This is a genomic window from Anaerospora hongkongensis (assembly GCF_004339805.1).
GTDB lineage: Bacteria > Bacillota > Negativicutes > Sporomusales > DSM-15969 > Anaerospora > Anaerospora hongkongensis.
The window spans coordinates 101,070-216,412 of sequence record NZ_SLUI01000006.1 but is presented as its reverse complement, the minus strand read 5'-3'; the positions used below and the strand labels follow the sequence as shown (position 1 = coordinate 216,412).

Annotated in this window: 114 protein-coding genes and 1 pseudogene (1 of these 115 only partly in view); 5 read left to right on the top strand and 110 right to left on the bottom strand. The window is 47.8% G+C overall.

The annotated features are described in order from the left end of the window. Positions 1-366: 366 nt before the first annotated feature. Positions 367-1,662 (top strand): hypothetical protein, encoded by a 1,296-nt coding sequence (locus tag EV210_RS10665; RefSeq protein ID WP_132079799.1) that lies wholly within the window; start codon positions 367-369, stop codon positions 1,660-1,662. A gap of 229 nt (positions 1,663-1,891) precedes the next feature. Then, positions 1,892-2,914, top strand: a complete 1,023-nt coding sequence (locus tag EV210_RS10660) for a hypothetical protein (RefSeq protein ID WP_132079793.1) — start codon at positions 1,892-1,894, stop codon at positions 2,912-2,914. A gap of 68 nt (positions 2,915-2,982) precedes the next feature. Here EV210_RS10660 and EV210_RS10655 read toward each other — a convergent pair whose 3' ends face one another. From EV210_RS10655 to EV210_RS10645, 4 genes are all read right to left on the bottom strand, one after another. Next, complete coding sequence (locus tag EV210_RS10655) at positions 2,983-4,260, bottom strand: Y-family DNA polymerase (protein ID WP_132079790.1); 1,278 nt, start codon at positions 4,258-4,260, stop codon at positions 2,983-2,985. Continuing rightward, on the bottom strand, positions 4,247-4,408 hold the full coding sequence (locus EV210_RS22630) for a hypothetical protein (protein WP_165898868.1): 162 nt from the start codon (positions 4,406-4,408) through the stop codon (positions 4,247-4,249). The genes EV210_RS10655 and EV210_RS22630 overlap by 14 nt, the downstream gene beginning before the upstream one ends. Before the next feature lie 151 nt (positions 4,409-4,559). Further along, entirely contained in the window at positions 4,560-4,925 is a 366-nt protein-coding gene (locus tag EV210_RS10650) for a hypothetical protein (protein ID WP_132079787.1), read from the bottom strand. 101 nt (positions 4,926-5,026) lie between these two features. Continuing rightward, positions 5,027-6,409: an aminotransferase-like domain-containing protein gene (locus EV210_RS10645; RefSeq protein WP_132079784.1), complete on the bottom strand. Its 1,383-nt coding sequence runs from the start codon at positions 6,407-6,409 to the stop codon at positions 5,027-5,029. A gap of 102 nt (positions 6,410-6,511) precedes the next feature. Between EV210_RS10645 and EV210_RS10640 the strand changes: the two genes are divergently transcribed. Together EV210_RS10640 and EV210_RS10635 are read left to right on the top strand one after the other, a co-directional pair. Continuing rightward, positions 6,512-6,994 carry a peptide deformylase gene (locus EV210_RS10640; protein ID WP_341539054.1) on the top strand — a complete coding sequence of 161 codons (483 nt, stop codon included), beginning with the start codon at positions 6,512-6,514 and terminating at the stop codon, positions 6,992-6,994. 14 nt (positions 6,995-7,008) lie between these two features. Next, complete coding sequence (locus EV210_RS10635; RefSeq protein ID WP_132079778.1) at positions 7,009-7,692, top strand: aspartate/glutamate racemase family protein; 684 nt, start codon at positions 7,009-7,011, stop codon at positions 7,690-7,692. Between the two features lie 28 nt (positions 7,693-7,720). Here the strand turns inward: EV210_RS10635 and EV210_RS10630 are convergent, their stop codons facing one another. The 47 genes from EV210_RS10630 to EV210_RS10400 all read right to left on the bottom strand — a co-directional run bounded on the left by EV210_RS10630 (position 7,721) and on the right by EV210_RS10400 (position 60,263). Further along, on the bottom strand, positions 7,721-8,431 hold the full coding sequence (locus EV210_RS10630) for a DUF1638 domain-containing protein (RefSeq protein WP_243650510.1): 711 nt from the start codon (positions 8,429-8,431) through the stop codon (positions 7,721-7,723). A gap of 2 nt (positions 8,432-8,433) precedes the next feature. Continuing rightward, positions 8,434-9,150: a GntR family transcriptional regulator gene (locus EV210_RS10625; protein ID WP_132079775.1), complete on the bottom strand. Its 717-nt coding sequence runs from the start codon at positions 9,148-9,150 to the stop codon at positions 8,434-8,436. Further along, complete coding sequence (locus EV210_RS10620) at positions 9,150-10,982, bottom strand: ASKHA domain-containing protein (RefSeq protein ID WP_132079772.1); 1,833 nt, start codon at positions 10,980-10,982, stop codon at positions 9,150-9,152. Before EV210_RS10620 ends, EV210_RS10625 begins: the two co-directional genes overlap by 1 nt. Before the next feature lie 139 nt (positions 10,983-11,121). Next, positions 11,122-11,718, bottom strand: coding sequence for a 5-formyltetrahydrofolate cyclo-ligase (locus tag EV210_RS10615; RefSeq protein WP_132079769.1), 597 nt, complete (start codon positions 11,716-11,718; stop codon positions 11,122-11,124). After that, entirely contained in the window at positions 11,715-13,025 is a 1,311-nt protein-coding gene (locus EV210_RS10610) for a bifunctional folylpolyglutamate synthase/dihydrofolate synthase (protein ID WP_132079766.1), read from the bottom strand. Before EV210_RS10610 ends, EV210_RS10615 begins: the two co-directional genes overlap by 4 nt. Before the next feature lie 34 nt (positions 13,026-13,059). After that, on the bottom strand, positions 13,060-13,260 hold the full coding sequence (locus tag EV210_RS10605; protein ID WP_132079763.1) for a CooT family nickel-binding protein: 201 nt from the start codon (positions 13,258-13,260) through the stop codon (positions 13,060-13,062). Positions 13,261-13,288: 28 nt separating this feature from the next. Next, a complete protein-coding gene (locus EV210_RS10600; protein WP_132079760.1) occupies positions 13,289-13,495 on the bottom strand; it encodes a CooT family nickel-binding protein in 207 nt (68 codons plus the stop codon). A 47-nt stretch (positions 13,496-13,542) separates the two neighbouring features. Next, the gene (locus EV210_RS10595) at positions 13,543-13,956 is read right to left on the bottom strand and encodes a DUF3842 family protein (protein ID WP_132079757.1); all 414 of its coding nucleotides are present in this window, start codon (positions 13,954-13,956) and stop codon (positions 13,543-13,545) included. A 149-nt stretch (positions 13,957-14,105) separates the two neighbouring features. Next, complete coding sequence (locus tag EV210_RS10590; RefSeq protein WP_132079754.1) at positions 14,106-14,900, bottom strand: methyltetrahydrofolate cobalamin methyltransferase; 795 nt, start codon at positions 14,898-14,900, stop codon at positions 14,106-14,108. Between the two features lie 33 nt (positions 14,901-14,933). Then, the gene (cdhD, locus tag EV210_RS10585; RefSeq protein WP_132079752.1) at positions 14,934-15,908 is read right to left on the bottom strand and encodes a CO dehydrogenase/acetyl-CoA synthase subunit delta; all 975 of its coding nucleotides are present in this window, start codon (positions 15,906-15,908) and stop codon (positions 14,934-14,936) included. Positions 15,909-15,928: 20 nt separating this feature from the next. Next, a complete protein-coding gene (locus EV210_RS10580; protein ID WP_132079748.1) occupies positions 15,929-16,681 on the bottom strand; it encodes an ATP-binding protein in 753 nt (250 codons plus the stop codon). A 21-nt stretch (positions 16,682-16,702) separates the two neighbouring features. Then, positions 16,703-18,601 (bottom strand): ASKHA domain-containing protein, encoded by a 1,899-nt coding sequence (locus EV210_RS10575; RefSeq protein ID WP_243650509.1) that lies wholly within the window; start codon positions 18,599-18,601, stop codon positions 16,703-16,705. Between the two features lie 115 nt (positions 18,602-18,716). Continuing rightward, complete coding sequence (gene acsC, locus EV210_RS10570; protein ID WP_132079745.1) at positions 18,717-20,051, bottom strand: acetyl-CoA decarbonylase/synthase complex subunit gamma; 1,335 nt, start codon at positions 20,049-20,051, stop codon at positions 18,717-18,719. Positions 20,052-20,106: 55 nt separating this feature from the next. Continuing rightward, positions 20,107-22,236, bottom strand: coding sequence for an acetyl-CoA decarbonylase/synthase complex subunit alpha/beta (gene acsB, locus EV210_RS10565; RefSeq protein WP_132079742.1), 2,130 nt, complete (start codon positions 22,234-22,236; stop codon positions 20,107-20,109). A gap of 39 nt (positions 22,237-22,275) precedes the next feature. Next, on the bottom strand, positions 22,276-24,228 hold the full coding sequence (gene cooS / locus EV210_RS10560) for an anaerobic carbon-monoxide dehydrogenase catalytic subunit (RefSeq protein ID WP_132079739.1): 1,953 nt from the start codon (positions 24,226-24,228) through the stop codon (positions 22,276-22,278). Between the two features lie 91 nt (positions 24,229-24,319). After that, positions 24,320-25,081, bottom strand: coding sequence for an ATP-binding protein (locus EV210_RS10555; RefSeq protein WP_132079736.1), 762 nt, complete (start codon positions 25,079-25,081; stop codon positions 24,320-24,322). A 49-nt stretch (positions 25,082-25,130) separates the two neighbouring features. Then, positions 25,131-25,811, bottom strand: coding sequence for a DUF3786 domain-containing protein (locus tag EV210_RS23095; RefSeq protein ID WP_132079733.1), 681 nt, complete (start codon positions 25,809-25,811; stop codon positions 25,131-25,133). A gap of 174 nt (positions 25,812-25,985) precedes the next feature. Then, the gene (locus tag EV210_RS10545; protein WP_132079730.1) at positions 25,986-26,930 is read right to left on the bottom strand and encodes a methylenetetrahydrofolate reductase; all 945 of its coding nucleotides are present in this window, start codon (positions 26,928-26,930) and stop codon (positions 25,986-25,988) included. Next, positions 26,927-27,595: a methylenetetrahydrofolate reductase C-terminal domain-containing protein gene (locus EV210_RS10540; RefSeq protein WP_132079727.1), complete on the bottom strand. Its 669-nt coding sequence runs from the start codon at positions 27,593-27,595 to the stop codon at positions 26,927-26,929. Before EV210_RS10540 ends, EV210_RS10545 begins: the two co-directional genes overlap by 4 nt. 7 nt (positions 27,596-27,602) lie before the next feature. Next, on the bottom strand, positions 27,603-28,070 hold the full coding sequence (locus EV210_RS10535) for a hydrogenase iron-sulfur subunit (protein ID WP_132079724.1): 468 nt from the start codon (positions 28,068-28,070) through the stop codon (positions 27,603-27,605). Then, positions 28,067-32,536 (bottom strand): FAD-dependent oxidoreductase, encoded by a 4,470-nt coding sequence (locus tag EV210_RS10530; RefSeq protein WP_132079721.1) that lies wholly within the window; start codon positions 32,534-32,536, stop codon positions 28,067-28,069. Before EV210_RS10530 ends, EV210_RS10535 begins: the two co-directional genes overlap by 4 nt. Before the next feature lies 1 nt (position 32,537). Next, a complete protein-coding gene (locus tag EV210_RS10525; protein WP_132079719.1) occupies positions 32,538-33,407 on the bottom strand; it encodes a CoB--CoM heterodisulfide reductase iron-sulfur subunit B family protein in 870 nt (289 codons plus the stop codon). Beyond that, complete coding sequence (locus EV210_RS10520; protein ID WP_165898867.1) at positions 33,404-33,961, bottom strand: 4Fe-4S dicluster domain-containing protein; 558 nt, start codon at positions 33,959-33,961, stop codon at positions 33,404-33,406. The genes EV210_RS10525 and EV210_RS10520 overlap by 4 nt, the downstream gene beginning before the upstream one ends. 79 nt (positions 33,962-34,040) lie before the next feature. Then, on the bottom strand, positions 34,041-35,801 hold the full coding sequence (locus EV210_RS10515; protein ID WP_132079714.1) for a formate--tetrahydrofolate ligase: 1,761 nt from the start codon (positions 35,799-35,801) through the stop codon (positions 34,041-34,043). A 68-nt stretch (positions 35,802-35,869) separates the two neighbouring features. After that, the gene (gene folD / locus EV210_RS10510; protein ID WP_132079711.1) at positions 35,870-36,724 is read right to left on the bottom strand and encodes a bifunctional methylenetetrahydrofolate dehydrogenase/methenyltetrahydrofolate cyclohydrolase FolD; all 855 of its coding nucleotides are present in this window, start codon (positions 36,722-36,724) and stop codon (positions 35,870-35,872) included. Positions 36,725-37,156: 432 nt separating this feature from the next. Continuing rightward, the gene (locus tag EV210_RS10505) at positions 37,157-38,491 is read right to left on the bottom strand and encodes a vWA domain-containing protein (protein WP_132079708.1); all 1,335 of its coding nucleotides are present in this window, start codon (positions 38,489-38,491) and stop codon (positions 37,157-37,159) included. 1 nt (position 38,492) lies between these two features. After that, positions 38,493-39,401 carry an AAA family ATPase gene (locus EV210_RS10500; RefSeq protein ID WP_243650508.1) on the bottom strand — a complete coding sequence of 303 codons (909 nt, stop codon included), beginning with the start codon at positions 39,399-39,401 and terminating at the stop codon, positions 38,493-38,495. A 154-nt stretch (positions 39,402-39,555) separates the two neighbouring features. After that, complete coding sequence (locus EV210_RS10495) at positions 39,556-40,245, bottom strand: cobalamin B12-binding domain-containing protein (protein WP_132079704.1); 690 nt, start codon at positions 40,243-40,245, stop codon at positions 39,556-39,558. Between the two features lie 97 nt (positions 40,246-40,342). Further along, on the bottom strand, positions 40,343-41,143 hold the full coding sequence (locus EV210_RS10490; RefSeq protein WP_132079701.1) for a dihydropteroate synthase: 801 nt from the start codon (positions 41,141-41,143) through the stop codon (positions 40,343-40,345). 481 nt (positions 41,144-41,624) lie between these two features. Continuing rightward, the gene (locus tag EV210_RS10485; RefSeq protein ID WP_132079698.1) at positions 41,625-42,392 is read right to left on the bottom strand and encodes a formate/nitrite transporter family protein; all 768 of its coding nucleotides are present in this window, start codon (positions 42,390-42,392) and stop codon (positions 41,625-41,627) included. A gap of 45 nt (positions 42,393-42,437) precedes the next feature. Beyond that, positions 42,438-42,983, bottom strand: a complete 546-nt coding sequence (locus tag EV210_RS10480; protein ID WP_132079695.1) for a dihydrofolate reductase family protein — start codon at positions 42,981-42,983, stop codon at positions 42,438-42,440. A gap of 177 nt (positions 42,984-43,160) precedes the next feature. Next, positions 43,161-44,813: an ArnT family glycosyltransferase gene (locus EV210_RS10475; RefSeq protein ID WP_132079692.1), complete on the bottom strand. Its 1,653-nt coding sequence runs from the start codon at positions 44,811-44,813 to the stop codon at positions 43,161-43,163. 146 nt (positions 44,814-44,959) lie between these two features. After that, a complete protein-coding gene (locus EV210_RS10470; RefSeq protein ID WP_132079689.1) occupies positions 44,960-45,880 on the bottom strand; it encodes an NAD-dependent epimerase/dehydratase family protein in 921 nt (306 codons plus the stop codon). A 13-nt stretch (positions 45,881-45,893) separates the two neighbouring features. After that, positions 45,894-46,847, bottom strand: coding sequence for a glycosyltransferase family 2 protein (locus EV210_RS10465; RefSeq protein WP_132079686.1), 954 nt, complete (start codon positions 46,845-46,847; stop codon positions 45,894-45,896). Positions 46,848-47,169: 322 nt separating this feature from the next. Next, the gene (locus EV210_RS10460; RefSeq protein WP_132079683.1) at positions 47,170-49,518 is read right to left on the bottom strand and encodes an ABC transporter permease/M1 family aminopeptidase; all 2,349 of its coding nucleotides are present in this window, start codon (positions 49,516-49,518) and stop codon (positions 47,170-47,172) included. Then, a complete protein-coding gene (locus tag EV210_RS10455) occupies positions 49,511-50,269 on the bottom strand; it encodes an ABC transporter ATP-binding protein (RefSeq protein WP_243650507.1) in 759 nt (252 codons plus the stop codon). The genes EV210_RS10460 and EV210_RS10455 overlap by 8 nt, the downstream gene beginning before the upstream one ends. After that, the gene (locus EV210_RS10450) at positions 50,256-51,161 is read right to left on the bottom strand and encodes an ATP-binding cassette domain-containing protein (RefSeq protein ID WP_132079677.1); all 906 of its coding nucleotides are present in this window, start codon (positions 51,159-51,161) and stop codon (positions 50,256-50,258) included. The genes EV210_RS10455 and EV210_RS10450 overlap by 14 nt, the downstream gene beginning before the upstream one ends. 15 nt (positions 51,162-51,176) lie before the next feature. Then, a complete protein-coding gene (locus EV210_RS10445; protein ID WP_132079673.1) occupies positions 51,177-52,064 on the bottom strand; it encodes a hypothetical protein in 888 nt (295 codons plus the stop codon). Then, positions 52,057-52,548: an RNA polymerase sigma factor gene (locus EV210_RS10440; RefSeq protein ID WP_243650521.1), complete on the bottom strand. Its 492-nt coding sequence runs from the start codon at positions 52,546-52,548 to the stop codon at positions 52,057-52,059. The genes EV210_RS10445 and EV210_RS10440 overlap by 8 nt, the downstream gene beginning before the upstream one ends. Positions 52,549-52,664: 116 nt before the next feature. Beyond that, positions 52,665-53,573: a transposase gene (locus EV210_RS10435; protein WP_132079667.1), complete on the bottom strand. Its 909-nt coding sequence runs from the start codon at positions 53,571-53,573 to the stop codon at positions 52,665-52,667. A 168-nt stretch (positions 53,574-53,741) separates the two neighbouring features. Then, entirely contained in the window at positions 53,742-54,041 is a 300-nt protein-coding gene (locus EV210_RS10430; protein WP_132079664.1) for a 4Fe-4S binding protein, read from the bottom strand. Between the two features lie 13 nt (positions 54,042-54,054). Further along, on the bottom strand, positions 54,055-55,815 hold the full coding sequence (locus EV210_RS10425; protein ID WP_132079661.1) for an adenylyl-sulfate reductase subunit alpha: 1,761 nt from the start codon (positions 55,813-55,815) through the stop codon (positions 54,055-54,057). Between the two features lie 20 nt (positions 55,816-55,835). Continuing rightward, positions 55,836-57,329 carry an SLC13 family permease gene (locus EV210_RS10420; protein WP_132079658.1) on the bottom strand — a complete coding sequence of 498 codons (1,494 nt, stop codon included), beginning with the start codon at positions 57,327-57,329 and terminating at the stop codon, positions 55,836-55,838. Between the two features lie 112 nt (positions 57,330-57,441). Next, positions 57,442-58,128, bottom strand: coding sequence for a Crp/Fnr family transcriptional regulator (locus EV210_RS10415; RefSeq protein ID WP_165898866.1), 687 nt, complete (start codon positions 58,126-58,128; stop codon positions 57,442-57,444). Between the two features lie 236 nt (positions 58,129-58,364). After that, positions 58,365-58,712 (bottom strand): cupin domain-containing protein, encoded by a 348-nt coding sequence (locus tag EV210_RS10410; protein WP_132079652.1) that lies wholly within the window; start codon positions 58,710-58,712, stop codon positions 58,365-58,367. A gap of 235 nt (positions 58,713-58,947) precedes the next feature. Then, positions 58,948-59,484 carry an ECF transporter S component gene (locus EV210_RS10405; RefSeq protein WP_132079649.1) on the bottom strand — a complete coding sequence of 179 codons (537 nt, stop codon included), beginning with the start codon at positions 59,482-59,484 and terminating at the stop codon, positions 58,948-58,950. 155 nt (positions 59,485-59,639) lie between these two features. Further along, a complete protein-coding gene (locus EV210_RS10400) occupies positions 59,640-60,263 on the bottom strand; it encodes a class I SAM-dependent methyltransferase (protein ID WP_132079645.1) in 624 nt (207 codons plus the stop codon). A 212-nt stretch (positions 60,264-60,475) separates the two neighbouring features. On the opposite strand from EV210_RS10400, the gene EV210_RS10395 reads away from it, so the two are divergent. Beyond that, positions 60,476-61,444: a carotenoid biosynthesis protein gene (locus EV210_RS10395; RefSeq protein ID WP_132079642.1), complete on the top strand. Its 969-nt coding sequence runs from the start codon at positions 60,476-60,478 to the stop codon at positions 61,442-61,444. Positions 61,445-61,608: 164 nt separating this feature from the next. On the opposite strand, the gene EV210_RS10390 is transcribed toward EV210_RS10395, so the two are convergent. From EV210_RS10390 to EV210_RS10100, 59 genes and pseudogenes are all read right to left on the bottom strand, one after another. Next, positions 61,609-62,475, bottom strand: coding sequence for an AraC family transcriptional regulator (locus EV210_RS10390; RefSeq protein ID WP_132079639.1), 867 nt, complete (start codon positions 62,473-62,475; stop codon positions 61,609-61,611). A gap of 514 nt (positions 62,476-62,989) precedes the next feature. Continuing rightward, complete coding sequence (locus tag EV210_RS10385; protein ID WP_132079636.1) at positions 62,990-64,147, bottom strand: phosphatase PAP2 family protein; 1,158 nt, start codon at positions 64,145-64,147, stop codon at positions 62,990-62,992. A gap of 71 nt (positions 64,148-64,218) precedes the next feature. Then, positions 64,219-65,037 carry an undecaprenyl-diphosphate phosphatase gene (locus EV210_RS10380; protein WP_132079633.1) on the bottom strand — a complete coding sequence of 273 codons (819 nt, stop codon included), beginning with the start codon at positions 65,035-65,037 and terminating at the stop codon, positions 64,219-64,221. Positions 65,038-65,098: 61 nt separating this feature from the next. Further along, positions 65,099-65,530, bottom strand: coding sequence for an EamA family transporter (locus tag EV210_RS10375; RefSeq protein WP_132079630.1), 432 nt, complete (start codon positions 65,528-65,530; stop codon positions 65,099-65,101). An 18-nt stretch (positions 65,531-65,548) separates the two neighbouring features. After that, positions 65,549-67,204 (bottom strand): putative polysaccharide biosynthesis protein, encoded by a 1,656-nt coding sequence (locus tag EV210_RS10370; protein ID WP_416333991.1) that lies wholly within the window; start codon positions 67,202-67,204, stop codon positions 65,549-65,551. Between the two features lie 191 nt (positions 67,205-67,395). Next, on the bottom strand, positions 67,396-67,614 hold the full coding sequence (locus EV210_RS10365; RefSeq protein WP_132079627.1) for a hypothetical protein: 219 nt from the start codon (positions 67,612-67,614) through the stop codon (positions 67,396-67,398). 54 nt (positions 67,615-67,668) lie between these two features. Beyond that, positions 67,669-68,964, bottom strand: a complete 1,296-nt coding sequence (locus EV210_RS10360; protein WP_132079624.1) for an ATP-binding protein — start codon at positions 68,962-68,964, stop codon at positions 67,669-67,671. Next, a complete protein-coding gene (locus EV210_RS10355) occupies positions 68,945-69,637 on the bottom strand; it encodes a response regulator transcription factor (protein ID WP_132079621.1) in 693 nt (230 codons plus the stop codon). The genes EV210_RS10360 and EV210_RS10355 overlap by 20 nt, the downstream gene beginning before the upstream one ends. Positions 69,638-69,673: 36 nt before the next feature. Continuing rightward, positions 69,674-71,323 (bottom strand): ArnT family glycosyltransferase, encoded by a 1,650-nt coding sequence (locus EV210_RS10350; protein ID WP_132079618.1) that lies wholly within the window; start codon positions 71,321-71,323, stop codon positions 69,674-69,676. A gap of 25 nt (positions 71,324-71,348) precedes the next feature. Then, positions 71,349-72,902, bottom strand: coding sequence for an ArnT family glycosyltransferase (locus EV210_RS10345; protein WP_132079595.1), 1,554 nt, complete (start codon positions 72,900-72,902; stop codon positions 71,349-71,351). 51 nt (positions 72,903-72,953) lie between these two features. Further along, on the bottom strand, positions 72,954-73,859 hold the full coding sequence (locus EV210_RS10340) for an NAD-dependent epimerase/dehydratase family protein (RefSeq protein WP_132079592.1): 906 nt from the start codon (positions 73,857-73,859) through the stop codon (positions 72,954-72,956). Positions 73,860-73,873: 14 nt separating this feature from the next. Beyond that, positions 73,874-74,899 carry a glycosyltransferase family 2 protein gene (locus tag EV210_RS10335; protein WP_132079589.1) on the bottom strand — a complete coding sequence of 342 codons (1,026 nt, stop codon included), beginning with the start codon at positions 74,897-74,899 and terminating at the stop codon, positions 73,874-73,876. Between the two features lie 274 nt (positions 74,900-75,173). After that, a complete protein-coding gene (locus EV210_RS10330; RefSeq protein WP_132079586.1) occupies positions 75,174-75,755 on the bottom strand; it encodes a phosphatase PAP2 family protein in 582 nt (193 codons plus the stop codon). A 378-nt stretch (positions 75,756-76,133) separates the two neighbouring features. Continuing rightward, on the bottom strand, positions 76,134-77,120 hold the full coding sequence (locus tag EV210_RS10325; protein WP_132080066.1) for a lysylphosphatidylglycerol synthase transmembrane domain-containing protein: 987 nt from the start codon (positions 77,118-77,120) through the stop codon (positions 76,134-76,136). Continuing rightward, complete coding sequence (locus EV210_RS10320) at positions 77,117-77,824, bottom strand: YqaA family protein (protein WP_132079583.1); 708 nt, start codon at positions 77,822-77,824, stop codon at positions 77,117-77,119. The genes EV210_RS10325 and EV210_RS10320 overlap by 4 nt, the downstream gene beginning before the upstream one ends. Before the next feature lie 50 nt (positions 77,825-77,874). Further along, on the bottom strand, positions 77,875-78,717 hold the full coding sequence (locus tag EV210_RS10315; RefSeq protein ID WP_132079580.1) for a ChbG/HpnK family deacetylase: 843 nt from the start codon (positions 78,715-78,717) through the stop codon (positions 77,875-77,877). 308 nt (positions 78,718-79,025) lie between these two features. Continuing rightward, positions 79,026-80,624 carry a recombinase family protein gene (locus EV210_RS10310; protein ID WP_132079575.1) on the bottom strand — a complete coding sequence of 533 codons (1,599 nt, stop codon included), beginning with the start codon at positions 80,622-80,624 and terminating at the stop codon, positions 79,026-79,028. Between the two features lie 15 nt (positions 80,625-80,639). Beyond that, positions 80,640-82,271, bottom strand: a complete 1,632-nt coding sequence (locus EV210_RS10305) for a recombinase family protein (RefSeq protein ID WP_243650520.1) — start codon at positions 82,269-82,271, stop codon at positions 80,640-80,642. A 56-nt stretch (positions 82,272-82,327) separates the two neighbouring features. Next, positions 82,328-82,585 carry a hypothetical protein gene (locus tag EV210_RS10300; protein WP_132079570.1) on the bottom strand — a complete coding sequence of 86 codons (258 nt, stop codon included), beginning with the start codon at positions 82,583-82,585 and terminating at the stop codon, positions 82,328-82,330. A 129-nt stretch (positions 82,586-82,714) separates the two neighbouring features. Continuing rightward, a complete protein-coding gene (locus EV210_RS10295; RefSeq protein WP_165898865.1) occupies positions 82,715-82,906 on the bottom strand; it encodes a SymE family type I addiction module toxin in 192 nt (63 codons plus the stop codon). A 63-nt stretch (positions 82,907-82,969) separates the two neighbouring features. Continuing rightward, positions 82,970-83,110 carry an SHOCT domain-containing protein gene (locus EV210_RS22625; protein ID WP_165898864.1) on the bottom strand — a complete coding sequence of 47 codons (141 nt, stop codon included), beginning with the start codon at positions 83,108-83,110 and terminating at the stop codon, positions 82,970-82,972. A gap of 64 nt (positions 83,111-83,174) precedes the next feature. Continuing rightward, positions 83,175-83,720: a hypothetical protein gene (locus tag EV210_RS10290; RefSeq protein ID WP_132079564.1), complete on the bottom strand. Its 546-nt coding sequence runs from the start codon at positions 83,718-83,720 to the stop codon at positions 83,175-83,177. Between the two features lie 111 nt (positions 83,721-83,831). After that, on the bottom strand, positions 83,832-84,071 hold the full coding sequence (locus tag EV210_RS10285) for a hypothetical protein (RefSeq protein ID WP_132079561.1): 240 nt from the start codon (positions 84,069-84,071) through the stop codon (positions 83,832-83,834). Between the two features lie 34 nt (positions 84,072-84,105). Continuing rightward, positions 84,106-84,549 carry a glycoside hydrolase family 73 protein gene (locus EV210_RS10280; RefSeq protein ID WP_132079558.1) on the bottom strand — a complete coding sequence of 148 codons (444 nt, stop codon included), beginning with the start codon at positions 84,547-84,549 and terminating at the stop codon, positions 84,106-84,108. Then, positions 84,546-84,824 carry a hypothetical protein gene (locus EV210_RS10275; RefSeq protein WP_132079555.1) on the bottom strand — a complete coding sequence of 93 codons (279 nt, stop codon included), beginning with the start codon at positions 84,822-84,824 and terminating at the stop codon, positions 84,546-84,548. Before EV210_RS10275 ends, EV210_RS10280 begins: the two co-directional genes overlap by 4 nt. Then, positions 84,821-85,012 carry a hypothetical protein gene (locus EV210_RS10270; RefSeq protein WP_132079552.1) on the bottom strand — a complete coding sequence of 64 codons (192 nt, stop codon included), beginning with the start codon at positions 85,010-85,012 and terminating at the stop codon, positions 84,821-84,823. Before EV210_RS10270 ends, EV210_RS10275 begins: the two co-directional genes overlap by 4 nt. A gap of 186 nt (positions 85,013-85,198) precedes the next feature. Next, on the bottom strand, positions 85,199-85,576 hold the full coding sequence (locus tag EV210_RS10265; RefSeq protein WP_132079549.1) for a hypothetical protein: 378 nt from the start codon (positions 85,574-85,576) through the stop codon (positions 85,199-85,201). Between the two features lie 28 nt (positions 85,577-85,604). After that, positions 85,605-86,666 (bottom strand): glycine-rich domain-containing protein, encoded by a 1,062-nt coding sequence (locus tag EV210_RS10260; protein WP_132079546.1) that lies wholly within the window; start codon positions 86,664-86,666, stop codon positions 85,605-85,607. Between the two features lie 11 nt (positions 86,667-86,677). Then, complete coding sequence (locus EV210_RS10255) at positions 86,678-88,021, bottom strand: hypothetical protein (protein ID WP_132079543.1); 1,344 nt, start codon at positions 88,019-88,021, stop codon at positions 86,678-86,680. 23 nt (positions 88,022-88,044) lie between these two features. Continuing rightward, the gene (locus EV210_RS10250) at positions 88,045-92,478 is read right to left on the bottom strand and encodes a host specificity factor TipJ family phage tail protein (protein ID WP_132079540.1); all 4,434 of its coding nucleotides are present in this window, start codon (positions 92,476-92,478) and stop codon (positions 88,045-88,047) included. Then, entirely contained in the window at positions 92,475-92,855 is a 381-nt protein-coding gene (locus tag EV210_RS10245) for an NlpC/P60 family protein (RefSeq protein ID WP_132079537.1), read from the bottom strand. Before EV210_RS10245 ends, EV210_RS10250 begins: the two co-directional genes overlap by 4 nt. Next, positions 92,839-93,462 (bottom strand): phage minor tail protein L, encoded by a 624-nt coding sequence (locus tag EV210_RS10240; RefSeq protein ID WP_132079534.1) that lies wholly within the window; start codon positions 93,460-93,462, stop codon positions 92,839-92,841. The genes EV210_RS10245 and EV210_RS10240 overlap by 17 nt, the downstream gene beginning before the upstream one ends. Positions 93,463-93,466: 4 nt before the next feature. Next, positions 93,467-93,805, bottom strand: coding sequence for a hypothetical protein (locus tag EV210_RS10235; RefSeq protein WP_132079531.1), 339 nt, complete (start codon positions 93,803-93,805; stop codon positions 93,467-93,469). Next, positions 93,806-96,538 (bottom strand): sbcc family protein, encoded by a 2,733-nt coding sequence (locus EV210_RS10230; protein ID WP_132079528.1) that lies wholly within the window; start codon positions 96,536-96,538, stop codon positions 93,806-93,808. A 1-nt stretch (position 96,539) separates the two neighbouring features. After that, a pseudogene (locus EV210_RS10225) lies at positions 96,540-96,737 on the bottom strand (DUF1799 domain-containing protein); the annotation flags it as partial. A gap of 128 nt (positions 96,738-96,865) precedes the next feature. Then, positions 96,866-97,132 carry a hypothetical protein gene (locus tag EV210_RS10220; RefSeq protein ID WP_132079522.1) on the bottom strand — a complete coding sequence of 89 codons (267 nt, stop codon included), beginning with the start codon at positions 97,130-97,132 and terminating at the stop codon, positions 96,866-96,868. A 13-nt stretch (positions 97,133-97,145) separates the two neighbouring features. Further along, positions 97,146-98,102 carry a phage tail tube protein gene (locus tag EV210_RS10215; protein ID WP_132079519.1) on the bottom strand — a complete coding sequence of 319 codons (957 nt, stop codon included), beginning with the start codon at positions 98,100-98,102 and terminating at the stop codon, positions 97,146-97,148. A 16-nt stretch (positions 98,103-98,118) separates the two neighbouring features. Continuing rightward, on the bottom strand, positions 98,119-98,595 hold the full coding sequence (locus EV210_RS10210) for a hypothetical protein (RefSeq protein WP_132079516.1): 477 nt from the start codon (positions 98,593-98,595) through the stop codon (positions 98,119-98,121). A 3-nt stretch (positions 98,596-98,598) separates the two neighbouring features. Next, a complete protein-coding gene (locus EV210_RS10205; RefSeq protein ID WP_132079513.1) occupies positions 98,599-99,186 on the bottom strand; it encodes a hypothetical protein in 588 nt (195 codons plus the stop codon). Next, complete coding sequence (locus EV210_RS10200; protein ID WP_132079511.1) at positions 99,183-99,503, bottom strand: head-tail joining protein; 321 nt, start codon at positions 99,501-99,503, stop codon at positions 99,183-99,185. Before EV210_RS10200 ends, EV210_RS10205 begins: the two co-directional genes overlap by 4 nt. Further along, entirely contained in the window at positions 99,503-99,790 is a 288-nt protein-coding gene (locus tag EV210_RS10195) for a hypothetical protein (protein WP_132079508.1), read from the bottom strand. Before EV210_RS10195 ends, EV210_RS10200 begins: the two co-directional genes overlap by 1 nt. Before the next feature lie 52 nt (positions 99,791-99,842). Continuing rightward, positions 99,843-100,184: a DUF2190 family protein gene (locus EV210_RS10190; RefSeq protein ID WP_132079505.1), complete on the bottom strand. Its 342-nt coding sequence runs from the start codon at positions 100,182-100,184 to the stop codon at positions 99,843-99,845. Positions 100,185-100,209: 25 nt separating this feature from the next. After that, on the bottom strand, positions 100,210-102,483 hold the full coding sequence (locus EV210_RS22620) for a phage major capsid protein (RefSeq protein WP_165898863.1): 2,274 nt from the start codon (positions 102,481-102,483) through the stop codon (positions 100,210-100,212). Next, positions 102,461-103,981 (bottom strand): phage portal protein, encoded by a 1,521-nt coding sequence (locus EV210_RS10180; RefSeq protein ID WP_132079502.1) that lies wholly within the window; start codon positions 103,979-103,981, stop codon positions 102,461-102,463. The genes EV210_RS22620 and EV210_RS10180 overlap by 23 nt, the downstream gene beginning before the upstream one ends. Beyond that, positions 103,972-104,211, bottom strand: a complete 240-nt coding sequence (locus EV210_RS10175) for a hypothetical protein (protein ID WP_132079499.1) — start codon at positions 104,209-104,211, stop codon at positions 103,972-103,974. Before EV210_RS10175 ends, EV210_RS10180 begins: the two co-directional genes overlap by 10 nt. 48 nt (positions 104,212-104,259) lie before the next feature. Further along, complete coding sequence (locus EV210_RS10170) at positions 104,260-106,128, bottom strand: phage terminase large subunit family protein (protein ID WP_207900701.1); 1,869 nt, start codon at positions 106,126-106,128, stop codon at positions 104,260-104,262. Further along, entirely contained in the window at positions 106,055-106,600 is a 546-nt protein-coding gene (locus tag EV210_RS10165) for a hypothetical protein (RefSeq protein ID WP_132079496.1), read from the bottom strand. Before EV210_RS10165 ends, EV210_RS10170 begins: the two co-directional genes overlap by 74 nt. Before the next feature lie 71 nt (positions 106,601-106,671). Next, a complete protein-coding gene (locus EV210_RS10160) occupies positions 106,672-106,854 on the bottom strand; it encodes a hypothetical protein (protein WP_132079493.1) in 183 nt (60 codons plus the stop codon). A gap of 173 nt (positions 106,855-107,027) precedes the next feature. After that, complete coding sequence (locus EV210_RS10155; RefSeq protein ID WP_132079490.1) at positions 107,028-107,213, bottom strand: hypothetical protein; 186 nt, start codon at positions 107,211-107,213, stop codon at positions 107,028-107,030. 254 nt (positions 107,214-107,467) lie between these two features. Beyond that, on the bottom strand, positions 107,468-107,716 hold the full coding sequence (locus tag EV210_RS10150) for a hypothetical protein (RefSeq protein ID WP_132079487.1): 249 nt from the start codon (positions 107,714-107,716) through the stop codon (positions 107,468-107,470). Positions 107,717-107,721: 5 nt separating this feature from the next. Beyond that, positions 107,722-108,204 (bottom strand): gamma-glutamylcyclotransferase family protein, encoded by a 483-nt coding sequence (locus tag EV210_RS10145; protein WP_243650506.1) that lies wholly within the window; start codon positions 108,202-108,204, stop codon positions 107,722-107,724. Positions 108,205-108,258: 54 nt separating this feature from the next. Then, positions 108,259-109,155 (bottom strand): amidoligase family protein, encoded by an 897-nt coding sequence (locus EV210_RS10140; RefSeq protein WP_132079484.1) that lies wholly within the window; start codon positions 109,153-109,155, stop codon positions 108,259-108,261. Positions 109,156-109,342: 187 nt separating this feature from the next. After that, positions 109,343-110,164: a hypothetical protein gene (locus EV210_RS10135; RefSeq protein ID WP_132079481.1), complete on the bottom strand. Its 822-nt coding sequence runs from the start codon at positions 110,162-110,164 to the stop codon at positions 109,343-109,345. Positions 110,165-110,353: 189 nt separating this feature from the next. Next, positions 110,354-110,674, bottom strand: coding sequence for a type II toxin-antitoxin system RelE/ParE family toxin (locus tag EV210_RS10130; protein ID WP_132079478.1), 321 nt, complete (start codon positions 110,672-110,674; stop codon positions 110,354-110,356). Next, complete coding sequence (locus EV210_RS10125; RefSeq protein WP_132079475.1) at positions 110,661-110,927, bottom strand: type II toxin-antitoxin system Phd/YefM family antitoxin; 267 nt, start codon at positions 110,925-110,927, stop codon at positions 110,661-110,663. The genes EV210_RS10130 and EV210_RS10125 overlap by 14 nt, the downstream gene beginning before the upstream one ends. 87 nt (positions 110,928-111,014) lie before the next feature. After that, entirely contained in the window at positions 111,015-111,392 is a 378-nt protein-coding gene (locus tag EV210_RS10120) for a DNA methyltransferase (RefSeq protein ID WP_207900700.1), read from the bottom strand. Positions 111,393-111,504: 112 nt separating this feature from the next. Next, entirely contained in the window at positions 111,505-113,322 is a 1,818-nt protein-coding gene (gene ltrA / locus EV210_RS10110) for a group II intron reverse transcriptase/maturase (protein ID WP_132079468.1), read from the bottom strand. A gap of 693 nt (positions 113,323-114,015) precedes the next feature. Continuing rightward, the gene (locus EV210_RS10105; RefSeq protein ID WP_165898862.1) at positions 114,016-114,945 is read right to left on the bottom strand and encodes a ParB N-terminal domain-containing protein; all 930 of its coding nucleotides are present in this window, start codon (positions 114,943-114,945) and stop codon (positions 114,016-114,018) included. Positions 114,946-115,191: 246 nt separating this feature from the next. Continuing rightward, positions 115,192-115,343 carry the 3' portion of a hypothetical protein gene (locus tag EV210_RS10100; protein ID WP_132079462.1) on the bottom strand. 43 nt of this gene lie beyond the right edge of the window, so 152 of the gene's 195 nt are visible here — the last part of the coding sequence; its start codon lies off the right edge, out of view; its stop codon occupies positions 115,192-115,194.

Here is a 115,343-nt window from a genome sequence, read left to right as displayed (position 1 = left end):
CCTCAGAAAAATTCCTATCAGCAGCACACTATAAAGCCATATATTTTTATGAACTTCTTATTTCCGCTTCGATATTGCTTACCTAATTCAGTTATTTTTAACCGATGAGCAAAAATAAAACTTTTTCACATTTTACTAAACAAATATACAATAAGATGCATATAAAGAAAGAGGGGGCATTTTACAACTTTTAAGTCACTAACAGAAATGTTTATTTTGATAATAATTAATAAATATCCTCAGCGCACCTAACATCTATTTTAAGCATTTAACAGAGAACTCCTTGAACAAGAAGCTCTTTAGGCGTGAGTGAGTTAAATCCTGGTAGAAGCAACCTAAACCGTAAAAAATGAGGAGGCCATTTATATGAGCGCAATAATTAAACAAAGTTTGCCAATAGTTGAAAAAATGATTCAAAATGCAAGCAACCAAAGACAAATAGCATTGAAAGAAAGTAAATTCAAAGTAAATTTAGATAATATAAAAGATAAAACAAAATCTACTGAGCAAATTGATGTTAGAGCTGAGGGGCACCATGACCCCAATACTGCACTCTATCTTGATGCTTCCTATCTTAATTCACCCCAATTAGATAGCATTGTTGCAAATGGGGTTGAAAACTGGTACTATTTCTACGTTCCATCAACATCGCCTAAGGTAAAAATTAATTATCGATTTATACAAGCTGCTAGTCAAAGTTGCATTGTAGCTTTATACCAATTACAGAGTGATTTAACTACTTTATCGGTTGTAGCTTTTGGAACTTCAGGAGAAAACGAAACGATTAATTATATTGATAATAGTTCAACCGGAGTGTATTTTTTAAGAGTTATACCACTTGTCCCAGCTAATAGTAATCCGTATGAATTCTATTTGCAATTACACAATAATTATGATTTAATTGGCAGCAACTTTTCTAATGCACGAGAGTTTACAGACGCATTGTCTGTTACTGGAAAAATTAATTATGTTTGTGATCAGGAATATTTTAAAATTACTTTATCCGAGTCCGGTTCTTATGTTCTTGCATCTCCATTAGGAAGTAATTTTATAATTCATTTGTATGATCAGAATTTAAACCCCATATTAACACTACCGATGACAAACGAAATATACCGAATAGATGGCTTCAATACTACAGTTTACTACCTTACTGTTGGATATTATGGTGATGCAAGCAGTTTTGTACCAATTGCTTCTTATCCCTTAGAGTTCACCAAAACAAGAATACCGGCAAAAGCTACATTTATCGATCTTTCGTACATTGATCCTGAAAAAGTTAATTGGAATGCTGGTATGCGTTACCTTGTGTCAGGATTTACGAATTTTATTGTTTCTGGTCGCATTATAGACAGTTTAGGCCGGGGCGTTCCTTTTGAACAGGTTCGCGTTGAATTAGTAGATGAAGCTTGGTCTCCCGATCATGGCAACAATAGTGTACTCTTCAAACGCCGCTCTAATATAGTATCAACAGATGGCAACGGTGATTTTCAAGTAGGCATGCAAACTCCTGTAGCGTATGGGTTATATAGTATTTATACAGTTCGATTGCATATTTACGACCACGGTGAACTTTATATTTATACTGCAAATGATAATTTCAACACCCATCTCGCAACTACTGCAACTGAAAATACCTTGTTTTATATCCTCGGTTATTAATTAAATAAAAATAAGCTGTCGACAAATAAATAGTCGACAGCTTATTTTTATTTTTTTAGTAGATCGCCTATCACAACTAAAACTGCAACTTACTTTATTGTCCGAAAAAATTATGTTACTCCGAATGGTAGAAACTTCTAGTAATCCCTAATTCTTAATTATCCGTTAATTAAATTAGAAATTCCTTCGATAATTATTTTAGAAACAATAATAAAGAGGTGCATTTGTCATGGTCGTGTCTAATGTCACTACGCTATATTCCAACAAAATTATAAAAAAGGCTATTAACATCACACCACCATTGCTTAAGACAAATATGCAAGATAATATTAGCAACACTAACGATCAAGCTGTGATTTTGACCTTGTCAAAAGCAGCCCAAGAAAAACTTGAAGACCCAAAATATGCCGATGGAAATCAAGAAATCATTATGAATAGCGAAACTCATGCTATTGCTAATCTTAAAGATCTAAAATTTAATTTTGGCAGTGTTGATGTACTTTGGGACAGATATCAAAAAGGGTTAGAAGCTCCACGGCTCGAAGCTCATCCAATTACGCCTTATGACTTTTTACCGGGGCTTAACCCCTATAGCTTTATGCAAGATGTTCTGGGATTAAATACTAAGAGCATGAACTTTGATGAAAAACTCATTCAGAAATTTAAAGATGTATCAACAATTATTACAGGAAATTCAAATATGGCGAGCCCCGAGGGCACTTTAAAGCCGGGCGGTATTGAGAATGCACTAACTCTTTATAAAGATGAGCTTAATAAAATTTTAGAATCCAATATGACTAATACAGAAAAAGAGAAAGCAACGAATAGTCTAAAAGGCTGTTTGATTGTGGCAGCAGGCGATGCATTGGCCAGAACATCGTCTATAGTGAAGTATTCATTTAACACTTTTCTTCCCGACGGCATAAAAGATAAAAATACGCTGCTTGCCTCAAATATGGTCAATTCAGTTTATCAATTGCTTGTCAATGGAATGGATTATATTGATGATAACAAAAATAGCTTCTCCTCACAAAAAATGATGGAAAGCATTAATAAAAAAGCGGGTAGTTCTTTGAATAATTTAACCTCAAAAGATTTTGACTTGTTTAGCGATTTTATAAATGAGCTTCACTATACAACTGGCATTTCTAAACCGTTTTTTGATAAGGTTCAAAATTCCGCAATTAACAATGAAATAAAATCTTACTTTAGGCAAATTTATAAGTTTGCATATGCACCATCTGGCCTATGATAGACCTGTCCGCACCTGCCATTATACGCATAACCCCACTGGTGAATGCGGCAACTGATGCTCTTACATCATTCACTTTTTCCTTTATGTCCGCCTACATAATCCGCCCGTTCAAGAAAGGTTCCCCCCGCCATCGATCCGGCATAAAAGATCGTTTTTTTGCCAAATCGCTTCCGAAGATCATCCACTGCTCTGTCCATGGCGTGTTTCTTGTCCTCTCCTTCATAAAATAGTTCCAACTGCTCAAGTTCCTGTGACACGATTTTCCCAACAGTAATATTTACCGATCGTACCGGTTCACCCTGCCACCGTTTACTAAATTCCTGGCGTGCCGCTTCACTAATGATTTCTGTTGAGTGTTCCGGGCGAATTAGTTTAATTCGTGCAGTAAACCCCAGCCGTAAACTCCGGTCCGAATATCCTATGCCTACATATACCTCTTGGCATTTTTCCTGGTGCTTACGCAGCCTGGCGCATACATCTCCCACCATTTCCTTGATGATCATTAAAATTTCGGCTTGTAGGTAATAATCCCGCATTAATATCTGATTTTTGCTATACGATTTACTTTTCGGCCGTTCCTTCTGGCTGATGATGCTCGCATCCAAGCCCCATGCGTGGTAATATAACTGCAGCCCTATTACGCCCAGAGTTTTCTGCAATAACAGCGGATTGGCGTGGGCTAACGCCTCTATTGTATAAATTCCCATTCGCTTGAGCTTCTGGTCGTATCCTCTGGATATGCCCCAAAAGGCCGTCAGCGGCTGTATCTTCCATACTGTTTCCGGTACCATCTCATACGTCCATTTTGCAATCCATGGCGGACGCTTTTTCGCTTCATTATCCAGTGCCAGTTTGGCCAGCAGCGGATTATCGCCAATGCCTATTGTGACGATAAGGCCCAACTCATCTTTCACCATCTTTAAGATGGCTTCCGCAATCGCCTCTGCAGGTCCGAACAAAGTATGCGATGCAGTAACATCCAATAGGGACTCATCAATGCTGTAAATGTGCAGATCTTCATCTGTTACAAACCGGCGGAATATATTCTGTATTGCCTGGTTTACATCGATATATAACGCCATATTTGGCTCTACTACCATAATCGGCGAACGCTTGGGAATTTCAAAGAGTCGATTCCCGGTCTTGATATGATATTCCGATTTCACCCTTGGGCTGCTGGCCAGTACAATCGCCCCCGCTCTGCTTACATCCGATACTACGGCAATATAGGCTTCCAGCGGGTCGAGCCCCCGTCGCACGGCCTCTACGGACGCAAAGAAGGACTTTGCATCGATACATAATATGCTCCTGCGGGGAAAACAAGAAAAATCAACGATTCCCATCACTTTTGCCTTCGTTCTCTTTTATCTGCTCGTTATGCTCAGACAGCAGCATTCCCGCCCACTTTACCATACTCCGGTCGACGTAAAATATCCGGATCATCTGCTGGTAAATAGGGATACTCAGTAAATCTATTGTATGTTCGCTCATCACTATCCACCTCCATTCACATAATACCAGAACATATGTTCTATGTAAATCTCAATAGATGTGGTAATTTATTCCACCAATCAAATAACGCCGGCTAAGATGGTTTATCAAAACCACCCTAGCCGGCGTTTCCTTTCAAGAGCCGTACCGGTTAACCTATGTTGCTAATCTCATCAATTATTAGTGATTTTGCAATATACATTGCATTTAGCATTTTCTTAAAGCGAGTATAATGAGAAGCTCCCTCTGCAAATTTCAGCTTTGCTTTTTCACATTTGCTGATAACCGAATATATGGGACGTAGTGCTTCTACCAGTTCGTCTTGTGTATATTTGTGTCTACCATTTCCATCTGTTATTAATGATTTTGAAACATACATTGCGTTTATCCTATTCGTCAGGAGTGTATGATGAGAGGTACCCTCCGCAAATTTGGGTTGAGCCTTTTCACATCTGATAATTATTGAAGAAATAATTAGTAGGGCTTCTTCTAAATCTTCCTTTGTGTAACGGTTCATAACATCACCCTTAATCAGCATACATTTAGGGGGTCAGGCTTGACTTATTCATCGACTTGACTTATTTTAAGCCGCATCTCGAAGCATGTAATAAGTTAGGTTTATTCTAGTAAATGCCTTAGGATCTGTAACCCTGATTCTAGTTCATCAGTATTTTTCGGGGTGCTGACTGCTAACCGAATTGCTGGTTCAACTACAGCGCTGCCAACGATAAAGCGTTCGCAACAAAACACTTGCACCCCATTTTCTTTTGCCCTCATTTCGAACTGTTTTCCGGTCCACTTCAGAGGCAAAGTCAACCAGCGAAATTGTGAATTTAAGGTGCCATGAACCGAGTAGCCTGACAAGTATTGATCAACTAGTTTATTGCGTTGCTGTAAGCGAGTAATTTTTTCCTGCACAATCTTTTGAGCAACACCAGTGCTTATCAATTGAGAAGTGACTTCAACCTCCAATGGAGCAGACATAACGTTAATATCGCTATTTCCCTTCTTTAATTGTTCTAAGTAAGGCGATGGCATTGATAAAAATGCTACTCTTAAGCCAGCAGAAAGTGAATTTGAAACCGTAGAAATATAAATGCTCTGCTCAGGAACCATACTCGTAATTGGCGTATAGGGGGAGGCTGATAAGAACGAATAGGTAGCATCCTCTATGCAAATTAAACCATATTGTCTAATAATCGACGCTAAATCCCCGCGTTCCTTTTCACTCATATAAATAGCTGTAGGATTATGATGATCTGGAATAACGTAAATACCCTTGATTCTTTCATTTTTACAAAGCTGAATGAGATAATCAATATTCATATTTTCGCCTATATACGGTATAGGTATCAACTGTATTCCTAAAGAACTTGCAATGTTCTTGATTCCAGGATAAACAACCGAATTTGTAACAATTTTATCTCCAAAACGAAAAAGAGAAGTCAAAATAATTGCTAGTGAATTTTGCAGACCAGATGATATAAGAATTTTTTCAGCAGTAACATGTAGACCGAATTGGGAAAGCCAGCTCTGTCCACTTTGTTTATGTCTAAGCCGCCCTGAAGGTTCAGCATATTCGAAAAGACTACTAATATTAACCTTTTTAATAATATGTTTCAGAGTGTCTATAATGTATTTGTTTTGTTCGTATAATGGATGAGATGCACCCAAGTTAATGCAATGATCTAAGCCACATTGATCTAACATCGGAAAATTAGATAAAACATCCGATGAAATATATGTACCACGACCAACTTCCCCCGAAATTAAACCTTTTGCCGTACATAACTTGAATGCTCTGGCAATCGTACTCAAATTTACATCTAAATAGTCTGCAAGTTCTCTTTGGGGAGGTAATTTATCATTTGGGTTTAGTTTTCCATTCCGCACATCCTGTTCCAGGGCCCGGGCAAGTTCAATGTAAAGCGGAACATTTCCTTTTTTACTGATATGTGGTTTCCACGTCATAGGATAGTTCTCAAAGGAATTAACCGGCATAATCCCTCTCCTGTCTAAATTGTTCTGCAAACAATTTTATCATTGCTTGCACACATTATCAAAACTATACTGGAATTAGAATTTATGCAGTGAAAGGAGAGGATCACAATAGTAAAAGAAATCCTACTATTGGGAAATCCAAAGCTCTATGAAATTAGCAGTCCTGTTGAAAAAAGGGAACTACCACAATTATCACCAGTCATTCAAGATTTACATGATACTTTACTTGCATTTCGGAATCAGTTTCATGCTGGCAGGGCGATTGCTGCGCCACAGATCGGAATTCACAAGCGAATCATATATATGTACATTAATCAACCTACAGTATTTATTAATCCAGTGTTAAAACTCATTGGAGATGAAGAAATCGAGGTTATGGATGATTGCATGTCCTTTCCTAACCTTCTTGTGAAAGTGCGACGACATAAAAAGAGCCGTATTCTCTACCGCGACATGAAATGGAATGAACAAGAAATGGTATTGGAAGGGGATTTATCGGAACTATTACAGCATGAATATGATCATTTGGATGGGATACTCGCAACTATGCGGGCAATTGATAATCATTCATTTTATATGAAATAAAGAGGATGTTTACTATGAAAAAAATTGGTATTATTGGTGGAATCAGTTCCGCATCTACGCTTCATTATTATCAAATGCTGCATGATTTATTCTATGAACAGTATCACCATTACTACTATCCCGAAATGGTGATTGAAAGCTTAAATTTTCAATATTTTACCGATCTGGAAAATGAAAATAAACTCGACGAATATAAACAATACATTCTTAAGAGCTTTCATAATCTGGAAAGAGCTGGTGCGGACTTTGCAATCATGGCAGCAAACTCGCCGCATTCTGTTTTGGAAGAAATTCGAAACGATATTCCCATTCCAGTACTTAGTATCGTGGATGCGGTTGGACAAAAAGCGCGTGATTTAGGTCTGAAAAAATTACTTTTAACTGGCATCGCTTACACAATGCGAAGCAATTTTTATCAGACAGGCCTTGCAAAATATGGAATAGAGGTAATTACGCCAACAGTAGAAGAACAAGAAATCATTAATAAAATTATTTTCTCTGAACTAGTGATCAACTTAGCGACCGAAGCATCAAAACAAACGTTTTTGAAAATTATCTCATCCTATTCAGTTGACAGCGTGATTTTAGGATGCACTGAGCTTCCGCAGCTGCTGTCACAAAATGACACGGACCATTGTCTTTTAAATTCTTTACAAATACATTGTGAAAAAACTTTAAAATATGTGTGTAACAGGTAGTGAAAGCAACTGTTAAAAAGGGACTGGCTCAACTCGAGCCAGTCCCTTTCGCCATACAAATATCGTCTATTGTGATTTCTTGCCCCGGCTCAAGTACGATAAACTCCTCATCCCATTGTCCCAGCAACAATTTATGCAATAATCGCAGCGACCCCGGGACAATCTCGTGAAGCATGTTTAGTTTTCGGGCACATTCCCGGACTTTGGGCACAACAGCTTCAAGAGGATAGGCTCCTGTATTGATTACTATAAACCGGCGATAATTTCCCAGCATCGTTTTCATCACCCGCAAGGTCTGCTCTGGGCCATAAAGAGTCATACACCGTTCGTATTCCCTTAGAATATTTTTCTCATGCTCCAGCCAGCCCTGAGTGAAAAAATAAGTATTCATTTCCTGAGACTTTTTCTTTCTCTCATCGGCTGATCCCAACAATAATGCAATACAATCATTAACCCTCGGGATAACGATTTTGCAGCTGGATGACTTTATCTCCATTAGGCTGTTGCCACAATAACCCAAGACCATAAGAATAACATCTGCGTTATTTATTTTATCAACTTCTGCTTGAATACTCCGATGGAGAGATTCCCTGCTAGGGTATGATCCTGAATCGACATAAACGACAGGATAATTTATTCCTGTTTCTTTCATCGCTAATTGCAGTTCATCCCGAATGGTCCGACAAGCTAAAATGTACATCCGCAGCTTAGCCACCTGCCCGTAGTTAGCATTGACCACGTTCACAGCCTTCCTAGATAGGAGGTGGCATTCAGCTGGAATCTGTCTTTATGGCAGACCATTCGCGAAATCCCGAGCGGCACATCGTCCTTGGAGTAAATGACTTGTGTTATGACCATGACCGGTTGAAACGGTTCTGTCTCTAATAAATTAGCCTGCTCTAGCGATAAAACATCAACAGATATCACCATTTCATTCCGCACCGGTACGCTGTCCTGGTGCTTGGCAATCACTTCGGGAAATGCAGCATATTCCAGTTGGGTTTCAAGCAAGGGCTTCCCCCTGAGATAACGCATGTATTTCTCTTCAATAGCACTCGGCAGATCATCCTTATAAAGCAGGCTCCTTAATAGAATCACTTTATCATCCGGCGCAAGTCCCAGTTGTTGAGCGTAACTATGGTTGTCGTAGACCATCTTGGCACTCAGCAGCTTATAGCGAAACTGCTCCCCGTCAGTGGAGGAGGCATTATGAAAATTGATAACAAGTTGATTCAATTTCGGGAGACGGACAAAACTCCCTTTCCCTTTTAGCGTCTCAATTAGCCCCGCTTCAGTCAAAAGGGCTATTCCCTGACGCACAGTCATCCGGCTGATTCCATACATTTCGCCTAACTGCTCCTCGGTAGGAATCATATCTCCTTCTTTTAGCTTACCGGATTCAATATCAAGTTTTATATCGTAGGCTAAACGGTAGTACATTGGCATTAGCTTTCTCATTACAGCACCTCAGGGAAGGCTAAATTTGCTAGAAATTTTTTTGAAAAATCGGGATGAGCTGCCAATTCAATACATTCAATCTGTCTGGATATACGAATACACCGTGCCAATTTCTCTTTGGATAACAACGTGTGAACTGCCCCCATCCCGGCCGCATTGCCGATAGACCTGACCTGCTCCCGGTTAAAGCCGGGCAGCATGCCGATAACTATTGCACTTTCAATATCAATATAATTGCCAAAGGCCCCAGCAAGTAAGACCGGCATTTTGTCGATCGTTTTTTCTTTCTCCAGCAGTATTTGTATTCCCGAACAGATAGCCGACTTAGCAAGTTGAATTTTTCGGATATCAGCCTGGGTAATTGAAATATCGTAACCGTTTGCAGAATCTGCTGCGTCAACAAGGACAAACTCCCATTGGTCGTTGTTATATTTCAGGCGACCTTTCAGACTGAGAGGGATTCCGCCAAACTCCCGGTTAAATCGACCGCTGGACGTAATGATCTTTTGCTTCAGCAGTTCCGCTATGGCTTTAACGACACCTACGCCGCATATTCCCAAAGGCTTACCGCCACCGATCGTCTTAACCCGGACCTCGTCGTCGATAGACACATCGGTAATCGCGCCGGTAGAAGCCCGCATGCCGTCCCGGATATGAGCCCCCTCAAAGGCAGAACCGGCAGCTGTAGAACAGGCAAATATTTTCTCGCTGTTACCCAATGTCATTTCACCATTGGTCCCAAGATCCACAATCAGGAACAGTTCTGGTGATATATCCTGATCGACTGCAATAACCGCCGCGATTGTGTCCGCTCCGATAAAACCGGTGGTATTAGGCAACAACAGTACTTTTCCGTCACAATTGATATTCAGGCCGCACTCTCTAGGTGAAAACGGTTTTATATATTGAAAACAGGCTGAATAAGGTTTGCGCACAAGGCACAATGGAGATACCTCCATCAATAAATGCTCCATGGTGGAGTTGCCTGCAATGGATAACGCATAGATCTCATTGGGAAGAACCTTAGTTGAATCACACAGTTCCTGGATAATCCGATTCAGACATTGTCTGATGGCTCTGGCTTGAGCCCCGAGGTTACCAGGTTTCTCAGTGGCCGTAATCCTTGAAACAACATCCGCTCCAAAGGCAGCTTGCGGATTGGTTTCCGAGCAAATAGCGATGACTTTTCGCTCATTGAAATCAATCAACATTCCCACCACTGTTGTTGTACCTATGTCAAACGCCAATCCAAATAAAGCTTGGGACGTATCACCCGCTTCAATTATAATGGGTTCGTTATTAACCATCACAACTGTCAACTGCTGGGGAGCGGTTTCCATAGCCTGAACCAAACGCCTCCGTAACTCATCGGAAACAGGCGTTGCTGTTAGCAAAAGACGGTCAACCATTTCGCACAGTGAAAAAGGCTGACCCACCATGTAGGAATCAGGCGTCAATACTTTCTTTTCCAGGACCGGCTGACCCTCAATGGCGAACTTTTCGGCAATATTGCCCTTGGTACTGACTTCAGCCCTCTTCAGTCTCGCAAAAAGATTTTCCTCCGGCCGGATTTGGCATGCTAAATATATATTTGGCTGCAGCTGCTTGGCAGGCTTGCGATCCAGACCAGTAACCGCACCATGGATCACCTGTATTTTGCATTTACCGCAGACGCCTCTACCGCCACAGTTGGCCTCGACGAATATCTCACCATCGCTCAAGGCTTGTAAAACGGTCTTAGCGGTGGAACAAGGCAGCGACTGCTCAACCCCTTCAACTACCAACTGGTAACCATCGGCCGCCCCCGTCCATTGACAATCCGGCTTTTCCATAGGCCATCACCTTGCTTACATCTTAACCAGCATTATAAAAATCCATATTATTATCATAATATCATAGAAAACTAAAACTTGAAACCAATAGTACAAGATAAGCTTTATTCAATCCTCATGGTTTTAATTTATCGTCATCTCAACCTTCACCGCTGCAAGACCAGAACCCCTCTTCCGTCAGTAACCATTGCATCCGAATATCGTATTCCTCTGCAGGGATTTTATCCACCAGTTGACAGGCCCAAGTAACTCCCAGCGACAGACATCCCTGAGCCTGAGCTAAAAACCGGTCATAATACCCCGCACCCATTCCCAGACGGTTCCCTGCGCGATCAAAAGCAACCGCCGGTACCACCACCACATCGATATCAGCAGGCGAAATAATCCCGGTCTTACCCGGATCAGGCATTTTCAAACCCAGTTTACCTATCACCAAGTCATCGAGATTTGTGATCGTAGCTGCAGTCATTTCACCGTATTTCTCTCCTAAAAGTGGTACACATACCCGTTTTTTCCGTCTCAGGGCATCTTGAATCATGCATTCAGTCTGGACTTCATCCGGCATGGAAAGATAGAACATAACCGTCCCGCTGTCCTGGTACAATGGCCAGCAGCAAAACTGACTGGCAATTTGTGCACTGCGGCTAGCCACCTCCGCAGCAGAAAGACTGCGTCTTTTCTCCCTCATCTCCCGGCGCAGCCGCTGTTTTTCTTCCTGCAATGCTCCCTGTGTCATCCTGCCGCTCCCCCAATGCCCTCGTAGATCACCTTTCTGGCCGGCCCAATCAGGTACAGGGACCCTGTCACGCAAACTACCCCGCCCGGCCCGGCCAACAAGCGCGCTTTTTTATACCCTTCACCAATGGAAGCTGCCAATTCTATCGCTTTGGCCTTACCCCCAAGCTGCGTGGCGACCGCATCCGGCTCCGCCCCCCGTTCAGATAGCGGTCGCACAATAACGACGTCGTCACTGGATCGGACAAGTTCGCCGGTAATACCGCCTATATCTTTGTCAGCAAGAATCCCAAGAAGAAAAGTGATATTTTTCCCGAAAAACACTTCATCCAGTGTCCTTCTTAGGGCCCTGGCGCCGTCCGGATTATGGGCTCCATCAATCACTACCACCGGCTGATCTTTTACCACTTCAAACCGCCCGGGCCAATAAACTTCAGTCAGACCTGCGCGAATTGCGGCCAGCGTTATCTTCGATTCCTTTTCGGCAAGAATCAGGGACGTCATTACTCCTACCGCGCTATTCTCCGCTTGATGCCAACCAAGAAGATTGGTGGTAAAATGACCAAAGTCGCCGTATTGACTGGAGGTAACAGCCACGACCTGCCGGTATCCTTCCTGCCGCATAACCGCTGCGGAGAAATCCTGTCCCAAGCTGTAAAGCGGCGCCGCTTTATTAACAGCTTCCGCCTGAATAACTTCCAGAGCCGCGCCTTTGGCTGCGGTAATCACTGGCACGCCTTGCTTGATTATGCCGGCTTTATGTCGGGCAATCTCCGCCACCGTGCTGCCGCATCGGTCAGTATGCTCCAGGGTCACATTCGTGATCACTGCTGCCTCAGGTATAACAACATTCGTCGAATCAAGCAGCCCTCCCAAGCCCACCTCAATTACGGCATAGTCCACCGCCGCCGCCGCGAAATAGTGAAAAGCTGCGGCAGTAAGCACTTCAAACTCAGTAGGATGCTCGCTGCCGGAGCATGCCATTGCGGCGACCAAATTCCCGGTATACTCGATTGCAGCGGCGAATTCCTGCCGGTCTATCGGTTGACCGTTAACCATCATGCGCTCGGTATACTCGACCAAGTGCGGCGAAGTATACAAGGCTGTCTTGATCCCCGAGGCCCGCAAAACGGCTTCCAGCATCGCTGACGTCGAGCCTTTGCCGTTAGAGCCAGTAATATGGACAACTTTGAAGCGCCGTTCAGGGTGGCCCATAAGGCTCAGCAATTTTTCGATCCGCGCCAAACCGAAGTTGATGCCGAATTTATTCAAAGAAGCAAGATACTCCAGTGCTTGTTCATAGGTCACCCAAATCCCCTCCTGCAGTTGAAGCTGCTACCACTCACTCTTGCGGTGTAAAACGTTCCAGGATGATACGGTGATCTACCAGCAATAACTCCTTGATTCTCCCTTTTATCGTTTTTTGTTGGCCGAAAATATTTTGCAGATATACTTCCGTGCCGGTTGGCACTACTTTATCAACACTTTCCAATATCAGGTTCTCCTGACCGTTTTCAACCAGATATGCGTTTGCTTCACACATAGTAATTCCTCCAGATCTTTATGCTTTGTTACTTTTCCTCCAGGCGGTTCAGCATGTAGAAGATCATACGATGACCTACCATCGCAAACTCCATGATCTTCCCATCAATCGTTTTTCTCTGACCGAAACTATTTTTCAAATCTAACCCGGTGTCGGTGAAAACTACTTTATCGACACTTTCCAAAATGAATTCCACTTTTCCATTCTCATACCGGTATGCATTTACTTCACACATGATAAATTCCTCCCCTCATTTCCTTGAAGCGCGGTTTACTTCCCCTTTTAATCCTTCCATACCGTTTTAACCTGCAGAAGCAATTCGTTGACTAAATGGGGCAGCGGCTCTGCCTTAGCCCCTATCACGTCAATGCGGACACGGTTAATCGGCAGCAGCAATTTCCTCGCCTTGCTCTTGGCAATAGCTTCCGCCATTCGTGGTGTAAGTTCTCCCAGCATGGAATGGGCGACAATGATCCCTAAGGGACCGACAATAATGTCCATTTCAGACATATTCTGAATGATAGCATTTTCACCGGTAGCGCCTTCATTTGCCCCAGCCTTAAGGAGTGCCGCCGTCGCCAGAGCATTTGTACCAAAAGCATAAATTTCCATTCTCTCCCCGAACTCTTTGCGCAATTTCTCGGTAATAGCTTTGCCGATGCCGCCTCCTTGACCGTCAACTACAGCTACCTTCATGATATCAATCCCCTCCGTAAGCCGGCTAGGAACCGCCAATCGAATCGTAAAAATCCCCGGCAATAACCGATTTTAAAATATAACCCGGCCGAAATGACCGGGTTATATTTAATAGCGGACGAAGCCCACTTTCTCGTAACCTTACCCAATCAGCTGGAGTGCTGCCGAAACACTTTTTGATAGGAGTCGCAATAAATGTCCTTGTTCAGGACCAACCGGGCGGTTGCGATGGCGTCGACCATAAGTTCATCGTTGACATCCATAATGGCGGAATCCAGGCCGGCTGCCATTGCCATTACGGCAAAGGTCCGGTTAATCAACGGCCGATGGGGCGTTTTCTGGGATACATTACTCAAGCCTACCGTTGTCCGGGGCGCCGGATTGGAAAGAGTTTTAATCTGGCGAATCGTTTCCAATACCTCGACGGCGTGTTCCTGGGCTACATTGACCGGCAGAACGATAGGATCAAGATACAGATCTTCGAAAGGCAATCCGTAGGCGTCGGCGTTAGCCACCAGCTCCATGGCGAAAGCGGTCCGGTCCTCCGCGCTTTTGGGAACGCCCTTATTGGTCATGCAAAGAGCGATAAGGGCTGCATTGTACTCGACAGCAAGGGGGAACAGCCGGTCGATTTCGGCTTGTTCACATTTGCATGAATTAATCATCCCCGGCCGTTTGAGTATTTTTAGCGCAGCCTCAATGGCATCGAAGTTAGTGCAGTCCAGACAGAGAGGTAAGTTCGTCACTTCCTGGACAGATTCAGCCATCCATTTTAAGGATTTGACCTGATCTTCGGCATTAGGGCCGGTATTGATATCCAAATAATGAGCACCGGCCAATTCCTGTTTTTTCGCCCATTCCTGCAGCGGCTTAGGATCCCATTCTACGACGGCTTTGCCTATATCCTTGAACATACCGTTAATTCTTTCGCCAATCATAATCATATGCATTCCTCCTACTATTTCGGTATCAGGTTCTTATATTGCCTGGGAAATCATTAGTTCCGCAATATTCTTCCGCACCAGATTGACGGCTTCCGGATGACGCATAACGAGGATGTTGACGCCACCTTCCAAGAGGGCGGTAGCAGTCATTGCTTCCCAGAGAATGCCGCGTTCAGCCTGATTTCCCCATGCGGGAAAATCGGTCTCAGGCGCATTGGCCTCTTTGGCGCGCCAGGCTTCATAGCCGGCAGTGACAATAATCGGCGTAGAAAGCATCTTGTCTCCCTGCAGCGCACCCAGCCGTCCTCTTTCGAGGATTGAGTACGTATACTCTATGCCATACCCTAAGCCGCCCGCACCGGGATCGACTACAATTCTGTCCACGGGAAGACCCATTTCAGTAATAAGAATATTCAGTTGTTTGCAGATATTAATATCACACGGGGTTAAGGCGATTAGATTATGGTTGTGAACCATGGCAGCCGCCACGATCGATTTATAATTGTTCTGTTCGGCTACACCAATCAGCAATTTCTCACCGGCTGCCGCCTCGGCCACCAGTGGCATAACCTGATTGTCTTTTTCCTCATCGCCTGATCCAGCGACAATAAGCGGAACCCCCACCGCGGCCAGCACATCTTTTACGATCTTGACGCATTCTTCGGGCGAATGATTCTCCAGATCGGGATCAGCGCCGGAAAGTTTGAGATAGATCATCTCCGCGCCGAATTCTTCTACGCATTTTTTAGCCCAGGCAGCCGGGTTATCGAGCACATCGGCAAAGGGCGCCTTCACGGTTGCATTCCATTCCTCCGGCAGACGGCTTTGAACCTCCATAGCGATGACCGGTTTATAGGGAAAGTCACCTTCAAAATGCAAGAATGGTAATGCCGTATCTCCCCCAACGGTTACGACACTGGTCCGGGTTCCCCCTGCATCTTTCGTTGCCCCGATAGTCACTGTGTTGATTTTCCCGGTGTTTCTTTCTTTGATAATTTGCAAGGCCATAATACCGCTCCTTTCTTTTATCATACGTTTACTTTGCTGCATATCTGATTGACGGCAATCACCGCGCCGGAAGTGGCTGGCAGTTCAATGAGCGGCTTGCCTTCCACATCATAGCGGGCCACTTCGGCGTCATAGGGAATCGTCCCGATCAGGTCCAAGCCCGTAGCGGCTATTTCCTGTTGCAGGGTCTCGATATCTCCTGCGTGATTTTTGGTCACAATAAGATAGATTTCCTTAATCCGCGAGTTTAATTTTTTGACCAGTTCGTGAACCCGTCCTGCGGAACGAATGGCTCGCGCGGAGGCGTCGCTCACGATAAACAAGATATCAATATTGCCTGTTACCCGCCGGCTGATATGCTCCAGGCCGGCCTCGTTATCCATGACGACATAAGCATAATTATCCGCTAAAATTTCCAGGTGTTTGCGCAGAATGTTGTTAGGGAAACAATAACATCCCGGCCCGTCAGGCCCGCCCATAACCAACAAGTCGACATCCTTCGTTTCTTCGAGGGCTGCTTGAAGCTTGTATTCAATATAAGGTTCCTGGGTCATGCCTGCCGGAAGGCCATGAGGGTCTTTGGTCCGGGCAATGATATCCGAAATGGTTTCACCCAGCCCCATTCCCAACGCTTCGTTTAGATTGGCGTTCGGATCGGCATCAACAGCCAAGATGGGGCGCTTTTGGTGTTCAATTAAATAGCGTATTAGTAATGAAGTAAAGGTAGTTTTTCCGGTTCCACCTTTTCCGGCTACTGCGATTTGCTTTGTCACAATGTATCCCTCCTGGTTTTGTCAACTGCCGGCCGACGGAAATAAGCTTAAATCGGTATGCGGCAGAAACAGCGCCGAAATGAATTCTTCCATAAATACATTACCTGCCGACAGCTCGACATAAGTAATGTGCTCAGCCAGTTTTCCGGCAGCTTTTATCGCGGATGCGGCCGTCAATGCAGCATAGGCCCCTTTAACCGATGCATTGCCGAAAAATTGGTATTTAGCAGTCCCAATATCAGGCAGCATCCCGATCTCCACGGCATCCGCAATACTCAAATAGCTGCCAAACCCGCCGGCTATGTAAATCTGTTCGATATCGGACTGCTCCATATTCACGGTCTTTAACAGGCAGCGTACTCCCGCGTATACCGCCCCTTTTGCCCGCAGCAGGTTTTTTACGTCCGCCTCGGTTATAACTACATCCAGGCCGTGACCGGCCTCATCGGCCCAAGCCAGCACAAACTCAATACCATCTTCTGCTTTGCGGATACGCGGTGTGGGCAGTTCCTGCATCTTGCCGGCCCGGTCAATCACTCCGGCTTCCCGCATTTCGGCCAGCGCGTCGATTAGTCCCGAACCGCAGATGCCCACTGGCCTCCCTTGGCCGATAACCGAATACGTCACTTCGTAGGTCTTTTTATCGATGACAACCCGTTCAATGGCCCCCTGGGTGGCCCGCATACCGTTGGTAATGCCTGCCCCCTCAAAGGCAGGACCGGCGGAGCAGGAACAGCTTACCAACCAGTCTTTGTTCCCCAATACCATTTCTCCATTGGTTCCTATGTCGATAAAGAGGGTCACAGCGTCTTCTTCGGCCATGCCATTGACCAGTGTCCCGGCTACGATATCGCCGCCGACATAGCTTGCTACCGCCGGAAAGTTATAGACCACCGCCTCGGAATGAACCTTTAGACCCAGTTCCCTGGCTTTTACGACCGGAAACTGGCTGACGGCCGGAACATACGGTTCCAGACGGATATACCGCGGATCAACCCCGAAAAACAGATGGGCCATCGTTGTGTTTCCCGCCGCAACCACGGCGCGGATGTCACTTGCTTCGATGCGATATTTGGCGACAAGGGTTGCTATCAGGCCGTTGATTGTATCCACTACGGCCTGTTGAAGCACTTCCAGCCCATCCGTTTCTTCATCGGTATAGATAATGCGGCTGATCACATCGTCGCCAAACCGCGCTTGCTTATTATGGGTTCCCGCTTTCCCGGTTACCGCTCCGGAAAGCAGGTCTACCAGATAGACCACTACCGTTGTAGTGCCGATGTCTACCGCAATCCCCCAGAGCGGGCTGTTGCCACTTGGAGCATCAATGCTGATGATACGGACTGCTTCCCCGACGGACGCATAGGTTACATCAATGCACCAATCGCAGCCGCGCAGAGTTTCAGCCAGGGTTCGCACTTGCTCCAGCTCCAGTTGAACGTTTTTCAGTCCTGTGACTTTTTGTAGCGCAAACAGCATTCGGCTGGTATCACTGCTGGGATCCACAATGCTGGGGGGAGGTATCTGGAGCGTAACCTTTTTGCATAATGGATCAAAAGGAAACGCCGACTGTAAATCAGGCCCGTCTGTCAGCATATCGCAGTGGTCATCAAGTAACACCTGAGACGAAGCAACCCGGGAAGACGCCGGTATTTCAACAACTACATCCCCCGCGACACAGGTCTGGCAGGCAACCGACCACCCGTCGCGGGTTGAATGGCCCTTGGATTTGATTGATCCGCTTACCACTCGCAGTAAGCATTTCCCGCATGTACCGCCTCCGCCGCAGCTGCATTGTATCTCAATGTTTGCTTTTCGGGCCCCTGTTAGTAAGTCAACACCGGCGTCAACTTCAACCAAAATATTATCGGGTTGAAAGAGTATGTTATACCTTTGCACTGGTGCGTTGGAACTTTTCACTGATAGACCTCCGCTCTAATAATTGCCCAAAGGCAAGGGTTCTGGCTGGTCACAAATACTACATTGGGTGCTAACATACTTTTGGTATTTCTCTGCCGCAGATTTCCTGTTATTGTTATACGAAATGAGATTTGGCAAAAGCAGGTATACCTGCAGCTTCCTGTGGTCCAACCAGTACATTCCACCCGGATTTTTCCTTGAGTTTGCCGCTGAGTACCGCGGTATACCCGGGAAGAACACAAGTATTATGGTTTACTTTCGCTTTAATTCCTGAGCTTTCCAGGAAGTCTGAAATAGAGTCGGCGCTGAATTTACCTGAGGCCCATGAAGTAAGGACAGAGGTCCCGTCAGTATCGACAGGCAAAATGTATCCGGGAATTTTACTGCCGGAAACTTCTCCTTCGACTGCAAAATAGGTAAGAGCGAAATTCGTGCAGATATATACGGGAGAGTCGGGACTCACTGCCCCAACTTCATAAATTTTAGCCTCGACCGCAATAGGCTTTTGCGGGTCGGTATAAACATTCTGCCGCCAGGCCAGCAGAGGCAAAATCTGCGACTTTTCATCGGCCTTTAAGACAATAATGCCGCCGAATTTAGCTACATAAACACTGGCCTGAATGACTTCTTCCCGGGGGTCCTCGGAAGTCGTGAAGGTAATTGTCGGATAGCCGAAGGGCCGGAATTTCTTTTTGACCGCCAGCCGGCGAATTTGCGTCTGGTCGGCTAGGACTTGGGAGGTGCCCCGGCTTCCTGTGTCGATCACCAATTCCTTGTACAAGGGTGCAATTTTTTCCACCAGTTCAGCCGTATCCGCCAGAGTACTGCCTTTTACTACAACCGGGCAGCTATGGGCTTTGGCAAGTTCCACCACTTTTTGATAATTGTCAGCTGTCGCGGCGTAGACCAGAGGCTTCTTGTCCGCAATGACCGGCAGTGCCGCTTCAAGGGCGGCAACATTTTCGCTGACAAGAATCAGTGGCAAGGTTGTTTGGGCGGCGACCTTGGCGGCGACTTCTTTAAAAGTCGCCGCATCCTTCGACGCATTAATAATGGCAATAGCGCTAACTGCCAGTTGCTGACCGACCCTTTCCACTTTCAGATCGTTAATTTTGGCGATTTTGGCTGTTACGTCACCGGCGGTCAGAGTGTCATTTACGGTGATTGCAAAGCCGGTGGGGTGACAAAAGGTTTTGTCATGCCGGTAAATAACCGTTTCATCTCCCAGGGCTAATGCATTCTCACCGACACCCACAGTAACCAGCCGGATGGGCGGAGCTGCTGCTGCACCCAGGTTTTCTTTCGCCTCTTCCGATACGTATGGGCACTGTTCCAGCGACGCTTTTCCTCCGGCCAGCGACATAGCGAAAGCCAGACAGGTTGGAGCCCCGCATTCCTTACAATTCTTTTTGGGAAGTTGTTTGAAAATATCTAATCCTGTTAAAGCCATACTGTTGTCCCCTTTCTCTTTTGTGTGGCTAAATATTGGTACTGCGCAATTCAACTTACATCATGGGGTCCATAGCGAATGCCGGGTGTTGTTTTTCTTCGAGGAAAGGAAGAATTTCGTCAATCGTAGTGCCAACCGTTTCGTCCGCGATTTTATCAAAGAAATCTTCATCCAGACCTTGTTTTTTGGCTTGCTGCAGCAGATCCGCCCGGAGGAATTCTTTCAGTTCCTTCGGCATCCAGACAATGCGCCCGATACCGCCGTCAGCCGGGATAAACTTGTTGCTTACAATATAGCGGCGACCGATGCCCATAAAGCCCGGAGATTGCAATCCCCCGCCAACCGAACCGGCCAGTGTCGAAAATGACATGCCACAAGGAGTATCACCACTGAATTCCCGGGTGGTAATCATGATGCCGTTGGCTTCCGGCACAATGGCGATAATAGCCTCAAAGCAACCGCAGGAAGTCATCGGACGGTCCATCAGGGTATAGAGGTTAACCTCTTCCAATGTCCGGTTTGAATTGTTGTAGAGATATTCATTGACGTTCTGCCACATGCCCTTCTCCGCATCAATACAAGCTCCTTTGGCAATCGGCTGATTCGGCCCGGTAGGAGTGATCTCATTGGAGGCTTTGGCGTCAAGCCAGCTGACAGCGCCGCACAAGCCAACCCGTTCAGGGGTAACGATGCACACATGATTGGGCGCAAAGGATTGGCACAGGATGCAGGAATAGAAATCTTTCACCGATTCGTCGGTCAGTCCGCGCAAACGGTCATCACGAGCATTATATTTTTCCCTGGCGAGCTTCAAATTCTCGTCAACTAAAGCTTGATCGGTAATCAGCGTTACCTGAACCCGGTCAACAATTGACGGATAATCTGACTTGAATTTCGCGATCAGGATTTCACCATAATCGCGGATCTTGAAGCCAGCCTCAGCCGCACCTTTGCTTATCCGCAGCCAGGCCAGATCTCTCTGAGCTACATGCCATAAGCCTTCGCCATAGTTGATGAAATAGTGAATGCGGCGTTCAAGCACTCCTTCAAAATCCTCTTGCATTTTCCGCCCGTAGATATTGACCATAATCCCCAGCGGCAGGCGGTCCCCTGCTTTTATGTCGGTTATTTCCGGACCAATGACGGTGATCTTGCCATCTTCGATGTCGTCAGGACCAACCATCCGCACCAATTCGAAAGCAGTTGTCTTACCGCCGCCAAATTCAAGATAGGTATCGGCGCGGCGAATGGTTTCCCCCTCAAAAGCGGGACCCACGGTAATGGGAACCGGAATATCGACAATTTTGATCTTAATACCCCGTAATTCCAGCGCCAGTTTTACCATTTTGTCATAATCCGGCTCAGAAACGAACCAATCAGGAATTTCTTCCGCCAGAATCTGGTCGGTAACTACCGGGAAACCCATGCCAATAGCGCCCATTTCGGCGGCAATTCTGACTTCATCCAGTTCACCCAGCGCCAGTACGAAAGCAAATACCCGGCGGGCTTGGTAATCAAGCTGCTGCTGACGTTGGCCGGGTTTTATCCCGCCAAAGGCCAAGCCGGCGCGATAGGCGAAATTGACAGCATGAATGGCCTGAGTGAAGTTACCGAGAGGAAATGCGATATAATCAATACCCAGCTTTACATTTTCCTCCAGTAACTGTTCGATAATCTCGTTAACCAAAAACAGCATCATGCCTTTGGATTGCAGGTTTTTAATCAGCTTAGCCGCTTCTTTTGAGGTACGGGCCTTGCCGATGATAACGGCAACACCTGGTATAGTGTTATCAACCAGCGGCACACCAAATTTTCTCAAAATAGGATCAGACAGAAATCCGGTCCAGGGAGCCGATTCCGGTTTGGCCCCGTGTAAATAGCGCAGAGCCTCGATGATATCGGCAGCATAATGCGTGGCTTCGCCGTTCAATTTCGCATTCTCGAAGTTCAGTTCTTCCCGGATATGACTGGACCGGATACGGTTCAAAATAGGCGGTAAATCGCCCAGAACATCAACTTCTTCACCGCTTAACGCTGTGATAACCGGCAGACGATAAGCTGTATCCGGGTATTTCACCGGGGTCTCGGCCCCATGTTCTTTAATCGCTTTTTCCAGCAGTATTTGAGCGTAGCTTGTAGAGATGATCGCTCCATCATAGGCAGCCTTAAACAATGCATTTGACATCTATATATTCCCCCTCCCAGTTACCTAAACTGTGACCTCTTAATTAGCGGTTTCACGTTCGGCATATTTTGCTTTGGCTGCACTGCGAATTCGCAGTTTCCAGCTTCGTTCCTCCAGGGCGGCCAACAACTTGTCGGTCCCTTTGGCATAATCGGTTTCCATGATGAAATAGCCGCCGAACACATCTTTGGCGATTTGAGTCACGACGCCGTGGACGAGGTCGCTGCCGGTGGTGGGCGCTATTACGCCAATGTGCACCGGAATGCCCATGGCGACATTCCAGGCGCCGATAGCTACGGCTTTTTCAGACATCGGCTCAGGCGCCGACGCGACAAAAGGTACGTCCGGAGTATCCACTCCCAGTTCGTTAGCCATCAGGGTCAGTAAAGAGGTAGCCCGGGAGTTGTCAACACAGGACCCCATATGGAAGATGAGCGGCAAAGCCGTCTTCAAGTCGGCTTTTGCACTGATACGGTTTAGGAACGCCTTGAGTCCGGGACCCGCATATGCCTCAACCGCCTCAGGGGTCAAAAGCCCGCTCATGGCATAAGCCTGGCCGGCACAGCCGGTAGCTACCATAAACACGTCGTTGGCCGCCATTTTCTTGGCGATTTCCACATGGTTTTGATTGTGAGTTCCTTTGAGGTTGTTACAACCGGCAAACAAAGCGACCCCTTTTAATTCTCCGGCTTTAATCGCCTCGGTCAATACGCTGATCGGATTATCCGGGTTGACAGAAGCGAAGATTTCCAGAATAGCTTCCAGGCTGAAGCCGGCGACGACTTTATTTTTGTATTCCTGGCGCTCGATTTTCTCCGGATCGCGCCGTTTATAGGTTTCAATGGCCAGGCGGATGATTGCCCGGGCGCTTTCAACGGCATTTTCCTCGTCAAATTCATAATGGTAGGAACCGGGGATTTTACTGATCGGCATTGTTGTAATGACTTTGGTGTGGAAACATTCGGACAGGCTGCGCAGACTAGGCATAATACACTGCACGTCGACCACGATGGCATCAACCAGCCCGGTCATAATTGCCAGTTCCTGAGTGGCGAAGTTGGTGGCGATGGCCACCCCCGCGCGGCTCAAAACCTCGTTGCCTGTGCAGCAAATGCCGGATAATTTGATGCCCTTAGCTCCGGCAGCTTTAGCCTCTTCCTGCATTTCCCGGGCCGTATCGACAACCACCTGACTCAGCAGCGGATTGTGGCCGTGTACGCAGATGTTAACCATTTCCGGGTCAAGGACCCCTAGGTTGGCTTCGGTCACCGTCGGAGTCGGCGTACCAAACAAAACATCGGACAGATCAGTAGCAAGCTGCATGCCGTCGTAATCTCCCAAGGCCACTCTCAACCCGCTGAAAATAATGTTGACAGGATCGGCATCATTACCAATGTGAGTCTGATGTAACAATTCAGCAATCGAGCCATTGATGCTGGACGGCATAATCGTGGTATCCTTAAACTTTTTCTTGCGGCCCTCGGTAACTGTTGATTCAACCCAGGTGCAAGGAGCAGTATCCTGGCGGCCGAAATCCTTCAGGGCTTCGGAAGCCACCGCTACGGCTACTTCATTAATTGATTTTCCTTCTGTGGGCAGGCCAATCCGCTTAGCAACTTTGAGCAACTTGGCCGAATCGGTGATCTTATAATCCTTGGCATGGCCTTCCCCTACATGAAGCACAGCTGTCGCAATATGCCGCCCATGATCAGAGTGGGCCGATGCTCCGCCAGCAATGTAACGGACGGTATTACGGGCCACAATAGTATAATCGGAAGCACCACAGATCCCTTTATTGGCGCCCAATTTTTTCGGGATAATCCGGCATGGCCCCTGCAAGCAAATCCGGCAGCAAATACCGCTATTGCCAAAATTACAACGGGGCTCTTGAGCTTTGGCCCGGTCAAAACTGGTCAGGAATCCTATTTTTTTCGCTTTGACGAGCATTTCCCGCGCGGCGGGGTCGACTGTGCATTTTTCAAATTCGGACATTCTTCTACCTCCCCTAACTGTTGGTAAATTGATAATAAACAACTAGCCTTTGAGACCTTGATTTTAAGCGTCAGTCTGTCGTCAGCCTATTTTAACTCCCTTGAAGAATACAGTCATACATCATTCGCATTTGAGCGCCAACCGGCTGACTGCTGTCCGTCACATCCACCGGCCCGCCCATGGCTGCTTCAAGAATTGAATCATCAAACGGCAGCATACCAATAATCTCGCCGGCCTCAAATTGGGTCCTCAGAAAAGTTTCTTCCTTTTCACTACGAATCTTATTGCCGATTATTTTTACTTTTTTTACGCCAATTTCATCGGCCAGATGCCTTACTACCTTCGCTGTTTGCGCACTATTTTTGGTGGGTTCCGTAACCACGAGCATGACATCAACTCCTTTGGATGTGCCACGCGTCAAATGTTCGATGCCTGCTCCCATATCAAGTACAACCACATCCTGCTTGCCAAGCAGCAGCGCATCAACTACGGCATGTAAAAATGAATTTTCCCGGCAGTAGCAGGCAGAACCCCCTTGTTTAATCCCTCCCATGCGTAAAAATCGGATGTTGCCTGTTTGAATGGTATAAGCATCAAGAATATCATCCACCTGAGGATTAAGGGTATAAAATGCCCCGCCGCCACTGCGTTCCGCAATAACCTGCTGCATTTCAATCAGGGGTTTGCTGATCGCCATAATTTCATCGTCAAGACCGATGGCGCTCCCTAAGCTTGAATCTGGATCGGCGTCAACCGCATATACTTTGTAGCCCTGGCTGGCAAACAATCTGGCGAGATTAGCCGCTACCGTTGTCTTGCCTACGCCGCCTTTACCGGATACGGCGATTTTCACGGGGATTACCTCCTTTAGTGATCCAACACTTTCCTTGATTATTTCCGAGTTATACTGTTCCCAGGTCAGGTACTTCGGCAGCAGGCAGCTTTCTTGCCGCCTGGGCCAGTTTACCGACACAAAAACCAGCGGCGACAACCAGATCCTCTGTGGGCAGGTAGTAAGGCGCCGTGGCATCAAACAACACTGTTGCCCTTGGCGGAAATTCCTCATCGCCAGCCCACAGAGCGTAAATGATAGGTAAACGCGGCAGGGCATTCAGCTTAATGCCATAGTTGCCGAACCGGCACGCGCTTGCCCCCAGCAGTTCCCCGGCCTGCAGCAGCAGGTGCGGTTTGTTGCCGAAAACGCCAATAAGATAGTTGGTAACTCGCTTATTAAAAGGCTCTAAATACAACATGCCGACCACCGGGATTTCTTTAAAGGAAATCCAGGAATTTGCTATCGTCTGCCCACTGGCCCGGATTAAATAATGCAAAAGGATTATTTTTTCCGTAACCGGTACCGTATCGTTTCTGTCTGCATAGACAACCTCACCCGACGGAAAACTGACCTGATAGCCTTGGCCGGCATAAACAATGGAGAAAGTACTGGTGGCGCAAGCGAAACTCGTTCCGCTGCTTGCTGCCATATCCTCGGGATTCCAGCGCTGGAAATCCTCGCAGGCCTTGGTGTATGCCGATTGATAGGCTTGTTTCAGGTTATCCGGTCGCAACTCACTTGCATGCATAGGCCCTCTATCCTTTCATATCAGTATCGAAACACCAGGGCTATAATTGATTGATATCGCGAAATCCTCCGGACGGCCGAACATCCTGCAGTCCCCCAAGCAAAGTATATATGTATATACATCTGCAAGCAGGCTTCCGACGGAATAAGGCCTTGCAGCCGGGGAATGCGGTTCTTAGTCCAATATTGGACGGGGCAGCAAGCCGGCGCCTGTCACAATATCGGATAAAGCGGCTTCCCAGCCCACAGGCATGATATGAATGCCTTTGACTCCTTCGACCTGCCGCAATTGTTTGATGAGCTCAATAACAATGGCGATCCCCTCGGTTTGAGGGTTTTCAGCCTTTGCCATCCGGTCGATCAATTCGTCCGGAATACTCATCCCTGCCACATTTTCCTTCATATATTGTAACGCCCGGACTGATTTGACAGGCAGGACGCCTGCCATAATATTCACTTGCCGGTCGATTCCGGCTTTGCGGACCAAGCTCATCCAGTACTTAAACTTTTCGATGTCGAAAATAGCCTGGGTCTGAATGAATTGCGCACCAGCCTGCACCTTCTTAGCTAAACGCATGATCCGCAATTCAATAGGATCGCCGAACGGGCTCTCAACCGCTCCGATATAAAACCTGGGAGCCGCTTTCATTGCTTCGCCGCTGAGCATTTGCTGTTCATCGCGCATCTTTTTGACCAGCGCGATAAGCTGAATCGAATCGATATCATAGACGTTCTTGGCTGTAGGATGGTTGCCAAAAGACTGATGGTCGCCGCTTAAACACAGAACATTGCGAACCCCCAGGCTGTAGGCTCCTAATAAATCGCTCTGAATGGCAATGCGGTTCCGGTCCCGGCAGGTCATCTGAATGATCGGATTGCCGCCATGCTGGAGAACATGCACAGCAGCCGCAATACTGGAGAGCCGAACTACCGCACTTTGATTATCGGTTAAATTGAAGCCGTCACATTTGAGTTTCGCCTCTTTGGTATGCTCAATGATATTGTGGGCCGAGGCCCCTTTTAAGGGGCCGATTTCCGACGTCACAACAAATTCCCCTCTGGCAAAACCCTTTTCCAGCCTGCTCTCGGTTGTCAACTCTTTCGTCAACTGCTCACTCATAGGAGTACATCCTCCCTAACATACTTGCGCGGACCGCCGTCCCGGGATTTAGACCAGTCTTTCACCGGAAAAACCTCGCACAAGGAAGCTTCCCGGCCCTGCCGCTTGAGTTGCTCGTAGATCAGGGCCCAGGCACAGTCGGTGTCCGGGTCAATTTCGCATTTACCGTTACTGGACCCGCCGCACGGACCGTTCAAAATACTCTTGGAACACCGGATCACCGGGCAGATGCCGCCAGTACTTGCCAGGATGCATTCCCCGCAGAGGCCGCAGCGCTCTTCCCAGACTCCGTGCTCGGTGGTCCCGCCGATAAATTTGGTGTTTTGGGCAGGCACAACATATTTGTCCGGGTAGCGTTCCGCCAGATACTGTACGCCGACCCCGCAAGCCAGAGATACAACACAATCAACGTCTTTGACCAGAGACTCCAGCTTCTCCACATATTCCTTGTCGCATTGGCGTTCCAATGTTTCGCTGACCACCTCGACGGGATTCCCCGCTTTTTTGCGCAAAATCCGCAGGCTGGTGGCCAGAATGTCTACTTCTTTTTGTCCGCCTGATAAGCAGACGGTGACGCAGCCCCCACACCCGGCCACCAATATTTTTTTAGCGGAGCCAATATAACTCTCTATTTCCCCGATAGGCTTTTGCTGAGCAACAATCATCTGCTTTTCACCCCCCTATCTCCGACAAACTTGGTGTTGACGGTTCACTCGCCATGCCCCCGGCAGCACGGTTCAATGGGCTCGGTCCAAGGGCCCGAATGCGTTCGGTCATTTCTTTTGCGATTTCGGCGAAGCGTGGTCCCATCGATCCCGACAGGTTATACATTGCCAGCCGTTCCCCCCCGATTCCCAGTTCATCAAGAATCTTCTTCACGTACTCCACACGCTTGCGGGCCCGGAAATTGCCGCGCAGGAAATGGCAGTCTCCTTCCATGCACCCGGCGACATATACGCCGTCAGCTCCTTCTTCAAAAGCTGTGAGCAGCAGGTTCTGCTCAATCTTACCTGAGCAAGGCAAATCGATCATGCGGATATTGGCTGGATACTGCAGGCGCATGGAACCGGCCAGATCGGCCGCCGAGTATGCGCAGTAGTAACAGCAGAAAGCAACGATCTTCGGTTCGAATGTACTCATGCGGATACCTCCTTAAACAGAGCGCGGACCTTTTCCAAGATCTGATTATCTTTATAGTGCTGCAATTGAATTGCCTTGTTCGGACACTCCCCGGCGCAGCTGCCGCAGCCGTGGCACTGGACAGCCTCGATACAGGCTTTGCCGTCTTCGCCAATACGGGGCACGCTATAGGGGCAGATGCGCACACAAGTGAGACAGGCGGCGCATTTATCCGGATCGACGTTTACCACAACCCCGCCCGCCATCAGATTATCCTGAGACAGGATGGTACTGGCTCGCGCCACCGCCCCTTGGGCTTGATAGATACATTCATGGAGATACTTGGGCGAATGTGCTCCACCGCATAGGAAAATGCCCTGGGAGGGAAAATCAATTGGACCTAATTTGGCGTGGGTTTCGACAAAGAAGCCGTCCTCATTGACCGGTACCTTCAGCATGGTCCCCAGGCTGCGCGCCGTGTCTGACGGTACAGTGGCCGACGCCAGTACCACAAGATCAGGGGTTAAATTAATGGTCCTTTTAAGACTCGGTTCGTGTACAGTGAGGCTCAATCGGCTGCCTGCTTTGGCAAGTTCCGGTTTTTGCTGCTCGGTATAAGGAATAAAGCGAATTCCTATGTCCCGGGCTTCCTTGTACTGGCTCTCCATAAAACCATAGGTGCGGATGTCCCGGTACAAGATATAAATGTCGGTTGCAGGCTGCCGCTTTTTCAGCAGCAGAGCGTTTTTGATGGCCTGACCGCAACAGGTACGGCTGCAGTACTTAATTTCCTCATTACGGGAACCGGCACATTGGATCATGACAATCTGTTTGGCTTTTACCGGCTGACCGGCGGCAAGCAGTTTCTCAAAGGCGCTGCCGGTAATGACGCGGGGATCTTCGCCTGCCAGATAGCCGGCGGCCACACGTTCTTCGCTCCCGGTGGCGACGATCACGGTGCCATGTTCTATGTCCGTCGCCGTTTCGTCTTGGCCACTGCGCACAGAAGTGATAAAGTGTCCGGCGTGACCGGAGAAATTCGTGATTTGCGTATTGGTAAAGACTTTGATCAGCGGATGGTCTGCAACAGCTGCAGTCAATTGGTGCAGATATTGCTGAACGTCGTTCCCCTCCAGATCCCGGTAAATCTCACGGGCATGGCCGCCGAGCTCCGCTTCTTTCTCGACAAGATAGGCGGTAAATCCTTGACTGGCTGCCGATAAAGCGGCAGTCATTCCGGCAACCCCGCCGCCGATAATAAGCGTCGAGGGAATCACCGGCACAGGATGCAGGTAAAGCGGGTCGTGGTGACGCACTTTGGCTGCCGCCATCCGCACCAGGTCCTTAGCCTTCTCCGTCGCGCCGACCGGCTCGCTGCGATGCACCCATGAACACTGGTCACGGATATTGGCCATTTCGAAGTAGAATTGGTTGAGGCCAGCTTCCCGCAGCATTTCCCGGAAAAGCGGCTGATGGGTCCGCATGGTGCAGGAGGCTACAACCACCCGATTAAGCTGTTTCTCTTCGATAATTTCCTTCATCCTTTTGATGGTGTCCTGAGAGCAGGTATAAAGATTATCCTGACAGTGAACAACATCAGGCAAACTTTGTCCATAGGCCACGACCTCCGGAACGTTGACAATTGAGGCTATGTTGATGCCGCACTGGCAGATAAAAACACCAATGCGCACCGGTTCTTCACTGACGTCCCGCTCCGGCGGATAGGCTTTGAGACGCCGCAAAGTGTTGCGGGCGTCCGCCAGCAGTTCCCCCGCTTTGGCCGCGGCCGCGCTGGCAGTCATGACCGTCTCCGGAATATCCCGCGGTCCCTGGAAGGCTCCGGCAACATAGATACCCTGTCGGGATGTTTCGGTAGGGCTGAAATCATCAGTATCGGCAAAACCGTAAGGATGAGCTTCTATCCCCAGCGTCGCCAGAAGAGGGGCAGCCGTCTTGGGTGGACGTACCCCAACGGCCAATACGACAAGTTCGAACTCTTCCTCGACGATATCGCCGCTTTCGTTGATATATTTAATGAAAAGGTTTTGGGTTACCGGATCTTCTTTTATGCTGGATATCATGGCCCGAACGTAACGGACGCCACCTTTTTTCGCGGTTTCAACATATTTGTCAAAATTTTTCCCGTAAGAACGCATATCCAGATAGAAGATGGCCGGTTCAACATTGGCGTCGTGCTCCCGGGCAATAAGCGCCTCTTTGGTAGAATACATACAGCAGATGGAAGAACAGTACTCCGCTCCGTTGTCACCGCAGTCACGAGAGCCTACACATTGGATGAAGGCAACCTTTCGGGGTGAAGCACCATCCGACGGCCGCACCACATGGCCTGTGGTAGGACCGGTAGAAGACAACAGGCGTTCAAATTCAAGGCTGTTCAACACATTGGGGTAAATGCCGTAGCCGTATTCACCCTTGAGGCTTGCATCGAAAATATCGAAGCCGGGAGCCAACACGAGAGCGCCGACGGACAGGTCAAGCATTTCATCGGTATCATCATGGTGAATGACTTGTTTTTTACAGGCCTTTTCGCATTGGAAACACTCGGAGCAAATTCCACAGTTCATACAGCGGCTTGCTTCTTCGATTGCTTCTTCTTCGCTCATGCCCAGAGCCACTTCGCGATAGTCTCCACTGCGAAGGCTTGCCGGGGCAAAGGCCTGTGACAGGCGGCCCATCGGGTGTACCGGGGTATTTTCCGGGAGAGTGAGTTTGTCTTGATGTGGCTTTTCCCTGTTGGCAGCGATTTGGGCACCGTTTAGATAACGGTCAATGGATATGGCTGCCTCATGAGCACTCGCAACCGCTTCAATTACTGACGCCGGGCCGTGAGCTACGTCGCCGCAGGCAAAAATGGCAGGATCACCGGTAGCCTTGGTCAGCGAATCGGCAGCAACAATTCCCCGGGCGGTCGTGACTTTCTTTTGGCCCTGCAGAAATTCCAGGTCTGCAGCCTGGCCGATAGCCATGATCACGGTGTCTGCGTCGAGAAGGATGGTACGTGTTTCGTCATAGCGGGGATTAAATCGCCGCTCGGCGTCGAAAACGGCGCTGCAGGCTCTGAAGCCAACGGCGCTGACTTTCCCGCCGCTGCCGACAATTGCTTTCGGGCCCCAGCCGGGATGCAGGATGACTCCTTCATCTTCGGCTTCTTCGATTTCCCAGACATGGGCCGGCATTTCGCCGCGGGACTCCAAACAGACGACATGGACTTCTTCTCCGCCCTGGCGCAGCGCTGAACGGGCTACATCCATTGCTACGTTGCCGCCGCCGATAACGACGACTTTTTTCCCGACCCGCGGGTTTTGGCCAAGTTTGATATCCCTTAAAAAGCCTACTCCGGGAAGAACCCCGGCAAGACCGGCGCCTTCAAGCGGCAGATCCCGGCTCTTTTGCACGCCAACGGCGATAAGGACTGCATTATATTGCTCTTTTAGCTCTTTTAAGGTAATATCGCTGCCCACGCGAGTGTTATTGCGCACTTCAATTCCATGCCTTAAAAGCATGTCAATTTCCCGTTGAACAACGATCTCCGGCAGCCGGTATTGGGGAATCCCGTATTTCAACCAGCCGCCCGGACTGGGCAGTGCTTCAAAGATAGTAACCTGATAGCCTTTCTCCACAAGGTCGCAGGCAGCTGTCAGCCCAGCCGGTCCGCCTCCGATAATCGCTACCCGCTCTTTGCGGGTGGGAGTATATATTTGTGATTCGGCTTTGGCGAGTTCCTCCCAGCCATAGTCGGCGGCCGCCCGTTTTAGGGTGGCGATTGCCAGCGGTTGATCAATTTCCTGCCGGTTGCATTCCGCTTCACACGGATGGTGGCAAATTCGGCCGCAGATACCGGCGAAAGGCAGGCGGCGATGGATGACTTCCAGTGCTTCGGCGAATTTTCCCTGAGAAAGGAGAGCCACATATCCTTGCACATTTGTTCCGGCCGGACAGGTGGAGCGGCACGGTGGAACACCGCGCTTGTCGATCATGAACCTGTTTGGCACCGACTGCGGGAAGAGCTTATATACCGCTTTACGAAGACCCTGATCCTGGTTGAAGCCATCCTTCACCTTAACGGGGCAGGCGTCGACGCAGTCGCCGCAGGCCGTACATTCGTCAATATCGATGAATCTCGCTTTTTTCCGCACCTGGGCGGTAAAGTTACCGGCTTCTCCTCCCAGCTTCTCCAACACCGAATGAGTGTGAATGATAATATTAGGATGGCTCAGGCAGTCACTCATCTTCGGTCCTAAAAGACACATGGAACATTCATTGGTCGGAAAAGTTTTGTCAAGTTGGGCCATCTTCCCGCCGATCGACGGTTCATCTGTGACCATATGCACAAGATATCCGCCATTGGCAAGATCCAGAGCGGACTGCATTCCGGCGATTCCTCCGCCTAAGACGAGGACGGAGCCGATTTTCTCCTTGGTTGACGCAGGCGGTGCTTGAACACCGATGCTGCTAACTTTTGCCATACTATTTTCCTCCCCTCTCGGCCACAGGAAGTACAGACATGGGATCGATCACATGTTTACGCAGCCAGGCTTGGGGGGCAGGAGCACCGAAAGCGATGCCCATCAACTCGGTAAAGTAGAAAATAGGCATTGTTTTGGCCACTTTGGTCTGGCGGATGTCCAGGTTGACGTGGCACATCGGGCAAGCGACTACAATGGCCTGAGCCCCGGCGCGCTGCGCCTCGGTAATGAGCTTGGCAACCAGCGTCTCCACCACCTCGGTACGGGGCAGGTTGAGGGCGACGCCGCAACAGTCGGTTTTGTAAGACCATTTTTTAACATCCGCCCCCAGGGCTGAGACCAGTTTATCCATGCTCTGGGGATGTTCGGGATTGTCGAAGGCCACTACGTCCTTGGGCCGCGTCAGCAAACAACCGTAATAGGTCACTACGTTGAGGCCGGTAAGCGGACGGATGGTCTTAGCTTTGACGGTTCGCAGCATTTCTTTGCTGCTCAGGATTTCCAACGGATGGCGGACCTGAATCGTCGCCCCGTATTTGTTCCCCACGATCTTCTCAAGGTCGCCGTTGATGCCTTCGGCTTCGGGCGCCTGTTGACGAATCTGGTGATCAGTATATTTCAGCAGGTTATAACAGGCCGAGCAGGGGGCCAGAACATCGTTTTCGGCCTGTTCCGCCAGGACAAGGTTGCGCAAAGGCAGCGCCAGCGATAAATAATGATTTGTCGCATGGGCGCTGGAAGCCCCGCAGCAATTCCAGTCTTCGATTTCGGTAAGTTCAATGCCGAGTTCTTTGAATACATATCCGGTCGAGGCATTGTATTCACTGGCAGTAGAATGGAGAGAGCATCCGGGATAATAGGTCATTTTCATTTTCTCTCCACCTCCTTCGCCTTGCGGAAAATCTGCTTGATTTCCCCCACCCGTCTGATACGGTCAGGCAAAAGCTTGAGTTTGCCCTTAGTCAGGAATTTGATGCCTACGCCCATGTCTTGCGTAAAAGTGAATGTTTTCAGCTTGTAAATGCCGATGAGACCTGCTTCATACGCGCGTCCCATTTGCCCAACCATCATCAAAAAGGACTGATGGAAAGCCGGAGTCTTTGTTTCATGGCCGGAAAACCCTTCCGCCAGCGCCATTTCTCGCAGCGCATCCATGATTTTCGAGGTGTCGATACCGTTGGGACACCGTGCCGCACAAGTCTTGCAGCCCACACACAGCCAGATACTGTTGCTTTTGAGGACCGCTTCTTTTTCCCCCAGCTGAATCAGCTTCAGGATATCCGCATTGTACGGCTGCATGACAAAGTTCACTGGACAGCCTCCGGCACATTTCTTGCAATTGTAACAAAGGTTGATATTTTGACCGGATTTAGTCTGGACCTCTCCGACAAATTGGGAAGAAGGGGTTATCCCTGCATCCGCCATTGTACACGCTCCTCTCCTCACGAAGTCTGCCGCGTTGCACGATCGGAACATCTTCGCGATTTACTTTTCCATCAACCCGCTAGAACAGTCCGCTGACTCTGCCTGTATTGACATCTACATCAATCCGGCGATAAGCGGGATCGGAACCTGTTCCCGGCATCAGACTGATAGCACCGGCCATCGGGCAGAGGAATTTGGCGCCGCCGTAAACCAATACGTCCCTGATTGGCAATCTCCATCCCTTGGGAACGCCTTTCCATGTCGGTTCATGGGACAGGGACAGGTGGGTCTTCACCATCATGGTGGAATAGTCGGCATACGAGGGATCAGCTTCAAACTTCTTGGCTTTCTCTTCAGCCAGCGGCGCCCAATCGACGCCATCGGCTCCGTATACTTCCTTGGCGATAGTCTCCACCCGCTGCCGCAAAGGCATTTCCAGCGGATACAGGTAGTTGAAATTGACTTCTTCCTTGCAGGCATCGATAACGGCATCCGCCAACTCCAGGGCTCCGTCGCCACCCTTCAGCCAGTGCTGGGAGACGGCGGCCCGGGCGCCGGCCTGTTCGGCGATCCGCTTCACCAGGTCATGTTCTTCCTTGGTATCGGTGTAGAAGGCATTGATACAGATTACCGGCTTAATGCCTGATTTTTTAATAACATTGATAAGGTGAATCATATTGGCGCAGCCTTTTTCTAAAAGTTCCAGATTTTCTTTGGTATATTCGTCAGGAAGCGGACGGCCAGGCACCACAGCAGGTCCACCGCCATGCATCTTCAAGGCGCGGACAGTGGCTACCAGGACAGAGACCGATGGTTTTAGTCCGCTTAGCCGGCATTTGACATTCCAGAATTTTTCGAAACCGATATCTGCGGCGAAGCCGGACTCGGTGACATGGTAATCGAAGCATTTCAGACCGATACGGTCGGCAATAATCGAGGACTGACCTATGGCGATATTGGCAAACGGACCGGCGTGGACAAAACAGGGCTGCCCTTCAACAGTGGAACAAAGGGTTGGATTAATCGTATTTCGCATCCAGGCGGTCATGGCGCCATCAACTTCCAGGTCTTGGGCGGTAACCGGTTTTCCGGCCTTATCATAGGCAACTACAATGTGCTTAAAACGTTCCCGCATATCAGCCAGATCCTTGGCCACCGCCAGGATAGCCATCAACTCGGACCCAACGGCGATACCGAACTTGGAATGCATCATAAAGCCGTCTTGCTTTCCGCCAAGCCCCATGATAATGTTGCGCAGGCCTTGGGCTGCAAAGTCAAGGACCCAGCCCATCTCCACGTTCTTGGGGTTAATGTCAAGTCTTCTGAGATTTCTTCTGCCCAACTCGGCGTCATCATAATTGGCCTCATGCTGCATCCTGGCATTCAGGGCGACCATCGCCAGATTGTGGGCGTTCATAATGTCATTGATATCTCCGGTCAAGCCCAGAGAGAACTCGGTCATCGGGATTAAAAGGGCGTTGCCGCCGCCGGCAGCAGTACCCTTGACATTCATGGTCGGTCCGCCCGAAGGCTGCCGCAAAGCGCCGCCAACGTTAACGCCGCGCTTCCCCAGTCCTTCCATGAGACCAATGGATGTCGTTGATTTACCTTCTCCCAAAGGGGTAGGGGTGATGGCGGTTACCTCAATATACTTGCCATCCGGTTTATCCTTGAGGCGGTTGATCACTTTCAGGAAATCGATCTTCGGCGTCTTGCCGTACGGAATGATTTCATCTTTCTGCAGACCCATCATTTCCTGGTATTGCTCAGTTGTGGGTATATTGCCCTCTGCCAGTTCAGCAATCTGCCAATCTTTCAATTGCGTAGCATCCCAAGCCATATGTATACATCCCCCTTTTATTTCGTCAATTATGATTTACACTCGCTCAATCTGACCTGGATCAACCATCATTTCTCAAGCTGCAGCTCTGCGGCTTTCAACGTATTGTGCAGCAGCATACCGATGGTCAGCGGTCCAACTCCCCCCGGCACAGGAGTGATATAGCCCGCGACTTCCTGTACCTCGTCGAATTTAACGTCACCAACCAATTTGTCACCAACCCGATTGATGCCGACATCAATAACGATCGCACCGGGTTTCACCATGTCCTTTGTGACGAACTCTGGCTTGCCGATAGCAGCGACTAAGATATCTCCCTCCCGGCAAACCGCAGCCAGATCCTTCGTGCGTGAGTGACAGACGGTTACAGTCGCATTCCGGGACATCAGCAACATCGTCATCGGCTTGCCGACTATATTACTCCGGCCAAGAACCACCGCCCGTTTTCCTTCGACGGAAATACCGCTGATTTCCAGCATTTTGATAACTCCGTAAGGTGTACAGGGCACAAGTCCTTCTTTACCAATGGTTAGGTTCCCGACATTTACCGGATGAAAGCCATCAACATCTTTGAGCGGGCTGATCCTCTCCAGAACCAATTCGCTGTTGATGTGTTTAGGCAGAGGCAGTTGCACCAGAATACCGTGTACCCTGTTATCGCTATTTAACCGGTCAATTTCTTGCAGCAGCTGCTCCTCGGACGTCGTTTCCGGCAGCCGTACGACCTCCGAGGCAATTCCCAGTTCCTCACAAGCCTTGTGTTTGCGATTCACGTAAACCTTGGATGCCGGGTTTTCTCCTACAATGATGACAGTCAGCCCTGGTTTAATGCTCCGGGCAGCCTCAAACTTAGCAACATCTCTTTTCACGATTTCCGTCAATTGCTCAGCTATCTTTTTCCCATCCAATATCTGCGCCGCCATAAATACGCTCAGCCCCTTTCTTGTACTTTCTTTGTTCTAATTTATATAGACGTATATACATCGGGTCTTGTAACAGCCTCACCTCATTCCGTTTATGTTTTACTATGCCTTGATCATCTGCCGGCCGTCATTTCTCTGTGTTTATTGTGAAATTTTTAACTTATTCAGCGAAAAAAAACCATTTGCGTCGAAAAGACGAACTCCCGAATTGAACTTTTCTGTGCCATGGGAGACGCCTGTGAAACGAGGGCGATGCCAGCAGCCACGTTGATAAAAAGCATTAACTCCGTTTTCTGATGCCTCTTCTTTTATAAGTTAATGTACAGCCTCTCTTATCTATATGTATATACAACTTCGCAAATTACAGTAGAAATTCCTGTCAGAACATTCTTAAAAATATATTTTTTTTTGAGCAGAAACTTTCGGCAACCATTAGAGCGATTTTAGATGAAATATTTGCGATCGAATGATATTTGCCAAATCGCCGAGGGTACTGCAAGCCACCATATGGGAATATTTCTGAAAAAATCCTATTGTTTTATGGCGGGACCATTCGCTGCTAGGCAGGGTATTCAGCCAGATAATATTTCGCACTTTTTTGTTCAATACTGCCAATTCGCTTATGGCGGCCTCACTTTTCATCGTTTTTGCATCGCTTACGATAATGACGACCATCGAAGGACGCAGCACTTTTCGATGGTCTTTGCACAATGTTGATAAGCTCTTCGATAGATCAGTGCCTTTTCCCCATTGCCCGCTTTGGGCCATCATTTCACTCATAAGCTCAGCAAAGGGTTGTTTCTTTTGGAATTTGACGGTCATCCGTTCAAGGTCTTCGGCAAAAATAAAGCTTTCAATCTGATCAACAAGACTGGACAGCCCGTATATGAACTGGAGTACAAAAACTGCATACTGGGCCATCGAGCCGGAAACGTCACATAATAACAGAATATTGGGCTTCGTCCGCTTGGCCGCCTTATATTTTAGCTGCAGCATAGTGCCGCCGTAACGGGTATTATCGCGAATCGTCCGTCTCAGATCAATTCGTTCGGCAAAATGGGTCTTATGATATCGCCGGGACAGTTGACTGGACAATTCTTTCGCCAACTGTTTGATTAAGCGCCGGACAAGTGGAAGGTCCTGTTCCCCGATTCGTCGCATATCTTTGTGCAGCAGTGTCTGCATTTCAGCTTCCAGACACCGCGCCGCCTTTTCCACTGTTTGATCGATAATAGGCTCACCGCATAACCGCACCGGAAACGCCGCTTCTTCCTCTGCCGCTAACTGGCGCCGCCAATACTCCAATGAACCAACGACAACTTTTTCAACTACATGTTTAAAATTTAACTCAATGTTGTTTCCGCCGGATGTCTTTTCCAAAAACGAGCACAATCGTTGCCGGTCCTGGGGCGCCATTTGCTGGTACACCTGGCGTAGCTCACCGGATATATTTAATTCATGGCCCTGGAAGGTCAATTCGTCAGCCTTCCCCCTCCGTTGTACCGGCTGACCGCTGGTCTGTTCCCCGGCCGGTGGTGGCTGTTGCTTGGATTCCAGAAAAAAAGCGACAAAGGCCTGACGGAAGACCGGTATATCTTCATGCCTTTTTATTAAGGTCGCCTGTAATGCAGCCCTTATATGCTGCGGATCTGCCCAGTCTTCCTGCAGTAAAGCTTCGGCCGCGTCCAGCATTTCCGACGTGCTTACCCGGACCCCCAGCCCTCTTAGGACATGGCAAAATTCAACAAGCCGCTTTGCCGCATTCACTTTAACCCCTCGCTTCACCTTGCGGGCATTCCCTTATTTGCATGCAAAGTTCCTCCGTGCCGCCTTTATCTTTGAAGTGCCGGAGGTCCGCCCCGTGCTTAAAAATAAGCCCCAGCGTATTGTTGACGGCGGTTTCATCAAGAGCATCCGTCCCCATCATCACCAAAGCCCGAGCCCAATCGAGACTCTCCGCAATTGCCGGCTTCTTCTCCAATTCAGGAAACCGGCGAATGAACTGGAGAGCGGTCGCAATCTCGTGAGCTAACTTGGGGCCAAGCCCAGGAACTTTCTTTGCCAAAATTAAGGTTTCCTTCTGTATCGAGGGATACTCAAGGTACAAATAAACACACCGGCGGCGCAGGCCGTCAGAAAGATCGCGATCATGATTGCTGGTCAGAACGACGATCGGTACATGCTTCGCCTTGATAGTCCCCCATTCGGGTATCGTTACCTGATACTCCGATAGCAGTTCAAACAGAAACGCCTCAAATTGTTCATCAGTTTTATCAATCTCATCGATCAGCAGTACTGGTCTTCGCGAGACTGTTATCGCTTTCAGTAAAGGCCGTTCCAGTAAATATTCGCGATCAAACAAATCCTTTTCACTACTGTCTGTTAGACAATCTTTCTGAAGCTGTATTTTTAGCAATTGGCGCTGATAATTCCATTCATACAGCGCCCGGCTCTCATCCAGCCCCTCATAGCATTGCAGCCGGATCAGCTCGGTCGCAAAGACTGAACTTAACACCTTGGCGACTTCCGTTTTTCCCACACCAGGCTCGCCCTCTATCAAAAGCGGTTTCCCCAGCTTGAGCGCCCAGTATACGGTCATAATGACCTCGTCTTCGGCAATATAGCAGTTGTCCTGAAAAGCCTCCTTCAATCCTTGCAGACTGATTTCCATCATCATCCTCCCTTTAATTTGCTATAAACACTTCCGAATACCGTTAAAAGAGAATAACTATACTGGCAGATATAACGTGATGCTAAAAGAAGGGACGCTCCATCTTGATAGAGATGCGTCCCTTCTTATTGTCTGATCGACAATCCATCATTTTCCGGGCTCAGCAAGAAAGACCGCTCCCAAGGTTGGTGCTGATCGCCTGCTTTGCCGGTTTTGACCCCACGACCGGGCTGATGCTTTTGCGGGCGGCGCTTACAGCGGCATAAGCGTTTCTACAATATTTGTCGGCACCGCAATATTGAGCTACCTTTTCATCTACCGGACCACCGCCGATTAGGACTTTTATGGACGGGTCCACCGCCTTCACCGCAGAAACCGTTTCTTTCATTGCATCAAATGCTGTAGTAAGCAGGCAACATAACCCGACCGTTTGCGGCTTATTCATCTTAACCGCTTTCACGAAAGTTGCTGTGGCAACATCGACTCCTAGATCGACAACTTTAATTCCACTACAGCTTAGAATCGCGGAAACAATATTTTTACCAATATCATGAATATCGTCCTTTACCGTTCCGATAACCATCGTACCGATTGCTTTGGACTCACAGCCTGAAGTGAAGAAAGTTTCCATCAAAGCGGCAGCACTGGAAAAGATGTCGGCTGACATAATAAGCTCCGCTAAAAAGTAATCACCTGACTCATAGCGTTTTCCGACCTGTTCCATCCCTTGCTGGAGCTGAATAAGAATTTCCATGGTGGGAACGCCCTTAGCAAGTTGTGCCTGAACCTCCAGCAACACCGCATTTTCATCCAACTCAGTCAAAGCTTGAACGAGATCAAAGTTCTGCACACTTCCACCTCCCTAAATTCAAACTTGAAATACCTTTACAAACCACCGTTCGACTCCGGTTCAACGAAAGGCATCACACCAAAACACAGTCCTCCGGCTAGGCCTTTAACAGTCTTCCGTCCCTATATTCTTTTATATATTGGCAACAATACTTATCCGATCCTGCTATGACTTTTGCGGCCCCCAATAGTGCCATTAGCTTTTGATCAAGAGGATCCGCAATCAACGTATCGATGCCGCAGGTTACAAGCGCAACGGCGAGAGCCTGATTTAATAAACGTCTGTGAGGCAAACCGAAAGATACATTGCTTAATCCGCAACAGATATGAACCCCGGGAATTCCTTCCTTAACCGCCCTGACAGTATCCAATAGCACTCTGCCCGATCCGCTATCCGATCCAATCGGCTGAGCCATAACATCAAGATATATATCCCTGAGATCCACCCCATCATTCGATAACTTATCCACGAGCCGGCAAGCAATTTCAAAACGCCGCTCCGCCTTTGCCGATATACCGGTATCATCAAGACACAACGCGATAACAGAAGTCTTATAGTATGTAATAAGCGGTATTAACTCTTTATACCGGATATTCTCCAAGGTAATTGAATTGACAATTGGTTTTTGGCGAGTCACAGCTAAAGCCTGCTCCAAGGCGATTGGATTAGGACTATCAATACATAGCGGTACAGCGGTTGCTTCTTGCACACATTCCGCCAGCCAAGCCAAAAGAGGAGCCTCCCTTTCACCAAACGTTCCTGCGTTAAGGTCTATGCTGTGGGCTCCTGCCTCAATCTGATCAATGGCTATTTGCTGTATAAAATGTTTATTCTGTTCTGCAATTGCCGACGCAATGGCGCGAGTACTACTATTAATTCTTTCTCCGATAATATACAAAAACAATTCCTTCTTTAGCGAAAAAAATTGATTTCAAAGGAGGTTTGCATTTTCCCAAACAATAGTTTGTTAAAACATTCACATATCATTTCGTGAAAATTCTATCAATTAAAAGTATGGTTGTCAAGTAGTATTTTTGTGCACGAACGCAAGCTCTCGGTGCCAACTAGACGGGGTCAGGCTTGACTTATTTAATTGGCTTGATTTATTTTCAAATTACATTGTAGTACCTTTCCACGCTCATATCCACGCGTTGCGATGGCCGAATCAGTATTTAACGCTAGCCCAGCTTTGGTAATAGATTTAATTCCACAACTTGATATATCAGTACAGTTCTTGCTAAGCTGCTGCTCATTTTTTTGAGAGTAACTATGAACTACGTAAATAAGTCAATTATCAAATAAGTCAAGCCTGACCCCATAGAATTAATGTCATGCCCTTCTTATTGACGGCCAAGCCTGTGGTGGTCGCCTTCGGTTTATTAACTTTTCTTTGCAATATACCAATAAGGAAGTGCTACCAATAGTGTCCCGCCGATGAAGTTGCCTACTGTGACCCAGAAAAGATTATAGGCGAAACCATTCAGAGATACGCCCACACTATCTGGAACAAATAGCGCCGCCGCCAGCAGCGTCATGTTCGCTATGCTGTGTTCAAAGCCTGTTGTAATAAAAGCAAACAAACACCAAAACACCATAATTAATTTTCCCGTCTCTTCCTTCATTCGAAAAGAGCACCATACTGCCAGGCAGACCAGCGTATTGCACAAAATTCCCCTCAGCAAAAGCTGGTCCCACGGCAGCGCCATCTTCATCTGCGCCGTCTTTACAATAAAAGCCCCCGTACTACCACTAATCAGCCCCGAATAAGCAAAGAGTCCTGCTAAAAACACTGCCCCAATGAGATTACCGGCAAAACTAAAAAAATAAATCGCAAGGACTTCGTGGGCTGCTACTTTTTTCTCTAGCTGCCCAATTGTCATCACCATGTGGTTCCCGGTAAAAAGCTCCGAGCCAGCCATGATAACAAGACTCAGAGCAATACCAAAACAAAGTCCCATAACAATTCTAACGATCGGTACTTGCCCCTGCGACAATAATCCTCCAATCGTAAAGATCAATAAGATTCCAAAGCCCACATACATCCCGGCCAAAGCCGAGGATAGGATGTATTTCGCTTTGCCTGCTCTTAACAAATCAATCTTGGCTTGCGCCGAGGTCGCTACTTTGGTAATTTCCTCGTAATACATGCAATTTATCCACCTTCACTATTCCATCACAGACCCATAAATAGGCTACCTTGCTCGGTACACCAATTGGACCACTCCCGAACTGTACCTTCGCACATCCGTAAGCCCAAGGCTGAGCCGCTCACGCAAACTTTCGAATAAGGGTTTGCCAGCGCCCAGCACAACCGGGTGTACAGACAGGCGATACTCATCCACCAACCCAAGATTGATAAACGTGGAAATTAAGCTTGCTCCGCCATAAAGCCATACATCTTTACCATGCCCCTGCTTGAGCTTTCTTATTTCCGCTTCGATATTGCTATTAATATATTGTACCTTACCACTTGGATCTTTGCATGTGGTAGAAAATATGATTTTCTTTTTGCTATGAACCAGTGTCCAAATTTGCTGTTCATTCTCAGAAGCATGATCATCAGGGGTATATTCGCCCCATAATTCGTAGCTTTTTCTCCCATACAGGATTGTGTCTATTTCACTTAGAAACTGCTCAAAGGCCATTTCCTCATCCATGATACACCAATCTATTTCCCCATTTGGCCCCTCTATAAACCCGTCTAAGGTTACCGCCAAATCTAAAATTACTTTTCGCATCTAAATAAGCCTCCCTAGCCTTGCTGCTGTAGCAGCAAGCATTGATTTGCTAATCGTTACATCAACATTTAGCTAACCAAAATTTATTATCGCACATCTTTTCGTTAAGTCCAATACTTAGCTGCAAGTAACTACTTCAGTAGCTTTGCTGCAACCAACGATTATCAGCAAAATCTCCTATTCCCTAATAAAATAATAAGAAAAGCCTTTACTATTTTTTAGCAGCTGATAATTAAACTTCGCCGCCTCCGGCAGGAACTGCTCTCTTTGCTTATCTCTCACGATGATCAGACGATCAGATAACGGGGGCTTCTCCCCAAAGTCAGCTATCCCCTGGGTCGGCATGGTGTATTTGCTTGACCAGTCCAGCTCTTCTTCCTCACGGAAATTCACTTCACTTCGCGGAGTAAGCTTGACTGCAACCTTGCCGCTATAAAAAACCGCCGAAGTACTGTAAAACTGATATATCCCTATCTTCTCCATTCTAAGGTCGACCATACTTTTAGCCATCTCTTTTCCTGACCGGCTTTCCGCTATGATAGGAAATAGAAACAGGGAAAGGATGATATATGACCCCGCTTGGCACAGACAAAGCAATTTAAAAACATCGACTGCAGTCCGGTTGCTTGCATTCCACACGCTGAACACCAGAAACAGTAGGAGACTGCCTGTAGCCAGGCCAAGTTCCCATCCCGCCAGATAGCGATGAGCTGCTGCCATATAACCAACCATGAGCAAGGCCACAGGAACCCCTATCCAGTAGAAAAGTTCCTTCGTTTGTCCCTGTGCCAGCATCCGCTCCAGTTGACTAGCTGTTAGGATTGCCACGGGAAAGAGGATGGGAAACGTATAGGTCAGATATTTAGTGGCCATTAGCGAATAAAAGCCCAAATAAGCAGCTATCCACAAGAAAAGAAACAACAGCAGAGGAGACTTCCGGGAACGCAACTCTTTATATCCTTGGACCAAAGCTTTGATGGCCAGAGCAGACCAAGGCAGCATACTGAGCAAAAATACAGCAAGGTAATAGTAGCTCACATTATCTTTCGGATGTTCGGAAACGGTTGCCCGCAGATAATTATGAACACCGAAAAAGTTATTGATAAACTCCATGCCGTGCAAGGTATACATGGCAGCGTACCAGGGCAGTGCCACAATGGCAAAGAGCAAAACTCCTGTCAGCAGATACATTTCTTTAAGTTCCGTCCAATTGCGCTGCACCATAATCACTAACAGCATGACTAAAGCAGGCAGCAGAACGCCAATCGGCCCTTTCGTCAATACAGCCAGCGCCATACTCACATAGGCAGCCAGATACCATCGTTTGGTGCCATCCATCTTTACATACCCCAGATAAAAAAATCCCAGAGCTGCGCAATTAAACACAAAGAACACCATATCGGTAATCACTAGTTTAGCCAGTACTATATACTCGAAGGATGTTCCCATAATCAGCGCTGCTAATAATGCGGACCTTCGTGTTACGGTCTTGCTTGCAAACCAATACAGCAGCACTACTCCCACAGCAGCAAACAAAGCAGGCGCCAGCCGAGCTGCCCACTCAGAAAATCCAAAGAGTTGAAAGGATAAGGCCGTAAGCCAGTAAAAGAATATAGGCTTATCAAACCAGACATTTCCATAGATCCTTGGTGACACCCAGTCCCCTGACAGCACCATTTCTTTCGCTGTAAGCGCATAGTTCGATTCTACCGGATCGGTGATGGGTATAGCTTGGTTAAAAAACATATAGCCCAAAAATGAAATCAGAAATAGGCCCCAATAGTTTTTTGGGGAAGTTACAAGTTTGTTTATAGCATTAACTATTTTCATTGTCATAAATCCTCTCTAATAATAGCAACTTGTTTTCATTAATTAAATTTTTCAACATTAATCGGAGCTTGTCCGTCGTCCATGCTGCCGAGGCAGACGTAATAATGGACACAATTTCCATCACAAAACAGTGAAAAAATCATTCTTCACCTTCGGTGCTGCAAAGCACGCAGCATTGAACATAAGCCGTCCTTTAGCGTATAAGCCGGCTGCCAATGAAGTTCATTAACTGCAGCCTGATTGTTCAATACCGAACGTCGTATATCGTTGTCCCGCGCCGCATGGCGAATCACCTCGGGCTGTTTTCCAGCGATTTGCATGAGCAGTTCAAGCAGCTCCTGAAGGCTGGTCTCCTTCATCGTGCTGATATTATAGCTGCGGTTTGCTGACTGGGAAAATAACGCCTTATAATTTGCTGCCGCTATATCTTTCACATAAATAAAATCCCGGGTCTGCTTTCCATCGCCATATACGGTTAGCCCCGGACCAGCAAGCAATCGATTTAAAAATATACTGATCACGCCACCTTCACCGCTATCACCCTGGCGCTCCCCATACACGTTGGCATAGCGCAATGCAACATACTCTAGCCCAAAGTTTTTATAATATAAATTCAGATAATGTTCCCCTGTCAACTTGCTTTCACCATAAAAAGAAATCGGTCGCTTCTTGCAGTCCTCATGAATCGGTAAAACGGCAGTATCGCCATAAATGGCCGCACTTGATGCGGAAACAATTCGCTTTACTCCCGTCAACCGGCTTGCTTCAAGCAAATTAATGAATCCACGAATATTCACATCACAATCGTAATAGGGATCTTTCAGCGAATTAGCTACCGTTGTTTGCGCGGCTTGATGCACAACATAATCAAATCGCTCGCTTGCCAGCAACTCCGTAAGATCCGCATCCCGAATGTCCTTTTTCAGAAAAACAGCCCCCGGATTGATATTGCGAAATGCCCCGGTGCTCAAATTGTCCAGAATTGTTACCTGTATATCCGATTGAAGCAATAAGTCAACAATGTGTGAGCCTATAAAACCGGCTCCCCCTGTTACTAATACTTTCATTTCTGCTCTCCTCTCACTGCTGCAACTTGATTTTTTCCGTACCACTTTTGAATTCAGCACTGACCCAGTATAACGGTCGCTGCTTAACCTCTTCAAAAATGCGACCAACATATTCACCGATAATCCCGAGGCCTACCAATTGAATGCCTCCAAGCGTCAATATGCTCACTGCGACCGTAGCCCACCCCGGAACAGCATCAGCGGTAAACAATTTCGTGTACACCACATTCAGGGTCAAGCCAAAACTCAACACACCAAAAAGTAAGCCAAGATAAAAGGCAACGCGCAGGGGGAGTTTTGAGTAAGCGGTAATACCGGCAAGGGCAAAAGAAAGCATCTTTCTGGGTGAGAACTTAGACTTCCCGGCAAAACGTTCCGGCGCCACAAACTCCACATGCGCTTGCCGATACCCCATATCGCCAATGATCCCCCGGATAAATCGGGCTTTCTCCTTAAAAGACCGGAAAGTTTGAACAACCTTTCTATCGAGCAGCCGGAAGTCTGATCCGCCTTCCACGATATGAACATCGGACATGCTATTAATTAACCGGTAGAACATACTCGAGGTAAACTTCTTTAACCAAGAGACGCCAGTTGTATCTACGCGGATGGTTTGCACGACCTCAAAACCTTCTTCCCATTTGCTCAGCAAAAGCGGCAACAACTCCGGCGGGTGCTGCAGATCACCGTCCATGGTGATCACCACATCCCCCTGCGCATAATCAAGACCGCAGGTTAAAGCCACTTGGTGCCCAAAATTTCGTGCCAGAAGAACCGCTTTAACCTTTGTATCCTGCTTGGTCATGCGTTCGAGAATCACCGCAGTATCATCACTAGAGCCATCATCAATAAAAATTAATTCATAAGCATAGCCTAAAGGCTCCATATACTTACGGACTTCTTGGTAAAAAACATTCAGATTCTCCTGCTCGTTAAAAACAGGTACAACTACTGAGATCAGTTTCATTTCTATCTCCGCCCTCTCTTTCGTCAAATCATAGACCCTGCACTCTGCCGTGTAAGCAACGAGCAATTGAAACTCGACTCATTGCTAGCCAGTCGAGCCTCAATTGCTCACGTCGGTCTGCTGATCTCCAGGTCTATCTAATTCATCTAGTTCGGATTAATGGTTTAATAGTGGCTATTCCCACCTTGCTCTCCATAATAAATACGAGAGTAACTTTGCTTTGGTTCAAAGTAAGGCAATTTTTTATATAAAAAAAACAAGACACCAAAAGTGCCTTGTCTATATACCTGCATATTTTCTATTATCTTCCATCAAACGTTCATCAGCGAACCCGAAACCTAAAGGATTTTGCTTCTTCTACAGAAACTAAATTCTGGGAATTCATCGCTTCCGCCTTTTGCCTTGGCCCTGTCATAATCCGCTTGACTTGTTGAGTGGAATAACCTTTTTGTAACAGTTCCTGTCCAAAATCATCCATAATGTGAAGCATATCGGGCCAGCCAAGCTCTCTATCATATGTGTTGACAGATTCTGCATAAATCTTTTGCATAAAGGATTTTACACCTTCATCACCAAGCTCTGATTGCCTAATATCATCGAGGATTAAAAAAATCTCTTTTACCACCAGGTTGTCGCCCCCGGCCTGGCTTCTATCCCCATCCTCGCCAGCCACCAAGTTAGGCACTGGCTTAAATTGCAGCCAAAATTGTTTCACATCCTCGTAATACGCTTTGCCTAATCCATTCTCTTTATATAAGGTATACATGTAAGAAAGCATCCCGGCACTGATACTTCCCGGGGCGCTTGTATCAAATGCCGGCCACCAAAGACTGAGAACAGCCTCTTCAAAATAAAGCATTTGTAATTTCTTTTCACTTGTCTCTTCGTTGGGCAATAATTTCCAGAAATATTCTGAGATCAAAATAGCATTTCTCAATCCTAATTTTCTGCGTTCAGCAGTTTCTTCCAGCCAGCTGTCCAGTAAGAATTGAGGCACCTCAACTACGCTCAAATATTGCTTGTTCGTCCGGGGTATCAGGTTTTCATAAAACGTGGTCCGATCCTTGACTAGTGTAATGATTGTATTTGCGTTCTCTTCATGCAGTTTTGCACAATAAGCTGTCACATTAGTGCTCTGATCCGCTATTTTTACATAAGGAGCAGCTAGCAAAAAAGCGTCCTGGGCAGACGAACTGAAAAAAGTAAACTTTCTGCCAGTTCCCTCCGATACATCAATCCCTTCTCGTAAGGGTAGTCCCGTAACAACTTCCATGTCCCGATCGATTTCAACAGTTATCGCAAAGGCGGCAGGCAGGTGGGAGACATTGCGCGCCGACAAGTTCTGGATAGGCTCATTACTCCATCTGCTCTGATACTCAGCAATGTTGTATACCGGGTTTTTACCTAAAACCGGATACCATGCATGGCCAGACCGTAACAAGGTCATCGCCGGTGAAACAAAATTGATCAATCCCCTCGGCTGGGCCTCATAGTCTGTAAACCACTCCCCTACTTTGCCCGAATAATGCAAAGCAATTTCCATAGTGGCTCCGGCAGCAAGAGGCTCATTTAGTTTCACCGCAACAAAGTCACCTTGTCTTTCCCAAACAAGTTGTTCACCACTGCCATCGGTTACATGCTGAACAGCATAATAATTTTTCAAGGTCAGAGGAATCTCTTGTACCTGGCTGTCACCTGTGTTTTTTAAAACCAGCTTTACATCACAGTCTACAGTATTCAGGGCTGTTTTCAAATTAATATCCATTACATAGCTAACCGGTTGCAGCCTATTTGATCGATCTGCTGCTTGTCCGGCATCAGCCACCGCATTCTTAAAAGACTCTTGATAACTTTGCTCGCGCGCTTTATACTCCAGGACGAAGGAAAGAGAACCAGCCAAAAATACAGCAAAGGCAGCTGTTGCCAGCACTATGGTTGATAATCCCCGTTTTTCCCTAGAACGCCGCTTACTATAAATATAATAGCTGCCTAAAAACAACATTGCGGAAAGCCCCAACTGCTGGCACAAAACCATTGGTAAAAATCCATTCTTAGGAAAGCGCCCTGTAAGCTGTGAAGGAAATTCTGTAGCGGCCAGATTATATGCCAAATTTACCGGTGGCAACCAATATGGCAATAAGGTATTATGATCACCATCAAGAATACTACTCACTAGTAGATAAATAGCGGTTATCAATGCGGCTAAAAAAATATTGGAACGACAGATCGTATCTATAAACAAAGTAACACATATGGAATTGATAATGATCAACAAATAATTCAACCAATAGTTCCCTAACAGGTCAAAAAAAGGCACTGGCGCAGGAAAAACGAACAGTACCATCGCCGCCACGACGAAAAACATCTGCATCCCCAGCAGACCTAAAAGCAAAAAGCTGCTTACTGCTCTCCCTAGCAGCAACTCCCAATCTTTACAAGGAAGTGTGCTAACAATCTCTACCGTGCCACTGCGCCAATCCCTGGAAATCATACCGATATTCCAAAAGACAAAAAACAGATAGAAAACCGCAATGGCTTTAAGCGCAAAAAATCGCTCCTCATATAAAGAGTAAAATAAGAGACAATTGACTATAACTACAAGTACCCAATAACTAATACCTTTTATGCCTACTCGCATTTCTTGCAAGGCAATTGCCATTATATTATTCATCGTCCTCTTGCCTCGCTGCTTCCATCAATGACTTATAACCGTCTTTTGCAGGCGCATCTTTTACCTGCCAACTCATTCCTGCGGCCAGCTTAGCAAGTTCATCCGGTTTTCCTTGAAATACCAAACTTCCTTGACGTAATACCGCAACCTCAGAGCAACAAGCTTCAATATCAGCAATGATATGGGTAGAATAGATAATCGTTATTTTCCTTCCCAGTTCAATGATTACCTTGCGGATATTATTGCGTTCGACAGGGTCAAGACCAACTGTAGGTTCATCCATGATCAAAAGCTGGGGTTTGCCCAATAAAGCCTGTGCAAATCCCAGCCTTTGTTTCATGCCAAAGGAATAAGTGGAAATCCTTCTATTCCTAACCTCTGCAAGATTTACTACTTCCAGGGCCTCATTCACCTGTATTGTTCTTGCCTGTTTATTTGTTAGCCCTTTTAATACCGCATAATACTCGAGCATCTCAAAACCGGTCAACCTAGTGTAAAAACCAAATTCCTGGGGTAAATACCCCAATTGCTTACGAATTACAGCTTGCTCTGAGCATAAATCTAAGCCATTAACTGTTACCTTACCACCCGTAGGCTCAATCATCGTTGCCAGAATCTTTAATAAGGTACTTTTCCCCGCACCATTTTCCCCTAAGAGACCGAATACACCTGTGCCTATGCGGCAAGTAATATCGTTCAGCGCCATGCAATTGTTGTTGTATTGTTTATTGAGGTGATTAATTTCTATCATTATCAATACCATTTCTTTCGCTTGTTGAGTCACCCTGGGATACTAGATAGATATAGGCATCCTCCAAGGTGGGCTCCACAGAACGCACCCCCGTAAGCTCCGGCCGAACATTGCTTATGATCCTTATTTCATACAAACCGTTATCAGCCCGTAAGCTGCTGACGATTAATTCATGTTTTTTCTCATTCCACTCGCGCTCAGACAAACTAGCTTCCCAAACAAAGCTTCTGGCAGTGTCTATCATTGCAGAGATTGGACCTTTAAACTTTAGTTTTTTACTATGTAACAACATGATGCTATTTGCCAGGTCCGTTAATTCTGAAACGATATGAGTACTCAATAGGACAATACGTTCAGAGGCTAACCGGGAAAATAAATTGCAAAAATAAAAACGTTCTTCCGGGTCAAGTCCAGACAGTGGCTCATCCATAAGGAGAAGATCGGGGTCGTTTAATAACCCTTGGGCGATACCGACCTTTTGGCGCATCCCCTTTGTCCAGTCCCGTAAGGTTTTATTAGGAAAGGAAGCAATTTGGGCAATATCCATTACCTCTTCAACCTTTGCACCAGCCACTGCAGCAGGAATCCCCTTTAATTCTGCAAAATATCGCAAAAATTCTTGCGCGGTCATTTCAGGATAAATGCCAAAGTGCTGAGGCAGGTATCCCATATGGGCTTTAAACCTGACACTGTCAGTAGGGAGAAACATTCCATTAAGAGATACTTGACCAGTTGTTGGCGCAATAATTCCTGCAAGGATGCGTAATAAAGTCGTTTTGCCCGCCCCATTAGGTCCAGTCATCACATGTAATCCCTTAGGTAACGAAAGGGAAATGTCATGGATTACACAATTTTTTTTAAAACATTTTGTAATGGAAGATAGCTCTAACATATTTTTCTCTCTCTTTTATCCCTCTTGGGAGTAGTCCATATTTTCGACACGCATATAGCGTAGATAGATTGCAATCAATATGAGACCGATCGCTAAAAGTATCATTGGTACTTGCTGTATCAAGCCAGTTCTAACTAGATTGATTTGTATAAAACTTTTTCCAACATCACTTTGTTCAAAAATAATTTGCGCTACCCACATGATAAATGATGCTCCGCAGCCATACATAGCGCCCAAGCGCAAAGAAACAGCCAATGCGATACCTAAGAAAAACACCATGGGTGCCAGCCATGCAAAAACAGCCTTCCATAACAGCATTTTTTCATTGGTCAGCATATCAGAAAAAGCAAGGGCGATCATCCCCGTAGCAGCCAGACAAACAATGATCGTATATCCCAAAGTCACAATAATTCTGGCACTAGCCAATTGGGCAGGTGTATAAGGACAAGACGCTTCCAGTTCATTTGTACCATAAAGCTCTGCTCTCTGCTCATAAAAAAGCGTTAATAGTCCTAGAACTGGCGCTCCATTTGTTAAAAAAATCAACGCAGCTCTATCACCGTTCGTTAAAAAGATGCCTGCAAAAATAAGCAAACTGGTCATTGCCATAAACCGCCAGCTCAAAATATCCAACTGGATTTCTACCAGACGTAAGACAGAGAGTAGACTGCCATCACTGGCAGACCTTTCTATTGCTACTCGATCAACAGGTTTAAGAATGGGAACATCATCATGACTAGCATTTTCCTGCAAAGCTGCTTTGAGATTACAGAGCAAGCTGCTGGTCATCGCAGCAGTAGGCTTAGGAACGGTATATTCGGATAATTTATTTAAAACAGCAACCATCTCTTCATCATTTTCATCCTTATCAATCTCGTTAAGAATTTCTTGATATTTATCCAAGTTCTTCGCCCCCCTCTTTAAGCAGTTTTTTAAGATTATGCAATCCATGAGATAACCTTGATTTAACTGTCCCCACAGGAATATTCAATACTACAGCAATTTCTTCTATCTTTAATTCTTCATAAAAACGCAGGACAACTACTTCGCGGTGAATATCTCCCAATTGATTTAGAACTTCCATAATCGCCTCCCGTTCATCCTGCTTCTGCAAGAATTCTTCCGGCGTATCCTCATCGTCCCGAACATTATCACCCATCTCAAAACCAGGAACCGTTTTTTGCACATATGCGCTTTTCAAATAATCCTTACATGTGTTTGACGCAATTGTATAAATCCACGTTTTGAAAAGAAACTCTGAGTTGTATTGCTTTATATTCCGGCATATTTTGATAAATACCTCTTGGGTAATATCGTTAGCGCTATGGTAATTTTTACTCATCCGATAGATATAGGCAAATATCTTAGAATGGTAGCGAGAAACCATAGTCTCCAATGCGGTCTCGTTTCCCTGCTGCAATTGCCTTGCAAGTTCTTCATCAGAAATAATTTACTGCCACCTCACTTGAAACCGTTGTACTTAGGGGGTCAGGCTTGACTTATTTAATCGACTTGACTTATTTCCAGATTGCATTGTATTACCTTACCACGCTCATATCCACGCGTTACGATAGCCGCATCAACATCTAGTTTTTTCGCTAGCTCCGCTCTGCTATACATTTTTGATTCAATAATTCGATATATTAGGTCATTTCTTGCTTCAGCAACTTTACGAACCCGACATTTTCCCAATAGTTGCTCGATAGATATGCCTCTATCTACTGCTATTTTATCAGCAATTTGTTCAAAGGTTCGCTCTTTCTTTGTAAAAGGTTGCTGCTCATCTTGCTTAGCTGGAAGGGGGGAATTGTCGGCAATAATATGTTGCCTCCCCGCCTCAACTCCAATAACTTGATTAATTCGAATTTCTTTTTGTTCTTGATAGACAAGGTCACCATATTGCTTAACTGCTTTTGCCATATCATCATTAAACATTTGTAAAACAACGATTGGATTTGCAGAATTACCGCGTTGCCCCAACAGGTAATTAGTATGGCTGCTCCACTTATAATTAAGGCCATCTGACAGATTCGCCCGACAAGGGTTTTGATGTATATAACATACAATTGAGAGAAGATAAGAGTCACTGTTACACAAAAATGCCTTATACCGTTGTTGAAATACATGTCCAATATGTCGATACTTTTTATTGTAGTATTGGGTATATGTTTGTTGGATTCCCTGCATGATTTTGGATATTGGTATCTGATCTATACAGACTAGTAGATGAACGTGATTATCCATGAGTACGTAGGCAAACAGTTCAAACCCATACTTTTGTTTATACTTACCTACTAGTTCTAAGTACTTATCTTTATCTCCGGCATCTAAGAATATATCCTCCCGATTGTTGCCTCTCGCAATAACATGGTATATAGCGTTTTCATAATGTATCCTTGGTTTTCTCGCCATATAAACCCCACTTTTTGAGATATATTTGCCAATAATTATGACCTGTAATTACAAATAAGTCAATTTTTAAAATAAGTCAAGCCTGACCCCATAAGACTAGCCTGGTCCCAAATTCGCAGAAAAAAGAAGCGTCGCGATCCGAACTGGATTTCGCCGCCTCTTTTTTGGTTAATTACGCGTTTTCACGCAAAATTGTTCTACCTTACCATTAATATCGGTACAGGTCCAAAGGATCGTTTTTTCCCTAACCTCCGGCACCAATCTAGCCGGATAATAGCCCAGTTGATAAGGAATACGAATCTCAATCGCCTGAGCCGGGCATGCCTTCACGCAGGACATGCAGTCCCAGCAGTCTCTTCTGCTGCGGCAATGTGCCTTTTTACCGGCAACTGTCATTAAATCGCCCGGGCAAATCATCTCGCAAGCGCCACATCCAGTGCATTTTGAGTTTATGATTACAGGGGGCATAGCCTCACCTCCACTAAGGTTTAAGTCTGTCGCCGGAAACCAGTTGAACATAGGGCCGCATAAACATTTCGACGCGCCCTGTCTTAACATCATACCGAGAATTGACAAAACCATCGAACCGGACATCATCCTTCGCCGGATAGTCGGTTCGTGTCTGCCAGCCCGGCCAGCGGGTTTCTTCCCGGTACAGCAGATGATGCACAAGCACTTCAGCGACATCCAGCCGGTCAATTATTTCATGCGCTTCCATGAGTTCATGCCAATCGGCCGCAATCAGAAACTGCACCTGATCCTTGAGAATCTTCAAATGACGCAGGGCATATGCAAGCCCCTGGCGATTCATCCGAAAAAACTGATGCACGCCTCCTGCGTACTCATCCATCAACCGCTGCAGTCTTTCTTCCATTTCGCCGGGTTTAACACCGTCGCCGACATTGCTTCGGCGCAGCAGCGGCCCGAAGACACGCTCTCTTTCTGCCGCGATATCGCTTGCTGCGATTGTCTTATGCTCCACAGCCCGACAATAGTCGACGGCTGCTCTGGCGGCGATCAGGCCCTCAGCCGCGCAACCGCCGACAAACTTGTTGGGCGTACCGCCCGCCACATCGCCACAGGCGAATAAGCCCGGCAGCGTCGTGCCTCGTTTTTCGTCCACCCAGTAGCCGCTTGCCGTATGGCCGCCGACAATATAAGGGTCCGATCCATAAATCTCAATCGGGTCCCGCCGTATATCCTGGCCCCGGCTGGCTAAAAACAGTACGAATGTGGGCCGTTCATTCAGGTAGTCATACTTCATATCCTGAACCTGCTCTTCAGTCATACCGGTAGTATCGACAAAACAAGGTCCACGCCCGTCACGCCACTCTTCCATCGGGACATTGGCCCGAATATAGCGGGGCGCCGCATCCCCACCCAGATGAGCATACCGCTCCTCCAGTATCTTTTCACCCGAGGCATTGATCATCGGCGTCTTATAACCAAGCGAAATAGTATCAATAGGTCCGTTAAAGTCTTTAGTCCGGGTGGCGCACCATCGCATTTCAAAGGTTGTCATCTCCGCCCCGCTGCGAATTCCCATCGCGTAACCAGTCCCCACATTGTACGGACAGTACCAAAGCTGATGGTGGCTGTCCTGCCCGTCATTCTGGTAGGGTTTGTAGAGACCTGCCGCACCACCGGTTGCAATGATCGTGGCTTTAGCCTTAATCACATACAGCTTGCCGTCGCGCACGCCAAAACCATAGGCGCCCGCCACACGCTCCCCCTCCAGGATGTAGTTTGTCGCGACAATGCGGTTTAAGATCTCACAGCCAGCCTCTCGAGTCTTCGCTGCCAGGATCGGTTTCATTTCCGAACCGGAAATAGTGATATCCCATTTGCCGCGTGCTTTATATTCCTCGCCGTCTTCCTCGTATTTAATGGGCATGCCCCATTCTTCCCATTCCTCGATTGGCTTATTAAGCAACTCCGCCATGCTCATAGTTAAATCCTCACGAATAATGCCACCGGCTTGCGACCGGCTCCACCGTACGAATTCTTCGACCGTCCTGCCTTTCTTGAGATAGGTGTTGATAGCATCCATACCGCCTGCCAGGCAGCCGCTGCGATCAATATGCGCCTTTTCCATCAGTGTCACCTTGCAGGCCGGATCAGCCCGTTTGGCTTCAATCGCCGCGAAGCAGCCGGCATTGCCCGCGCCGATAATCAGAATATCGGTTTCCAGACATTCGGTCTGAATATCTTCCAGGTTTTTGATTAATGCATGTTTATTCATATCCTTCTCCTTCCGCCAACTTAAGGCTGCCACATCGGATAACCGTTAAACGCCCACCAGGGCACCATGACAAAAGCTATGTAGACAATCGCCAGCAACGTTAACGGCGTGCCAGCCTGCATAAATTCCCTGAAGGAAAACTCATCGGACGCGTACGCTACCAGACAGGCGGTCACTTCCATCGGCAAAATCATGGCGTAGGTATCAACATTGAGCACCGCCAGCGTAAACGCCACCGAGTTAAGCTTGAGCAAAGGCGCCATCGCAAAGACAATCGGGGCCATCAGAGTGACCGCCCCGACATTGCTGATAATGCCTAGCCGCAGTATCTGAATGGTAATCATGACGAACAGCAACGCGCCCAGCCAGCCCCAGTCCGGCACCCAATCCACCATTCTGGCGGCTAGGAATTTATCCAGGCCAGTTTTGCTAAAAGCCGTCACCAGGCAAAGAGCGCCGGCCAGGAGCAGCCAAGTGCCCCAAATGGTTTTTTGCTGAACCTTTTTCCAGTCAAGCGGCAGCAAACCGGGGATAAAAACGCTGGAGACAGCAATAAGGGTAACGATTCCCGTCTGGATCTTGTGATAATCGCCGGTAGCCCACAACAGCACAGCAAAGCTAAAACAGGCAAGCACCATTTTTTCCACAGCATTAACAGGCCCCAGCGTCTCATTCTCCTGCTTGATTTTAGCCGTTCCACCGGCAATATCCATGCCGGCAAGTTTAAAATGTCTGACCACCCACCACCACATCAGCGGAAACATGCCCAGCATTGGACAGTGCAGCCAAAACCAGCCGCCCCACGATATTCCCGCATTGGCCTTGGTGTTGAGCAGGTTGGCCATTATTACGTTGCACATATGCCCTGTAAGAAAAATCGGCGCGGCAAAAACAGCGCCAAAGCCGATCCCTGCCATTGCCAGCGCTTTACGTACCCTCTTCTCTTCGGGCGTTTCCCCCATCAGCCGGTTCACGCCCTGGACAATCGGCAAATACATGCCCGCTCTGGCAACAGTTGCCGGTACAAATAGCGCACTCACAGCATGCGCTAGAAAAAAGCCGCTAAGCAGATTGGGAACCTTGGGTTTGACCCTGGCCAGTATGGATAGCGCAATACGCTTGTCTACACCCGTCACCTGCATGACACCTGCAAGTATAAAAGCACCTAGACACAAATATGCTTCATTGCTGGAAAAACCGCTGAATGCATCAGCAGGATTGGGCAGCGCACCGGAAATCGAAAGCATGACGGGAATCATTAATCCCGAAATGCTTTTCGGCAGAGCGTCTGTAATCCAAATGACCATCACCCAGCCGGTAGTAGCCAGCACGGCTCGCGCTGCGGTAGAAAATCCCTGAACCGTGGGAACCAGAGCGACAATAGCAAAATAAACGACCCAGGCGGCAATGAAGCCCCCGATCGCCACACATGGATTTAGGCCTGCCGCTAAAGCATTCCGCTGATACCAAGGATAAACCGCTCCTTGGGGGTCGAGCTGCGTCTGTACGGACATGTATACACCTCCAAACGAATTTTATCCTCAGTGTAGCATGTGAAAAGCAGAACTTGCTGTCGTCCAGACGACAATTATTTAAATATTAAGAAAACTATTGACATAAAGTAATTTATCGGTCAATAAAATCCTGTAGTCCCTTTATATTCAAAATCTCGATGTATTTTTTATTCGTTTCAATGAAGCCCAGGTCTTTCAGCTTCTGCATGGTTGTTGTTACTGTCTGGCGGCAGGAGCCGACAAGGGCCGCCAGCTCCTGCTGCGTCAACGGCAAACTCAGGCGAATACTCCCGTCTTCGTCAGAGGCATCCTGCTGTCTGGCCAAATTCACCAGCGCCCGGGCCAGACGCCGGTCTACTTCCATGGAAACCATATCCGCGACCATTGTTTCAACCTGCCGTAAGCGGTTGGCAAGCGCCGTAGCGACTTTAACCGCGATTCCCGGCCTTTCCTGCAGGATTTTGCGGAAAGCCTGACCGTCAATAGCCCAAAGCACCGCGGGCTCTAGAGTCTCGGCATAACCGCGCCGCGACATGCCATTAAGCACCTCACAGACACCAATCAGATCGCCGGCCTGTCGAATCCCGACAGTGACCGTCTTGCCCCAAAGAGTATTCCGGTAAATTTTTATATGACCTTTTTCAATAAAGTAGATATAATTGGCCGCATCTTCCTCCCGGAAAACGGTGTGGCCCGTTTTTAGCTTACAGGGATAAGCAACCTGCTGAACCAGCTTATACTCGGTTTCATCCAGCGTAACATAAGCTTTGGGGCTATACAGATTTGTGTAATTAACCACAGCAGCCTCCTGGAAAGTTTTTCTCATCGGATGATTCCCTTTTCCATACTTTAATTCCTGCGTCTGTCGTCGCCAGCTTTGCACTTACGATTATGATTGGTAGACAAAAAAATGCCTATAAACCCCTTTCTTGGGTTTGTAGGCATTTTTTCGTAGGGGTCAGGCTTGATTCAATAAGTCAATTATCAAAATAAGTCAAGCCTGACCCCATCAGTATACCTGTCCCTCTGGCTCTGTTATATATCTGCATCTGTTGCAAAGGCCTCCGTGCCCATTGGTGAAATGGTGACAAAAAGGCGCAGGACATCTTCGCCGCTGTTTATAACCTGCAGGCTTTCCTGCCCATCAACCTGCATTAGTTCTCCCACCTGCAACGAGGTTTCATTGCCATCTGTGACAACCTTGGCCTTACCCTCCATTACCTGCAGGAAAAGCGTTGATTCTAGATGTGTGTGCCCCGGCAGTATTGCCCCTTTGGCAATGTTAAGTATAAAGGCAATTGCATTATCGCTTTTGAAAATCATCCGCTTAGCGATTTTTTTCTTAGGCTCCTGGAAATAATCATGAAAAACAAACTTGTTCACAGGTAAACCCTCCTTAATTTAATTTCAAATTTAATATCCCCGAATTGGGGCATATATAACGGTGCCACCAGGACATTTTTGACTCTCAGCCAATAATGGGTTCAGCGCTCTACCATGGAAATTGCCGGATCCCCATATAAAAAAGCATCAATTCATATCATCCTTCACGAAATAAAAGCCAAAAACGGGGGACAAGGTAAAAACCTGTCCCCCGCTCTTTTTTATGTCAGGAATGTCAGGAAAGCACCGTATCCTTTGGTTCCGGCGCAGCCACATATTTTCGCAGCCTTTTCGCTAACGGCAGGGCGATAACCGCCGCCACGCCGATCTGTACTAAATTGCCGGGGATAGAGGTCAGTGGTGCCACCCAATTTCCATATATAATACCTTCGGCACCATAGTAACCCACTACTTTAATCAGGCCAGCGGCCACTAAGGCCAGGATATACGCCGTCAAACTCCGATTCTTTTCACAAATTGCCCCGACCGTATATCCCATCAGGCCGACAATCACCAGCGTAAATGGAGCCCACAAAAACCAGCCGCCCACTACATCGAACAGGGCCATACCAATACCGCCGGCCAGAGCGCCGGTCCAGCGGCCATAAAGAATGGCGAAAAGGAAAAGCGGTACATTTCCCAAATGAATCAGTCCGCCATTGGCGGCAATAGGAAGACGAAGATTGACAAAAGATGTGCAAGTAAATACGAGAGCAATGCCTAACGCGGTATAGGCCAGTTGTTTTGTCTGGCTGAAAGCTTGTTTTTTCATATCTTTTTCTCCTACCTTTATTTTTTAAATCACAAATATAGTATAACCCAGGATTGTTCCCTTTGAAATATTCAGATTGATATTTTTGAATAGGTACAGTTTTCAGTACCATGGTAAACATACGAAGGCCGGCTGAGAAGATTTCTCTGGCCGACCTATGGGAAAAGAGCAGCAGACTCAAGATAAATAAGCGGAAATGCGGCGCTTAATACTTTCCGTCGTCTAACAGCAAAACCGTTCTTCTCAATAAACCCAATATATTCCTCCGGTGTCCACTTCGAATAAGTTTCAAATCCCAAGAGTTTTAGTATTTTGGCCTTCAGATTCCTGTCTGAGTTTTCTAGGTGTCCATGCGAGAAGGTTGGTGCTATCAGTAATCCACCGGGTTTCAGTACCCTGTGGATATTTACAAGTGCTGCTACAGGGTCTGGAATAATATGCAAGGCATTGGAAATGATGACCGCATCAAACGAGTCCTTCGCAAAGGATAAGGCAGTAGCATCTTCGATGGAGAACGTAACATTTGACGGAGCAGCTTTCTTTTTTGCGGTTTCAATCATTTTCGGGGAAAAGTCTGTTGCTTCAACCTGCCGAACAAATTTAGCTATACCAAGCGCAATTAACCCAGTTCCCGTGGCAACTTCCAAGACCCGCATATCAGCTTTTAACACTTCCGACATCAGATGATACATCTCTTCATATGCCTTTTTGCTAGACCAATTCATCACGAAGTCATATATCCCGGAATACCGATTCCAAAATTCTTTGTTGTCGCCCATAGTCATTACTCCCCTGATCTAAAATTCCATCAAAAAACTCTTAGCTACCTTTATCATCAAGTCTTTCTGCTCTCGCCAAAAGGCAGCAGCATTCCACGTGTGTTGATACTGTGAATCGGAATGGATACAGCAGGTAATTTATGGTAATACTGTGTCATTATAATATAATTGAACGGTTCAACTCGATGATCATTATAAATGGAGGTAACACAATGGGAAATATAACGCTAGTTCCTGTATGGATAATTCAAGATGTTTTAGTTTTAATTATTGCCACTTTAATGATTTTTTATATAATTGATAACGAAGAGCGACCAAAGATTGTATTAATGCAGTTCGTATGCTTTGTCTTTTTTTACGCCTCGGTCTTTGAAAACGTTGCTGTATTTATGGGATCTATGGGGAAAGAAGGTTTTTACTCATATGGGAACAGTATCCTAATGATATTCAATGTGCCAATAACTGTTCCAATTATCGAGTTTCTTATCGTTTACTCAACGTTACGTGTTTTGAAGACGATAAATATACCGTCATGGACTAAACCATTCATTGCTGGCCTTAGTGCTATGATTTTTGACTTTTCACTGGATCCAGTCGCAGTAAAACAGATTTTTCAAACTTCGGAAGGAGTCATTGGCAGGTGGGGTTATTACCCGCTCCCTGGAGAACCTGTCATATATGGGGAACCTGTCATGAATTTTACAGGATGGATCTATATAGCCGGATACTGGACTGCATTTATTTTAATCGGTGAATGGTGGCATAAGAAGAGTGGCTATAGTAATCTAATTGGCTATATATATCCGTTCTTGGCTGCAATTCTTTCTCTAGCTTGTTTGCTTTCACCTATATCCAACTTCTTTAATTATATGGGACCATTTTTCACCAGAACATCTGATATGCAATGGGTAATGTTGCTCTCTCTTTCTGTAATTTCAGTGGGAATTTTAGCGTTAGCCTTCGTCAAGTTCTGGGATCGTAGGGTTGTTAGCTCTTTGAATTATAAAAAAGATTTTCCTATCATGCTTACTTTCCTGGGTTTTCCTTTGGTTAATACCTTATTTTGTGTGATTGGTGGGTACATGGAGATACTATGGCTTGTTGTCCTGGCACAGGTGTTATTATTGTTAGGCTGGAGTGGAATTTATATTTTGAGTAAAAAGTTACTCCACAAAGAATGAAGAACTCCCAACAAGTTAGATAAATATTTCAATAAGCAAGATGAAAGGGCTTGCTGCCTGTGTAGAATGTGTGGTGTGTGTTGGTATAACAAAACAATAAACGGTGAGGATTTTTTCTCACCGTTTAACGCCTTCTGTTGCAAAAGCAGATTATACAAACAAATTCATTTTTTCTTCCGAACTGGTGTCCAAACTTCGCTGTAAGCGTAATCCTTTTTATGCTCATCCATTTTTGAAAAGGAAAAAGCAGGCATGTTAATGACCTCATAATCGGAAGTGGGCAGCCATTCGGAATAGACTCGCGCCATGGTATTTTGTAGAGTGAAAGGAAACGGCCCTTCATTCGGAAAAACTGCCCAGACGCAGGCTTCTACCGGAACTTTCACCAATCGGTCGCTTACATCCTCTTTTGTTGTCAGTACGCCAATCAGATGGGTCAGCTCGCCTTCTTCTTTCAAAAAGCCGGCGTCTGCTTCATAAGAGGCGTTGACGACTTGATAAGGCTCTATGTCTTGCAGCGCGTGCATTTCTTCTCTTTGCTCTTTTGTAATGCTCATTGCAAGCTCTACAATCGCATTGTTGACGCCCGCAAATTGCATGGGAACTCGCTTGCTTACACCAACCAGATAAAACGCTGGTTTTTCTTCGATTCTACATTCCATCGTATTTCCTCCTTTGATTGTGATGACAAACGAAAGTTTGGGGAAGGGCTTGCTGATTCTTTTTTTGGCTGCATCCGAGGGCAAAAAGCCGCTCCATTTTTTGAATGCCCGGGCAAAGCCATCCATTGACGAGTAGCCATATTTATAAGCAATGTCCGTAACTTTTTCCCCCATCAGCAAATCTTTATTGGCTTCCGACAACCTTCTGCTTTTTATATACTCACTCAATGTCATTCCCGCAAGATAAAAGAATACCGTCCTGAAGTGATAATCTGAGATTCCGACATATTTAGATATCTCTTCCAGGTCCAGCTCGTCAGTCAAATGTTCTTCGATATACTCAACGGCGCGGTTAAGTTCTTGTAGCATAGCCATCCCTCCCTTCGCTTCTACATCATATCAAAGCTGCTTTGGCAATACTCGACTTTTGCATGTAAAAAATATCGAATCCCATAGAGGTAAACTATCTTAATTGTGAGCTTTTTTCATTTCATGCATACATTTTATCACGAAGCATAATTTCACTAATCATGTCGATAATTCAACAATAAAGAACAAGCACCGATACCACCTCAAACGGCGGCACCGGTGCTTGTTATCCTATGTCACCGCCCTTTACTGTGGCCGGCTTTTATGCTACCTTTTTCTCCATAAACTATAGTTGGAAATATATTGCATTTTTTCTTTTTACTTCCGAGAGAACATATTCCACAATTCCCACATCCCATGAATCCAGGATCCGCCTGGCTTCATGGGATGTGTTTTCTTATCAACTTTGCCACACACTCCACGTGCATCGAGTTAACATAAGGTATGAAAAGAAAACACAATTAAGGCCTTTTCCTTTATTATTCCATATCAAAGATACTTATCAGGTTATTTTTTATGTAATCTTACTATCCTTCTGTTTTCGTTCGCGTTCTTGTTCCCACCACATGATTAATGAAATAGAGAAACCTAACCAAGTTGCGCCAGCGACATATCCCGCTATGACATCACTTGGGTAATGAACCCCCAAGTAAATTCTACTTATTCCTATGGCTAATATCAATAGCACCGCAATAATAGCTCCCGCAATACGCCAATGCAAAGATCGCTTTCGAACAATAAGAAAAGCTACTATGCCATAAAAACATAACGATACCATTGCATGTCCGCTCGGAAAACTAAATCCTGACTCAGCTACTATTTGAAAAGCTTCCGGCCGGGCACGTTCAAACACGCGTTTTAACATTTCATTTAAAGCAGATCCACCTAATAGACAAATGGTCAATCCTTTAAGCTCAATCCAACGTCGCAAGGCAACTAATGTTGAGATCGTAATAAACACTATAACTCCGTAGGAAAAACCGAACCCAAGATTCGTTATTGTTATCATTATTCGATCTAATTCAGAACTCGCAAAATAACGAATCAGCCCGATAAAAGCACTATCAAATATTCCAGTCGCTTGTCGGAATATGGTCTTCCAAGCAAGCACCCCAAACAGAATTAGCATGGCCGCACTGACAACAAGTGTTATGGCTATGTAAAAAAAGGGCCACCGGTTCCGTATTTCTAGTAGACGATCTTTAATATGCACGAAGGTCGGGAAACGGCTTGCAAAATGAAAAATCAGCCACAACAAATACGGTATCACAATAAGACTGGCAACGACAAGAAGCATTAGTCCACCAAGGACAATCCTGGTAAATGGCGATTTCGAAGGAGAAACGACCCATGGAACTTCCTCAAAATCATTGCCTGAGTAATTGGTAAGTTGTCCACCCAGTATAATGATCTTACCGTGGATCTCTGCACCAGGCAAGACAGTCAAATTACCATCGACGATTATAGCCCCTTCCATTATCCTTCCCGCGACAACAGCATTGGCACTTGATACTAAGAGCCTTTCAATTTGGTGATGGGGCTCAATTTGAATGTCTTTATGAGAAAAAATGCTTGGTGGCTCATCGTCCCTATCATTATTCGCAGTCACAAGAACCTGTATGCTTAACAGGAAGATTAGAAGTAATGTAATGACTAATGATTTTCCCCGCAAAGCGCTTCCCCCTTCCCGATATCGATTAATAATATAATGTAGCAACTATGCCTAACTAATCATGAGTTTATCTATGCTCCCCGGACTACATAGACGATAACTGTGAGTGCCGCTATTGCTAACCTATATACTGCAAATATAGCAAAATTATGTGTTTGAAGGTATTTGAGCAAAAAACTAATACTGATAAGACCTACTATAGCTGATGTGATGGCTCCAACCAAAAACAAGGGATTGGCAATGTTATGAATGATGCCAGGAGCTTGCTTTAATGCTGCCCCAGCAATAATCGGCGTGGCCAATAGAAAAGAAAACTTGGCGGCCGCTTCCCGTGTAAAGCCTAACAATCGTCCTGTAGTCATCGTAATTCCTGAACGGGATACTCCAGGAATTAAGGCCAACGCCTGGGCGACGCCAATCAAAATTGCCTGTTTAAAAGTGATTTCTTCAAAACTAACGATTTGAGTTGCTTTTTTGTCAACATAGTAAAGAATAATACCCATAACCGCTATACCCGCCGCAATAATCAGTATCTGCGATCGAATAAAATGCTCAATCACTGATTCCAAAGCAAGTCCCGCGATCCCTCCGGGAATGGTAGCCGCCACGAGATACCAAAACATTTTCCCCTCTTGCGTCTTCATCCCCTTAGATAGACCATGTGTAAGCAGTTGCAGCCAATCCCGGAAAAAATAGATCAACACTGCTATTAGTGTTCCTACATGGAGGGCCACATCTAAGACTATATCCGTGTTTTCACCTAAATACTGAATAATAGGGTCCCAGTCAAAAAACCAACGTGTAAGAATTAAGTGCGCTGAACTGGATATAGGCAAAAATTCGCCAATACCTTGCACAATTCCAAGAGTAATTGCAATATGCCATAACATACCTACGTCACGCTCCCTTTTAATAAATAGTCACGAAGTATTTCCTTATCTGAAGAACAAATTACCCCAACGCCACGAGTACCGCCCCCAACGCAATCAAAGCAACGCCGATACCACCTAGCATACTGATCTTTTCCCCCAATAAACTAACGGCTATGATAGTAGCGATTACAACGCTCAACTTATCGATGGGCGCAACCTGGGATACATTGCCGAATTTGAGGGCCAGAAAATAAAACAACCAGGACAGCGCTCCGGCAACACCACTAAGGGCTATATAGGTTATAGCTTTTTTATCAGCGATGATTGCCGGGATTTCCGCTAAGTTCCCCTGGCACACAACAACTAGAATCAAAAAAACCGCCATAATGACTGATCTGATAGCCGTGGCGGTATTGGCATCAACCGATTGCAAGCCGATTTTGCCGAATACCGCTACTAGCGCCGCCATGATAGCGGATAACAATCCGAATACTAGCCAAAGCTTCTCCATATTCATCCCCCTACGATACTACAAGCACTTTTTTAGAATAGCGCCAATGTAGGGAATCCTTTCGACGTCTCTCTTGGTGAGGCCACCGGTAACAATCATAATTCCCCCATAAGCGAGGCCGCCGCCTAACGCAGTTAACCCAATTACCAACAATTCACTCTGCGCTATGGCTACCAGCGGATCATATAAAAAATACATCACTCCTCCCATGACTATCGCCGCGCCGATATTCTTTAATAAGTCACCGGCATTAAGAAAAAAGCCGGTATAACGGTGGACGAAATATAAATTCAAGGCGGCTGCAATACCGATATCAACCAAAGTTGCCCAGGCAGCCCCCTGTATACCGAGAGCGGGTATGGCTGTGAGTGTCCAGTTGAGAACAACCTTAACCAGAGCGGATACTCCCATGTTAATCACCGGAATTGACGTGCGTCCCAATCCTTGCAGAACACCCGTGGTAACCTGGTGAATGCCAAGCAGGAATACGCCGCCCGCCAGTACCCGAGTGGCTTCAGCCGCGCCGGGAGCGTGGTAGATTACGCTCAACACCGGTTTAGCCAACACCCATAGCATCACGCCAAAAGGAATTGTTGCGATATTAGCTAGCCGCATGGCACCAGCTGTACGATAAAAAATGTCCTGACTTGCACCAAGCGAATGGACGCGAGAAATCGTAGGCACAAGGCTGGTAGCCAGAGCGGCGGTTAAAAGCGTCGCTAAATTAACCAACGGCACAGCCATACCAGTCAAATAGCCAAACAGTTCAGTCGCTTGCTCGACCGAATACCCCGCCTTCTCCAGCCTCAGCGGCACAACCAGTAGGTCTAGGTTTGCCACCAGCGGCAGCATGATGCTTGACAATGACACCGGCAACGCCAGCTTCGCGATACGCCGGATAAGAGCCGCGCCTCTTTCCTGGTGAACTGGCACAGCCTCGGTTTGGATCTTTGGATGGCTATACCTTTTTAAACGGAGATAATAGTAAGCCAGTACTACAAGGGCAGCAGCTGCCCCCGCACCGGCTCCCAGGCTGGCGCCGCCGGCGGCGAACGCCAAGCCCTTGGGCAGTAAAAGGCTGGCAAAGACGAGCATGGCGGCTACTCTAAAGAGCTGCTCGACAATCTGTGAAACGGCCGTCGGCGTCATGAGCTGCCATCCCTGGAGATAGCCGCGAAAACTGGAAATGAGGGTAACCAGAAATATCGCTGGCGACAGGGCAATAAGCGAATAGTACGCCCGTGGGTCGCGAATGATCCGCTGCTCAATCAGCCAACCGGCTCCAAAATAAAGCAACAAGCTTAGGACGAGACCGGTAACAATTAGCAGAATGAAAGACAGATGAAAAACGCGAGTAGCACCCCGGTAATCCCGATAAGCTACTTTTTCTGCGGTGATAATAGAGATAGCCACCGGAATGCCAGCAGACGAAATGCTTAAAGCCAAAAGATATAACGGGAAAGCCATTTGATAAATGCCAATGCCTTCGCCACCCAATACGCGGGATAAAAAAATCCAGTTTAGACTGCCGATTCCTTTAACCACTATGCCTGCGGCTGTCAGGATAAGCGTGCCCTTAAAAAATTGGCTGCCCCTGCTTTCTTGTTGGCTGTTTTCCTCCTTCACATTCTCAGTCCTCGTTTTGCTATTTACCTCATAGGAATCTGACATCATACCTCCTCCTATGACGCATTAGTTACATTGTTCCACTAAATTGCCAAGCCTACTTTTCGCATTTTTACTATAGGCTTGTTAATCATCATCATGTGCGCGGTCTTTGTCCGAAGCAATCCGGGCATAAAGAATATTACCGTAGAGATTCTTCTGAACCTTCACTTTGTCTCCGATTTTAATATCAGCGATATTTACCGCTGACCCGGAAAGATCACTGTTTGAGTCCTAAAGAAATTGGCCACGGTAATATTATTGTTGCCAACACTTGTAACCACTCCGCGTACTTGAAACATGACGTGTGCACCAACAGCAAATATACCAAGCATGGCAGCCAGCACTACGATACCATACAATTTCTTTTTGTGGGCAAGCACAATATTTTGGACTTGAGTAGCAAGATATTTGATCATAGTTAATTTCCTCCTTTTATTGATTAGCTCAAGGGCTAAAAATAGGTGAATATATTACTGCGGTAAACTAACGATAAAGGAACTTCCTTTCCCTGGGGTGCTTTCCACTTTTATTTTTCCGCCATGGACATCCACGATCCACTTGGCAATAGACAGTCCAAGGCCAGTACCACCTTCTTCCCGCGATCTTGCCTTATCGATTCTGTAAAACCGCTCGAAGATTAGCTTTAGGTCTTTTTCGGGAATGCCTTCCCCCGTATCGTGCACGGCAATCGTAACTGCTGCTTTCGGAGTTGCTGTCCTTTTGAGCGAAACCTCCACCTTGCCGCCGGCAGGCGTATATTTAATTGCATTATCAACCAGAATCAAAAGCAGTTGGCTTATTCTTTCGCGGTCGGCCATAATAGGAAGCGGTTCATCACCACTCATTGCCAAAGTAAGCCCCTTCATCGCCGCTAACGGTTGTACTGAACGAATCAGCGGCTCTGCCACGGCAATCAAATCGAACTTCTCTTTTATAATATTGGTTGCTCCAGCATCGGCCCTTGCGAGAGTTAATAAGTCGTTAACAAGTCTAGTCATCCTGCGGACTTCATTTTTCAAGTCATCAAGCACTTGAGTAGAGAATGGCGATAGCTTTTGATCATTATCAATTTGCACCGCCTCTACGGAAGTCTGGATAATGCTAAGCGGAGTACGCAGTTCATGAGAGGCATCAGCGACAAACTCACGTTGCCGGGAAAAAGCTTGCTTAATGGGAACCATTGCCTTCCCTGCCAGAAAGTGTCCGGCAAAAGCAGCAATGATCAGAAAAACAAGGGAGAGTATCACCATCATAATTAATAGCATTTTTAGCATGTGATAATACGCGCTGATATCTTCCCCCACAAAAACAGTGCCCAGCAGTTGGGAGCCATCGTATATTTTCATGCCACATAACATGACTACGGCTCTGTCTCCATTAGGAAGACGAAATTTCTTCAGCTTAGCTTCTCCATCCGCTGCGTCCCAATTGTGGATAATACGTAGCACACCATCCCGAATTACATGTGATGGTTCCTCGGAAGCAGCCAACTGGCTATTGGTATCAAAAACATAATAAAAAATCTTTGCACCATGGTCGAGATCCTCAGTTTCCTTCGATGGCAGTTGAAAAAAGCCAGTCTTTTCTTTATACATCCCCGCTTGTTCTCTGGCCTCTTCTTCCGCGAAAGACCGAAGGTCCTGCCGTTCTTCCTGATAAAGAATCCAGAGCAGACCAGCAGAACTTGTAACAATAAACGCCATCATCAGCAACATCATAACCATCGCATACCGAAGAGTTAACCTGTTACGAATTTGCGTAAACATCTTGAACCTCCAGCTTATAGCCAACGCCCCGAATAGTTTGTATGACGACAACATCCTCAAAAGGACTCAGCTTTCGCCGTAACAGACGTACATAGGCATCCAGGTTGTTCGAAGAAACATCGTTTTCCAATCCCCATATTCTCTCTAAAATAACTTCACGAGGAATTACGCGCTCCTGATTGCGGACCAGCAGATCGAGCAGTTGAAATTCGCGACTGGTAAGCTGTACTTCCGTATCGCCCCGTCGCACACAATGTGTCAGACCATTAAAGACTAAGTTGCCGACCTGCAAAATATCGTCCTCTAGTCTCACTCTACTGCGCCTAGCTAAAGCACGTATCCTGGCAAACAACTCCGCAAACTCGAATGGCTTCACAAAGTAATCATCAGCTCCCGTATCCAACCCCAGCACCCGGTCATCAACAGCGTCTTTTGCTGTCAACATCAAAACAGCGCCGTGATAACCCCGTTTACGCAGTTGATCACAGACGGCAACGCCGGTTTGACCGGGCATCATCCAATCCAAGATGACTACATCATAAGGGTCATAAAGCGCGTACTCCAGCGCCATATCCCCGTTTTGCACCCAGTCAACCTGGACCCCCGATTTTTCCAGCATATGCTTGATTAACTTTCCTAACTTTGCATCATCTTCGGCTAGTAATACTCTCATCTAGATCCCCTCCTTATCCAGCATCAGCGACGCCTCTTATTCCGTAATTAAATAATAAGAAAAGTCTTCACTGTTTTTTAACAATTGATATTTAAACTTAGCTGCCTCCAACAGAAACTGGTCTCTTTGCTTATCCTCCACAATGATCAGACGATCGGATGGGGGCTTCGCCCCAAAATCAGCTACTTCCTGGGTCGGCATGGTGTATTTGCTTGACCAGTCCAACGCTTCCGCCTGACGTGAAGACACTTTGCTCGACGGCGTAAGCTTGACTGCGACCTTGCCGCTATAAAAAACCGCCGAAGTGCTGTAAAACTGGTACATCCCTATCTTCTCCGCTCCAATGTCGACCATACTTTCTGCCATCCCTTTTCCAGACCGGCTATCCGCTATGGTAGGAAATATAAACAGGGAAAGAATGATATATGATCCTATTTGGCACAGACAAAGCAATTTAAAAACATCGACCGCAGTCCGGTTTCTTGCTTTCCACGCGCTGAATACCAGAAGCAGTACTAGACTGACTATAGCCAAACTAAGTTCCCACCCTGTCAGATAGCGATAAGCTGCAATCAAATATACAAACATGAGCAGCGCCATTGGAACCCCTATCCAGTAGAAAATTGCTGACGCTTTATTTTGCGTAAGCATTCGTTCAAGTTGAATAGCCGTTAGAATTGCCACGGGAAAGAGGATGGGAAACGTATAAGTCAGGTATTTAGTCGCCATTAGTGAATAAAATCCGAAATAAGCGGCTATCCACAGGAAAAGGAATAACAGCAGTGGAGACTTCTGGGAACGCAAGTCCTTGCATCCTTGGATCAAAGCTTTTATGGCCAGAGCCGACCAAGGCAGCATACTGAGCACAAATACGCCAAGATAATAGTAGCTCACATTATCCTTTGGGTGTTCGGAAACAGTTGCCCGAAGATAGTTATGAACACCGAAAAAGTTATTGATAAACTCCATACCGTGCAAGGTATACATGGAAGCGTACCAGGGCAGCGCCACAATGGTAAAAAGCAAAACGCCTGTCGGCAGAAACATTGCTTTGAGTTCCGACCAATTGCGCTGCAGCATGATAACCAGCAGCATAACCAGACCAGGAAGCAAAGCACCGATCGGTCCTTTGGTCAATACAGCTAGCGCCATGCTGACATAGGCTGCCAGATACCATCGCTTAGTGCCATCCATTTTTACATACCCCAGGTAAAAAAATCCCAGGGCAGCACAATTAAATACAAAGAACACCATATCAGTAATAACCAGCTTTGCCAACAGAATATACTCGAAGGATGTTCCCATAATCATCATGGCCAAAAGCGCTGTTCTTCGCGTTGTTGTTTTGATTGTAAACCAGTATAGCAACACTAATCCTGCAGAAGCAAACAATGCTGGCATTAAACGTGCTGCCCATTCAGAAAAACCAAAAATTTGAAAGGCTATGGCCGTAAGCCAGTAGAAAAATACTGGCTTATCAAACCAGACATTTCCATAAATCCTTGGTGACACCCAGTCCGCTGTCAGCACCATCTCTTTCGCTGTAAGCGCATAGTTCGATTCCACCGGATCGGTGATGGGTATGGCCTGATTAAAAAACATATAGCCCAAAAACGAAATCAGAAATATGACCCAATACATTTTGGGGGATGCTACGAAGTCGCTTACGTCATCGAATGTTTTCATTGCCATAAATCCTTTCTAAAAGCATCTACTTGTCTTCATGGATTAAAAGAATTTTATCCTCTTGAACAACAAGCAGGCGAAGCTTACTCTGCATTTCCGGGGGCAGTTTCTCATACTTTTTCTTTTTCATAACCAAATACGCCGTGTCTTTTTCGCTGGCTGTAACTGCCTCCAAATTCTCCTGGCTTAGCTCCGTACCCGCTATCCCGCTGTAGTACATAAAGCCGGGTCGGTAAAATTTTTCAACATAAACCGGAGCTTGTCCATCATAGTGCTGCTTAAACTCGTTGACAAACGATTTTACCGAAAGCGCAGGCGCAATAATGGGCAGGGCCTGCGTCATTAAAACAGCGAAAAAAAGCATTGCTCCCAGTACCTGGGTGATAAAGACAGCGCGAAAGTTCCGGCGAAAGCTCTGTAACAAAACAACAGCCGTTAGTACAGCTAAAATCACTGCCAGGACCTCGACTGAAACCATCAGTTCTGTCGCTACCACTGTTCCGGCATAAACCAAGCCAACAATCAAGAGTAAGGTGACTATTCCAAAAACACCGGCCGAGTATTTTAACGCCCGCTCACGCTTCTCTGCCCAAATTTTATCGAAATAATAACCGGTCAATAACGCTAACGGAGGATACATCGGCAAAATATATGAGACAAGTTTTGTCTGGGATAACGAGAAAAACAAAAATACAACCGACGCCCATGTAACCAGGAAGACACAGGTATTGCGACATTCTCCCTTTTCTTTGACCCCTGCCAAAAAGGCCTGAACTAAGAATGCAGACCATGGGAAGAAACCCAGGATTAACACCGGAATGTAGTAATACCAGACTGCGCTTGATGCGTGCTCGGGCTGCAAAAAACGAGTTACATTGTGAAAACCTAAAAAAGTGTCAATAAAGGCCATGCCATGGAGAGAATACATCGCCACATACCATGGCAGAGCAATCAGCGCAAAAAGTACACTCCCTCTAACCACCTTCATCGTCTTTATTCTGTTTAAGTTGCCCGTTACGAGTAGATACCAGGTAATAATCACACCGCAAAAAAAGAGGGCAATTGGACCTTTTGTCACTACTGCGAGTGCGGTACATCCATACAACAGATAATATTTCCGGTGCAAAAATGCCAGTAATGCCGCCGTCAGGAAAAAGGTCAGTGTCATATCGGTGACAGCGGCGTTGCCGAGATAGAAATACTCCAGACTGGTAGCCAACACTAGGGCGGCCAGCAAGCCAGCCCGCGCATTGAATAGTTTTCGGCCCGCTAAATAGACAAGAACAACTCCGCTTACTGCGAGAAAAGCGGAAGGAAAACGGGCGGCAAATTCACCAAATCCAAAAATCTTAAATGCTGCTGCCACCAGCCAATAATACATCGGCGGCTTATCATACCAAAAATCGCCATAAATCCGGGGAGAAATAAAATCCTGGAATTGCAGCATTTCTCTAGCTGTCTCGGCATACACAGGCTCGTCCGGGTCCAACAAGGGATGCGTTCCCAGAAAGGAAAACATGAGTATGCCGGCTACACATACAATCAGGGCAATCGAGAGCCAAATTTTTTTATTTATCATAGTATCAATAGTCCCTTTCCAGCTTGTTCCACTTCTTCAACTTCAGTGTTACTAAACACGCAGCATTGAACATAATCCTTCCTTTAACGTATAGGCTGGCTGCCACTGGAGTTCATTAACTGCAGCCTGATTGTCCAATACCGACTGTCGTATATCATTGTTACGCGCTGCATCATGAATCACCTCAGGCCGTTTTCCAGAGATCTGAATCAACAGCTCAATCAACTCCTGAAGGCTGGTCTCCTTCATCGTGCTGATATTATAGCTTCTATTTGCTGCCGGTGAGAATAACGCTCGGACATTGGCAGCCGCTACATCCTTAACATAGATAAAGTCCCTAGTCTGTTTTCCATCGCCGTAAACGGTTAATCCCTGACTGGCAATCAACCGATTTAAAAATATGCTGATTACGCCACCTTCACCGCTGTCGCCTTGACGCTCCCCATACACATTGGCATAGCGCAGTGCAACATACTCCAAGCCAAAGTTTTCATAATATAAATTCAGGTAATGTTCCCCTGTCAACTTGCTCTCTCCATAAAAAGAAACAGGTCGTTTCTTGCAGTCCTCATGAATTGGTAAAACGGCAGTATCGCCATAAATGGCTGCACTTGATGCGAAAACAATCCGCTTTACTCCCGATAACCGGCTTGCCTCAAGCAGATTAATTAACCCACGAATGTTCACATCACAATCGTAATAAGGATCTTCCAGAGAATTAGCCACCGTTGTTTGGGCGGCCTGATGAACAACATAATCAAACCGCTCTCTGACCAGCAAATTCTTAAGGTCCTCATCCCGAATGTCCTTTTTCAAAAATGCGGCTCCTGGATTGATATTACTAAAAGCTCCGGTACTCAAGTTATCCAGAACAGTTACCTGGATATCCGATTGAAGCAATAAATCGACAATGTGTGAACCGATAAAACCGGCTCCTCCTGTTACTAACACTTTCATTTTTCTTCCCCCTCTCAATGTCGTAAGTTGATTTTAGGTAAGTATCTTCCATTGTGTAGTGGGTATTGCAATCTACCACGGGCATTGCCCTTTTCAGAAGCGGTGGCTTCTGTGTCACTTTGAAGTTCAGCGCTGACCCAATATAATGGCCGCTGCTTAACCTCCTCAAAAATGCGTCCAACATACTCACCGATAATCCCTAGTCCTACCAGTTGGATGCCACCAAGCGTCAATATGCTCACTGCGATCGTGGCCCACCCCGGTACAGCATCTGTGGTAAACAATTTCGTGTACACCACATCCAGAGTCAAGCCAAAACTTAACACTCCAAAAAGCAAGCCAAGATAAAAGGCAAAGCGCAGGGGTAGTCTTGAATATGCCGTAATACCGTCAAGGGCAAAAGAAATCATCCTCCTGGGCGAAAACTTGGACTTGCCGGCAAATCGCTCGGGTGCCACAAATTCCACCTGTGCTTGCCGATACCCCATATCGCCAATGATCCCTCGGATAAATCGGGCTTTCTCTTTAAAACACTGAAAAGTTTGAACAACTTTTCTATCAAGCAGCCGGAAGTCTGACCCGCCTTCCACGATATGAACATCGGACATAGTATTGATTAACCGATAGAACATGTTTGAAGTAACTTTTTTTAGCCAAGAGACGCCAGCTGTATCTACGCGGACGGTTTGCACGACCTCAAAACCTTCTTCCCATTTCGTCAGCAAAAGCGGCAACAGTTCTGGCGGATGTTGCAGGTCGCCGTCCATAGTGATCACCGCATCCCCCCTGGCATAATCAAGCCCGCAGGTTAAGGCCACCTGGTGCCCAAAATTGCGCGCCAGAAGGATCGCCTTAACCTTTGTATCCTGCTTTGTCAGTTGGTCGAGAATCACTGCAGTATCATCACTGGAACCATCATCAATAAAAATTAACTCATAGGAATAGCCCAAAGGCTCCATATACTTACAAACTTCTTGATAGAACACATTCACGTTCTCTTGCTCATTAAAAACAGGTACAACTACTGAGATTAGTTTCATTTTCATCTCCGCCTATCCGTAAAAAATCAAAACGTATATTCAAATGCCTGTTTGATCTACACGACCAACTTACATCTGCAAAGTGTGGGGGTTAAAATGGCTTCGGATATTGCTTGTCTAATTTGTCAGAGTGAGTGTAACAATTCAATCTGAAATTTCTATGAAAAGGAAAGGCTGTACGTAATAAATTTAAAAGAATGCGAGTAACTGGAGCAGCGAATAGCTGTGCAAGCAACTCCCCCGAAATAGTCAAAATCATGGCCAGACAAAAGCGTTAGAATACGTTATCCGTAGCTCGCGCCACGTCGGCATATTTTTTCAACAAGAATTGAATAAAGATCATGCCGATGGCAACACCAAGGAAGACACCGGCTGTCACCTGCAGCGGTGTATGCCGGGCAGCCTCCACCCGCGACCAGGCGATGATAGCGGCGCAAGTGTACCACAGCCAACGCAGACGAGGGAACAGAGTTGTCATCGTAAATGCCATTGCAAAGGCATGCGTGGTATGACCGCTGGGAAAACCGCCGCCCACACCGCTGGGCCTTAGCGCCCACTCACCAAACGGTATCAGTTTGATCGACTGAACAATCAGCCAGACACCCGCATCCATAGCCAGCGTCGAACCAATAATGCCAGGCATTTTTTGGCGCCAGGCCCAGACAAAAATGATTCCATTTGTGGCCAGTAAAAAAATATTGTTGCCAATGCCGCCAATCTGGGTAGCAAAATGAAACAGTTGTCCATCATCGGTTTGTCCAAACATGTAGACCAAGGCAATGGTAAAAGCACCTATAATGACAGACAGTTCAACTGCTAAGCGAAAGCCGACTTGCCTCAGCTTCATTGAATTCATGCAATTGCACCTCCATTACTACTAAGAAATTTTTGTACCTGATGACGGCAAGCATAATGAGTGATTTAAAACTCTATCAAAACATTAGACTCTGCTCTCTGCCTTTGTAAGCAATGAGCAATTGAGACCCGGCTGATTAATAGCCGAGTCTCAATTGCTCACGGCGGTCTGCTAGACTGTTGGCTTCGATACTACAACCTGTCAAGCTGAGTGTAACAAGTCAATCTGAAAATACTATGAAAAGGAAACTTCCAGTAGATAATTTAAAAGCTCATCCATTCTTTGATCAAAGATGGATGAGCCTTTTTGCTGTTACTGCTTACACATTTTTTTCTTGCTTTGATTCTCTATGCCTGGAAATCACTTTGAAACGTAAAGCTATCGAATCTTTTTTTCTGCCATAAGAAGCTTGCCCCCAAACATTTTAAACGTAAAATACATGCCTGCAGCAAAAGGTAAATATTCAGCAAGAATTCTCCAGACAACAGCTAAAAGGCCAACCGTGCCAGCCGGTACAAAATTGCCAAATAGGTAAACAAAGCCACCTTCCGCAATACCCGTCCCGCCTGGTGTCGGAGCAAAATAAAGCAATAAATTTAAGATAATCATTCGGCTTATAATGATTGGCCAGTCCACGGCAATGCCCAAGCCAAGAAAAAGCGCGGGAACGATTGCATACAAAGATAACAGGCTTAAGCCGGTGTCAATAAACACTCGTGCCATACCGCGTGGCGAAGACAAAAGCAAACCGATTGAAGCTTGGATATCACGATACAGCCTCCATATACGACGACGCAGTGGCTTTGCTGCCCGCTTTGCTATCCATAAAACGGCACGCGCCATCGTTTTGGTGCGCACTCCCCATGCACTGCCTGCCATAATTCCCAACAACGCAACCACTACTATACTTACAAATTCCGGCTGCACCCAGGGGATTAGGATTACATCCAAATAAAATACCACGGGGAGGCAGATGATTAAAAACAGAATAGATAAAATCGTCCGAACGAGAACTAATACTGTCGCTCGTCCTGTCGGCATCCCCAGTTTGCGGAGGAAAAGAACCTGAGCGACCGGCCCGCCGGTCGCTCCCGGTGTTAACATGGCGAGAAAATAGTTGCTCAATATCACCTGCAATGACTGAAACAGGCTGATCTCCTTTCCTGCCATTTTTGCCAGAGTGATTAAACGAGTGCTGTCAAAATACATGCCTAAGCTTAAAAAAAGAAAAGCCAGCATTATTGACCAGGGGCGAAAAGCACTTAAATGGCCAAACATACTGATATCCCCGGTTAAATAGATAACCGCTCCCGATACACCGATTATGAAGAAAAACAGCAGGACTACTCGTTTATAATAGTTCATCGGTGTTCCTTTCTCTTGCGCTTTGATTGTTTTTTGATCACGGCGCAATTCTGTAACTCATCCCCGTCGTCTGCACCATCTGCATCCTCGGTGGCTAGGTCGGAACTGTTCTTTTTAATTGAATTTGCTCCCCTCACAATGCCGCCTGTTTTTTTAAACTTAACGAAAAGTAATACCCCGGCAATACAGACGAAAACTACTAATGCAACAGTTCCCATAGAAGTTGCATTTTCCAGCATTGCAATCGCTTTTGGCCCGAAATAGTAAATCAAGACCCCCTCCAATAAGAATCTTTTGGCCCTACCTATAACGGATGCCAGGATAAAAATGGGGAGTCTGACGTGAAACATGCCGGAGGTTAGTGTAATTACTTTGTAGGGTATCGGTAATAAAGCACCGATATATACTGCCCAAGCTCCGTATTTATCGGCTAGTAGCCGCATCTCTTCAATATAATGTAATGGTATGAAGCGCTTAATTACCGGAAGTCCCCACGCTTTTCCGACAGAATAGCCAATCAATCCACCAAGTACAGAAGCAACTGTAGCTACCATGCCATAATAAATAGCATTTTGTGGATTGGCAATTGCCATCGGAATGAGTAAAAGGTCTGGCAATACGGGAGAAAATATGGATTCCACGAAAGCAATAACAAACAGACCGACAGTCCCGTAATGATTAAGATATTGTATAATAAACTCCATGATAGTTCTCCTTACTGGTTAAATAATGTTGTATACCGCCAGTCTATATTTTAGATCTCACGGTAATTTACTAACTGAATTTCGTGCTTTTTTATACTTTCTAAGACTTCCTTGCACTTTAGGGCCTCTAGTTCTTCCTGCCAGTGATACCCCCATGGAAATGACTGCTCCAGTGCCTGTGTATCTTTTCCCGGATGCACCATAATTTCAGATATCCCCTCTGGAAGTTCTTTTAAAATATGAAGCAAAGATGATTGCCTCATAGTGCCTCCTGCCAACATGCCAAAAAAATGCTGAGGAAACAAAAAGCCCATCTTTGTGTATATGCTTTTCGCCAATAACGAACAGCCTGTAAGAGCTGTTTTTGCAAAAAACCGGCTTATATCAGGAAATCCCATCCCCAGAAAGCTTATAGGTTCCGCCGGTATTCTTATCTTATTAACATTAAACTCTTTAGCAACCCGACTAATCACTTTGGCCAATCCCGGAAGGACATGCAGATGTTGGTGGCTGTCGATGTGCGTAATCTTAATCCCTGTACCTGCCACTTTCTGCATTTGGCAGTGAAGTTCCCATTCTATATGCTCTTTAGCAATTTGACCACTAACATATCTCTTAACGAACTGACCATAGTTTGGAAAGAAGTCCCCTTTCCGAGTTACCAGTGTATGAATATCGCCGCGTGCTATCGGACGTGCTCCAACCAGAGTCAGATGCACGCCAACACCAAGCTTCGGATGTTTTCCAGCCAATCTAACTGCATGTTCAAAGGAGTCTCCGCCCGCCATAATGGATGTACTGGTCACACATCCCGCAACATGAGCCTCCACTATACCATCATTTATTAACTCATGCAGTCCAAAATCGTCAGCATTAACGATAAGTTGTTTCAAAAAATCACCTACTCTTTGCTATAATAGTTGGAAAGCTTGAAACTAAGTCTAGCTGATGATTCTGAAATTATCATGAAAGTTTACTATCCGTACAAAAAAAGAAACAATATACAGAGAGTTGCCTATCACTCAAGCCTTTGTTACTCAAATAATCGTAATAGTTTCAAAGCATCAAGCAAGTATACTAAAAGGTATTGCGGACTGAAATTTATTCAATCCGCAATACCTTTGTCACTCATTTGGGACTACTCCAATCACCAGTTTTAATGCTGCAGATCATCGAAGCAGCAAACCTATTGAAGTATAAATCATATTATTTCTATAATCCCAATCCCAGATCGCAGTACAAACTCTACTCGCACCAGATCTATTACTTTTACCTGCTCTATCAACATTCCGAAGAGATCTTCGTCAAATTCCCCTATCGTATCCATGGACCGCAATGCCTCAGTTATATCCCTCATTCTGCCAAGGGTTTCCTGCCGTGAGATTTCCGCCACCGTAACACTCGACCGCTTGGTTTTCAGTTCTTCCATCCTACTTGCGATCCGGTTATACTCATCACTATAAATCGTATCATCAATCCCTGTCTTTAAATTCAGTTTGACCAGTGCGGCCAACTCCCCCTGCCGTTCCTGTAGTTCCCCGTCAATCACCGCCAGATCCACCGTACTGGTCTGCTCACGGAAAACCTTCTCGATATTCTCCAACATGCATGAAATAAGAGTATCTTTATCCGCTAACAGTCGGTTCACAACCCGTACAAAAGCCTCCTGTAATTTATCGTCATCCAGCGTTGGTAAGCTGCAACCTCTCTTTCCATCCTGGCTTCGAGTCCGGCATATCCAGACCGGCTTCTTGTATTTCCCCGTACCCCAGTATGTTCTGGTGAACTTCTTACCACATCCGCCGCAAATTATTTTCCCGGAGAAAGGATACTTGTTCGTATACCTGCTGCGGTCTTTATCTCCTCCAGCAAGCTGGCTACGACGTTCTATCTCCCGCTGCACTGCCTGAAAGGTTTCCTTAGAAATAATGGCAGGGTGGCTATTCTCGACAAAGTACTGCGGTGCCTGACCTTCGTTTTTTACTCGCTTATGCGTAAGAAAATCTACGGTAATTGTCTTTTGCAGTAAGGCATCCCCGGCGAGCTTTTCGTTTTGTAGCATCTTTTTGATAGCCGACTCATGCCAAACCGTGTTGCCGGTTGCGGTGAGAATGCCGTCAGCCTCAAGTCCTTTTTTAATTTGCCTAAGCCCCTTGCCATCTACCAAATACTCCTTAACTATCCGCTGCAAATGAGCAGCTTCCTGTTCGTCAACAATCAGTTCACCATTTTCGTCCTTGTCAAAACCCATGAATTTCTTATGATTGACGCGTACCTTGCCTTGCTGAAATCGCCGCGTAATCCCCCATCGGGTGTTTTCGCTAATAGAGCGGGACTCGTCCTGGGCAAGCGAACTCAGGATAGTCAATAATACTTCACCTTTAGCGTCTAGTGTGTCGATGTTCTCCTTCTCGAAGTACACTCCAATGCCTTTATCTTTTAGCATTCTCACATACTGCAGGCAATCTAATGTGTTACGTGCAAACCGGGAAATGGATTTGGTAATGATCATGTCAATTTTACCTAACAGACAATCATCGATCATCCGGTGAAAATCCGTGCGTTTCTTGGTGTTGGTGCCGGTAATACCTTCATCGGCGTAAATACCTGCAAACTCCCATTCCGGGCGCTTTTTAATATGCTCTTCGTAGTAACTAACCTGCGTTTCGTAGCTGCTAATCTGTTCCTCTGAATCGGTGCTGACCCGGCAGTAAGCACATACCCTCTTCTTTGCCGCTATATCAAGTCCCCGGATTACCTGCATCGGTTTGGCCGGGATTACAGAAACCACTCTACTCATACATTTCTCCTCTTTCTATTGCAACCCATGAATACCGCGTTCTTTTATAAACTGTTGCTCTATAGCCAGTCCATTTTTCAGTTCAAAAACTAAGTGCGTTGGCGTGAGCACTTTTACCCGCTCCACCAACGCACTGCATATTTCTTCATCAAACTCTTCCATTATATAAACTTGACCTTCCAGAACCGACGCAATTTCCTGCGTCCTGGCCTTAACCTCAGCCAGCCTACTGTCATCGCCGCTTAGCTCATTCTTCTGGTTGCGCAATTTTTCCAATTGTTGTTTCAGCCCATCATATTCCGTCTGAAACTCCAGAGTCTCACTGCTGTCCTTGATTTGCCTCCGAATCAGGGCTTTCATTTGCTCGCCAACTCGCTCTATTGCCAGTTCAAGCTTACGATCATGCCCGCCTATGCTCTCGATCCGCAGTCCCTTTTCCACATTGTCCAGGAAGCGCTTCAGTAGTGTATCCTTGTGTTTATAGAGCTTATTGAATGCCCGTACAAACACGGCTTTAAGCGTAATATCATCAACCGCTTTCATGGAGCAGGCAGCTTTCCCTTCCTTAAAATAAGTGCGACACTGCCAAACAATCTGCTTGGTTGGCCCATTGCAGTTCCAAGACCGCCGCGTGAAGGTCGCCCCACAGTGGTCGCAAACCAACTTGCCGCTGAAAGCATACCGATTGAGGTATTTCACTCTATCGCCCGGAAGATTTCCGTATTGCGCAGCACGTTCCGCCATCAGCTGCTGCACCAGGTCAAATTCCTCCCTAGTGATAATGGCTTCATGGTTGTTTTGCACCCGATACATTGGCAATTCGCCCCTGTTCTTTCTCTTCCGGTGTGTCAGATGATCTTCCGTAAAAGTCTTTTGCTGGACTAAGTCGCCGCAGTATTTTTCATTGGTAAGAATTCCTCGAACTACAGACGCCTGCCATTTCGCCGATCCAGTTACCGTTCGGATATTCATTGCGGTCAGTAGGTCAGCTATCGCCTCTGTGCCTTTGCCAGCAATATACTCGCGAAATATCAGTTTTACAATCCGAGCTTCGGCCGGATTAACCTGTAACTGGCCGTTTTCGTCCAGATCATAGCCTAGAAAGCGGCTGGAGATGACCACTACTTTGCCCTTTTCAAATTTCTTCCGGTAGGCCCATTTTATATTTTCGGACGTGCTGCGGCTCTCTTCCTGGGCGATAGAAGCCAGCACAGTCATTAGCAGTTCACTCTCGGCGCTTAATGTATTGATGTTTTCGCGTTCAAAGAACACTGCCACACCTAGCTCTTTTAGATAGCGAACGATTTCCAGGCAGTCTGCCGTATTGCGGACAAACCGGGAAATAGACTTGGTGATGATTAAATTAATCTGTCCGGCTTGGGCGTCTCTAACCATCCGGTTAAATTCGGTTCTCCCCTCTTTTTTCGTGCCGGTGATGCCACCGTCCGCATAAATGCCGGCAAAATCCCACTCGGACTTTTGCTGAATGTACCCGGTATAGTAGGCAACCTGATTTTCATAGGAATCCATCTGTTCAGAGGATGCTGAACTAACCCGGCAATAGGCGCATACCTTGAGTTTAGCTCCTAACGGCGCTTCAGACATTGCTGCATTTGTTTTGGGGAAAATGGTCAGAACCTTCTTCATCACTTGCACCTCCTTTTTTCCTGTATAGAAAAAACCGCCCACAGGCGGTCATGTGATTATCGCCAGCAAAACATGAGCTGGCCATTATTCGATTCGATAATGTCGGCAATTTCTGCAACAGTCATCACCGCAATCTTTCTTTCAGCAATCCCTTCAATAAAGACAGCGGCATCCGGCTGTGCACCGTTTTTCACTTCCTCCGCCATTTCATACCATTCGCTGGTTGGCGAGAGCCGACAATAGATGCATATTGGAGGCTGAGCCTTTAACGGCACATCATTCGTTACGGGCTTGTCCTGGGATACTCTTTTCACTTTTAGGGCACCTCCTTTCGTCAGTGTGATGTTAGCTCTGTTATTGCCTCAAAGCAAGTTAATCCTGATGCGGAAACATATTAATTTTGATAAAAAAATAAGGCTTGGAGCAATCACCAAGCCGTCGTATCATTGATGGTCCATATTGCTTTCTTCCTGTACCAGCCGAATAACCAGTTCCATCTCCCCTTGTTCCACTTCAACATGGCTCCCGGTTTTAAATCCTAGACGCAACAGCCACTGTCCTTGCAGTATGATGCAGGGTACATTTGGTTTAGAATACGCCACAGATGAATAGATTTTTAATATACGTTTGCCCACCACCAGCCCCCCTATTGTCTGGCATGTTAACTCTGTTTCTGCTATATTGCAAGTTAAATCCGGTTACTGGGCAAAACTTTTTCTGTTCTCGGCATCGATACGCTGAAACTCCACCTCGGTGATCAACCCTTTATTCAACAGTCGCTTTAACAGGTACTTGCTGATTAGATACTCCATATTTGTTTTTTCAGGTATTCCCATCATTGTCCCTCCCTTTCTTAATACAGCCAATGCCCTAGACCTTCCTATAGGACATTGGCTGTATTTCTTAATGCGGTATCGTCAGGATAACTCCCATTCTCGACTGATCTGGGCGGTCCAGGTTGGCATGCCCGTAAACTCCTAAGTACCCGGTATTACCGTAAGGAATGATAAGCGGTATCTTTGGGACATCGACCTTCCAGCTATAAGCAGCAAACACTTCCTGATAACTGCCGCCAATCTGGAATAAACGGTCGGGATAGGCTTTGATGTTATATTGATTCAAGATAACCGGCGCACTGGGGGCAATGGGCTCGTTCGGTGCTGGATCAGTACCGGCCAACGGCAAAATAGGAATACGGTCCGGGTGTTTAGGGTCGGTGACAATCGCAAATTGTCCACCAGATTTCTTCAGTTCACCCCTGATCGTCTCTTCCAATTTCGCCTCGGTAGTCTGTACCACAACATCCGGCACTTTCTCTTCACTTTTCTTAATCGCACCGGCTATAGCTTCGGCTTGCGATGGCGAAAGGGGAACTTGAGCGGCGTTTGCCGCTCTGTCCACTCCGGCCGGCGTCGCCGCCTGCTCCTGTGATTCAAGTGTAATTGGCACCGGTGGGTGCGCCCTGTTCCAAACGAGCAACCCAACCAGAAAAATGATGATGGCTAAAGCAAGACCTAAAAGCTCCCTTGCGTAGTTATCAAGCCAAGGAAGGCGGTGCAATCACAGCACCCCCAGGAGCTTGCCGATAACGGCGGCCAGCAGGACAATGACCACAAGGGTGATCGAACGGTACTTTTGGACAAAGGGCTTCAGGAATGCCTTTACTTTGTTCAGAATTACCGCTGTTCTCGTGATACTGATGGCGCTCTGCACCGGAATAAACGGTGCCGCGTCTTTGGCTAGTGGGGCCACTTTACGACCGGCGGTAGTCGTGGTTTTGTTAGTTTTATTGAATTTCATAGGGGTAACCTCCTCAAATAAAATAAACGCCCTTTTAGGCGTCAAAGCGGGTTAAGTTATTGGCGCGGATCGTTGCTAACACTTTATTGGCATAATTCGGGTCGGTGGCATATTTGGCACCCATCAGCCGCACAAACTGCGTAATATCCGGCAGGGCGGCGACGGCGGGAAAGTAGCACGGCTCCTGGGTCATCAAAATGCACCAGTCGTCGCAGGCGTGCAAGAGGCTGGGGTAGTCCTGAAACTTGGCCCGGATCGTCACATAGCGGCCGCCTTCGTATTCCTGGGTAGGCAGTTCAATGTAAGGGCCGGTGCCATTCCATTTGCGGCCAAATAAATTGTATTGGCCAATGACCGACCGTCCCCAGCCGCTCTCAATGGCCCCTTGCGCGATCAGCACGCTCGCGGGCAGGTTATAGCACCTCGTCTGCGCCTGTGCCGCCGGCGCCAGCCACTCAATAAATTCATCTGGAGTCATTCATTTATTTCCCCTTTCTCGTGATCAGGCATCATACCCGGAAGAGTATTCCACTTGCTATCGACGACCCACTTTCCCCAACCAACGGCAGCGGCCGTTGCAATAGCGCCAACACCAGCCCAGCAACTGGCAAGGTCGTAATGCGCGCCGCCCTCACCGTTCCGAAAGAAAGCGTACAGGTAGACAAAAAACAGGATGAGCGTCATCGTCAGGATAACGCCCACCCAATTGCTGTACAGAAAACAAAACCATTCTTTTATCATTTGTTTAATCATTTTAATAGCACCTTTTGTATAATAACCATCACAATTCCCGTAATGATGCCGGTTGCACCTGCCGCTTTCCAAACTGCCATTTCCAGAGCGTGCAGCCGCTTAAAGATCACTTCATCGTTTTTCTCCAGCGTTGCAATTGCTTTGCACTGACCGCTGTGCTGCATGCAGACCCATTCGGGCTGTCCCATTCCCTCACCGCTTTCTAAAAATTTAATACTTCTGCCAGCTGAGTTGTTATTCCGTTACCTACTCCAATTCATTGTTAATAGAATAAGCGACTTTCACATCCATTTTACTTTCGATATTTGCAGTCTATATTTGTACATTTACTTTGGTCGTCTAGCTTATGTCCACAAATAGGACAACGAATTGCTTTAGCCATTCAAAAATTCCTCCATTTTTGTGTCATAGGCCGCTTTCAGTCTGCTCCTTTCATTATTTAGCTCATCCATAAGAACAGAATCAATATTACGAAGGGCTATAATATACGCTTGATCATTTGCGTTGAGTAAAGGCTCAAATTCGGCGTTGAGTAGATTTATTTTTTCTTCTTTTGTTAATGGCCGGGGAATAGAGGGGTCAGTAAAATTTGTACCATCATAATCCCACCCCTCCATCACTTCCGGCCTATTTGTTACATCAACAAACAATAATGAGTGATGAAACCTATGAGAGTACATTTCTTCTAAAGTCTCATCACTTTCAAAAATCCAGTGAGCTTTATTATAAAGAATTTGTGCATATCGCATCATCGGCTGCTCCTTTTTAATCTTCTAGTACTTACCATTGGATCAGGACAAAACCCTGTGAGCCCTTGCTACCGGCTGCACCGCCGGAACCTCCACCAGCGCCACCGGCACCAAAGCCGCCCGCATTAACTGTTGGTTTTCCTGATCCCTGGCCAAAAATACAACCTCCCCCAGTACCAACCGAACCGAATAGTTCGCCAATGGTCCCTGGGCTGCCACCTGGACCGCCGGCATTCCCACTATCGGAAGTACCTGTCGCACCGCCGCCGCCAGCACAAGAAACATACGGCCCGAAAGAGGATGTGCCGCCAGCGCTCCCGGCATTCCCTCCTGCACCGACAGTAATTGTAATGACTTCCCCGGGAGTAACAGCCGTATTCTGGGCTAAAATCGCATGTGCTCCACCACCGCCGCCACCACTATGACTGTCACCTTCATTGACGTAATGACCTTGTTTTCCACCTCCGCCGCCACCACACATACTAAGCCATACTTCCTCAACGCCTTCCGGAACTGTAAACGTACCGGAATATAAAAACATCCTATAGCCACGAGAGGGAGTAGCTGGAATGTCCGCGCTAAGAATGCCGCTGCTGTTAATGGAAAGACCTGAACCGGCTATAATTCCCCCTATTGTCGTTGTAGTCGCAATGGGCGGGATAAAAGTCATAGGTTTCCCGGTAATGCCGCTCCAAGCTACAGCCAAAGCGGTTGTGGCAGTTGTGGCGGTTACCGCATTTCCTGTGATACTGGCGGGCAAGTTTCCGTTAGCATCCAGTCTGAGGATTTTATTCGCTGTAGGAACAGTGACGATTTCAGAGAACGGAACTCTAGTTGCTATTTGGGCATCTACAAATTCCTTGTTGGTATAGGTTTTATTCAGGTCGGCGATTAGCACCCAGGTAGGCGTTAAATTCTTTAATTCAAAAACCTGATTTAAATCGGTTCGAAAACAAAGCATCCCGACTTCCATATTGGTAGTCGGGAAGGCTGTGCCGCTGCTGCACGACATGATGGTACGGTCATTGTTTAAGATTTCCGTCCGGCTATCGGTCAGCGTTTGCGTGCCGGCAATAGGAACGAATTGTTGCATGCTAGCCCTCCTTAGTATCCGTCGGCAGACCAAATAATGTCACCGGCAATAAGACCGCCGCTCATATCATTGATCTGAACGTAAAAGCCGACCTCCGTAATGTGCGTGACATCAGGCGTCCCACCACCGCCGCCCCGAAGCTGGACCAGAACCTGTGGCGGCGCATAAAACCGGCGCTGAAACGGGATAAAGGTATTCGCCGCCGGAATGGTACAGGTTCCGCTATCTGTCTGATCCGGCACATCCACCGTCAGCCGCCAGTCAGTAACTCGTGGTCTGCCGGTGGTCAGTGGCCCTTTAAGAACAAGGGCAATCAGCGCTTTCCGATACTCCAGCTCGCCAGGGACAAAGGTCGTGAACGGCGAATACCCTACGGGCGAGTTCAGCTTTAAAAACTCGTCCAGCGACAAATCACCCGTGCTAAAGGCAAGGTCACTCACGACAGCATTAGCGCTCCGCAGGTAGGTTTCGACCGCCTGAATGGCCTCAAAAAATGCCGTTATCTGGTCTTTACTGTGGGCATCCGCCATAGCAAAAGACTCCGCTAGCACCCGCTCGAAGGAGCTTTGGGTTGCTGCGGAGTCTTGGGTTTGCCAGACCTCCCATACCTTCTTTATGGTTTCCATCACCCAGACCTCAGAAACGGCTAATGTCTCAGTGAAGGGCTTGGTTACAGCACTGGCTAGGCCCTCGCTAAGAAGAGCACTCTCAAACACCAGGTAGTGAAAATCAACAGTTTCCTGATCCTCTTCATCCGTATTCCAATCCTCAGTTATAGTCCGAAGCATATTCCATACGGGCGGTCTGTCCGCCGTTTGCCAGAATTCCCGGCTGTCTATTGTTGCCAGCCGGGCGGTAACTTCCCCGGTCATCCACCCTTCTTGCTCTAGCTTCACGGCTATTTTCGTCAGCACTTCTGCTAACGTCCAGCTTTCCAGGCACATTTTGATGGAGCTTTGCGCTAAGGTATCTGTCATAGCCCAGCCTTCCGCTTGGGATATGAATGCGGCTTTTTCCAGTATCTCAGCCACTCCCCAGCTTTCCGCAAGCTTTACCTGCGCCAGCCAGACATCACTCCACTGTTCGCTTACCTGCCAGGCTTCCAGTATGAAGCGGGCAAGCGCTTGCGACCAAGCCTCCGCCATCTGCCAGCCTTCCCGCGACATTAACTGATACTGCTGTTGCCAAGCTTTCCCGGTTGCCCAGCCTTCGCCCACGCGCAGGGTATATACCATGGGTTTGGCCTCATCCCATGTTTTTCCGCCGTCAGGAGCGTCCCAGGTAAATCGGGCCGTATCCCAGGAATAGGCGCTGCCCGGTAAGGAAGATATGTCAATCGTTGTGACGTATGCCATTTGCTCTTCCTCCCTGTCTCGAACTAGCTCAATGTAAACTGGAATTGCGCAGTCAAGGTGTCATTCTCGCCCTTGTTAATCACATTAAAGAGCACTCGGTCCAGCATGGTTCCCGCACTGGACGCATTAAAAACACCAGCCTCCGTGATCGCACCAGTGGCGGCGCCGGGTCCAAAGGTAGAACTGAACGTCATAACCTGCGTCCCGGCCACATGTGCGTATGTAGCGGCCTGGCGGGCAATTTCGCTAACCAGCGCCGTTTGGCCGATTGCAGGGGCGGTCGCGCCCGTTCCCAGGGCGATATAGCCAAACGCGGACGGCCGACCGCTGGTCTTGCCCAAGCTGTCGCAGATGGCGTCAAAGCCGCTGCTCACGATAATGTTATCCTTGCGGCACACCTCCACCGCTCCATCCGCTTTGCGAAGAGTGAGGGTCAAGCTGCCTGTTACTTGTACATTCTTAACTTCCATGAGGACCTCCTGATTGTTAATTGCATTTTGGATATAAAAAAGCGGCCGTGAAGTTTCCCATAGGCCCATAAGCTCCTCGGAGCTTCCCGCCGCATTCGCGCTGAATGAATACACATACAGTTTTCTTGTCGTTTCGGTTTGCACAATGCCCACTGTCAGCCAGTCCATATCCATATAGTCCACGGCCACTTCATTTCGATGGCCGAACTGGTCCTCCAGGTAAAACACATCTTTCCTGACATCATAGCCCGCCATCAGGTGACCTTCCGGCCCCACCAGCGTTAGGTACACCGAGTTATCCACTATCGGTTCAGCCAGGCTCACGTAAAAGACTACATTATATAAAGAAGGAATGTGAATATCCCAGGAGATCTGCGTGGTGTCCTGAATCACAGCTCCCTGCCGAAACGGGCCGCTATCAAAAGTTACGTTTGCGGCTTGTCGCGCCAGTGTGCCCCGGTCGCCGTTTACGGCACCGTCCAACGGAATGGACTCGATAATAGTTGCCGGTATGCCCTTAAATAGCGAAATCCGGTGTTCAAGTGTAATGCCAGTGATATCCCCGTCCGGTTCCCAGGGCGTTTGGGCCTCTACATTATCCCAGGTGAAATGAGCGCTTTCCCAAGTGATGCCGGTATGCTCCACACCAATCATGTCGGCCAGGATGGTATTGCGTGCCGTAAATGACTTGGGGAGGTTGACTTCAACAATGTGTTGGCCTCGAACCGCGCCGTCGGCAAGTTGCAAGCCGCCGTCCCTCACGTAGACGTTAAACATCGCTCCGGTCCAGCCGTTAGCTACCTGGTCTATGGTGACGATAGCGTTCCGGTTGCCAGCATCCATAATGATCACACGGGCATTCACGGCATTGATGCTGTAGTTGCCGTATCCGTCGACGGCTTTGAGCCAAAAATTATGGTCTCCCGGTGTTGGAAACAAACAGTTGTAATAGGGGCTGGTTGTTTTGCCGATACGCTGCCCCACATTCCAGTTGGCTCCCCGCCGGATTTCATAGGTGTATGTCGTTCCGGTCCCGGCAATAGCCTGCCAGCGAAAATCCAAATGGTCTCCAATCCGCACAACGTCAAAGCCGGTAACATCGGGCGGCACGGCAAACGAGGCCAGGACGGTGGCCGGAGCGACCGACGCATTGCCACTAGTGTCGATAGCCACGATATGAAAGGCAACTATTCCCGCCTGACCAATCGGCACAAACAGGCTAGTACTCATAATCCGCTCGGCAATCAAAACGCTGGCGGCCATAGCGGCACCGTTCATGCCCTGGTATATGTTATAGCCATCCAGATCCATTTCAGTATTAGCTCGCCACGAAAGCAAAAAGCCGCCGGTTACTTCCCGGTAGGCAAAGCCAGCCACGTTTGCTGGAGGCGTAGTTTTGCCGCTAATATACAGAGACTCGGACACAATTCCGGGTGAAACCATACCGATGTCATTGGTTGTCGAAACCTTTACCACATAGGTGGTTAGCGCCTTCACTCCCGTAATGGTGGTGCCGGCCGAACGGATGCCGGATTCCCACAGCAACCAGTTACCGCCAACGCCTTCGCTATACCAGACGGAATATCCCTGTACATAGCCACTGGGAACAGGCCAGGAAACATGAATCACGGAAACCATGCCTCCGTCCGGCTGCAGATAGGTTTCCTGATTGACGCTTACCACGCTGACTTCCACCAGCGAGCGCTCATAACCGCTATACTGCAAGATCGGAGCATCAATGGTTTCCTCATACACCGCCGCAATGTACTCGATGCCGGTGATCTTCACCTTCTGATCGCCACTCTTGGCAATGTTTACGATTTTAAATGGCTTCGTGACAACATTGGAGCTGCCAAATGCGTAAATGTCATATTTCTCAGGCATGACCGGAAACGGCGTCGTTACCGTCAAGGTATTTGTGATGATGTTCTGGGCGTAGCCCTTTACGGGAACCTGGATAATCTGGTCGGTGTATAGCCGGATTTTGATGGCGTAAGACCTGCCCGCCAGCAGCGTAACCTCTTTATCCAATGTAACGGTGGTTTCAGTGGCGCTGACAATCCGGCCGCCCGCATCGCCCCACTTGGGAATATCGTGCTGCAAGTCGATCACATCGCCCAGCACGCAGGCCATGGCGTCGATATCGGCATCCCAATGCTCTGTGCGGATTAAATACTGATTGCATCGTGACAGATAGGCAGCCTCGGTATAGGCGTGCTTGTAATCGGTAATGCCGTAGTAGGTGGTTTGCACCGGATTGGCCGCCAGGGCAGTCGATTCATAGTTCGGGCCGTAATAAATGGCCTGGTCGGAGGAATAGTCTTTGTCTTTGTTATAGAAAGTGACTTCCACACTGGTGGCTCGGTCTTTGGTACTTTGGAACTCGCCCTTGAAGGACTTCGCTGTGATGTTGCCGACCGTGAACAGTTGAACCGGCTCGCTTGGCCGGTCGCAAATGCAGGAATACAGAGTGCCCTTGGGGATAATTACACCCCGGCCCACGATGGAAAACCGCGCCAGGGCATCCCAGAAGCTTAAGTTTTCCGATAAATAAATATTGAGACTGAAACGGTAATCGCCGTCCACCCACTGCTGATCGGCATAGGCCGCTGCAGCGGCAAAGGCGCTGTAGTCAATCCGGCTGGTCGGGTTACCGTCGACGCAGTACTCATACTGGCCGTTATTTATGTTCATGAGATACTTGCACTGATGGATAAGGTCGTAACTGGCCCAGAACGGGTTAGAAGCACGCCGTTGCTCATACTGGCTGGTGTCGGGATTCCAGACGTAAACGGTCAAGCGTGTCTGTTCCCAGGTTACAACAGGATCGGAATTGCTAAGTTGATTGGTGGCCAAGGCTCTAATGCCCACCAGAACGCGGTTCGGATAGGCAAAGTCGTCATAAAGGATGGTCGACAGCATGGTCCAAAACACCCGTGTAAGATCTCGCGTTGATGTGCCGGACTTCCTGGCGCAACGCACCCGCACCACGTACTGTCCCGGCGGTAGGTTGTCCAGCCGGTAGGTTGTCCAGATTGATGTATTTTTGGAGTCGCTTGTGGTGCCGCCACTCTCTAGCGGCCACTCTTGCCAAGCACCGTATCCCGCCCGCCGATACTGAGCCGCCACTGTTACCGAGGCCGTTCCCAGGCCGCCATCATCCTTGACGCGGGCCAGACCGTACGGAAACTGTACGGTAATCTGCAGCCCCTGCACAGCGGTCCCAACTGTCTGCTCGGTGGCCCAGTCTCCCTCGGTGTTCAGCTCGTAGCCAAGCTGATAATCGGTAATGGTATCATTGAAATTGGCAATGGGAGGCTGGTCGTTCGTTCCCAGACGGATGTCGTAAGTAACATGCAAATAATTGCCGATGGGATTACCGTCGATAAAAATGTTGTCAATGGAATCGACCGGGCCTTCGCCGCCGGAATATAAGAGGTTTAAATACTGATTACTCCCGTCCGACGTGACATGCCGGGCCAGAAGAACCGGGGCCACCCGCACCGTGCCATAGGTTTTGGCCACCGGCGTGCCCGGCCTGTCGGTAGGGCGCGGGCCGCCCCAGCCGTAGGTGCTGGATTGCTGCTGCTCTTCCTGTTTCGGCGGCGGCAGAATAGCATTGGCGATACGGCCGCCGACGTATTGGCCAACGGCAGTGAAGACCGATTTCCAGAAAGAATTGCCACCCAACTTCCCGAACACGCCGCCGACATAACTCATAAGGGCTACGCTGACAATCGCCCGAAAAAAATTTGACAACCCCTTGTCCAGCATGGGGTGCACTACTACGTTATCCTCATCGCCTGGAACCAGAGTGCTCCATTCTTCTTTTTCCAACAAATGTCCGTTCACACTGACAGTAAAGTCCGTGTTCGGCCACTCCCGGAGGATGGGCATAATATGCTCGGCGATCGTTGCCTTGGTATTTATATGCCATATATCCCTCTTATCCGGCGCAATGGGATTGCGGACAAAAATTAGCTTCATGACAACCACCCCGGTAGGTAATAGCCTTCAATCCGCTTCTTCCAAAAGATGTGATTGATTGGGACAATAGTCACGCCGCCCGCCTCGTGAGCGTGAATGAATCTCCCGCCACCAAGGTAAACGCCAACGTGATCGCAGATTCCGGCAGTGGTAAACACCATCAGTGCAGGCACTGAAATCTCTCCGGCACACCGCACCCACTGTTCACGATTTGAGGTAACCCCGCCGGCGACCGAAGCGCAAGCGGCGCGATAATCCGGCAACAAGATTCCGAACCGGCGAAACACCTCGACGGCCAGTCCCCAGCAGCAGTAAGAGTCCGGTCCCATGGCATCGTCGCGGAAGGGTTTTCCCACCAGGTCAGATATTCGATGCATAAAATCCCCCCATTCCCGGACAGCCACCAAACCGAAGGGAGTTGCCACGCTGCTTGCAGTCGGCCAGCGTATGGTGGCAGGCCGGATACCTAGCCAGTGTCACCGCTGGCACGCCGCATTTGATGCTACCATACTTCCAGCAGCAAAAATCCGGCAAATAGCGGTCAGCAAGTGCCCGGAAAAACAACCAGAAATCCGAGCCGAGGGTAAAGGTAACCCACTCTTCATCATAGGCCGTTTTTTGAATCGTAAACTGTTCTTCGATCTCCGGCACCGAAGCATTGAGATGCGCCGCATGGACTAGTCGAATGATGACGGTGCAATCAGTCAAGCCATTGTATTCCTCTAGGTAGGCTTGGACGGCACCAGAAACATTAGATACTTGAATAGTAATGGTCGACATGGCCTTCATGTCCTGGGTGTTATCTGACAGCAGCATGGGAATGGGTTCCCAGGAAACACCGTTCCAGGTTACCGTCTCGTTGTTCTTCGCCAGATGAGCGCTCTCGCCGTTCGGCAACTGAAGCTCTACCAGCACGATCCACGGTAGGTCACTCGCGAGCTTGTTTTTTTCAATTAGTCCGGCGCTCGAAAACGCTAACGGCATAGTCTCACGCCTCCATGATCGCGATTTCCACGTGCCAAAAGCCCGGTGATACCATGCTGGCCTTGGGCACAGCAGTAAACTGCATGTTCACCTGCCGGCTGGTAATCGGGTCGGTCCAAACAAAGATATGGGCGTAATTGGCCTGGACGAAAGCCTTAAATTGCTGGTAATCCGCATGCGGCATGGCTGGCCAGGTATAGGCGCCACCCATTTGCGTCCGGGTATAGCGAGGACGGCTGACTGTATAGCCGCCGTCCGTCGGAGAAGATATTTTGTTATCAGGAAATAAATCGTCCGCTGGAAAGGCCGGCGGCTGAATAGCAGGAAACATTGGATAGCTCATTTAACCCCTCCCAAAAAAGAAGTCCCGCGAACCGGCCACGTTGTTCTGCACGCCGTCGATCACCATCTGGACCAGCATCGATTGTGTTGCCGGATCAAAGGACGCCTGCTGAGAAACCTGCACTTGCTGGCCGGTTTTATTGATGACTGTGACGTTAACTTTGGGAGCGGCAGATCCGGCGCTTGGCGTTAAGAGGGCCTGGGTTTGGCTGGCGGTGTAAATATGGGCAGGGTTGCCGAAGTAGGCCAGCTCGGGGCCTTCCTCTCCGACAATAGACCAGCCGCCGGGATTATAGCCCCCGGCTGCGAACGTCTGGATCGGGTCGACCTCTGCCTTGCTAGGGATAGAGCTTAACTGTTTAGATGAACCTCCTGCAGAAGCCGAAGGCGTACCTGCCGTGGGCACTCCCAATATCTGCCCAAATAACTGCTGCAGCGGCCCCATGATATATTTATCTGACCACATTTTCAGAAACATCTTTTCAATGCTCTCAACCATATCTTTAAAGAAATTTTCCAACGCTTTGGTAGCGCTCTCTCCTTCAAAGGCCATCTTGTTCAGATTGTCCTGAGCGCTCGCATAGACTTGGTCCCAGGTTTGTTCTATGGTTTGGGCATAATTAGTCTGCCGGTTTTCGATATTGCGAAAAGCAGCGGAGAACGCCGTGTCGTAGTTCATGGCATCCAGCTCATATTGCTGGTTCATGGCATCGTTCAGGCTCTTTTGAAGAGCCAGTCGCTGTTCGGTATTCAAGGTTGTTTCCTGCAGCTTTTGCTGCAGATAGGCGATTTCAGCGGCTAAATCCTCTTGCCGTAAGGCGTCAGCCTGCTGTCGGGTCTTGCCTTCCAGATTGATCAAGAGGGAGTTATAAGTCAGAGCGTCTTGATATTCTTTCAACTTCGCGTCCGTTTTGGCTGTGTCGCGCTTCTGAAGCGCGAGGTTCTGCTGCCCCTTCGCCCACGCCTCTACTTCCGTCTTGGCTTCCTGGTCATTGTCATCCACCGCGATAGCCTTGAGGCGCGCTTCTTTTTCCCTGGCGATTTTGTCCAGTTCAATCTGGTACTCGATATCGGCCTGAGCCTGTTTATCATTGATAAGCTGAGCACCAATCAGAGCGGTTTGATTCTTAATATCCGTCCACGCCTGCTGCCATACCTCACGAACCTTGCCGGCGGCCTTCTCTTGGTAGAGAGTAATTTTTTCCGCCAGGCCCGAAGTATCGCCACCGGCACTGGCAATCTGCGCAGCCTGATTTTGCATGCGGGTGACTTCTGCCGTAATCTTGGCCATACCGGACTCATGGGCAGTGCCGCTGTTCTCCATGATGCGGCGCTCCAGGTCGGTCATAAGCTGCTGGGCCTGCGCGTTGGCCCGTTCGAGTTTTTCGGCGGCCACTTCAGCAGCCTGGGCGGCAGCGCTGGTGTCGATGTAGGGAGGCGCCAAAACGGTCGGCTGCTCCTTCAGCTTGTTCAGATCGTCAAGGAGCTTCTGCGCATTATACTGGGCTGGATCAAGCTCGTATTTTTTCTGTTCTTCGAGTTCGGCGTCTGAAAGCGGCTGCAGGCGGGTGCCCTTAAAGGTCATACCTAACAGATTGGGAGGCGTTTCCGATTCGACTTCCTTGTAATACTGCCCGTTAATCTTTTTAACAACTGCTTTCGGGTTATAGCTCGCCACCTTATTTTGCAGGCTAAAGTAATCCATGGCGCCCTTGATCGCCAGACCGATGGCGGCTATGGCAACACCCCATGGCCCCAATAGGGACGCGCCGAAGGCGGGAGCAAACGCGGCGATGCCTTTCGCCCCAATGAGATAAGCGCTAAATTCGCCGGTAGCGATTATGGTAAGGCCAATAGCTCTTTGCATTTCGGGCGATAAGACACGATAGCGGTCGCTTATGGCCTTTAAGGTACTCACCTTATCCTGCAGCACCGGCAGCAATGAATTGCCAATTTGGACGGCAAGCGTTGTACCGATACCGATGACCGACCGCATCTCCCGGGTCAGCTTGCGCCAGCCATCTACCGTCTCATTGCTGACAATAAGGCCGCTCTCTCTGGCCTTTTCCGTAATCGTCTCGATTTCTTGCCGGGACAGGCTGAGCATGCCGGCAACCTTCAGGCCTGTCTCGCCAAACAGGTCCATGGCGACACGGTCCTTGTCGGCTCCGTCGGCCATGTTCCGCATTTTATCGGCGATCATTGTAAAGACCTCACTGACATTTTTGTTGTTGATCTGGTCAAATGACAACCCCAGGCGCGAGAAAATATCGTCGGATCGTTTGCCCTCGACAGCGGCCTTTTGCATTTGGTCCTTGGCGGCCGATACCGCTTTGCCTAGCTTGGCAAAATAGCCGGCAGCCTCGTCGATGGAGACGCCGGCATATTTGCCGATGGCCAACAGCTTACTGGCATCTTCCGCCGTACCGCCGATCACCCTGCGCAGATTAAATACCGCATCAGACCAGCTTTGGGCGGCAGATACAATGGACGCGCCAATGCCCACCATGCCAAAATTGGCAATCAAGCCTTTGATACTGCCGATGGAACTGATCATGTTGTCCTTAAGACCGATGACCGCCGCCTGGGCCTTGGCAATATCTTTGGTCGACTTATCCATGGCGGCGCTGACGCTGTCGCCCATCCGCCCTGAGTTGTCGCCAATCGTCTTAAACACACTGGACGCGGAATCCATCGCCTGGATAATGATTTGTACAATATTACTGGCCGCCATGTTACCGCCCCTTTCCGCCGGATGCATCCCAAGCCTTTTGTAAGACCAAGGCTTCCAGCGCCCGGAGCTTGGTCATTACTCCCGGCGTCAAGTTGATTTCATATAGCCGGGCCAATTGCTGGGTAGCCCCATAGTCAAGCCCAACGGGACCGCTCATTCCCACCCGCCACTGGGTGGACATCAGGGTCCATAGGGTCCAGGCCGGCCGGTTGACTTCGCATACCGCCGGCTGCCTGCCTTCGCAGGTGTCGCAATCGGTGTTTTTCTTTAAAAGAGCGCAGTCCTGGCAATAGTCAGCGCGTCCGTCAGCATGCCACTGCCAGACGCTTACGAGTTTTTTACGTCGTCAGCCAGCGCATAGGTCAGACGGTAGGTTTTGTCGGCCAGGGCAATAAAGTCGGCGTACGGCACTTCGTCGTATTCCGGGCCGTCAATGTGGTAAATTTCTTTCGAGATAAACTCGACAATCCGGTCATTCAGTTCGGCAATGGTCGCACCATCTGGGCGAAACTGCGGGTCGGCCCCAGCGGCTTTCAGTGCTTTCCGTTCCCGGCGGTTTAAGCTGCGGGCTGCAGGCAAAGTAATCTTAGACATACATACATCCTCCTTAATAGGTTGGTTCTGAGTTTGTCAGCGTGGCCACAATGGACACGCCGCTGGCGTTGGTGTTGTAAAACGCCCGAAACGGCAGGGAAATGGAAACCCCCTTCGGCCCGTCAATGCCAGGCGAAGTCCGCTCGTAGATGATCTCCGGCAGCAAAATGTTCAGGCTGCTGCCGCTCAAGGGATTGCTGAGATTGAGTTCAATGGACGAGGTCGCCCCGGCGACCGCTTTATTTAGGAGCGCCATTGAATCAAAAATGGCGGTTACCGTGCCGGTCACGGCCAGCATTCCTTCCGGCAGTGAGCCGCGAAAACCGCCGCCCCCCAGCGTATAGACGCTGCCATCCAGGCCGGTATCGACGGTCAGCTCCACCTTGGTCACATTGGCTAGAAGCTGGCCATCGTCTAAGATTGATGCCATAAAAGCTCCGAATTTACTCATGGGCCTTATGATGGGTTCTACTAAAAAAGACGCCGTTGCCAGCGTCTCTTTGCCTCCCATGATATCGATGGTCGCCTGCAGGTCTTGATTGCTCACCTCAAAAGCCGTACTGAACTTGGATACTTTGCAGCCGTTATATAAAAAATATTGCCCGATATCCGGGAACTGCTGTTCCAGGCAAAGGCTGGGCTGCGAAAAGCCTGGCTTAAAAGTGTGCGTATACGGCGAAGTACCACTGTCGGTTGTATCCGGGCTGCCAAATAATCCTTTCAGCCAATAGCCAATGTTAATTTCATCGACTGGCACCACCACCGGCCCTTGTACGTCGATATTACCCATTCCCGGCGGTGCTACATCCCGCACGCCGCGAATGGTTTTATCTTCAATCAGCGATTGCTTGGCCGTGATTTTTGAACTAGTGATTGGCAGGATAAAGCCGCTGGGGCTGGGCGGTGTGACACCATAGGCCGTTTCATAAGCCAACGCCAGCCGCCCTCGGTAGCCTTGGGCCTGAATCATATTTCCTTCCCCCTCTCTAGTAGGTAATTTGCGTTCCCATTCGTACCGGAACCTGGATGGTAACGTCCATCCGGCCGGGAAATTGAGGAAAAAAGTCGTTACTCTCGAAGGAATACTCCACGTGCGTCACCGGGTAGGACGGGTTGATTTCGGCGATAGTAGTCAGGATGAGCTGCCCCAGTTCGTCGGCCTCAAACAAGCCGGTATTTTCGGTGATCCCGTCCCGCTGGGTGACCTGGGGCTGGATGATGGACCAGCCAATACTGCCGGTATAGCGGCATACCTCCTCGCCGCCGCCTTCCACTTTGCCGCCGGGAAAGACAATCACCAGCGGGCAGTTTTTATCGTTTGGCGGCTTTTTGCCGTCGATCCCCACGTACAGGGACAGCGGCTTGTGATACTTTTGCATGCAAAAAGACGAAATGGCGGCGCTACCAGCGATAGCGTCCCGCCATTTCTGAATAAAAACTGTAATAGGGATTGTCGGAAACATCGCTTAGCCCCTTACCCGGTATTTTCTGGTTTGCTTGCGCGACGGTGGCGCGCCGGTTCTGGCGTACTCCAGAATCTTGTCCTCGATATGCGCCGCTGCCTTGGGGGCCAAAATGGCCTGCATCGGCCCGAAGGTATGCCGGGCGGCAACGTTAATCTCGCTCTTAGCGGACAGCGACACGCCGGCAGCCCAGAAATAGCGGCGCATTTTGTCGGTGATCGCCTTGCTATACCCTTGCTCAATATTTTCCCCCAGCCTAACGGCGGAGTCCGACAGCCAGCCAACACGCACAATCTGCTTACCCGCATCGAATTCATAGCCCACGGCGTTCACCAATTTGCCGAGCGGGCTGTAACGCTTCTTAGGGCTATTCCCGAACACGGCTTCCAGCCTGGCCCGCATATCGGGCGGCATAAATTCGGCATATGCCCGGCCACCAGGGGCGCGGCTCTTAATGCCGGCCTTGATTTGCTGCTGGGAATACCAGCCGAAGGATTTTAAGGCTTTTCGCAGCCAGTCCGGTTTGGTTGTCGCCATGTATTCCAGCCACGGCGTCGCCCCGTCAATCAGATAAAAATCAACATTGATCATGACCAGGGACTCGCTTGGCAAATCATCTGGACCAAGTGCATGGCGCTGTCGGATTCCAGGATATTCGTAACTTCCCAGGTAGCAGACTGATAGACGACTTGATCGCCGGTATCGGGGCTGGGCACATCGCTGGCCGCGATCTGGAGCGTCGCCACGGCGGAGCTTCCTTTGGTTTCAAAGGTGTTGCCCCGCATGGCTGAATCGCCCAGGGTGACAACCGCCGGAATTTGTCTGCCGTTATAAAGGATGAGTTCGGCAAAGGCGTCCAAGTCTAAAAATATGGCGTTATCCCTGGCGATTTGCTCTTTAATCGACATTACCCCACCCTCACTTTGTAGGCGGAGCCGACTGTGCCGCTTAGGATCACGTGATCAAACTCCGGAAATTCATCGTCAATCGCCTCTCCCGCCGCTAAAGTATCGGTCAGGTCCGGGTCGCCGTTGATCGAAAAGGTTAAAGGCTCTGTGCCGGTATTATGAGCCACAAACCGCGTCATGGCCTGCGAAAAGACCAGTGTATCCTCCAGTGTGCCGGTAATGGCTGCCGTGATCAGTTTTCTAAGCGGCATCCGGTTGGTCAGCACAGTGGTTTCATAAACCGCCATAGTTACCTCACCTCCTTATAAAGAATAAAGGGCCGGTGCGGCCCTTTTACTGTTAGAAATGCAGTTTTACATACCCGCTGCCGGTACCGGTGCTTTTGGCCTGCACGGCATAACCGGCGTAGACGGTGTCCGTCGCGTTATTGGTGAGCCAGTGATTGGCCGGGTCCCAGTATAGCTTGTCGCCCTGGCCGTATGCGACCGCCGGATTGGCCGGCCCCAGGAAAACACCGCGCACGACCACCGGGCCGGTTGCGCCTGGCGCAATTCCATTGCCGGTGACAATACCGAAAGCGCCGGCCAAGGGCACCGGATTGCCTGGAAGAATGGGATTGTCCGTAGTGTTGGTGAAATCTATGATATCGCCTTGCTGGGTAAAAACAAATTGCGGAGTCATGTGAACATTACCTCGCTTTTTCTATTTATTTACCGGGATTCATATACAGTCCGCGCCAATCAAGCGCCTTGACACCATACTCGATGCGGATTTTATAGGTAAAACCGTCTACCTGGAAACCACTTTGCTGCTCAATATACGGCGTATCCTGTCCATTTAAGAAGGCTACCTCAATTGTATCGGTAATCGCTGGATCAGCAGCCAGATACCAAGCCGAGGGATTAACCACATCAAGAAGTGGATCGGTAATCATGGTCACAATGTCATGCAGGACATTGACTGCTCCGGCATTTGGCGCGGCCGGATCAGCGGCAGATTGTAGGAGTTGCTTTGATGCAAACATCAATGCCACAGGAGTTAGCATAAACTTGGGCCGGATATTGAGTGGCGTCGCCGTTTTTAAACCGGTCTGCAGCATCATCGCCTGAATAGCGGCTTGAAGTGAATCTTTAGAAGGTGCCTTTTTCAAAGTCGTTGCTATATTGTTGTGGGTTGGGTCAAAAATAGGTGTATTGTCATACCCCATTTTCGGATTGGCAGTCAACGTCTGGTATACATCCTGATTGATAGTCATTCGGGCCGCAGTAGCCCAGCGAGCTGGGAAATCCACCAGAGCATGCATATCGTCATTTAAGATATCCTCGCGGGTGATAGTGAACAAATTACCGCGTTTAGAAAGCTGAATCCATTCACCTGCGTCTGTCAGTGTAATGAGTTTGTATTCCGCTCCTTTCCCGACATTTTCAAGCAGAGGTACTTCCGAAAGCTGCGCCCGAAGTGCCGGCTTATAGTCGTTTAAAACGCCATGCTTGGTCCACATTGGATAGGTAACAGGCGTAAGCTGATAAGCATTCTGCATGGCTTTATCGGCAACATTTTGCAGGATGTTGGATATTACAGAAGACTGCACCATTTCGCGGACCAACAAGTCCCGATCAAATGAGTCAAACCGCTTACCGGTACTCCGTTCATATACGAGACGACCTAAATCAACCATATTCACACAACGTAAGGATTCAAAACCTGGTGCAGGTTTTGCAACTTTTAATCCCGACCGCCAAACTAAAGCATCAATTGCGGCTGCCCGAAATTTATCTTCATCATCGGCAATAACCCGAATCTCTGGCGTCTGAATCACAGGTGCTGATTTGCGTTTGGCAATATCCGTCATGAGGGCCTTGCGCGCCTTTTCCACGCTTACACCATTATCAATAAAAGTATCTTCTTTCAGCCCGGTTTGTTCCCGGAACGAACGGAACATGGCCCGGATTTCCATAACCCGCACCCGTTCTGCCTTGGCGGCTTGCTTGCGCACTACCTGCAAGGCGGCGTTGGAACGGCCAGCGTTATTTTTCTTCATATTTCTCAATACCTCCGTTTTCGGTTGGCACGCATCTTCACACGTCCCTTGTTCCTCGCAATTCAGGCAGCAGTTGTTGCTGCCATCCACCGGGCATTTTCCTTGGCTGCACTCGTCGCCTGCCAAATAATCGCACTCAAGGTGCAGGTCCTCCGTATCTTCCGTGGTTTCCTCAGCGTCCTCTTCATCCAGCAATTTATTATCCTGATCCTCGTCGACATCCCGGTCTTCCTCGTCGTCCCACCCCTCGTCTTCGTCGTCCTCCAAATCCTCATCCAGGCCTTCATTGTCATCTTCGTCTTCGTCAGCCCGAAACGGCACCAATGCCTTTTGCCGTTTGGTAAGAACGGCAGCAACCGCTTTTTGAATCAGTTGCTGCAAGTCGTCCATACTGCGTCCAACGCCCACAGTGGCATCTGCCGGTACACTCACAATGCTGATCTCAAAAGGCTCCCAGCTACGGGCAATTTCGCAGGGTCCTTGATACAGGCCATCTGTCGAAGTCTCGCCCTCCTTCACCGTCTCCCAATCAGTCACCCGATAGCCAACCGACACGCCTTTTAAGGTGCCGCTTAAGACCTTTTGATAGATCACATCGCTGGCCTCATCGGTATCAAACCGGATCGCTGCCGTGCCTCTCATCGCTTTGCTGTCAATCATCGGGGTAAGCACTTTTCCGATGGGTTGCGCAGGGTCATGATTAAATAAGGCAACACCGATATCTCCCAAACGAGTTAAATCAGCGTTGCCTTGAGCATGCCCCAGTATTTCGTTATAGCCCTCCCCATCCCACCAGTAACGTTGTACCGGCTGGTCGCTGGAAAAGGATACTGGTACAATCCGGTTCTTGGTGTCGATATTGGCCGGTTCAATCACCGCCTCACGGTAAAACGTCTTATCCAGACTGCTCCGTTTCTTATTTCCTGTCCTGTTCGCCATTGTCTTCCTCCTTCTCGGCGATCTTCACCACGCCGGTGGCGGCGTCGATGTTGATCCCCTTTTCTTTTAAGAGCACCCGTTCCCTGGCCTGCTGCTCGATGATATCCTTGTAATCCTTGCCCTGTTCGGCACAAAGCTGTTCCAGCGTTGTCAGCCCCATGGCATATTCTAATTTACTAGCTTGCACATCTTTAAGGGGGTCCACCCAATCCCAGCCCGGCGGCAGCCACTTGTGCTTCATATATTTTCGTTGGTTAGTAAAAAAGTCCGGGATCTTCAACCGGCCGCACAGTACTGCGGCGGTAATAACCTCTTTATAGACCGCCCGGGAAAAATGGTTGATCAGCCACTGCTGCACCGGCTGATATGTCCTTCTGTCCTCCAGGGCGCTGTGCCGGGCGGACGAATAGTTTACCTGCGATACGTCGCGGCTAGTCGCCTCATAGGAAAGGCCCTGACCGGCCGAGGAGATACGATAATTCGTCTGGACGAAATCGCGGGTATTGCTGTTGATCCCCGACGGGCTGGCCACATCCATTTTTTCACCGGGCAGCAGGTACTCGATGATGCCGGGCTCAAGGTAATTCCGGCGCTGCCGTTGGTGATCCTGGGGCATCTGACCGAGCCGACCGGCAACCCCTTGGGGCGTGGTTTCGACGTACGCGGCAAAACAGGCGGATATCCGCGCCTTAACTCGCTCGGCCTCCAGGTAATCACCAATGTCCTGAATGGCATCAATGCTAGACGCCAGCAGCGACATGCCGCGTACCTGGGTAACCCGCTGTTTGGTAAACAGGTGCAGCACCTGATCCGCCGGAATTCTAAGCGACTGGAGGTTATGAAGATAGTGATCCAGCGTCGACTGCTGGAACCAGTAAGCCACGGGACGCAGCATGGCATCCACCTCCACACCCGAATAAATTCGATTACCGTTCTCGCTGTTTTCAAACAGGGTGGTGTCAAACATGTCTGCCTCAATCAGTTGCAGCCGAAACGGGATAAATGGAGCATGTGGATCATGGATTTTGACCGCGACGATATCCCCATCGACGATCATGCGTCTTAAGTTCATCCTTTGCATTTCCGTAAAGGTTAGCTGGCCTGTGACATCACAATTTTCCTGTTCACACCATTCGTTCCACACCTCTTCCAGTTCTTGATTTAAGGCATCATCGTCGGTCTTGGCCTGGACGTTAATGCCGAGGCCAATGACATTGCGCTCAAACGGATTAATGATAGATTTGGCAATATCGTTGTTGCGCTCCAAATCACGGGCAATCAGAAGAATCCGTTGGCGATAGGGCTTGTCCACCAACTCGCCGCTACCCCAGGCGGCATTGGCCCGGCTGTTGAAGCGCCCTAGCATGCCGGCATCGTAGTTCCGCTGCATGTCCTGCTGCTGCTTAATGTCCAGCGCCTCACGATAGGCTTGCCGTTCAAAGGCTGCTTTCGGGGATATCCAGCTTACAAGCCGGTCAATCGATTGGCCTAATCCCAAGGGGGAATCCCCCCTTTGCGCAGTGGCCAGGCCGCATAAGCGCGAGTTGTGCCGCCAGCCGCAAACTGTTCATAAAAGAGCTCTTCCTGCAGGCTTTTACGCATGACCCTGAGTTTTTCCATATCCGTTTTGCGGTATCTTCGACCACTAATTTGCATTTCTTCTGCTCCGGTAATCAAAGCGGCTATCGCCGTCTCCACCTGTAATAAAAGCTCCCGGACAATACTCATACTCGCTCACCTCCTAAAAATTAACAAAGACGACACAAGGTCGCCCACTTACCGTTTCATCCAGTTGCTCGTATTCCCCAGCCACTTGTTGCCGCTTATTACGGGCTGTGCCGCCGAGGGACGGATGATCACCGGCTTTTGCAAATACCGGGCGCCGCAAATCTCGGCGGCTAGGGCGCAGTTTACCTCCACATCGAGAAGATGGTTCTGAGCATGGGTGCTGACCTTCGCCCATTCATAGCTGATAATGCCCGCTTTGCTTTTTTTCTCAATTCGTTGTTCGGATACGATTTGATCAGCATACAGCCGGTCGATATCCTCGGGCACCATCCAGGCGCCAGGCATATTGACCTCATGAGCCAGCCGGCCAGCCAAAAAGTCTTTAAACTGGTTGGGGTCAAAGATATACAGGATCAGGCCCAGGCCCATGTCTTTTTCAATTTTCGTCTGTACATAGCGAGACCGAAGCGGCCGGGAGGCCCCCTTGGTCGGCACACAGATGTCCTGGTTATAGGCGCAAAATTTATAAACTTCGTCGGTGTTATACCCAGAGTCAATACAGGCTTTGGCAATGTAGGCAACCTCGCCATTTTCGTTTGTCGGATAGGGACGCCGAAGGATATTCTCGATGTCCGCCCAAGTCTCTGTGCGCCCGTAGTCCACCAGCCACGAGGTCAGATCAGGCCCCCATGCTCTCACGCCCCACCAAAAGTGATTGAGCTGCACGTCGACACCAGCCACAAGCAGCTGTGCGTCCTGATGAACTCTGCCTTTCGGGTAAGCGGCGCGTCTGGCCAAGACGAGATCGGAGTTGTGACGCTTGGCCTCGGTTTTCCAGGGTTCTGCCAACCAGGAGTTGACAAAGTTCTGTAGAAGGAAAGGAAACGCTTTGGATTTAAGAAATTCGGCGGCGATATCGCCAAAGGTGAGCCAGGGCGAATAGATGCTGGAAAGGTGAAAGGCCACCCGGCGGGAAACTCGCCCCGTGGTGTTGTCGGATATCCAACGGCCACCGCGCAGCATATCCGGCTTGTGATGGTCCCGGATGATTTCCTGGCAATGCTCGCAAACATACCACGCCACCTCCCTGACCTGAGCCGGCTCCCGCATTTCCTTGGGCCATCGGACGTTGCTCATCTTCAATATCTGATGCTTGCCACAATGCGGACAAGGCACATAAAAATAGCGCCGTTCGTCGGCGCTCTCGAAGGCTTGCCAGATAGCACCCGTCTCCAGGGTCGGGGTGGATATCAAGACAATTTTTTTATTGTGGAAGGTCTTGGTGCGCTCTCGCGCCAGGCTGATCGGGTCAGCTTCCTTGCCGGCGTTCGCCGGATATTTGTCCACCTCATCAAGGAGCAGGTATCGGATGGGCCGTGACGACAACGACGCCGGCGAGTTAGCCCCGGACAGCGCCAGGTACATGCCGTCAAATTGCAGTTCCAGCGTTTTCGAATCCTTGCTGTTATAGCGTACATCGGTTTCCGGTATCAGCGTGACCATGGGCTGGATGCGGTTGGAACTAGCGAACTCGGCCAGTTCCAGGGTCGGATAAACCAGAAGCGTCGGACTGGGGTCCTGAGCGACGATATAGGCGAGAATGTTTAGGAGCGCTTCAGTGCCTCCGATCTGGGACGCCTTGCAAAAGATAATTTCTTCGATATCTGGATGGGTGAAGGCATCCATAATTTCCTGCAGGTACGGTGTGCGGCTGGTTTGCCATCTACCGGGCACGGCGGCTGTTTTTTCATCTAAAATCCGGTAGCGATCCGACCACTCGGTTACGGTTAGGAGGTCCGGCGGTTTCAGTATGGCGATGGCATCTTTCAGCCACGCCGGCCACTCAAGAGGTGTTCTTTTTCTTTGACCGGCGCGGCGGAGTGTAGACTCCGTCAATGCTGATTTGTTCGAGCCCATCGGTTATTACCTCATTGACCATTCTTTCTATCCTCCTCGCAGTTACCGCATCCACATGCGAGGCCACTTCCACCGATACCCGCCGGCCCAGTGTCAGGAGCGAACGTTTCAGGACAATGAAAAATCGCTGCAAGGTGTCGGTGGTTTCTTCCGCACTGACATATTTGCCCTTTAGCTCCCCGAGCTTGATAGCGGCCGAGGCAGCAGCTAGCTTCTTTAAATCGGTGTCTGCTTTTAGCTTTTGCTCCTTCAGCGCTACGGCGTCCGCCTGCCCCTCGGTACGGATGCCGCTCCCTACCAGCCCCCGCCAGCGAAGAATATCTTTGAGGCACCACCAGCCGTGTTCTTCTTTGGGGCATCCATCTCGGACCCAGTAGGTCAGGGTGGATTTATCTATGCCCAATAATTCGCATAGGTCTGAGGTGGAAATACATTTTTTCCCACCAATCACGCGCCCCCACTCGTCTGCCATATCGGTCGCTCCCTCCTTTCCGCCCATAAAAAAAGAAGCCCTTTACGGCTTCTTGCTGAACTTTCCTTCTATTATATTACTGTGATCCGGCCTGCTTCGATTTCCTCCTCGATTTCGTTCTCAGTATACATCACTATCTCGGTATCCCGAGGGTCTTCGGAAGCCAATACCCAGGCGTTATGCCATTTGCCAACTAGCCTATAGTTCTGTTTACTGCCTTTCAGTGTAAGAAGGGTTCCTTTAGCGTATTTCATCGTTTTAGCCTCCTGTGCTTTTGTTGTGTTCATGATAGCTCTTAAGGCACAGTTAATCAACTCATTTCTTCTGTTTTCATCGATTATTTTCGATTATCTTCGATTATCTAACGATTGCGTATTTGAACGTAAATAAAAAGGAAACCGGCGTCGGCTTCCTTTTTATTTACTTATTATTTTATAACCAGCCAGCCTTCCTCCAGCCCTTCCTCGATCTCGGCCTCGGTATATAGTATCACCTCGGTGTCTTCCTCGTCTTGTGGCGCCAGTACATAACTGTCATTTACAATATAGGCTGTGCCAACTAGCGTATACAGTTCATCATACGATGCAAAAACAGTTCCTTTAGCGTACTTCATTTTTACACGCTCCTACTTCTAGCTAAATTATCCCGGAGCCGTTCCTCGCGAATTTTGTGAATTAAGAGAACGTCTTTTTCTGTTACATATCTGGGTGGTACAAATATATTCAATTTTTGAAGCTCTTTAGAAACCAGTTTGCGGGGGTATCCTAGTATCATTTTCTTTTCTCCTTCCTGTGCTTTGTTGTGTTCATGTTAGCTCTGAAAGCACAGGAAATCAATAAATATCTCTATTTTTCACACGTTTTCTCTCTAATTCTCTATTTTACTAGCAATACCTGCCGCCACCAATCCATCCAGCAATCTCCGGCTTTTCTCTTCTATTGTCCGGGCGTTAATATCAATGCCGAACCCAGCGAATTTGAACACGTTACCGACCACATACGCGATGTATTCCTCGATGTGATTCAGCGTGTCCCGGTGAAAGCACTCGTTCCACATTTCATCGACCACCGCTTCCGGCGATCCGCTATATACTCTGTCATTCATCATTACTCGCATTATTATCACCACCTAAAGTTAAAATTCGGCTTGTATCGCGGCTCTTGTTCCGGGAAAGCCGATTCCTTGATCGCCCGGTGGAGAATGCCGATATCAAACCCGGCCTCCTGGTAACCTTGCTGGATGATATAGTAATATTTATTACCTGGCGTACCAAGCGGCGGCCCCTCGTTCATAATATACACCATCGCCTTGACCCGCTCTCCCTTAAAGGTGACTGTCACGATTTCCTTACGATAAAGGCGGGGAAAGCCTTCGTAGCGGTCTAGCGCCACCTCATCGGCGGACTCAATCTCCCAGAGAAGCACCGGCACTATCCCAGCGGCGTCCGGTTCAATATTCATCACTGCGCCGCCATCCATCCCCCGAAAGGTTGCTTTGTATCCCCTGAGCTTCGCCGGTCCCAATACCCGCGCGGTCGGGCACCGCATTGCCATCTGTTCAATATTCAAATTGCTACCGTAAGCCAAATAGATTTTAGTCATCATTATTCCTCCACTCTTTATTGAGGCAGGGCGGCAAAGCCGCCCTGCCTTATTTTCTTATGACGCCGCGTATCTCCAAGCACTGTTACCCTCTAGCTTGGCTAAAAGGTGCTGCCTAGCCGTTTGGAACTCGTCGCCGATCAGGCCAAGGCGTAGAAGCCAGGTCCGAAAGGTGAACTTTTCGTTCGTAGTAGCCGTTTTTCTGGCCGACGCGCTCTTTTGTGCGATTGCCTGGTGGCTGATCGCCAGGCAAAGCTGGATGTACGCTTTTATCTTCCCGGCGTGAGTGGTGGAATTAAAAAGCCTGAATTCCACTGTCCCTTTCGTAAAGACGGAGTGGAAATTCAGGCCATGATATCTGCTTGCGTGATAATGATAGTTGGTTTCCCCGCTATAGGGTTTATACCAAAGTGTTCTTAGTGCTTCCATGGTCGCAGGTTTAGTGCGGTTAATATCTTCTATCAAGCTGCCATTCACCTTTTGGCAAAATCTTCTCATCCGTGCCTCGTCAACTTCAAGGGCTTTATAGAGCATGTCCTCTTTGCTAGCCATCAGGTTGACCAGGTTACGCAGCGTTTTGGCGGTATGGTTGGCGGCATCGACATGAATATGGATGCCGCAGCTACTATTGGTGAACGCGCCTGCCTCGCGAAGTCTTCTAATTAGTTCCTGAATGTCTTCGATATCTTCATACCGGCTTTTAGGTGATACCACCTCGACTTTATATTCGTCTCCTGCCGATGTCCGTGCGCCGTTTACCTTTTTTTGAGCCGTAACGCTGCCGTCCTTAACCACTTGCCAGGTGCGACCTTGGCGGTCAGCTACCCTATAGCTTCCATATGAGGCGCTCTGGCGGCCGAGGCTTGTACCAAAATAGGCGGCGATGGTTGTTGCTGCTTGGTATCTAGTGATTCCGGTGAGTTCAATTTCGATGCCGAAGTACTGGTTTTTCATGCTGCTAACCTCCTGTGCTTTTGGTCACTGTCATGTTACCTCCAAATACACAGGAAATCAACTCAATTATTCTATTTTTACATGTTTTTCTTTTGTTTTATCAATATTATTCACGTTTACGTCAATTATCACAGTTTTACTCTTTTAAAGCCGTTTCCAAGCCCTTACAATACCTATCTTAAGTAATTCAGACGACGGTTTCAGGAGTAGCCAAATGTGCCTTTCGCCTTTTCACTGCCTCATGAACCTGGTCCTCCGTTCGGAAAGAACCGTTGCCCTCCAATCGGCTAAGGAACAACCTTCGAGCAAAGCTGTACTCCTCACCGATAAAACCGAGCCGGAGCAGCCAGACCCGGAATGTATATTTCTCATTGGCTGTTTCTTTTTCATTTGGCGTAGCATGTCTTTGCATCATAGCCATGGCATTTACTGCAAAGGCAAATTGAATATAGGCAGCAATGATCTCTGAACTCAGCGTTGCAGCAAACCAACGTAAGGTGATCTTATCCTGAGTAATCGCAAGACCCGGTGAGACTTCGCTACCTGACACTTCCAAAAAATCCTCAATCGTTTTGAGACGAACGGTGTTAATTTTCTTCACAATCTCAGGGATCATAAAGGGTTGGCCAGTGCCCATCGTTTTAGCAATCAGCCGTTCCTTGGCTGAAAGGATATTAACAAGGTTCTGCAGCGACCTCCCCCAGTGGCCATCAATCGAGAGCGTTACTGCCGCTCTCCCTTCCGCTTCTATCCCATTCTCTTCAAGAACTTTCAAGACCGCGAACACTTCGGTCACATTGTCTAGTTTTACTCCTTCGGTAACAATTGCGCCAGCCTTGTCAACAAGCCACTCGCGTCCGCTGCCGTTAGGCTCGGTGATTAGATACCCAAATCCTCGCGTGCCTTGGTAAACCGCCTGTGTGCCAAAATGGGCGGCAATCAGAGCCGCCACCTCTTTTCGCTCGCGACCAGTTACCTGCATATGAAACTGAAAATCGTGCTTTTCCATATAAAGCCCTCCCTTGTTCATTTCGTCAGTGCACATGTTACCATGAACACGCGGGAAAGCAAGTTAATTCTTCCACCGGAAAACCCGCACCATGCTTTACCGTATTCTTCTAAAAAAATAGAAACAAAAAAGCACCTGCAATAAACAGATGCTTAACGTGAAGCAATGACGGGGCGGGTTAGGAATTGCCTATAAAATATCTTGATAATTGGTCGCGCCGTAAAGGATACGCATAATCACAACTTCCTTGTCGAGTTCCTCTACTAGATAAAAGACCAGATAATTATCTACGATTAGTTTCCGATACCCACGTGCTTTGAGCGGCTCATCCAGCACGTACTGACAAGAAAACGGATATTCTTTTAAACGCATGATTGCCGCTTCGATGTGATCCATCAGCTTGTCTGCAGCAAGAGCAGCAGACAGTGTACCGAGAATATACCCATAAAATTCATCCAAGTCCTCTTCGGCTTTAGGGGTAAATTTCACGCGGTAATTATGCTCTGCCATGTTTTTTTCTCAGCCGCTTAAATACTTCTTCACCGTCTAACAGCGGCATTCCATCAGCGATTTGTTTTTCCGCTTCCGCCAGTTTCTTGTACACTTCCACAAGCGCCATTCGCCGCTCATAAGTTTCCATACTCATAATAACCATGTCGCCATAGCCATTTTTGGTAATAAAAATAGGTTCTTGCCGTTTGCGGCATAATTCAGAGATTTCGTTTGTATTTCTTAAATCCGTAATCGGTCTGATTTCCGGCATCTCCATCACCTCTATAAATCATTGTGACATTATTATAGCATAATTACGTACAAAACAAAACTTAATACGCACGCTCATCACAATAATTTAGCATGCTGCCACCTCACGGGCGACATCCGCATGGGCTTTTTTCTCTCCATCCCGCAACAGGAACACGCCTTTATCGCTGCCGACCTGACCAATATACCGGGTGACAATCACGTCGGCATATAGCGGGTCGATTTCCGAGGTATAGCAAATGCGGCCAGTCTGCTCGGCGGCGATCAGCGTGGAGCCGGAACCGCCAAACAGGTCAAGGACGGTGTCCCCGGTCTTACTGCTGTTTTGGATGGCATTGGCCGGAATGGCCAATGGCTTCATGGTTGGGTGATCGGCGCTCCGGCTGGGCCGGTCGAACGGCCAAACCGTGGTTTGCTTGCGGTCGCTGTTCCAAACATGGGCCGCGCCCGGTCGCCAGCCGTACAAAATCGGCTATAGCAATAGGTAAGATTTTGATACTATCTCCATCTTTTCCCCTGCTTCACACCGGACATGAGAGTTTCCAACTCATCCGGCGTTCCATCAATGATTAGTAACGTTAAATCATATGGTTTCCAGCTTGTAGTCTACACTTATTGATAGACTTGAGTTCCTCTGCATTAGGTTTCACAATGTCTAAATACTTCTGAATCGTCTCTGCTGAGGTTGTATGAATCAAGTGGTGGACGTCCCTGGTAATAAAGATCAGATTATCGTACTGATCTGTTCCACCTGTGGCTCTCAGCTGGATATGGTGAGCTTCCATTTGCCCAATTTGCAGTATTGCTTTGGTAATTCGACAAAGGCCAGCTTGTCCAATGTACAGCGAGATACGGTTGTCGTTATATTCGACGCTTTCACCTTGTACTGGGTTGCGCATTAAATAGCGTACGATTGCCATATTGGCGCGCTTCAGTTTTTGGTGTATTAGTGCTCGACCGGCAACCGTGAAGTCACAGGTTTCCTGTTTAAAGTTCAATGGCGGTCTTGTGCTAATGCATTGTACTGGAAAAAGAGTTATTGCTCCAATACTATAAGTCCGCTGATTGTATTTGCCATAGAACTTCAGGAATGCCCGACTTTTGATTCCCTTTCTCTTTAGATGATGCTTCAGTCGGTTATACAGACATCGATTGACTACAAAGGCGATTTCACGAAAATCCTTACTCACCGAACTTGCTATAGCGTAGTAATTCTGTAGCCCCAATACCGTAGCATTATAATTGCTAACATTTTGGGCGGAGGAATTCTCCTCGATTCGATGGATTGCTGTTTTAAGTCGTTCAACACACTTTTTCTTTGCCTTATCAGTAAGCCTTGATTCGATCACATGCGTTTTTCTCTTGGGGACAGCCTTGATCTTGATCCCTAAGAATTCCGTATATTCGCGTCTGAGATTTGTGATTTTTGATTTTTCCGGGCTGATTTCCAGTCCCAGTCGCTCTTTTATCCACGCTTCTACTGCTGCGAATATTTTTATCGCATGATTATAAGACCTGCAAAAGATCTTAAAATCATCGGCGTACCGGACAATATACATCTCTTTAAGGGTTGTTGTTCTCAACGCCTTGCTGTGTGAACAGCAGTTCTGGTATGCATGCCTGGTTTTCATTGACAACCATTGGCTATCAATCCACCAGTCCAGTTCATTGAGTACGATGTTGGATAGCAACGGGGAAAGTACGCCGCCTTGCGGCGTTCCGACCTTCGGAATCCCTTTTCCTTTGACCTCTGCTTTTAACATCTTTCCGATGATGCAGATGAGATTCTTGTCTCGGATGCCCAACGTCCACATTTGTTTTAGGAGTTTTCCATGATTCACATTATCGAAGAATCCCTTTATGTCAATGTCCACAACATAGTACATCTTATTGATGTTTACCAGGTGATATGCTCTGGCAATGGCATGGTGCGCGCTTCTGTTCGGACGAAACCCAAAACTATATGGGTAAAATTTCGCTTCACAGATTGGCTCCAGAACTTGCAGAATGCATTGTTGCAGGATTCGGTCTTCGATTGTCGGAATGCCTAGCGGCCTTTTCTTTCCATTTCCTTTATCGATTTCCGTCCGCCTGACACTGTGGGGAGAGTAGTTCCTCAACCTCTTTTGAAAGTAGCGAACTATGTCTTCGTTAGTGGCGTTCATGATGTTCCTGATTGTATGTCCGTTGGTGCCGCTGGTGTTGCTACCCGTATTTCGTTTAATTTTGCGATAGGCGAGAAGTATATTGTTCTCTGATTCTATGATGGGAATCAGGTTCTTGAAGCATTGACCGTTTTGGCTCCTCTCATAGAGTTCGTCAAAGGTTGGTTGTGTGTCGTAGTACTCGTTGTAGCGGAGTTTGGATTTTTTGAAACTCTTCTTGCAAGCTGTCATTAGTCGGCTATTTTCCTCTCTTTCGATTGGATTTCGCCTCTGTTAGTCTTACTCGAACCTAATGATTACCATGATTTTACGTTTTTCTCATTGACTAAAGGCTATCCCTCCACAGCTTATTATCGCTGCTTCCTCGGTACTATGCCTTCACTTTCACGTTGATAAAGGTATGTTATGTCTTCCATACCAACGCTTCGCAGGAATGAAGTCCTCCACGTTCAACGCTTACTCCGTTCCTATATCTCTATCATTCGATGCCCTTAGGTTCTTGCTATGAGCCTGCTCACACGATGCCGCCTGTAACGGCATAGGGACTTTGGCTTACACGATTCCTACTCATCCCCGTGAGCTGTACAACCTGTACACCTCGGCATTTCTACCGAATCTGGCTTTAGACCCGTACATTCGCAAGTTCGTCAGTTCGTTATGGCTGTTGATTGCCGAACATTCTAACCATAGGCACCGGACTCCCGCCCTATCTGCTACGCGTTCCACCTCTGGCCCGCTTTCGACAGCTTAACCTGTTTCGATAGCATTCAGACGACTTTACCGAGCTTATGACACATTTTCTCTTCATAGAATTTGTGCCATTCGGAGTTCTTAGAGATAGCCCTTCGGGTCGTTACTCCCTCATTTGACTATTTGAGATACAAGTTCTACAAAATCTTGCGATTTTGCGCCTAACCTTTTCAGTTAGGAACGGATCGCACCATGCTGCCAGTGGTAGTCCTGGCGGCCAAGCACCATGCTGTTTTTTACCCAGACCAGGCATTGCTTTAACAGCCAGCCGGCATCCACCATAGCTTTGCGGAAGTTCAGTCCCTCGGTATCCGCATGACATACATAAATAGCACCGCCTGGTGCCACTACTTCCAGCATGTTTGTATACGCTTGCAAGAGAAACTTGTAAAAATCGCCATCCGCCATGCTATCGTTTTGAATTTTCAGGCTGTCCGCCGTTTTACCGACATATGCTACGTTATACGGCGGGTCGGTAAAGACCATGTTGCACAGCTTGCCGTCGGTAAGCCGCCGGACATCTTCCGCTTTGGTGGCATCGCCGCAAAGCAGTCGGTGTCGGCCCAGCAGCCAAATATCGCCGGGCTGGGTTAGCGGTTTTTTGATTTTGGCGGCTTCCTCCTCCGCGTCAAAGTCATCCTCGACCGCCTGTTTTTTAGCCGGCTTGGTTTCTTCCTCCTCCAAGACGGAGGCCAGCAGGTTCTCAATCTCCAAATCATCAAAGCCGGTAATCTCTATGTCCATGTCGGTTTCTTGAAGCTCGGCCAGCAATTCCTGCAGCTTCGGCAGATCCCAGTCACCGCCTGTCTTGTTGAGCGCGATGTTCAGGGCTTTTTCTTGGGCAAGCGGTAGGTCTACCAGGGAAACATCGACGGTTTTATGTCCTATCGCCTGGAGTATCTTTAGCCGCTGGTGGCCGCCGACCACCACATAGCCGCGCTTGCTGACGATGATCGGGTCAATATAACCATAGGTGAGAATGGATTTTTTAAGTTTCTCGTACTCCTTATCCCCTGGTTTCAAATCAACGCGCGGATTATATGGCGCGGCATTTAAATTTTCAATGGGCAGTTTGACAATTTCCAAGTCTTTTCCCCCAAACAAAAAAACGCCCACATAAACGGACGTTTAAGAATTTCAGTTTGCAATTGTTGAATACCATGTTTTTACAACTTTCAAAATCCGCCAACCCTCAATAACGCTGAATTTGCGTGTTTAAAAAGTTGAAAGGTTGAACAAATTTTTTTAATTTTTCGCGGGAATTTATCGCGGCATCGCCGACCCCTGCGGCCCCCACCCCGTAAGAAGGAACCGCCCGATTTATTGCCAGTAAATGGGTGCCACACCTCATCACCGGATCGGACGGCACTGCTTAGGGATGATCGCACCATGCTTTCGTTCCACGGGCGGGGCGTTGGCTCTCATCGCTTCCCGGCTCGTGATATAGCCGCTGCATTGTCCTTGACACCACTCCACCCGATTTGCCATGCAGACTTCCGCAC

What these genes read in the sequence shown, in the direction of transcription:
- EV210_RS10485 (WP_132079698.1), bottom strand. Translation starts at nt 42,392, where the DNA reads ATGTATTACGAGGAAATTACCAAAGTAGCGACCTCGGCGCAAGCCAAG.
- EV210_RS10205 (WP_132079513.1), bottom strand. Translation starts at nt 99,186, where the DNA reads ATGATCAATGTTGATTTTTATCTGATTGACGGGGCGACGCCGTGGCTG.
- EV210_RS10230 (WP_132079528.1), bottom strand. Translation starts at nt 96,538, where the DNA reads ATGGCGGCCAGTAATATTGTACAAATCATTATCCAGGCGATGGATTCC.
- EV210_RS10540 (WP_132079727.1), bottom strand. Translation starts at nt 27,595, where the DNA reads ATGATTGTTGCTCAGCAAAAGCCTATCGGGGAAATAGAGAGTTATATT.
- EV210_RS10405 (WP_132079649.1), bottom strand. Translation starts at nt 59,484, where the DNA reads ATGAAAAAACAAGCTTTCAGCCAGACAAAACAACTGGCCTATACCGCG.
- ltrA (WP_132079468.1), bottom strand. Translation starts at nt 113,322, where the DNA reads ATGACAGCTTGCAAGAAGAGTTTCAAAAAATCCAAACTCCGCTACAAC.
- EV210_RS10455 (WP_243650507.1), bottom strand. Translation starts at nt 50,269, where the DNA reads ATGATAGAAATTAATCACCTCAATAAACAATACAACAACAATTGCATG.
- EV210_RS10255 (WP_132079543.1), bottom strand. Translation starts at nt 88,021, where the DNA reads ATGGCATACGTCACAACGATTGACATATCTTCCTTACCGGGCAGCGCC.
- EV210_RS10600 (WP_132079760.1), bottom strand. Translation starts at nt 13,495, where the DNA reads ATGTGTGAAGTAAATGCATACCGGTATGAGAATGGAAAAGTGGAATTC.
- EV210_RS10335 (WP_132079589.1), bottom strand. Translation starts at nt 74,899, where the DNA reads ATGAAACTAATCTCAGTAGTTGTACCTGTTTTTAATGAGCAAGAGAAC.
- EV210_RS10590 (WP_132079754.1), bottom strand. Translation starts at nt 14,900, where the DNA reads ATGATTATGATTGGCGAAAGAATTAACGGTATGTTCAAGGATATAGGC.
- EV210_RS10545 (WP_132079730.1), bottom strand. Translation starts at nt 26,930, where the DNA reads ATGAGTGAGCAGTTGACGAAAGAGTTGACAACCGAGAGCAGGCTGGAA.
- EV210_RS10210 (WP_132079516.1), bottom strand. Translation starts at nt 98,595, where the DNA reads ATGTTTCCGACAATCCCTATTACAGTTTTTATTCAGAAATGGCGGGAC.
- EV210_RS10520 (WP_165898867.1), bottom strand. Translation starts at nt 33,961, where the DNA reads ATGGCGGATGCAGGGATAACCCCTTCTTCCCAATTTGTCGGAGAGGTC.
- EV210_RS10200 (WP_132079511.1), bottom strand. Translation starts at nt 99,503, where the DNA reads ATGTCGATTAAAGAGCAAATCGCCAGGGATAACGCCATATTTTTAGAC.
- cooS (WP_132079739.1), bottom strand. Translation starts at nt 24,228, where the DNA reads ATGTCCGAATTTGAAAAATGCACAGTCGACCCCGCCGCGCGGGAAATG.
- EV210_RS10305 (WP_243650520.1), bottom strand. Translation starts at nt 82,271, where the DNA reads ATGAAGAAGGTTCTGACCATTTTCCCCAAAACAAATGCAGCAATGTCT.
- EV210_RS10620 (WP_132079772.1), bottom strand. Translation starts at nt 10,982, where the DNA reads ATGGAAAAGCCGGATTGTCAATGGACGGGGGCGGCCGATGGTTACCAG.
- EV210_RS10285 (WP_132079561.1), bottom strand. Translation starts at nt 84,071, where the DNA reads ATGAAATTCAATAAAACTAACAAAACCACGACTACCGCCGGTCGTAAA.
- EV210_RS10125 (WP_132079475.1), bottom strand. Translation starts at nt 110,927, where the DNA reads ATGCCGGAAATCAGACCGATTACGGATTTAAGAAATACAAACGAAATC.
- EV210_RS10365 (WP_132079627.1), bottom strand. Translation starts at nt 67,614, where the DNA reads ATGATCAAATATCTTGCTACTCAAGTCCAAAATATTGTGCTTGCCCAC.
- EV210_RS10400 (WP_132079645.1), bottom strand. Translation starts at nt 60,263, where the DNA reads ATGGGCGACAACAAAGAATTTTGGAATCGGTATTCCGGGATATATGAC.
- EV210_RS10265 (WP_132079549.1), bottom strand. Translation starts at nt 85,576, where the DNA reads ATGATGCGATATGCACAAATTCTTTATAATAAAGCTCACTGGATTTTT.
- EV210_RS10475 (WP_132079692.1), bottom strand. Translation starts at nt 44,813, where the DNA reads ATGAAAATAGTTAATGCTATAAACAAACTTGTAACTTCCCCAAAAAAC.
- EV210_RS10355 (WP_132079621.1), bottom strand. Translation starts at nt 69,637, where the DNA reads ATGAGAGTATTACTAGCCGAAGATGATGCAAAGTTAGGAAAGTTAATC.
- EV210_RS10425 (WP_132079661.1), bottom strand. Translation starts at nt 55,815, where the DNA reads ATGAATAAACATGCATTAATCAAAAACCTGGAAGATATTCAGACCGAA.
- EV210_RS10420 (WP_132079658.1), bottom strand. Translation starts at nt 57,329, where the DNA reads ATGTCCGTACAGACGCAGCTCGACCCCCAAGGAGCGGTTTATCCTTGG.
- EV210_RS10345 (WP_132079595.1), bottom strand. Translation starts at nt 72,902, where the DNA reads ATGATAAATAAAAAAATTTGGCTCTCGATTGCCCTGATTGTATGTGTA.
- EV210_RS10340 (WP_132079592.1), bottom strand. Translation starts at nt 73,859, where the DNA reads ATGAAAGTGTTAGTAACAGGAGGAGCCGGTTTTATCGGTTCACACATT.
- EV210_RS10500 (WP_243650508.1), bottom strand. Translation starts at nt 39,401, where the DNA reads ATGATGATGGAAATCAGTCTGCAAGGATTGAAGGAGGCTTTTCAGGAC.
- EV210_RS10595 (WP_132079757.1), bottom strand. Translation starts at nt 13,956, where the DNA reads ATGAAGGTAGCTGTAGTTGACGGTCAAGGAGGCGGCATCGGCAAAGCT.
- EV210_RS10655 (WP_132079790.1), bottom strand. Translation starts at nt 4,260, where the DNA reads ATGGGAATCGTTGATTTTTCTTGTTTTCCCCGCAGGAGCATATTATGT.
- EV210_RS10310 (WP_132079575.1), bottom strand. Translation starts at nt 80,624, where the DNA reads ATGAGTAGAGTGGTTTCTGTAATCCCGGCCAAACCGATGCAGGTAATC.
- EV210_RS10330 (WP_132079586.1), bottom strand. Translation starts at nt 75,755, where the DNA reads ATGAATTCAATGAAGCTGAGGCAAGTCGGCTTTCGCTTAGCAGTTGAA.
- cdhD (WP_132079752.1), bottom strand. Translation starts at nt 15,908, where the DNA reads ATGGCCTTGCAAATTATCAAAGAAAGAAACACCGGGAAAATCAACACA.
- EV210_RS10430 (WP_132079664.1), bottom strand. Translation starts at nt 54,041, where the DNA reads ATGCCCCCTGTAATCATAAACTCAAAATGCACTGGATGTGGCGCTTGC.
- EV210_RS22630 (WP_165898868.1), bottom strand. Translation starts at nt 4,408, where the DNA reads ATGAGCGAACATACAATAGATTTACTGAGTATCCCTATTTACCAGCAG.
- EV210_RS10165 (WP_132079496.1), bottom strand. Translation starts at nt 106,600, where the DNA reads ATGGCAGACGAGTGGGGGCGCGTGATTGGTGGGAAAAAATGTATTTCC.
- EV210_RS10175 (WP_132079499.1), bottom strand. Translation starts at nt 104,211, where the DNA reads ATGAGTATTGTCCGGGAGCTTTTATTACAGGTGGAGACGGCGATAGCC.
- EV210_RS10440 (WP_243650521.1), bottom strand. Translation starts at nt 52,548, where the DNA reads ATGGTTTCTCGCTACCATTCTAAGATATTTGCCTATATCTATCGGATG.
- EV210_RS10530 (WP_132079721.1), bottom strand. Translation starts at nt 32,536, where the DNA reads ATGGCAAAAGTTAGCAGCATCGGTGTTCAAGCACCGCCTGCGTCAACC.
- EV210_RS10250 (WP_132079540.1), bottom strand. Translation starts at nt 92,478, where the DNA reads ATGAAGCTAATTTTTGTCCGCAATCCCATTGCGCCGGATAAGAGGGAT.
- EV210_RS10390 (WP_132079639.1), bottom strand. Translation starts at nt 62,475, where the DNA reads ATGCTACAAGAACTTAACCGCGCCGTTGAGTATATCGAAGAACATTTG.
- EV210_RS10215 (WP_132079519.1), bottom strand. Translation starts at nt 98,102, where the DNA reads ATGATTCAGGCCCAAGGCTACCGAGGGCGGCTGGCGTTGGCTTATGAA.
- EV210_RS10325 (WP_132080066.1), bottom strand. Translation starts at nt 77,120, where the DNA reads ATGAACTATTATAAACGAGTAGTCCTGCTGTTTTTCTTCATAATCGGT.
- EV210_RS10465 (WP_132079686.1), bottom strand. Translation starts at nt 46,847, where the DNA reads ATGAAACTGATCTCAGTAGTTGTACCTGTTTTTAACGAGCAGGAGAAT.
- EV210_RS10470 (WP_132079689.1), bottom strand. Translation starts at nt 45,880, where the DNA reads ATGAAAGTATTAGTAACAGGGGGAGCCGGTTTTATAGGCTCACACATT.
- EV210_RS10280 (WP_132079558.1), bottom strand. Translation starts at nt 84,549, where the DNA reads ATGACTCCAGATGAATTTATTGAGTGGCTGGCGCCGGCGGCACAGGCG.
- EV210_RS10635 (WP_132079778.1), top strand. Translation starts at nt 7,009, where the DNA reads ATGAAAAAAATTGGTATTATTGGTGGAATCAGTTCCGCATCTACGCTT.
- EV210_RS10275 (WP_132079555.1), bottom strand. Translation starts at nt 84,824, where the DNA reads ATGATTAAACAAATGATAAAAGAATGGTTTTGTTTTCTGTACAGCAAT.
- acsB (WP_132079742.1), bottom strand. Translation starts at nt 22,236, where the DNA reads ATGTCAAATGCATTGTTTAAGGCTGCCTATGATGGAGCGATCATCTCT.
- EV210_RS10160 (WP_132079493.1), bottom strand. Translation starts at nt 106,854, where the DNA reads ATGAAATACGCTAAAGGAACCCTTCTTACACTGAAAGGCAGTAAACAG.
- EV210_RS10370 (WP_416333991.1), bottom strand. Translation starts at nt 67,204, where the DNA reads ATGATGTCAGATTCCTATGAGGTAAATAGCAAAACGAGGACTGAGAAT.
- EV210_RS10395 (WP_132079642.1), top strand. Translation starts at nt 60,476, where the DNA reads ATGGGAAATATAACGCTAGTTCCTGTATGGATAATTCAAGATGTTTTA.
- acsC (WP_132079745.1), bottom strand. Translation starts at nt 20,051, where the DNA reads ATGGCTTTAACAGGATTAGATATTTTCAAACAACTTCCCAAAAAGAAT.
- EV210_RS23095 (WP_132079733.1), bottom strand. Translation starts at nt 25,811, where the DNA reads ATGCATGCAAGTGAGTTGCGACCGGATAACCTGAAACAAGCCTATCAA.
- EV210_RS10130 (WP_132079478.1), bottom strand. Translation starts at nt 110,674, where the DNA reads ATGGCAGAGCATAATTACCGCGTGAAATTTACCCCTAAAGCCGAAGAG.
- EV210_RS10360 (WP_132079624.1), bottom strand. Translation starts at nt 68,964, where the DNA reads ATGTTTACGCAAATTCGTAACAGGTTAACTCTTCGGTATGCGATGGTT.
- EV210_RS10515 (WP_132079714.1), bottom strand. Translation starts at nt 35,801, where the DNA reads ATGGCTTGGGATGCTACGCAATTGAAAGATTGGCAGATTGCTGAACTG.
- EV210_RS10480 (WP_132079695.1), bottom strand. Translation starts at nt 42,983, where the DNA reads ATGCGAAAAGTAATTTTAGATTTGGCGGTAACCTTAGACGGGTTTATA.
- EV210_RS22625 (WP_165898864.1), bottom strand. Translation starts at nt 83,110, where the DNA reads ATGATGGGAATACCTGAAAAAACAAATATGGAGTATCTAATCAGCAAG.
- EV210_RS10380 (WP_132079633.1), bottom strand. Translation starts at nt 65,037, where the DNA reads ATGTTATGGCATATTGCAATTACTCTTGGAATTGTGCAAGGTATTGGC.
- EV210_RS10260 (WP_132079546.1), bottom strand. Translation starts at nt 86,666, where the DNA reads ATGCAACAATTCGTTCCTATTGCCGGCACGCAAACGCTGACCGATAGC.
- EV210_RS10195 (WP_132079508.1), bottom strand. Translation starts at nt 99,790, where the DNA reads ATGGCGGTTTATGAAACCACTGTGCTGACCAACCGGATGCCGCTTAGA.
- EV210_RS10235 (WP_132079531.1), bottom strand. Translation starts at nt 93,805, where the DNA reads ATGAGCTATCCAATGTTTCCTGCTATTCAGCCGCCGGCCTTTCCAGCG.
- EV210_RS10435 (WP_132079667.1), bottom strand. Translation starts at nt 53,573, where the DNA reads ATGGCGAGAAAACCAAGGATACATTATGAAAACGCTATATACCATGTT.
- EV210_RS10375 (WP_132079630.1), bottom strand. Translation starts at nt 65,530, where the DNA reads ATGGAGAAGCTTTGGCTAGTATTCGGATTGTTATCCGCTATCATGGCG.
- EV210_RS10140 (WP_132079484.1), bottom strand. Translation starts at nt 109,155, where the DNA reads ATGAAAAACCAGTACTTCGGCATCGAAATTGAACTCACCGGAATCACT.
- EV210_RS10615 (WP_132079769.1), bottom strand. Translation starts at nt 11,718, where the DNA reads ATGACACAGGGAGCATTGCAGGAAGAAAAACAGCGGCTGCGCCGGGAG.
- EV210_RS10155 (WP_132079490.1), bottom strand. Translation starts at nt 107,213, where the DNA reads ATGAAGTACGCTAAAGGAACTGTTTTTGCATCGTATGATGAACTGTAT.
- EV210_RS10460 (WP_132079683.1), bottom strand. Translation starts at nt 49,518, where the DNA reads ATGAATAATATAATGGCAATTGCCTTGCAAGAAATGCGAGTAGGCATA.
- EV210_RS10605 (WP_132079763.1), bottom strand. Translation starts at nt 13,260, where the DNA reads ATGTGTGAAGCAAACGCATATCTGGTTGAAAACGGTCAGGAGAACCTG.
- EV210_RS10190 (WP_132079505.1), bottom strand. Translation starts at nt 100,184, where the DNA reads ATGACTCCGCAATTTGTTTTTACCCAGCAAGGCGATATCATAGATTTC.
- EV210_RS10145 (WP_243650506.1), bottom strand. Translation starts at nt 108,204, where the DNA reads ATGATGACTAAAATCTATTTGGCTTACGGTAGCAATTTGAATATTGAA.
- EV210_RS10525 (WP_132079719.1), bottom strand. Translation starts at nt 33,407, where the DNA reads ATGAAAATGACCTATTATCCCGGATGCTCTCTCCATTCTACTGCCAGT.
- EV210_RS10135 (WP_132079481.1), bottom strand. Translation starts at nt 110,164, where the DNA reads ATGGAAAAGCACGATTTTCAGTTTCATATGCAGGTAACTGGTCGCGAG.
- EV210_RS22620 (WP_165898863.1), bottom strand. Translation starts at nt 102,483, where the DNA reads ATGGCGAACAGGACAGGAAATAAGAAACGGAGCAGTCTGGATAAGACG.
- EV210_RS10170 (WP_207900701.1), bottom strand. Translation starts at nt 106,128, where the DNA reads ATGGGCTCGAACAAATCAGCATTGACGGAGTCTACACTCCGCCGCGCC.
- EV210_RS10150 (WP_132079487.1), bottom strand. Translation starts at nt 107,716, where the DNA reads ATGCGAGTAATGATGAATGACAGAGTATATAGCGGATCGCCGGAAGCG.
- EV210_RS10320 (WP_132079583.1), bottom strand. Translation starts at nt 77,824, where the DNA reads ATGGAGTTTATTATACAATATCTTAATCATTACGGGACTGTCGGTCTG.
- EV210_RS10450 (WP_132079677.1), bottom strand. Translation starts at nt 51,161, where the DNA reads ATGTTAGAGCTATCTTCCATTACAAAATGTTTTAAAAAAAATTGTGTA.
- EV210_RS10650 (WP_132079787.1), bottom strand. Translation starts at nt 4,925, where the DNA reads ATGAACCGTTACACAAAGGAAGATTTAGAAGAAGCCCTACTAATTATT.
- EV210_RS10645 (WP_132079784.1), bottom strand. Translation starts at nt 6,409, where the DNA reads ATGCCGGTTAATTCCTTTGAGAACTATCCTATGACGTGGAAACCACAT.
- EV210_RS10660 (WP_132079793.1), top strand. Translation starts at nt 1,892, where the DNA reads ATGGTCGTGTCTAATGTCACTACGCTATATTCCAACAAAATTATAAAA.
- folD (WP_132079711.1), bottom strand. Translation starts at nt 36,724, where the DNA reads ATGGCGGCGCAGATATTGGATGGGAAAAAGATAGCTGAGCAATTGACG.
- EV210_RS10240 (WP_132079534.1), bottom strand. Translation starts at nt 93,462, where the DNA reads ATGCCGTTAGCGTTTTCGAGCGCCGGACTAATTGAAAAAAACAAGCTC.
- EV210_RS10665 (WP_132079799.1), top strand. Translation starts at nt 367, where the DNA reads ATGAGCGCAATAATTAAACAAAGTTTGCCAATAGTTGAAAAAATGATT.
- EV210_RS10350 (WP_132079618.1), bottom strand. Translation starts at nt 71,323, where the DNA reads ATGAAAACATTCGATGACGTAAGCGACTTCGTAGCATCCCCCAAAATG.
- EV210_RS10220 (WP_132079522.1), bottom strand. Translation starts at nt 97,132, where the DNA reads ATGTCTAAGATTACTTTGCCTGCAGCCCGCAGCTTAAACCGCCGGGAA.
- EV210_RS10625 (WP_132079775.1), bottom strand. Translation starts at nt 9,150, where the DNA reads ATGAGAAAGCTAATGCCAATGTACTACCGTTTAGCCTACGATATAAAA.
- EV210_RS10245 (WP_132079537.1), bottom strand. Translation starts at nt 92,855, where the DNA reads ATGCATCGAATATCTGACCTGGTGGGAAAACCCTTCCGCGACGATGCC.
- EV210_RS10535 (WP_132079724.1), bottom strand. Translation starts at nt 28,070, where the DNA reads ATGAGTACATTCGAACCGAAGATCGTTGCTTTCTGCTGTTACTACTGC.
- EV210_RS10270 (WP_132079552.1), bottom strand. Translation starts at nt 85,012, where the DNA reads ATGGGACAGCCCGAATGGGTCTGCATGCAGCACAGCGGTCAGTGCAAA.